The organism is Paenibacillus sp. Y859 (assembly GCF_056786405.1).
In genome coordinates this window covers 57672-150107 of record NZ_JBXCIZ010000009.1, presented here as the reverse complement: position 1 = coordinate 150107, position 92436 = coordinate 57672, and the positions used below count along the sequence as shown (strand labels likewise).

Genomic DNA, 92436 nt, shown 5'->3' with positions numbered 1-92436 from the left:
TGTTCTATTATATCATGCGAAGGAAGTATTTGGCTATCGCCAACCGAAATTCATCTCCCACCTACTCATTGAGCTTCGCCCTTCACATTCATTGAGGTGGAAGTCTTCTTTCGGAAAATAATAAATAGTGATTCCGCAATTATAAAATTCGAATCAGTTAACATAATATTAGTTATGTTAACTAAATGCGAAAAACCAAAAAGTTTATTCTTATATTTATGTATTTTCTATAACAAATAACATTAGTTTACAAAAAGGAGTTCAACATGCGATTTAGCGTACAGCACTTATCTTTCTTTGTCATACAGGTCGAAAGCGGTGATGGTCAGACCGTCAAAAGCTATAAGCACTATCAAACGCTGGATGGTCAAGAATACGTGGATAGTGAAATCAGTAAGTTCCTTGATGGAGAATTCACGCGAATGACCAAGCGCAAAGTAGAGAAGAATCCGAGTAGTGAGCAACCACCCGATCCCGGAAATCGTGAATGAGCATGTGATGGAATTTGTGCAGACTTATGTAGAGACCAAATGGCCAGATGCAAGCCATGAAGAGCGTCATCAAGAGGAGCGTGAATTAGAGCTATGGGCAGCAAGTGACAAGCGGAGTTTGCAGGAGAAATGGGATCCAGAGCAAGTCGTGGAAGCTGCAACTCGAATAGTAGAGATCAAGCCAGAGATAGAGATTAAGTTTAAGCTCGGTGAGACTTTTATAAAAGGTTTATTAGCCGATTACGGAGATAAAATCCATCTGACGAAGCTAAACGATGGGTACGCTGTATTATTGAAGGAGATGCCTTCACCTTTGATAAAAGTTACTCTCCCGTTGAATTATTACAACCTGAAAGCTTCCGATTGGTCGCCGATCGGCTGCTGCAATCTCGCAATGAGTTAGACGGTGATGAATTAGATGGCAGTGATGAGGAACATATTTAATTCATAATATTAATTAGTTGATGTAAGAAAGGACAAAACATGTTTAAATTATCATCGATCATTCTATTAGAAACGACAACCATTAGAAACGATAACAAAGCAGGACTGTTGTCGTTCTTTTGTATATTCCTTTTGTTAATATTTTGTTATAAATCTCTGAATAATGTATAATTATTTCTTGATACTATTAAAATCATATTTTTTATAAGGGGAAGATGTTGTAGTGGTAAGTGATAGGGCGGGGTTAAATTTATTAATGATCGCTATATTAATTGGATTAACAGCTTTTTTCGTAGCGGTAGAATTTGCAATGGTGCGACTTCGACCAAGTAGAGTGGACCAAATGGTCAGTGAAGGTAGAAAGAATTCACTAGCTGTAAAAAAAGTGCTAGACAATCTAGATGGGTATTTGTCTGCTTGTCAATTAGGTATTACGATTACATCACTGGGATTAGGTTGGTTGGGAGAGCCCACAGTAGAAAGTATTCTACATCCTGTGTTTGAGAACATGCAATTAACTCAAGGACTTACTGATTTCATTTCTTTCATAATCGCTTTCGTCATCATTACGTACTTACATGTCGTTGTAGGTGAATTGGCACCTAAGACGATTGCTATTCGCAAGACGGAGACGATGGCTTTATTAACGGCCCACCCAATCATTTGGTTTGACAAATTGATGAGACCTTTTATCTGGGTCCTAAATGGATCAGCTATCCAATTAGTTAAGATGATGGGTATCAAGCCTACATCAGAACATGAAGAAGCGCATTCCGAGGAAGAGCTTCAGATTATAATAAATGAAAGTTACGAGAACGGAAAGATTAACAAGAATGAATACGGATTTGTGAATCGAATATTCGCTTTTGACAATATGCAGGCTAAAGATATCCTTGTGCCGCGTACAGATATGGTGTGCTTATATACAGATAAAACGCAGCAAGAGAATATGGATATTATCACAACTGAACAATATACACGCTTTCCTGTTGCACAAGAAAATAAAGATAATATTATTGGCATTATTAATACCAAACAATTCTTTTTGGCTTATAATAGCAATCCTGATATTGAGATTTCAACTTTACTCCAATCTGTTATGTCTGTTCCAGAAACGACATCAATCGATGCTTTGTTAAAAAAGATGCAAAGAGAAAGTACTCATATCGCCATTCTGGTGGACGAATATGGAGGTACATCTGGAATGGTAACGATTGAGGATATATTAGAACAAATCGTTGGGGAGATTCGTGATGAATTTGACTCCGATGAAGAACAAGAAATTACGAAGATCAAGGATAATCATATTATTGCTGATGGCAAAGTATCCTTGGTACTTATCAACAATCTTCTTTCGACGCGATTTGAAACCGCAGAATGGGATTCAATAGGTGGATGGTTATATGGCCATCAGTCAGAATTAGAAGAAGGCGATCAATGGGAACATGAGAATATAATATTTACTTTGCTAGAGAAAGATAAGCACCGATACTGTAAAGTAGAACTTTTGGTTCAAGTATAGTTGGGATCTGCACAAGAGTAGCCCATGTGGTTACTCTTTTTTTCTTTTTGGTAATAGATCAAGAGAGTATTCAGATGGATTGTTGGTTATTGTCATTGACATAGAGCCATACTATCCGCTATAACACAATTATAAACATCGATAGATGAACCTACAAGGAGAGAGATCATGGATTTATTTCGTAAAAAGTCAGCTTTAAGCTATATAGAAGAAGCAAATGTTACAGATCAAACAACGAAGTTGCAAAAATCACTAGGGGCTATGGATTTAACCATTCTAGGGGTGGGAGCTATTGTGGGAACTGGGATTTTCGTGCTAACTGGTGTGGCGGCCGCGAAGCATGCAGGACCAGGTCTGGTTCTTTCATTTGTAGTTGCAGCTATTGCGTGTGTGCTTGCAGCACTGTGTTATTCCGAATTTGCCTCATCAGTGCCTGTATCAGGTAGCGCATATGCGTATAGTTACACCGCTTTTGGTGAGATGTTTGCATGGATTCTAGGTTGGGATCTTGCGCTTGAGTATGGTGTTGCGGGTGCTGCAGTAGCCAGTGGTTGGTCGGGATATTTAAAAGGCTTACTGGATGGTTTCGGAATCCATCTCCCAATAGCGATATCCGGATCTTTTAATATGTCACAAGGATCTTACATAGATCTGCCAGCAGTCCTAATTATTCTTTTAATCTGCTATATGTTGACTAGGGGAATTAAAGAAACAGCACGTTTCAATACGATTATGGTTGTAATAAAGATTACAGTTATTTTATTGTTTATAGGTGTAGGTGTTTTTTATGTAAAACCATCAAACTGGTCTCCATTTCTACCGTTCGGAATGACAGGTGTGTTTAATGGGGCAGCAGCTGTATTTTTTGCCTATATAGGATTCGATGCCCTATCGACTGCGGCGGAAGAAGTGAAGAATCCTCAACGAGATTTACCAATTGGAATCATTTCATCTCTCGCTATTTGCACAATTCTTTACATCATCGTGTCGTTAGTCATCACTGGAATTGTACCGTTCGAACTTCTAAATGTGACAGATCCCGTTGCCTTTGCTCTCCGATTCATCAATCAGAATGTAGTGGCAGGTCTCATATCATTAGGGGCGATTGCAGGTATGACGACGGTACTGTTAATGTTGATATATGGGCAATCTCGATTAATATATGCCATTTCACGAGATGGGATGTTGCCTAAGATCCTTTCAAGTATTCATGTGAAAACACAGGTTCCTGTTATCGGTACATGGATTACGGGAATTCTGATAGCTATCTTAGCAGGGCTAATTCCACTAGACAAGCTAGCAAGTCTAACGAGTATGGGCACATTATTCGCATTTGCAGTCGTTTCATTAGGTATTATTGTCATGCGGATCACAAATCCGGATTTACCTAGAGGATTTCGCGTTCCATGGGTTCCTTTTATACCATTATTGAGCGCAGGTAGCTGTATTTACTTGATGTTCAGTCTAAGTAAAGAAACATGGCAAGGATTTATCATATGGTTACTGATCGGATTGGTTATATATTTCTGTTACGGATATCGACATAGTAAGTTAAATAAATAAGAAGATAGTTTACATAATATTAATTATGTTACTTCATGTGATTATTAATGTAATTAATAGTTTATGTCATAAATCATAATAAAATCATTAATCTGTTGCTATCATTTGCTAGCGATACTTCATATCACTTTAAGGCATCCGTTTCTGCGGAAATATAAGGAATAGAGTATGGCGTGAGTCTTATACTTTCTTATATTTACAAAAAGACGATGTCCTTCTTATATTATGATATAATATTTACTTAGAATAACCTTGTTATTAATTTATGGTCGTATTATTGTGTAATATTTTTATAACATCTAGGAATTTGGTATACATGGAGGCAGAATGATGAAGTCACGACGATATATATTTCCAATACTTGTAGTTATATTAGGTTTAGTTCTTACGGCATGTACACAAGATAACACTGAGCTAAAGTCTCAACCACCTCAAGAACAAGAAGATTTAAGCGAACAGGGACAGACTTTGAATGTAATTGTACCTGAAACAATGAACGAGGCTACTGAAGAAAAAGAAAAATATCAGATTCAGACTCGATTGGTTGATTTCAATTTACTTAATGAGAATGCTGGACTAGCATGGGGGGTAACCAAGAAAACTCTCCGATTATATCGAACTGAGGATAATGGTGTAACGTGGAGCAACATCTCACCAGCAGCGAATATTAAATTTGATTCTAATCCTAAATATGGAGTAGATATGTTCTTCTTAGAAAAGAATAATGGTTGGATTATCCGAAATGGACAAGATGTAAATGAAACGGTTGTTCTTCGTACGACGGATGGGGGAAATCAATGGAAGATATCTTCTTTACCTAAGTCAGATCATATTAAGGGAATTTCCTTCACATCTCCCACCCGTGGATGGATTATGACATCATCTGCTACTTCAATGGGAAGAGAGGATAAATATTTATATAGAACAGATGATGGTGGTGCCAATTGGACAAAGATTATGCAGAATACAGGGACGCTAACCTCGGCAAATGATACGATGGGTTCCATTTCGAACACTGGATATTTGAATAATATGACCTTTATCGATGGCTTGCATGGATTTGTCACCTTACAGGATAACGAGATCTCCGAATTATATACGACAGAAGATGGCGGTAATACATGGAACACAACACCTCATTTCATTGATCTGAATAAAATGAGTACATGCAGTACGTTAACTCTAGGCGAGCCTCTATTTGTTAAACAATCAAAAAGCGATGGGTTTATCCCTTTGAGTTGTACAAAGGATACTGAAACCAAGTTTAATGGATATTTTACGATAGATAAAGGACAAAGTTGGGAGTTAGCTCCTTTTCATTTAAATTGGGCTAACGGTTTGAACCAAGCGCTAAGTCCTGTATTTGTAAGTAACACGGAAGGGTGGTATCTTCAGGAATCCGTTCTCTATCATACGATAGATCAAGGAAATAACTGGAGGGAACTACCGATCAGCCTAGTATTGCAAGATTATATGAATAAGTATCCGATCGTAGTGAAATTGGATTTTATCTCTTCAGAAGTAGGATGGATCTTATTGGAGAATAGGGAGGACAAACGGTCGCTGCTATTGCAAACAATAAATGGTGGGATCAGTTGGAAGGTATTGTAGTTAATATTTGCAGCAAACATATGTTGCCCCTCAGATTTCAACGGCTATAAATGGTATATAATTAAGAAATCTGAGGGAGATAAAATAATAGTTTAATTTCAGCATATAAGTTGTGAAATAAATCACAATACAACGTTGATTCGTATGATATATTAAAGATGTAAACAAGACATACAAGACGATGGGAGTGGGATCGATGACAACTTTCAATAATAATATGGATGAAACAAGCAAAAACCTACTACAATTCTGCTATACATGTGATGAAGCTCATTTATGTACTACTGAAGAGAAGTGCAGAGAATGTTGGGCTGATCAAGCCATCTTAACGGAACAAAATACAATGGACGAGACTCAGTTATTCTTACAAATGATGCATGCATAACAACAATACGATATTATACAAAGAGATAAGGAATTAATTCCTTATCTCTTTATTTGATTTGAATAAATGATCAATTTCTCACGGATGTGGCATATACATGATAAGGAAGAGTATCTCAAATGAAATAATGAAATCATAGCTGCTCTACATAGGGGGGAGAAGTATAGGGATGAACTCATTCTGGATGTTTGATTTCGTAGGAACAGTCATGCCGATCTTCATCATTGTGTTTGTAGGCATATTATTATTAAGTATTGGAAATGGTATCGTACGATGGAATAATAATAATAAACAGCCTTTACTTACCGTGGGATCATGTATTGTGAGCAAGCGTAACGAAGTGAGCCACCATCAGAACCATCAGAATGATCATATCTCTAGCTTCACTCGCACTTGTTACTATATAACCTTCGAGGTAGATAGTGGAGATCGAATAGAGTTCGTTGTAAATGGGGAAGAATATGGTCTTTGTGCTGAAGGAGATACAGGGGAATTGACGTTTAAGGGTACTCGCTACATCGGATTTCATCGTAATCCCCGCTTCACGACCCAAGAGGATAGCCGATCGATTAGACGCGGATATGAATAGCATAATGGAGGATCAACATGTCATTCACTAATTAAAAAGAGGCTTGATCGAAACGGGTATCGTTTCAATCAAGCCTCTTTTTGAAGGGATTATACTACGAATATTTGATGATGAATGGATAACTTTATTTTTTTACAGTTAGATTATATTCTTGTATCTTACCCGTAATTGATTTGGCAGCGTCATCCAATGCTTGTTGAGGAGATTTACTATTGTTCAACACTTCTTCTATCGCTGTTTCTGTCAATTGTCTTGCTTCAGGGAATACACCCATCACTGCTCCTTGTGTTGCTAGATTCAGCTTCGTTTGGTGAAGTTGATCTACCGCCGTTTGAAATTGAGGATATGCCACTAGATTATCTTTAACTATTTGCTCATCATATGCTTTTTGCGTGATAGGGAAGTAACCTGTGTTTACATGCCAATAGGCTTGTACTTCTGGTTCCGCTAAGAATTTAATAAATTCCCAAGCCCCTTGCTGTTCTTCTTGCGATTTATTGTTCATAATCCATAAGCTCGCTCCTCCAACAACTACACCGCCATCACCAGAAGCTTCTGGTTTAGGTAAGAAACCTGTACCTACTTCGAATTTACCATCTGCTGAGCTAACGATTCCACGAAGGGAAGCCGTAGAATCAAGAGTCATAGCAATCTGTCCTGCTGCGAATGCTTTCTTGGTATCATCTGTTTTACGACCAAGATTCATTATAGTTTGTTCATCTAGCATTTGCTTCCACCAAGTTAGGGTTGATACACTCGCTTCACTGTTCAATAAGGATGATGTAGCGGGGGAAGTTCGTCCGTTTCCATTATCAATAAATTCTACCCCTTGATTCGCTAGTAATTGCTCGATGAACCAACCGTAGATTGCAAAGGAAGCACCTGATTGGCCTTCACTTGTTAGTGCTTTGGCAGCCTTTGCTAGCTCCTCATAGGTCTTAGGAGGATTCTCAGGATCTAATCCCGCTGCTTTGAAGGCATCTTTATTGTAATAAAGAATGGGATTGGATGTATTGAAAGGCATCGAATACAACTGATTGTCGAATGTATAATAACCCAAAATATTAGGCTCAAGTGATGTGATGTCGTATTGTTCCTTATCAATAAATGTCTGAACGGGAGTTACTGCTTCGGTGTCGATCATGAATCGACTTCCAATTTCATATACCTGCATTAAAGTAGGGCTACTACTAGAGTCCATCGCTGCTTTCAATTTATTCAAGCTCTCATCATAGGTTCCTTGAAATACAGCTTCTACTTGAACATTTTCTTGTGAGCTATTGAAATCAGATACAAGCTTATCCACAGCTTCTCCAAGTCCACCACTCATGGAATGCCACCATACTACTTTTACAGGCTCCACTTTCTTTATAGTCTCAGCAGACACTTCACTACCGGAGGTAGCCACAGTTGTTTCACTCGCTGCATTATTACTGACCGTCGATCCACAAGCAGTGATCATAAACATCATACAAAACATCATAATGAGTACATTGGACTTGCTACGGAATGCTTTTGAATTCATGGTCTCTTATTCTCTCCCTTATCTCATCTTTATTTTATCTGAAATTAGATTTGCTCCTAATAAGGAACTTTCTAATGACGGAACACGGTGGAAGTTTCTTATTGATTTAGTAGTAATCAGAGCTAGCCCTTAAGAGCTCCAGCCGTTATACCTCTTACAAGTGGCTTCAGGCCAAGAATAAGCAATAGGAGAGAAGGAAGCAGAACAAGCACTACCCCTGCTAAGACTAAATTCCAAGATGTCATCTCCTCGAATTGCAGCATACTGATCCCAATTTGCACGGTACGCATTTCTTCCTTGTTGGTAATAAGAAGTGGCCATAAATAGTTGTTCCAGTGATTCAAGAATGTGTAGACGCCAAGTGTCGCAATAGCGGGTGTAGATAAGGGTACAACAAGGGAGAGGAAGATACGGATATGTCCACATCCATCGATTCTCGCGGCTTCAAATAATTCGTAGGGTAACTGAAGATAAGCCTGTCTTAGTAGGAATGTCCCAAATGCCGAAGCAAGAAAAGGTAAGATTAAGCCTGTGTAACTATCAAGTAAATCCCAATTCTTAACCGTCATATAGTTAGGGATCATCGTTACTTCCCAAGGAATCATCATGGTGGCAAGGAATAAGGCAAATAGAAAGACTTTGCCCGGAAATCGAAGAAATGCGAAAGCATATGCAGCTGTACTTGCAGTTATAATCTGTCCAAGCATGATTAAAGTAGATACTATGAAGCTATTTCCGATAAAACGCATGATCGGAATAGTCTGGATGACTTCTATATAGTTATCCCAGCGGAGTTGACTAGGTATCCATCGCGGGGGATATACAGCTGATTCTGCATTTGTCATAAATGATGAGGATAGGGTGTAGAGTAGAGGGAAAAGGATCAGACATGAAACTACTAATAATGTGACCATTAAAAAGCTTCGATTCATGTTGTTCATAATCATTGATAATGCACCTTCTTCTCGAGGAACTTGAACTGGATCAATGTAAGTATAAGAATGATGCAAAATAGAATTAAGGCTTGCGCACTGCCAACTCCAAATCTATAATTCACAAATGCATCTTGATATATATTGAACACCATGACGTTGGTACTGTTCATTGGACCACCCTTGGTCAGAATGTTGATCTGTCCAAATGATTGAAAGGCACCAATCATGGATACAACACCTACAAAGAATAAGGAAGGAGTAATCAGTGGTAATGTAAGTTTAAAAAAAGTACGGAATGCTCCTGCTCCATCCATCTTAGCGCTATCGTAAATATCTTCAGGGACACTTTGCATACCACTGAGTAATACAATGAATTGAAAACCTAAGTTCATCCATACGGTCATCAATGAAATAGATATTAGCGCCCATTTAGGGTCGGTGAGCCAATGAACGGGTGCGATATTCAGCAGAGTGAGAGAATAGTTCAACACTCCTAGAGTAGGATGATACAGAATCATCCAGATAATAGAGCCTGTACCTACTGAGATCGCCATGGGTAAGGAGAAGATAAAGCGAAATAGAAACATGCCACGCCATTTATTTTGTACTAAGGCGGCGAGAAATAGTGCCAGGACAATACCTGTGGGAATTGTCATTAGAATGAAGCTTAAGGTAACGGTAATGCTTTTGTAGAATAGTTCTGAAGTCAATAAATCTGTGAAATTACGAAGTCCTACATACTGTGCTACACGCCCCCTCGGATCGGTTAGATACATGCTCAAATATACTGATTTAATGAGGGGATAGAAGAGAAAAATACTAAACAACAACAATGATGGGGCCAGAAAGGTAAATGCCAACACGCGTTCTAACAAACGATTTGTTCGTAAAGAACGTGTAGAGAAGGAATGTATAAAGGATCGTGGTAAGACTTGGGGTAAGTTAATTTCTTTTTCCATAACCGTGTAAACCTCACTCTCTGCTATTCAACTACCATCTGATCATAAGGCTTGGATATTCGGGGAATATTAACCAAATGTAAATTAACGAAATGATTTAAAACAGTCACCATCTGGGCTGATGTACATAAGATAAGGTGAAGTTAGAGAGTTCACACAACAAGGAGGTGTTAAGATGCCCGCTGTTAAAACAACTACACAACATACCAAGCTGTTAGCCCGATTAATGAGAGCTGAAGCCGAGGGGGATGGAGAACAAGGCATGCTAATGGTCGGTAATGTAGGGGTGAATCGAGTGTTAGGTGATTGTCTGGATTTCAATGCTATTCGCAACTTGAATGACATGGTTTTTCAAAGGCCAGGTGGATTTGAAGCTACACAAAAAGGTTATTTCTATCAAGGAGCCCGTGAGAAAGATATTCGTCTGGCCAAAAGGGTCATTAATGGCGAACGTGTATGGCCAGCTAGTAATGCTCTTTGGTTCTTCCGACCGGAAGGAGAATGTCCAGCTACTTGGTATGATCAGCAAAATACAGGCAGATTTAAGGCACATTGCTTCTTTACTCCCTCTCCAGCAGATTGTCCGACAGTTTATTAAAATATAAGAAAGTGTTTGTAAACATAAGGAGGAATTTTGATCATGATGATGCAACCTTTTCAACCGGTATCTTATAATTTTGGAAATGAGCGGGGGCCCTATAATGCTCCTATGGGCCAAGGAATGGGAGTAGGGGGTTCATATATGAAACCACTACAAGGATCAGGTGGAGGTCAGATGATACCACCTCAAGTATCAAGTGGCAATCCGATGACACCAACAGGCAACGTTGTACAGACTAATGCACCTGTTTTTGAACAATCCTATGTTGAGAATATATTACGTCTTAATCTTGGTAAGGTCGGAACATTTTATATGACTTATGAGAATAACAAGGAATGGAATGCCAAAGTATTTCAAGGTGTTGTCGAGGCAGCAGGTCGTGATCACATCATTATTAGTGAAAAGACTACTGGACGCAGAGTCATATTGTTAACGATTTACTTAGATTATATTACCTTTGATGAGCCGATTAATTATCAATATCCGGGAGTTATTGGAAATCCAGTACAACCGAGATGATAAATTGGATCTAAATCCTATAAAAGGGGTGCATTTCGTCTGAATTGACGAAGGCACCCCTTTTAGACGTTTAAATCGTTGTTTTCTCAATAAAACTCATTGTTTCTGTTAAATACAGTCATACCTTAGTGTTTGACTGTGTATTGTATAACTATATAATTAAGTATAAGGTTTAAATTTGGGATGGAATGGAGATGAGTTACTTGGGGTATTGATGCTGCATAGAGTAGAGCTGATTATTGAATGTCAACCCATTTTTAAAAAACGAAGGAGGTGTACCTATTCGTCAGTGAAGGATTACGACGAATAGGAATGAGATTGGACCCATTACCGAGTGAACTAAATTTATTTATTATTTTTGCATTAATCGTGTTGAATGGTTTTTTCGTCTCTGCAGAGTATGCCATGGTAAAAGCAAAAAGTGGTCGAATGGATACACTTGTTGCAGATGGACGTAAAGGTGCTATTTTAGCAAGAAATATTACGAACAACTTAAATTCATACTTATTAGCATGTCAACTAGGAATTACAATATCATCATTAGGTCTTGGATGGATTGGTGCACCAGCGATTGCACGATGGTTACATCCTATTTTTGATATATTCGGATACAGTGAACCTGTTGTGTATGGTATTTCAATAACGATATCATTCATTATCATTACGATTCTTCACTCAGTCATAGGCGAAATAACACCTAAGACGTTTGCCCTACGAAAAGCCGATACGGTAACATTACTATCTGCGGCACCGATGACGTTATTTTATAAGGTGATGTCTCCGTTTATATGGGTATTGAATGGATTAGCTAATCTAATATTGAGAATGTTACACATTACACCTGACTCCGAACTAAGTTCCGCTCATACGGAGCAAGAAATACGTATTCTCATGCAAGAAAGTAATAAAAGTGGATTAATCAATAATACAGAATTAGCACTTGTAGATAATATATTCGGATTTGCGGAGACAACCGCGCGCGAGATTATGATCCCTCGAACGGAAATGATCTGCCTTTACAAACATGTTCCAAGAGAAGAGAACCTCGAAATTGCATATGATGCTATGAGAACACGCTATCCCTTTTGCGAAGGAGATAAAGATAATATTATTGGATTCATTCATATCAAGGACTTAATTAGAGCTAATGATATTGAATATCCAACGATTGTTCGTCCTATTATTACGGTTCCTGAGTCCATCCATATCAGTACATTACTGAAGTTGATGCAACGTGGCAAGTCTCAAATCGCTATATTAATTGATGAGTATGGTGGTACTTCGGGCCTTGTAACTATGGAAGACATTATGGAAGAAATCGTAGGCGAAATTCAGGATGAATTTGATGAAGAACGACCCGTAGTTGAGACAATAAATGATGATGAATTCTCTATTGATGGATTAATGTTGATTGATGAGATGAATGAACGCTTCGAGTTGGATATGGATACAGCTGATTATGATACAATTGGGGGTTGGCTGTATTCGCGGCTTGAGACGATTCCACCTCAGAAGGGGCAGTCCGTAGAATTTGACGATCATATATATATAGTAGAAGAAACGGATAACAAGCGTATTTCGCGAATTCTAATGCACAAGATACATTTCCAAACTGAGTACGAAGGAGCTTGATGTAGCATCAGAAGAAAAGTTAATTGAAATGCCGTAACCTTTCTCTGGTTATCTACGTCTATACTATAACCCAGGATAATCCAGAGAGGAAGAGTAGTTATGATAAGTAAAATATCTAGGAAATGCTTAACCTTAACACTATTCGTCGCATTAATAAGTATGATGTTTGCCATTGAGGTGAGTGCAGATGAATCTAAAGTACCAGGTGCACTTACAACACCTCCACCGCAGGAGGTGACGACACAAGCCTTAACTCAGAGTTTCAATTATCTGCATAATGGAGAACTAACCATATCAGCAATAGGTAACTTGAAGGCAAGACTCAGAGCAACAACGATAGCTTACGAAATAGTGAACTCTCTAGGAGCTGATGTGTCCATTCAGCGTTGGACAGGAACTGACTGGATAACCGTTCAAACGACAACACTATCAACGACTTCAAGTGACAATTACGTTGGTGCGTCTGATTGGAGCGTAACAGCGGGGTATTATTATCGTGGACGGGGTAACCATTGGATTAAGAAGGGTTCTATTACAGAACAACTTGTCGTTTATACCTCATCGCTACTTATTACACAATAGAAGAATACAACAACATAAGAGTATAACAACAGAGGGTGGTACCAGCGAAGCTGATATCACCCTTTGACTATTTATGAAGGTATTTAATTCGGAAAGAGGGGATAGAATTGAAAAAGCGTATGACGATTATGCTTCTTCTCATCACTAGCCTATTTTACTTTAATATCATTTCTTATTCAGAAGCACAAAGCGTTCCCCATGAGCTCTCAAAAAAAGGAACCTATTCTGTTGAGTTCAATGAGAATAAATCAGCTGTAACGATAACTCCAAACAAAACGGTGTTAAATATCGTACTTCCGATCAAGTGGGATGAATATTCCGATTTTGAACAACTTCAAAAGGCTAAACAAATGGATGTATTTGTTCCGAACGACTTACCTATAGGTTTTGTATTACAAAAAGTGGAGATTCATCATGAAACCATTAAAGGTACTTATCTAAATGGAAAACAATCCATCATCTTCATTCAATCCCCCACAACCAATAATATGATCGATAAAAAGGAAACATGGACGACTAACAATATAGAAAGTAACCTTACTTGGTCCACAACTGAGAAAGAATTTGAAATAAAAGGGAATTATGTAGAAGTAGCAGATTTGAACTCCTTCAAGAAATCTATAAAACCACTTGCTAATACAACCGATGTAATCACACTGCCGTTTGAAATCATTAAAAGTTCCGAACTGTCCGATAGGAACGCTCAGAGAATTCGTGCTTTCACTCTATATACACCAACAGAGTTTGTAGATTTCACAAAAAAACAAAAGATAGATATTGATAAGAAGTGGAAGGCTACGGATGATGTGCTGATTATTGGATTGTTTGCAGGGCAAAAAGGTAGCAGCGGTTATTCTATCAACACGTTACAAGTTACCTTGCACAACGACCAACTTAGCATCATGTTCAACGAACTAGCACCTGTACCAGATATGATATATCTGACGGTTATAACCTATCCATCTCAATTTATCGCAGTAAGAATACCACATGGTCGAACCGTATCAGCCGTACAATTTATTACTAGCAAGGGGCAGGCTCTTGCCAATTATGAATTCAATGGAAAAAGATAATAAAATTGTTCCTATTCAGCGAGTTTCAGCAGATTAATATGAATGGATTGTAACAGAAATAAAGGTAGCACCCATATTGAATCGGGTGCTACCTTTATTATAATCTCTTTTCAACAAAAGATCTTATTCAGCTAAGAAGGTCCTTTACTCCGGCAGGCTCTCTGTCATATCAATAAGTTCTTCTTTCGTTAAATTCCCGTAGACACGTATTGATATTCCATTATATATAAATTGAATATCATTAAACCTACCTGGTGTGTAGAAGGCTTCAATATCATTATTTAGGGTGAGAACTTCGATATCTACCGAGCCAGTAGAAGTAATCATCTGACCTTCACTGATGGAATGTAACATAATCCGCATGGTTTCATCATTAGATGATTTATATGTCATTGTGATTGAATCCGTCTTCTGTCCAGGAGCTAAGTCGGCCAATGTGGAACTTACCAATTGAAATCGTTCTGGAATAATTCGGAAGTCAGGATAAGGAAAGGATAGCTCACTCTGGGCCTCTTCTAGCGTATAAACGTACGATTTATCTTCAGATATGCGATCCAAAACAGCTGTTGGATTATCGGGATCTTCAGGATAATATTCAGCAGGAGGCGGGGATGTTAAGGCACCTTCCTGATCAGGTTGACTGTAGGTCCCAATGAAAACATTAACAACGCCGTTACCTAAATCTTTGATCGACTGGTACACAGGTGAGATAGCTTGAGTTACAGCTGGCGGGCTAAATATAATAGCACCTGCTGTGACGGATGCAGCAACGACAGTAGCAAGCTGAAAATGACGCTTTCTTGTTTTTCGTTTATTCAATCTATAGATCTCAGCTTGAACCTTCTGCCAGGATTGTTTCTTTGAATCATCGGAGGATATAGAGGTAGAGGAGACCGTCTTTTCAAAGGTATCATCAAACCATTGATCAAATTTTCCGTTGTTCATCAATAACACCCCATTCTTTATGCATCTTTTTTCTAACACTTTCTCGTGCCCGGAATAGTCGTTGTTTAATGACTTCTTCGCTAATATCGAGTAGTTCAGATATTTCTCTATAGGATAAACCTTGTTTCCAACGGTATTCGATAAGTACGCGATACTCTGGTTTCAAAGAATTCACAAGAGATTGAATCAATTCCTCCATCATCTTACTCTCCACATGATGTTCAATAGAGATTGGGGACTGCAATCCTTCATCTATATATGTATAAACACTATCAATATCTACTTGGTTACGGTGTTTTTTATTTTTTCTTAAATAATTTATAGATGAGTTCCGCGAAACGACTTTTAGCCAGGCTCTGAGTTTTATTTCATTCTCAAAGATCGGTTTCTTCTTAATCACCTGAATAAATGCATCCTGTATAATATCTTCAGTAGTAGAATGATCTTTAACGATATAATAAACCAATCCATATACATAATCATAATATTCATAATATACTTTCTCTTGAAGCAGTTCATTTAATTGATTGAAATCTGTTGAAACTAACAGATCTAAATGGTTTGACATCGTTCATCCCTCCCTAACAACAAACCGCCTCAGAATAATACGGTACTTTTTTCTTTCAGTCCTTATATTTTACATTATTTACACTGTATCTGCCTACTATTTTAATTACATAGTTTCTTTTTGGATAACGTATTAGAACATGATATAATATACAATATTATTAAATATTCATATATAGCTTATCCTTCTGATGAGAATAAGTATGAGGCATATTCGGAAGTAAGGCTACAATAACTTTTAGGAGGAAATAATGACTACTCAACATTCCGCATTTGAAACCAAATTCCAAGGAGAAAAGGCGATATGGTTAACACATGGTCGTTTTGAAGCAGCTATATTACCAGAGATTGGTGGTAATTTGATTCTGTTCCGTGATACTGAGAAGGGCTTCCGTTTCCTACGTGAGCCCAAAGAAGATGAGATGGAGCATTTTAAGGCCAATCCTGGTATTTATGGCATTCCTGTATTATTCCCACCGAATCGTTTCGAAGATGGTAAATTCCCGTGGGAGGGAAAGGTATATGAGCTTCCAGTCAACGAGTCGGATACAGGGAATCATCTGCATGGGTATATGCATACCCTCCCGTGGGATGTCGTTCATTATTCATCAGATGCGTATGAAAGTAAGGTTGTCATTTCACAAAAAGTAAGTGAAGGGCATCTATATAAGAAATACTTCCCTTTCGAATTTACGATTACACTTCGTTATACGCTCAGTGCTGCAGGACTTCAGCAACAAGTAACAGTGAAGAATGAAGGTAGCGAACGGATGCCGAATTTACTCGCTTTCCATACGGCGATAAATGCTCCTTTTATACCTGAAAGTTCGGCTTCTGATTATGTTGTGAAGGTAACCATTGGAGAACGTCAGGAGCTGGATGAACGTATGTTGCCAACAGGACGTATTCAGCCTCTAACTGCAGATGAGCAATTAATGAAGAGCGAAGGTGTTAATCCTTATTTTGCAAGCATGGATAATCACTATACATCGAGTCCCCAAAATGGTCGTAATATGATGGAGCTGACAGATACTAGAACAGGAGATAAGTTAATCTATGATGTCGGTACATCCTATAAGCATTGGATGATTTGGAATAATGTTGCGTGTGGGCAATACTTCTGTGCCGAACCGCAGATGAGCCTTGTGAATGCACCTAACATTGAAGGAAGAGATGCTGAAGAGATCGGTCTCATCGGTCTCGAACCAGGCGAGATTTGGGAAGAGACAAGTCGTCTATATTTCATTCAAGCATAACAAACAACAACCAGTCTCAACACGATAATAAGTGTTAGACTGGTTTTCTTTATATGAATGACATCTTAGCTTACCGTTTCATCCCATAGTCAAATCATGTCCACAACCCCTACAGAAGCGATCTGAGTAGGCAACAGAAGCACCACATTGATTACAATGAAATGAACTAGAGGATTTAGGTTTATTTAAAGGGACGGTTTTCACCTTCACAGTGTGAAACTGCTGTCCGCAAAAAGGACAATAGGTTGCATCGGCAGGTAACATTTTTCCACACCCACATTCTTTTTGATTCTGATTCTGTTGCATCTTCCGTTGCATATGGGCTATTTCGTGTTCAAGCTTCACGATGATTTGTTGATATTTCTGAATTTTAGCGGTGGGAATCATACTCTCTTTGCGGGTGATACATTGATGGATAATATGTCCAATGGTAGTGTAATTCTTATCTATTTCTTTTTCCTTTGATAATATTTGCATTTTCAAGGTTGCCGCTTCAACCGTGTTCTGAGCCTTTTTCCCGACATCAGAGACACCTTGTTTCATCTTATTGAAGAAGTAGGACATCTTTTTCCTCCTTTAAAGGGGCTAAGGCTATAGCATCCCCTCAACAAATGGTTCATGGTTTATTCTATGGTCTATGTTTATCTTGTATGACCTTGGATACTCCATTAGATTTCCGTTGTATGAATAGATAATTGGTGACATATAAGATGTCACCAATCCTTTGTTATAATAATGACATACCTTCTTGAGGAGATTGGTTAGAATGAAGAGAATGGACCGATTAATGGCGATCATTATGGCATTGCAGCAACAAGGCGAAACGGCTTCATCTTTGGCGGATAAAATGGAGGTGTCCCGACGGACCATACTACGAGATATTCAATCGTTGTCTGAGATGGGAGTTCCTTTGTATGCTATTAGTGGTCCTCAGGGTGGGTATGGACTGATGGAGGGTTACCAACTTCCACCGCTTCAGCTTAATTCGCAAGAGGCCCTGACTGTCTTATTTGCGTTACAAGGGCTAATACAATATTCGGACACGCCTTTTAACAGTGAACGGTGGACTGTAAGAGATAAGATCTGCTCCATCCTTCCACACGGAATGATGGAGCAGATCCAACCGCTATTACAAAGTCTAGAAATAAATGTTCCTACAAGAAAGTACTCAACACCACATTTGGCTTCACTAATTCATCTAACAGCAGAGTCCAATTGGATATCTACACTGTATAAGTCCATGAATCATCATCGTAGACTCATCCTTCAACCCTATAAGGTATTTGCTGCACATGGTTTTTGGTATTGTGAGGCCTTTTCTCCTACACATGGAGAGATAAGATTATTTAGAGTAGATCGAATGGAAGAGGTGAAGGAAGAACAACCACCAGAGAATTCAGAAGTTCAAAACTACCTACAATCCATTACGGATCAAGAAAAGCAATCACCGACTATACATATTCGTGCAAAGCTTACTTACAAAGGAATGCTAAAGGTTGAGCAGGACGAGCATATCGGAGAATGTATTACATCTATTGGTGAAGATGAATGGTTGGCTGAATTTGATTGTCCCGCTTCAGAATTGCCGTGGGCTATTCAATTGTTCTTCTCCATAGGAATGGATGCAGAAGTGATTGAACCTACATCACTTAGACATGCAATTCGTATGAAATCCAAAGATGTATACGATCGGTATGACCCTGAGCCCACAATATAAGGAGATGATTAAATATGAAGTTAGAACCTGATCAAGAAATGATCCATACATACGAAGAAGCTACACAGCTTATCAAGCGTGTTGGTATATTGCCACTGGCATCAATGATAGCGAATCATCCCTCACTAGGAAGTGTGACAGATCCGAATCAATGGCATACAAGTTCAGAACTAGATCCTTGGTTATGGAGAGCTCGTTTTCCTGGCGATGGTATAGCTGCCTATGGAAAAATAATGAAAGGGAAAGCTGTTCTAGTATCATGTGATTGGTTTCCACTTGTACTTAAAGTTCAAAGGCATCTGGACGAACCTGATACCCGTTATAAGAATGGTTTATTGTCCAAAGCAGCATTAGATGTATACCAATGCATCGAGAATGATGAAGGTATTGATACACGCGAACTTCGAGGACGGGCTGGTATGAAGGCTAAAGAAATGAAATCGACATTCGATCATGCTCTAATGGAACTGCAGGGAAATTTAGATATTGTGATCTCCGGTGTAAAAGAAAAGGTGAATGACCAAGGTGAAAAGAATGGATGGAACAGCACGTCCTATGAAACGGTGGATCATTGGATGAAATCGGTCGGTATTGCGGAGCTAACAATAAGTCCTAAAGAAGCGGCCACTGAATTAAATAATAAGTTAGAGAGCGTATGTAGCCCGGATGCCCTAAAGTTTCTTCGTAAACAATTTCACATATCTGAATAAGAGAGAGGTTGAGCTGTATGATGAGATCTGAACAATGGGAGCACGCAAGAACGTTTATATATTCGAACGCCAGATTGCTTGATCGTAAAAGATATGAATTTCACTTCGCTAAAGGTTCTGCGGAAGCAGTTCTAGAATCTTTGAGAACTTACCAAAATGCTGATGGCGGATTCGGTAATGCATTGGAGCCTGACATACGCGCTTCAAGTAGTCAGCCTATTCCAACGGAAATGGCGCTTCTGATTATGGATGAGATTGGTGTCTTTGATACTGCCATGATTGAGGGGATCGTATCCTATCTTAAGCAAATTACGATTCCTGTGACTGGTGGATTTCCGCGAGCGTTTCGTAGTCTGAATGCAGACCCACATGCTCCATGGTGGACTACTGAGCATGATCATGTAGGTTCAATGAATCCAACTGGGAGGATTCTGGGATTACTCTATAAACAATCTGCTGTAACGTCCTTTTATAATGAAGAGTGGTTCGAGCAGTCACTTCAATTTGTCTGGAATTCGCTAGAGAAGGTTGATACCCAAGACTATCATGATATGATCCAATGTATTGCCTTTTTGGAGAATACACCTGATCGAGATCAAGCGACACCTAAGATCCAGTGGTTGGATCAACAACTACAACAAGAAGGAACGATTGAATTGGACCCCAAAGCAGAAGGATATGTTCATAAAGTATTAGATTATGCTCCTGTATCAAGTAGTTACTGCCGTAAATGGATATCGCAAGAGATACTGTTGCAGCATCTAGATTATTTGGCATTGGAACAACAACCAGATGGAGGTTGGCCGATACGATGGCCTGCCCTCAGTCCTGGAAATGAAGCCGAGTGGAGAGGATTAATTACGGTTGATCGTTTACTTACGCTTCGAGAATAATGTTCGAGTAATTAAAAGGCTCACCATCAACGATCAGATATCGTTGATGGAGAGCCTATCTTTTATATTGCAGGCATCACATTTCCACCGCTAACGGGAATGTATGCACCTGTTATAAAGCTTGCTAGATCGGAAGCTACGAATGCTACGACATTGGCAATCTCCTGATCTGTGCCCCGACGCTTCAACGGAACGGATTTGTTATAATCCTCACTGATTTCGGTGTTATTGTCTCTATCGTTCTCACTAATAGTCCATCCAGGAGCAATTTGGTTGACGGTAATCTGATGTTCACCAATTTCTTTGGCGAGGACACGGTAAACGCCGTCCATACCTCGTTTACCAGCGACATAGGCAGATTGCCCAGGTTCATTTGTCATGGAACATTCCGTATTGATTCCGATGAATCTTCCTGACTTTTGTTGTATCATGGAAGGAACGAATGCTTTGGCTAAATACACACTTTGCATCACACAAGTATCGTATTGACTCGTATAATCTTCAATAGGTTGTTCGAGGACCGATTTCCACTCGTACTGTACAACCGCATTGGCAACGATGATATCTACATGGCCCAAATGCTCCGCTATATTATTCTTCATCTTGATGATGTCATCAAATTGTGTAACGTCAGCACGGACGATCATAGAACGTCTGCCCATGGACTCTATTTCTTGCTTCAATTCGTTCGCTTTGACCTCATTCCCATGGTAATGGATAATGAGATCCGCTCCACATTTCGCTAGCGTACGTGCCATAACTCTTCCAAGCTGTCCTGTAGCACCTGTAATCAGAGCTGTTTTCCCAGTCAGATCTACTTGTAACATCGCTAGTTATCTCCTCTCAAAGAGACGATCTATATTTCATAAATCTGTATTAAAACGCCCAGTTCCCATCAGCGAAGATCTGTTCTTTCTTCCCATCATGAGTTAAGCCATAAATGTTCATTTGCGCAGAACCCATCATGAAATCAACGTGAGCAATACTTTGATTCATACCTTTAGCAGCAAGTTCTTCAGGTGCCATCGTCTTTCCACCTTCAAGATTGAATGCATATGAGCTACCGATGGCTAGATGACAAGATGCATTCTCATCAAACAAGGTGGTGTAATATAAAATATTACTTTGTGAAATAGGCGAGTGGAAGGGCACCAAAGCTACCTCACCTAAATAATGTGAACCTTCATCCATATTGATTAAGCGTTCTAGTGTATCGTATCCTTCTTCAGCACTGAAATCGATAATCCGTCCATTCTCAAATGTGATGGAGAAGCGATCAATAATATTCCCTCCATAGCTGAGTGGTTTGGTACTGCTAACTTTACCATTTACACCGGTCTTGAGTGGAGCCGTGAATACTTCTTCCGTAGGAATGTTAGCTACGAATGAGATTCCTTGTTCGTTCAGACTACCTGCCTGTGCCCAAATATGACCTTCAGGTAATTCAATCGTTAGATCTGTACCTGGAGCAACAAAATGAAGACTATGATACTTTTTGCTATTGAGTTCATTCGATTTGGCTTGAAGCTTATCGATATGTTCATGCCATGCTTGAATAGGATCTGGTTGATCGGCACGAACAGCTGCAAAAATCGCGTCCCACAGCATATTCACTTGATCTTTAGGTGCTACATCCGGGAATACTTTGGCTGCCCACGCAGGTGAGGGAGCCGCTAGACCATTCCAACTCATTTTGTCGGCCTGTTGATATTGGCGATACTTATACATCGCTTGACCATACGTGCGTTGATGATTACCAATACGCTCAGGGTCAATTCCTTTTAGCAGATCAGGACTTGAAGAGATTACCGTTAGGAATGCCGCGCCATTCTCAGCGAGTTCCACCATCTCACCTGCGAACCATGTTGGAGGTTCAAGAAAAGATTCATCCGAAGCCAATTCATAACGCATCCGAGATACGGCCTCATCGGTATAATTCACCTTAACGAGTTTCGCACCCGCTTCATAGGCTTTACGTGTAATCAGTCTTACAAGTTCAGCTGATTCAATCATGGCGTTGATGACGAGGGTCTGTCCCGATTGGATATTGACGCCAATATTCACAGCTAATGTAGCATAATTGTCTAACTTCTGTTCAAAACTTAACATGATGTTATTCCTCCAATGATATTGATTATTTTAAATTGCCCAGTTGCCATTACGGAATACTGGTTCTTCACGTCCGTCTTCTGTTATTCCGTTGATATCCATCTGCGCAGATCCGATCATGAAGTCTACATGCGTTACGCTTGTGTTCAATCCGCGTTCGGATAGTTGCTCCTGGGTCATATCCTTGCCACCCTCAAGACAGAAAGCATAAGCACTTCCAATTGCCAAATGATTCGAGGCATTCTCATCAAATAACGTGTTGTAGTAGAGAATGTTCGATTCTGAGATAGGGGACTGATGGGGTACGAGAGCGACTTCTCCTAGGTAGTGAGCTCCTTCATCCATAGATACGAGACGTTCCAGTGTTTCTTGACCTTGTTCAGCAGAGACTTTGACGATACGTCCATTCTCAAAAGTGACTGAGAAGTTATTAATAATATTGCCACCGTAACTAAGCGGCTTGGTGCTTCTCACAGTACCGTTTACACCCGTTTTAAGCGGAGCCGTAAATACTTCTTCAGTGGGCATATTAGCGACGAAACGATGACCTTGCTCATTCGTACTATCACCTGCAGCCCAAATATGTCCTTGTGGCAATTCAATCGTAAGATCTGTGCCTGGCGCCGTGTAGTGAAGTTTTTTGTATTTCTTCGCATTCAGGATGGTGGATTTGGATGCCAAAGTTTCTAGATGGCTTTGCCAAGCCTCGACAGGTTTCTCTTGGTCTACACGAACGGTATGGAATATCGCTTCCCAGAGCTTATGAACTTGTTCAGTCGGATCGAGGTCAGGAAATACTTTAGCTGCCCATTCATCTGTAGGTACAGCGACTAGACACCAGCTGAATTTGTCCGATTGAACGTATTCACGGTATTTAGCTAAGGCTTGACCCCTTGTCTTTTGCGCAGTTGCGATTCTGTCTTGTGATATTCCCTTTAGAAGATCAGGGTTCTCTGCAAGAACGGACAGTACAGCAGCACCATTCTCCACGAGTTCAATAATTTCACCCGCATACCATGTAGGAGGTTGGCTAAAGGTCTCATCTGCAGCTAATTCATACTGTAGGCGAGTAACAACTTCATCACTCCAGTTCACTTTCACTAGCTTGGCACCGGCATCATAGGCTTTCTTCACGATCATTCGAACAAATTCTGCTGAAGTAATAGGAGCATTCACAACCAGTGTCTGGCCTTGCTGTATGTTTACTCCAACGCGTACTGCCAAATCTGCGTATTTCATTAATTGGTGTTGGAAATCCATCATATGTAACCCTCCATATCAAATAGTCTATACATTCATATTGTACTAAATTGGAATCAATAATGAAAACAGACATGTATTTGAGCTAGACATGGTATACTATTAATGAATTGAGAGCTCAAAAAATGACCTTTTGAACTTCCTCGATAAAGATATTTGAGATAAAAGGAGATCGTTATAGATGATAGTACATATTGAACATGTAGACATGAAACGAAACGAGGATCAACATTTTGTGGGTCACACTGTATTTAGTATAGAAGGCAAAAAGGATGTATTTGAAATTACCTTCTTCAGCAAGAGAGGAAAAGAGTGGGATTATAGCCTCAACTTTGCCAAGGAACCAGGTAGTGAAGAAGATTTATTGCGACTAGATCAACTTCTTGAGGAAGATGATGATTTGTACAATCAATTGTTAGATGCAGCGATTGATTCTCAAGAATTAGAGGTTTCAGATGAACCAGAGCGTCAGAAAATTGACAAGTATTAACCATCCATATGTAATGATCATCTGTTACAATTTGATTGACAGTTAAATTACCATCTTTTATAATACCTATAGGTGAGGTTATATCTCGTAAAAATGGTTCACGATAGGAGATAAAGAGATGTGGTGGGTCATCGTTGTAATTTTCATTGTGATCGCAGTTGTCATTACTAGATGGTGGCCTTCAGAAGAACTACAGGAACTTCCGTGTAGTACTTTACCGCCTAAGAACACATGCTATAAGTTACTCGATATCAGAGACGCACTAGATTTCGAAGCGGGTCATCTGCCAGGTGCTGTTAATATATCGCTGGGTAGACTACCCTATGTTGCTAGTAAAGACTTAGAGCCTGAACATCCGATCATTATTGTCGGAAAGAAAGATAGGAAAAGTAAGAAGGCTGCTCGTATTCTGAAGAAAAAAGGATTCCATCATATTTATGTCTGTGTAGATGTCTGCCCATGAACGTTGAATAATTCATCCTGAGATGTGGAAAGGCTATGATTGTGTGAATGAAACAATCATTGCACTTAATCTATGCTAAGGGGTGTTTCATCGATGGCTAAGCCAGATGACAGAACTGATAATGTTCGTAGACTTCGGGAGAGTATTCAGAATGCGATTGCAAATTCCAAGGAAGCAGAACAATATTTAAATGAATTTGGGGATGAAATATCAAGTGTTGAAAAAAGAGCAATACAAGAAAAAAATGAACGACGTAAAGACAGTGTTGAAGGATTCAAAGCTGAGATGGTAGACGAGGCTCAAAATTCGGACAATCAATAGAAGTGAAGACATATAGATTGAATCGATGCAGGGGGTCCATGGACTTCCTGCTTTTTATCTTTTATCATGGAATTTGAGGTAACACATCAAGAATGATTAGGAGAATGTTCATGAGAACAAGATACATAGCAAGCTCATCCTTGATCGTGATGGGGATCGGCTTCTTAATTACATTGTTTTTACCGCAAAATATAGCAGTTCGTCTGTTACAGGGTGGGTTTGAAGCTGGGCTCGTTGGGGGATTCGCCGATTGGTTTGCTGTAACGGCATTATTTCGTCATCCTATGGGCATTCCAATTCCACATACATCTTTGCTTCTCAACAATCGGGATAAACTTGTGAATTCTTTAATATCTGCCATGGAGACTGAGCTACTGAATAAGGAAAGTATTAAACGTAAGTTGAGTCAGATGAAACTATCTAAGATGCTTACTTCTAGTGTGTTTAAATTAATACGTAAGCGAGAGACTAGAAAGACGATCATCCATACAATGAAATCAACTGTGGAGACGTTACCTCTAGAGAATGTAGCTTCCTTAGTCCAAGGTGCACTGGCAGGTTATGTGAACAACAAAGAATTGGAACCCATTGTGGCTAAGGCGGCTATCTCCATTGTGGAGAGTCGTTATGATGAGAGGATGCTAGACTACGTTTTGGGTTATGGCAAGAAGTGGGCTAATAAACCTGAAACAGAAGTGTTACTAGGAAATTTAGTCCATAGTAAGTTGCAAGAGATACAGCTGGGTGGAATGAAGGGGTTCGCGGTTCAAGCATTTCTTGGGTTTATGAGTGAGGAGAAATTAGGCTCACTTCTAACGAACTTAATAGATTCCTCGATAGACGAATTATCCAAGTCAGATAGCACATACAGAGATCGAATTCTGGGCGAAGTTAGGATGCAGATTACTACGGCTGCATTGAATCCTGATATAACAGTTCAGATCCAATCTTGGGTCAATACGAAGCTATCCGATGCAAGTACGCATACAATTATTCTAAAACTATTAGAAGATCTTAGGGGGCAATTCCTTCTCAAATTAGATAGCGAATATAACAATGGTGGACATATCATTATTAGCTTATTCCGTTGGGTCGGGGACATGCTTAGTAAGCAAGAACAATTGGTTCAGAAATGGGAGCAGGGTATTTTATCTTTTATTGGTGAGTTTGTGGAACGTAATTACTATCGACTAGGTCTATTGGTTAAAGATAACCTGGATCAAATGGATAATGAGACGTTAGTACACATGTTAGAGGACAAAGTAGGCAATGACTTACAATGGATCCGGGTAAATGGTGCTTTATGTGGATTTATTATTGGGATTTTCCTAGCAGTACTCCATATCTTTGTTTAAGAGGATGGTTACTTTCTAATCTAATGAAAAGAGGAGGAATTTAAATGAGACAATCAAAACTGGGATCATCCGATTTATGGGTAAGTGAAATTGGGTTAGGTTGTATGTCCCTAGGTACAGATGAGAGTTCAGCTATTCCATTAGTTCATGAAGCATTAGAAATGGGGGTTAACTTCCTAGATACGTCAGATCTGTATGACAATGGTCGTAATGAAGAAATTGTAGGCAAGGCCATTCAAGGGCGTCGTGATGAAGTGATCATTGCAACAAAGGTCGGAAATCGTCGTGTTCCTGGTCAAGACGGCTGGGTATGGGATCCCTCGAAGGAATATATTATTGCGGCTGTAAAAGAGAGTCTTAGACGTCTTCAATGTGATTATATTGATCTTTATCAGCTCCATGGGGGTACTTTAGAGGACCCAATAGAGGAAACCATCGAAGCTTTTGAACTGCTGAAGCGGGAGGGTCTCATAAGAGCCTATGGCATATCCTCCATTCGTCCCAATGTTATTCGAGAATACATGTCACATTCAAGTATGGTTAGTGTCATGAGTCAATATAGTGTTCTAGATCGCCGACCAGAAGAAGAGGTACTATCATTATTAGTTGAGAATGACATGAGTATGATTGTTCGCGGACCCGTAGCCAAGGGAATTCTATCCGAACGGGGGGACGAGAAGCTGAATAAAGGATATCTCAATCACACCCCAGACGAACTACGACTGATGCGTGTAAAGCTTCAATCATTGGTTCGTGAAGATAGAAGTATGGAGCAAATTGCGCTACGCTATGTGTTGTCTGACCCAGCCGTCGCGGTTACGATTCCCGGGGCGAGTTCATTGGAGCAACTACGTCATAATATTGGGGCTTGTGATGTAACTCCATTAACAGAAGAAGAAATAACTTACATTCGCGAGCTTAGTAAAGCAAATCTTTACACAGAACATCGGTAATAATTAGAGATGAATTGTACATGGCAATTGAAGGCTTGCCTTTCGGCAGGCCTTTTCCTTTTTTATGAATACAGCAGAATAAAGAGGTTGAGTAAATGGAATTAGAAATTCACCCTAGAGTAGGGCAGCAGGAAGATCGTTTCTGGCAAGGAGTAAAAGATTGTGTTCCTACACTACTTGGATACTTAAGCATAGGATTTGCCGCTGGTGTTGTAGGGAATACATCGGGGTTAAGCCTGACTGAAATCGCGTTAATGAGTGCATTACTCTATGCTGGATCAGGGCAATTCATCGCTGCTGGGATGATCGCGGCGAGTTCACCTATATCTGCTATTATCTTTACTATATTTTTCATCAATCTTAGACATCTACTACTTAGTGCGGCCATTGCTCCACATTTCAGAGGACAACCATTAAGGAACAATCTGCTAATAGGGGCACAATTGACGGATGAGACCTTCGGTGTCGCTATGAATCAGGTCGCGAAGGGTAAGCCATTAGGATATCGTTGGATGCTAGGGCTTAACATTACTGCCTATTTGAACTGGTTACTTGCAACGGTCGCTGGAGGATTACTTGGCAAATGGATCCCTAATCCTGAGGTATGGGGTCTTGATTTTGCTTTGCCAGCGATGTTTATTGGTTTACTCGTATTACAAATGAATAGTAGTAAGAAATTCGGCATTCAAATCATCGTAGCATTAAGTTCTGTATTGATCGTGATCGGGGCTAGTTATCTCATACCTGGAAGTATGGGCATTATCGTGGCTGCTGTACTAAGTGCTACATTAGGAGTTGTGTTTGAACGATGGACATCCGATGGAACATCCTCATAATCATATTGGGATCTGCACTTGTGACATTCATTCCTCGTGTTCTCCCGCTTGCTCTACTTAGTCGCATGAATATACCTAATGGACTCATCCGTTGGTTACAACATATTCCAATTGCAGTCATGGCTGCATTAATTGCACAAGAATTATTCATATCAGAAGGAAGATTCGCATTGTATGATACCCGGCTTGAATGGTTAACCGCGATTCCTACATTTGCAGTCGCTATATTTACCCGCAGTTTACTGGGCACCGTTCTTGTCGGTCTTATATGTATGATGTTGCTTAGATGGGCGTTCTAACGATGATCTGACGTGGTATGATTTGCGTAGATCAGGAAGGAGTGGGGATTGTGAATGTTATACAGTTAGGACCATTGATGCTTAATTTTGAAATGCTCATATTCATATTGTCTGCATTTACAGGTTACCTAGTGCTGAAATATCGTTTGCGCAAGGCAGAAGTTGAGGGGAATATGAGTGAGAAATTTGCTAATGCACTCATTCTTGGTTTTGTGATATGGAAAGGTAGCATCATTATTTTTGATCCCGTTTCAGTCATTCAATATCCGATGTCTTTGGTTTATTTTAATGGTGGCGATAAAGGGTTATGGTTGGCTGTATTCATTTCGTTATTATACTTATGGATTCGTACACGAAAAGACGGCACCTCCATCATGATGAATTTGGATGTATTGGGTGCAGGTTGGATCGTGGGTAGTAGTATATATCATCTTTTAATATTAATAGTAGATCGCGAGAATTGGCTATTCCATCTATCATTTATTGGTGTGAATATCGGTTTGGTGATGTGGTATAAGAAGCCAGGCATGATGAGAAGAAATGGGATTGCAATCATAATCGTACTGATGTTGGTCGGTTGGGGAATATATGATTACACGAAAAACAATATAGATCAAACCAATATCAATAACCTGCAGCAAACCGCAGAGAATATAGGCATAAAAAAAGGAAATACAGCACCTGAATTTGAATTACTTAATTTGAATGAGCAGCCAGTGAAACTATCAGATTTCCTTGGTAAAAAGGTAGTCTTGAACTTCTGGGCTACGTGGTGCCCACCATGCAGAGTTGAAATGCCACATATGGAGAGAATCTCTAATAACTATGAGAAAGATGTAGTGGTACTGTCTGTTAATTTAACACATACAGAAAAAAGTCAAGGTGGTGTTGCTGAATTTGTTGAGAAGTTCGGTCTGACTTTTCCTGTTCTATTGGATACAAAGGGCGATGTGGCAAATACATATCAAATCGTAGCTTACCCAACGTCTTATATCATTGATTCACAAGGTATTATTCAGGCCATATTTCAAGGTGCAATTAATGATGATATTATGGAAAAGGAATTATCCAAAATAAACTAGTAAAATATTAAGGAGTGTGAATGATGGATTACATGAGTCAGAAACAATATGCATCTGTGACAGTTCAATCTACTGCTTCTAACTTTATTATGAATCGCGAAGAAGCATTTACTCATACCTACCGTACTTATATTAGACTAAGAGAAAATGGAGTACAGACGCTTAGATTTTGGCATAGCAACGCTGTTGACTCAACTTGGGATGATGGTGTAATTGCTTCTGCTAGTGATTTAGGTAGTGTGTGGATAATAGAAGCGGCTTTTGTGGGCGATGGTGGAGATCAGCCGAATGGTGATGTAGTTGAGGGGACGCAAGTACAGCTAACTTTTGAGGGGAGTTCTAACAGAATAGTTCAGCCGGGTGAGAAATTTTGGAGTGATGAAGTTCAGATTGAACTTCCCGAAGGACATTATCTGTCCTTTACATGGACGATATCAACTCATTCATCGGGTACAACAGTGCCGTATAACACGGAGCAAATGCTAGTTACAGCTTATGACGCTCCTGGAAATTTAGCTCAGCAAGAGTCATCTGCTTCTTTTCAGCAATCAGAGAATCTATTAGTTATGCCTAGCTTTATAGGATATAGGAAAGACGTGGACAAGCAGCTTATTTTCTTCGGAGATTCTATTACTCAGGGTGTCCGTACTGCAATAGATCAATATGAATATTGGGTAGCACGTATCGCGGATGAGCTCCCCGCATCGATCGGTATTTGGAATGTTGGTTCTGGATGGGCGAGAGCCTATGATGCAGCAGATGATGGTTCGTGGCTACATAAGGCACAACAAGGAGATGAGGTCGTGATCGCTCTAGGCGTCAACGATCTTGATATAGGTAAACGGAGTGCTATACAACTTATGGCTGATTTATCAACGATCATTTCTAAACTTAAAGAACGGAATCCTTCGACTCATATCATATTGTGTACAGTTCCTCCATTTAATTTCACGGGCACAGCAGAGATGGCTTGGCGTGAAGTGAATGAGCAGATTCGAGTGAATCCTCCTGCAGGGGTAGATCGTGTATTCGATATTGCTGAAGTGTTGTCACTAGAAACACCTAATGATCATTTAGTGAATCCGGAATATATGAGTTCAATCTATGACCCTCATCCTAATGGTGTAGCAGGTAAAGCGGTATCGGAAGCGTTTCTGAAATGGTATTAATGAGATTAATGTTTAATGATATTAATTAACTTTGCGGAGGGTTAAAAAGATGAAACTACGTAACGATTGGGAGAACCAACATATTCTACATATCAACCGAGAAGCCATTCACGTACCATTGGGTTCATATGAAAACGAAGACATGGCTGCTACTTGTGATCGAGAAATATCGAAATATGTTAGCCAATTAGATGGTGAATGGTCGTTTCGTTTATTTGGTAATCCTAATGAAGTGCCAGAGGACTTCTATCAAGATGGATTCGATACGACTACTTGGGGGATGATTACAGTTCCTGGAAATTGGGAAATTCAGAATTATGGAACTCCTATTTATACAAATTCTATGTATCCTTTTAATATGTCCGATCCTTCAGGACCACATCTTCAGACACCTAGTTCACAACCTGATCAGCCTTGGCCTGGAGGGATGTACAATACACTTAAACCACCTTTTGTACCTAAACAGAATCCGACTGGTTGCTACATAACTAATTTCAATGTTTCTGAAGACTGGGATGAACGCGATATTTTTATCCAATTCGGAGCTGTGGAATCAGCCTTCTATCTATGGATTAATGGGGAAAAGGTAGGTTATTCACAAGACAGCAAGTTGCCAGCCGACTTTAATATCACTCCATATTTGCGAGATGGAAGTAATCGGCTTGCAGTTCAAGTCATGCGCTGGAGTGATGGTTCCTATCTTGAAGATCAAGATTACTGGCATCTATCCGGAATTCAGCGCTCGGTAGTCTTATATAGTAAGCCACGACATCATATTCGTGATTTCAAAGTGCTGGCCTTACTCGATGACGATTATCGCGATGGTGAGCTGATTATTTATTGTCACACGAATAAGCGAGAAGGCTTTGCTGATTATAAGGTCCGTGCCAAACTACTAGATGTTTCTGGTAAGCTTTGTATACCCGAGATCATTGCTCAAGTTTCCCCCGGATCACCTATGTATGTACGTAAACCATTTATTGAGGAAGAAGGAGCTGCCTTATTGATGGGGGTGGTGCCGGCACCGAATCAATGGACTGCTGAAACTCCTAATTTATATACACTTTTACTTACTTTGATTGATCCAGACGGTAATGAAATTGACCATGAGAGCTCCAAGGTTGGTTTCAGAAGAGTCGAGAAAACGCCGGAAGGTGTCATCACTCTAAATGGTAAACGTCTTGTCGTGAGAGGTGTCAATCGACATGAGCATCATCCAGATACAGGAAGAGCTATAACGAAAGAGTGGATGCGTGAAGAAATTATAGCTATGAAAAAGTTGAACTTCAACGCTGTCCGTACGAGTCATTATCCGAATGATCCAATTTGGTATGATCTTTGCGACGAGTTGGGCATGTACTTAGTCGATGAGGTCAACTTAGAAACACATGGCATTCAGGCCCAGCTATCCAAAGATCCTGAGTGGGCTTCCGCTTACTTAGATCGGGCCGTTCGAATGGTCATGCGAGATAAGAATCATCCTAGCATTCTGTTCTGGTCTCTTGGTAATGAGTCGGGCGCTGGGATGAATCTCGCTGCCATGGCGGGTTGGATACGCTACTACGATCCCTATCGATTGGTTCAATATGAAGGTCAAGACCCGAATGCACTTATAACTGATATTCGTGTTCCCATGTATCCGACGATGGAATGGGTAGAAGAGATCATGTCAGATACGGTGGATAAGCGGCCAATGATCATGTGCGAATACGCTTACGCTAAAAGTAATAGTAACGGTAATGTGGATGAGTTCTGGGAGTATATAGACAAGTATCCCCGTTTTCAAGGTGGCTTCGTTTGGGATTGGGCAGATAAAGCAATCACAATACAGCGGGAAGATGGAACTTCCTATTGGGCTTACGGTGGAGCGTTTGGTGAAGAGGTTGTAGATCCTGTCCCTGACATGTGCCTCAATGGTATCGTATTTCCCGATCTAACGCCTAAACCCGCTGCCCTTGAGCTCAAAACCGTCCAAGCACCAATATCTATTACATCTGTGGATCTTCGCAATGGAATCCTTCGAATAAATAATAAATATCTGGTGCTTTCATTAGATCATATAGAAATCTCTTGGAGTGTTACTGAGAATGGTATTCTTATGGAGGAGGGACAAATATTAGTAGGCGACCTGCTCGCAAGTTGTTCCGAGAATCTAACGATTCCTTTTACTCTTCCGACTGGAAAAGGGAACGCAGAATACTTCTTGAACCTTTCTTGCAGACAGATGGATGCAACAGCTTGGTCACCAATAGGCCATGAAATTTATGCTGTTCAGTTCGAACTTCCTGTCAGTGGAGACATTACTCAGATAGAAACTAATACTAGAGCAGAGATGGAACCTATTATCGCTTCAATAAACACTACAACTCTTCATTTGAGGAATAGTCAATTGGATATTGGATTCGATCTTGTGGAAGGAGAATTCTCAACCTATCGTTGGAAGGGACGTGATCTAATCCTCTCCGGCTTAAATGAGAATTATTTCAGGGCACCTACCGGTATCGATGAAGCTTGTGGAGGTTCTAGCTCCATTGCCGCGGAATGGATAGAGGCAGGTATAGATCGACTGCAACGAACCGTTACTCGCATCTCCCATTATGCTGTTCAAGATGATGGAGTGTATTGCATTGAGACAGAAATCCGGTATCAGGGTACCGAGCCATCTCAGTGGCTCGATAGTATGCTTCGGTTTACGATTTCTGGAGACGGATCAATGAATGTAGAGAATACGGTTATGGCTAGCAAAGCGCTACCCATTCTCCCAAGAATCGGTGTTTCACTTTCACTTCCAGTGTCATTGAATCAATTCGAGTGGTTTGGGAGAGGTCCGCATGAGAACTATGCTGACCGTAAGAAGTCTGCGCTTGTAGGACTTTATTCCAGTACCGTACAAGAACAGCATGTTCCTTATATTCTGCCAGTAGAATGTGGAGGAAAGGAAGATGTTCGTTGGTTCTCATTAACTGATCCCAATGGATTCGGAATGAAAGTAACAACAAAACGACCGCTTCATATGGATGTGCATCACAATAATGTTGAAGATTATACCCATGCTAAATATACTCATGACCTACCATTGCGGAAAGAAGTCTATGTCAATATCGATCATGTCCATTCAGGACTCGGTGGAGATACAGGTTGGACGAAAAATATTCATGAAGAATACAAAGTATACCCAGCGTTCTATAGCTATCAGTTTGCCATCAAACCGATAGACTGAAGGATCTGAAATGAGTATAGTGATTCCCGTCCTTTTTTGCGACGGGTTTCTTTATATTTATATTTACATTTGCCAATACTTCATAATGAGGTGATGAAATGGATCAAGCGAATTTTGAAGAAGCCCGTAAGGCGGAAGCTATCTACCATAATGAGCTTTACAGTGATCACGAAATATTCGAATCGGGTACGTGGATGTCCAAGCCCAATGCCATGGTCATGGTGTTGCTAGATCGTTTACTAGAATACAAGGATCACGTGAATGTTCTGGATCTTGGCTGTGGTGCGGGCCGTAATACGATTCCGCTTGCTATACGTCTTAAGGAGACGGCAAGCCGAGTGCTTGGTATTGATCTATTAGGTGAAGCAGTAAATAAGCTACGTGAGAATGCCGATAAATACGGCGTAGCTGAGATCATCGAAGTCGAAGAGGGCGATGTCGAGCATACGAGTATAGCAGGTAACTTTTATGATTATATTGTGGCATGTGGCTGCCTAGAGCATGTCAGTTCAGAAGAGGCATTGGTTATGGTACTTGAACGAATGAAGATAGGGACTGTGATGGGTGGCATTCACTGTATCACGATCAATACGGAGGTATCGGAGGTGGAATCGGAATCAGGTCGGAAGCGGGAACCGTTAATTGAACTAAATCTATCAACGAAGAGAGCTACCGCACTTCTTGAGGAAATGTACGCAGACTGGAACATACTTGAGCATACAACGATCATGCATTCGATTGACGAACACAAATATGATGTACCGACACAATTTCGAAGTCATTGCATATCTTTTGCCGTGCAGAAAGTATAACGGTCGCTAGTTCATCATAACCATATGTTAAACACGCCGATTGAATAGATCTAGTTATCTAGCCAGTCGACGTGTTTTTTTACAAAGATAAGGTTACTTCAATAATTTTCTTACCCATTTGAGTTTATCTCCATAAGGAGGGAAGACGATCTTAATATCCATCCCAGTGCTTTTCTTCAGAATGCTTTTAGTGTGGGAGAAGGTATCAAAGCTGTATTTACCATGATAAGCACCGATCCCAGCATTCCCTACACCTCCAAAAGGAAGATTCGTATTAGCAACATGGGATATCGTATCGTTAATACATCCACCACCGAAGGAAACTCGACTCAACACCTGTTGTTCGACATTACCTTGCTCCGTAAATAAATATAGCGATAAAGGCTTTGGACGACTATTTATCATCATAATAGCATCATCTAACTCGCGGTACTCCATGATTGGTAGAATTGGACCGAATATTTCATCTTGCATAGCGGCATCTGACCAAGATTCCGTAGCTAGAAGAGTTGGCTCAATATACAGATCTTCCTGAACGGAGCTACCTCCAAACACAATATTGGCATGATCCTTGTCTAGTATAGAAGACAAACGGTCAAATTGACGATCATTAACGATTCTTCCATAATCGCTACTTAATTTGGCATCCGTACCATAGAAACTCGTAATAACTGTTTTCATTTCATTTATCAGCTCTTGTTTGATGTCTGCATGCACGAGAACATAATCAGGGGCAATACAAGTCTGACCTGTATTTATCAGCTTACCCCAAATAATACGCTTAGCCGCTAATTTAATATTTGCTGTCTGATCCACAATAACCGGGCTTTTCCCACCCAGTTCTAACGTTACGGGAATGAGATTGTTAGCCGCAGCCTGCATGACAATTTTGCCAACAGCCACGCTTCCTGTGAAAAATATGTAATCAAACGAGGTATGGATCAGGATGGACGTTGTATCTTTATCACCTTCAATTACCCGAATATAGGCGTGATTAAATGTATCTTCTATCATCTCTTTAATGACAGCAGAGACGGTAGGGGTATTCTCAGAAGGCTTCAATACGACACAATTCCCAGTAGCGATAGCGCCGATCAGTGGTTCAATAAGAAGCTGAAAAGGATAGTTAAACGGGCCAACAATTAAGACGGTCCCATAGGGTTCTTTCATAATATAGCTCTTGGATGGGAACTGATGTAGCGGTGTCTTTACTTTTTTTGGTTTCATCCATTTCTTCAAATGCTTCATCGTGTGACCAATACTGCTCAAGGTAAATCCAATTTCCGTTGCATAAGCTTCAAACTCACTCTTCCTCAAATCCTGATATAGCGCAGAGATGATCAGCTTTTCATTGGCTTTAATAGCTTCTTTCAGTTTGCTTAATTGTTGTAGCCGGAATTGAATATCACGGGTCTGACCACTATGGAAAAACTGATGATGCTCATGCAAATAATCCTCCATACGGTCAGTTGTTAGAACCTCCACTTAAAACGCCTCCATATTATATTTATATATTTACGATATACATCCATATTTACTTGTAGTAAGGTGAAAATAAAGAAAGTAGATGAAGTAGTGTTGGTATCATTATAGGCGAAAGGAGAACTTATGGAAATCCGTAGAATACAAAAGCTTGAAAAAATCTTCAATAAAGCGACAAATTCGAATCAGATCCATGACGGAGTTTTATTTGTGGAGAACATGAGCGGCGATTTCTCATACGGGAGGGGATACGGGGGTAAGGAATTAGACTCCCCATTACTTATGGCGAGCATTACAAAGCTGTTCACCACCGCCTGCATTCTCGCTTTACATGAACAGAGCAAGCTGTCCCTTGACGACAAGATCACAAAGTATTTTGACAACACAGTGTTAAGTGGCCTACATATTTATCGTAATAAGGAATATTCCTTAGACTTGACGATATCCGATTTGCTGTTTCAAATAAGTGGGTTGCCGGATGTGTTTGAAGAAGGAAATGATAGTGCTAAGAACCGTGCCGTCCATGAGGATTATCACACTTCCTTCGACGAGATGGTGGGGTTAGTAAAGAAGTTAAAGCCACACTTTGCACCTCGTACCCTTCGAAAAGCTTATTACGCTGATATCAACTTTGACATGCTTGGTGAAATCATCGAAAAGGTAACCAGTACAACATTGGCAGAAGCATATAAGCAATTTATATTTGAACCATTAGCACTAACAAGCACATATCTCCCTGAAAGCGAAAATGATTTTGTGCCGAATATCTATTATAAAAATAAAGTGATCCATCGCCCTAAATTTATTATGAGTAGTCGTGCAAGTGGCGGATGTATCACGAGCGCTCGAGAATTGATGATATTTATGAAGGCTTTCTTTGGAGGTACGCTATTTAATAAAGCTATTTTCGATAAGCTGCCCTTATGTAATAAGCTTCAAGCTTCAATGGGACCTATTTATTATGGTAGTGGGTATATGAGGATTCCGCTACATGGGGCAATCACGCTTTTTACGGGAAAAGGGGAGTTAATGGGACATTCTGGTTCAACAGGCTCGTTTGCCTTTTACTATCCCATCAAAGATTTGTTTTTTGTAGGAGATCTAAACCAGCTGGGAAATGCTTCACTTCCTATTAGACTATCCATGAAACTTGCAATGATGACGAAATAAATATAGCTTATCGCCAGCAGTAATAAGAAACTTGGATTAGGGGATATGAATAATGGGAGGTAAAAAGTTTGCCTTTGGGGGATTAATTGTCGTGATCATTTTATCCGTATTCTTTTATGTGGCCCCTTTAAAAGAAAGCAAAGAAATAAAAGCGTTCTACAGTAAGCTGGGAGTTCATTTACCTAAAGATACAAGTATCTTGTTCAGTGATAGCTCTTATGGGCCGCTAGGTGATGGTTACCATCTATATATTTACCAGCTTAACTCTAAAGAAGAGATGAAGGGATTATTAAGTCAAGTACCATTGAGGAACTGGTTTGAACTACCTTTACCTACAGAAGTAAGTGGTCCTCTATTAAAAAACATTAGGGGAATTACAAATCCTGAAATAGCTGATCTTTTACCTCTTGAAGCAACCAATGGGTATTATGTTATGAAAAACAATCGTACTAATGCTTTAATTACGAGTAGAGATGTATTTGATCCTAGTTATCATGATGTATTCATTGGAATTGCCGATTTGGAAAATAATAAAATATACTGTTTTGAATATAACTTGTAACTAAAGAAGATTTCACGAAAAAAGGCTACCGATGATCATCGGTAGCCTTTTCAAACCCGTATTAGTTTTTATAAGTAAAGTAATCAAAGTCAGCATGAAGGTTCTGACCCGAAGTATCCTGGCACTGCATCCCTACGAAAGCACCCGTAAAGAATCCTCCACCTTCAATATAATCATCCGATAGTTTATACGATTCGAATTGAACAGGGATGGCCGTCCAGTTCGTTCCGTCAAAGGAATAATGATATTGGTACATATTTATACTCACATTAACACGTAGATACACGTACTCCACATGATCAGGAATAACAATTTCCTGGCCTTGAAGAGGTTGAGCAAAGGAGAAGTTATCGCATGTCATCAATTCAAGTATTCTTCCTTTGTCTTCATTCCAAGTAATCTGGCAAGATGTCCAGTTCCGAGTATTATAGTAATTCACTAATCCTGCTGATTGTTGAAAAGTAGTAGGGTTGAACGCAACCTTTGTCTCAGCTGTGAAAGTAAAGTCCTGCCAACGTCTAGCCACAAAAGCTTGTGTGAATTTGGAAGTTAATGATTCCTTTCCATATAGACGTAAATGCCCAGGGTTATCTTTCAGAGAGAGGATATGCTCTCCTAATGGAATGCGTAAATTTTGAAAGTGTAGATTTAGAACTTCATCGTCAAAATTATCTTGTATCGGGAAATCTCTATCCCATTTCACTTCTTCGATCTTCGGACCTTCAATTTGATCAGAAGGTTTGTTACCTCCTACGACATATGGCCAACCATCGTTCCATTCAAGTCTTTGAATCGCTGTCTCACGCCCAAGTGGACAGAAACCACGAGGATCTAGAAGTGGTTGACCCTCACTTGGCAATGGTCTTCCTGTCAAATGTACCAAGAACCATTCGTCGGTGTGTGTTTGAACAATCGATGCATGTCCTGCTTTTTGCAGAGCAATACGTGGATGCGCAAAAGAAGAGATTAACGGATTCTCTGGATGGAGTTCGTAAGGACCTTTTAAATCCTTCGAACGTGCTATCGTCGCTTGATGCTCATACTTTGTACCGCCCTCAGCGGTCAGAAGATAATAATAATTATTTATTTTATACAAATGAGGTGCTTCGGTCAGCATGATGTCGGTACCTTTAAAAATAATTTCCGCTTTACCTACAAGTTTATGCTCAGTGGCACTGTATTCTTGCAAAGCAATCCCATAGAAATTATGATGACCAATACGGTGATCCCAATTCATGTTGACCAAGTATTTCTTCCCGTCTTCATCATGGAATAGGGAGGGATCGAATCCAGAGCTATTCAAATAGATTGGGTCTGACCAATCGCCATCAATGGTATCGCAATTCGCCAAGTAATTATGACAATCCTTCCATTGACCTTCGACAACTTTCACATCGGTATAGATAAGCCAGAATTGCCCATCACTATAGGATAGTTGAGGTGCCCAGATCCCACCGGAATCCGCATTTCCCATCATATTCAATTGACTCAAACGAGTTAATGGTCTTGAAACTAAACGCCAATTTTTAAGATCTTTGGAATGATAGATACCCACTCCAGGGAACCATTCGAACGTAGATACCGCAATATAATAATCTTCTCCTACACGGCAAATGCTGGGATCGGCATTAAATCCCGTTAAAATCGGATTTTGAATGATAGTCATAATTCTTCTCCTTTTACCCATCCTTGCAACCTCCCATAATAAGCGGTCTTGGGTTATAATAAGGTTATTATATCAATGTTGTTAAGATGATCCTATATCCATAACAAGCATGAATTTACCCAAATCAATCACCTGATTGTTAATGTCGTGAAATATAAATATAAGATAAAGAGGCGGTATTATGGAAGCGGTGTATGAGCGACAAGCCACAGAATATATGTTGCCAGATATGGATTCAACCTTTAAAGTATTTGCAGCACATTGGCGGACTGTGGAACAAGATTGGGCATATCCAAGTCACACACATCCAATGTTTGAGGTAAATCTCGTATTATCTGGAACACAAGAGATGGTCGTTAATCGGGAGATTTATGTGCAGAGGGCTGGTGATCTATTACTATTAAACCCAGGTGATATTCATGAGAGTAGAGTCGTTGGTGACGAAAAGATGACTTATTACTGTCTTCACTTCGATGTGGATGAGCGAGCATTCCGTGAATTATTATGTCGAAATACCCAATGCTTTTACACGTCAGATAGTGATCTAGCGCATGCAATCCGACCTGCGCTTGATAAGTTAATTACATTAACTATCGAGGAAGCCATCGTACGTGTGGAGTCTAGAATGAAAGCTTTATCTATGTTATTCGAGCTGTTTGCGGCGATTAGTGGTCATTTATCCAAACAAGGAAGCGAAAGTACATCCGGATCACGCATGTCCCAGGCAGCATCTAATATAGCTACGAGACTAGAGCGTACTGTGAATGAGACAGCTGACGGGTTCAGGGAGAGAAGTGACACAGAATCCGTTGCATCCATTGCCAAAGAGCTGGGTTACAGCATGTCATCCGTAAATCGAATGTTTAATCACGTCTTCGGGATGTCCCCACGTCAATATCTATCAACGTTAATGTTGAAGAAAGCCAAACTATTACTGATGGAACCAGAACTTACGATTGAATTAATCTCTATCAAGTTGGGATATCGTGACATTGCCCATTTCAGTAGACAGTTCAAACGATGGACAGGAGAATCACCAGGCAAGTTCCGTGACCGTTTCTACAAATAGTTGAACAGCATTCCACAACAGAAATAGACACTTCTTATATGCTACAATAAGCTCATAAGTGTTGCAGTATAATTAGAGTAACGAATGGAGATAGACAACCATGTACCGTAATTTAGAAGATTGCATCATCGATTTAGAAAAGAATGGACATCTAGTTAGAATTAAAGAAGAAGTTGACCCCTATCTTGAAATGGCTGCTATTCATATGAAAGTATATGAAGCTGGCGGTCCTGCATTGTTATTTGAAAATGTAAAAGGTTCGAAGTTTCGGGCGGCATCCAACTTATTTGGCACATTAGAGCGTAGTAAATTCATGTTCCGAGATACATGGGCCTCCGTACAGAACGTCATGGCTCTGCGCGATGATCCAATGAAGGCTCTCAAACATCCATTTAAAAATATTGGCAATGGATTCGCAGCATTAAAAGCTCTTCCTTTGAAGAAATCTGGGAGTAGTCTTGTTACTGCACAAGAAATTCAAATTTCTGATCTGCCCCTCATACAACACTGGCCAATGGATGGCGGTGCTTTTATAACATTACCACAAGTGTATACGGAAGATCCGGAGAAACCAGGCATTATGAATTCCAATCTGGGTATGTACCGCGTACAACTCAATGGTAATGACTATGAATTGAATAAAGACGTTGGCATGCATTATCAGATTCACCGCGGAATTGGAATACATCAAGACAAAGCAAACAAACTAGGAATCCCTCTGAAAGTGAGTTGCTTCGTGGGTGGACCACCTGCACACACATTGTCAGCCATCATGCCTTTACCTGAAGGGTTGAGTGAGATGACGGTAGCTGGCCTGCTCGCAGGACGTAATTTTCGCTACAGCTATGTCGATGGTTTCTGTATTAGTAATGATGCTGATTTTGTCATCACTGGAGAAATTCATCCGGGGGAGACGAAGCCGGAGGGACCTTTTGGTGATCATTTGGGTTACTATAGCCTGACGCATCCATTCCCTGTCATGAAAGTACATAAAGTGTATGCGAAGCCGAATGCAATATGGCCGTTTACCGTAGTCGGTCGTCCGCCACAGGAGGATACTGCATTTGGAGAACTCATTCATGAGTTAACCGGGGATGCGATCAAACAAGAAGTTCCTGGTGTTAAAGAAGTACATGCGGTAGATGCAGCGGGAGTGCATCCGTTACTTTTTGCGATTGGGAGTGAACGATACACACCTTACCAGAAAGTGAAACAACCAGCTGAACTACTCACGATAGCTAACCGGATACTAGGAACTGGTCAATTGAGTTTGGCGAAATATTTATTCATAACGGCTGAAGAGAATCGACCGTTAGATACGCATCATGAAGTGGACTTTTTAACCTATATCTTGGAACGGATTGATTTGCAGCGAGATATTCACTTTTATACCAACACAACAATTGATACCCTTGATTATTCAGGAACGGGTTTAAATAGCGGTAGTAAAGTAGTCTTCGCAGCTTATGGAGATAAGAAGCGGGATTTGTGTAAAGAGGTACCTGATCATTTAAAAGGAATCCGTAGCTTTGAAAATCCGCAACTTGTGATGCCAGGTATTATTGCCATACAAGGTCCTGCTTTTATCGATTATGCTGGGGCACAACAACAGTTACAGGACTTATCTAACGCTATTCAAGCACAGGGGCCGATGCCATCTTGTCCAATGATCATTCTGACTGATGATAGTTCATTCATAAGTGCGTCAATCAAGAATTTCCTATGGGCTACATTTACACGTAGCAATCCTTCACATGACATTTATGGTGTGAATGGGCATTATGAGAACAAGCATTGGGCTTGTGATAATCTGATCATTGACGCACGGATCAAGCCACATCAAGCACCGCCATTAATACCTGATCCTACTGTAGAGAAGAATATCGAACGTTTATTTGCAAAAGGGGCAAGTTTGGGTGGATTGAAGTTAGGTTGAATTTAGATGCATTATGCGGTGTTTTTTTGAAGAGTTACTCCATATAATGGGGTAGCTCTATATTCATTGCTTTAATTTTTAACTATAGAATGAATAGGTATAATAAACCAGTATTTATAATATTGATCAATATATAACATTAAATTTACAATTTTATATTGACAATATATTGAATTCAGTTTACATTATATTCAAATTAAAAAGGCGAAATTCTTCTTACTTTCGCTTTTTGAATAGAGGTGATTAACGAATGCGAATTGTTCTCATTAACATGCCCTTCGCATCAGCGTATAGACCTTCCATTGGAATTGGTCTCCTACAATCTGCATTTGACACTCGTAAGATTGAATGCGACACCTTGCATCTAAACCTCGATTTCGCTTCAATCATTGGTATTGATCAATATGATCACCTCTCAGAGAACCTGTCCTATCCAACGAATTCGTTAGCGGGTGATTGGATATTCACAGAATCTTTATTCGGTATTAACAATCAAGAAGAATACTTCCATTACCTCACACAATCCTTCCCTCGTATACGCAAAAGAACGTTCTCGAAAGATGAGTCTTTTACTCGATTGCTTGAAATTCGTAAAAAGGTAGAATGTTTTCTCAATGAAACTTTATCACGGTATGATTGGGAAAAGTATGATGTAATCGGATTCACTTCCGTATTCCAACAAAATGCACCTGCGTTGAGTTTAGCTAAACGTCTTAAAGCGAAGTACCCGAACAAAATGATTATCTTTGGTGGGGCGAATGTTGAAGGTCAAATGGGACTTGGAACACTTCGTACATATGATTTTGTGGATGCAGTCTGTTCAGGTGAAGGAGATAACTCATTCACAACCTTTATTGAACAATTAATTACATTTCGCGATCCAAAGCTTTGTTCTGTATCTGGTATTACCCTTCATCCGAAATATGGACAACAACTTCCAGCAACTCTTTCACATTCCACTTCAATTCATGACCTTGATACACTTCCTTATCCTAATTATGATGACTATTTCCAGCAATTCGAAGAGAATGGCTTGAGCACAATCGAGCGTAAACAACGTTTTCTATTTGAATCTTCACGCGGGTGTTGGTGGGGACAAAAGTCACATTGCCTGTTTTGTGGTTTGAATGGATCTTCTATGAACTTTCGAAGTAAATCGGCCGAGCGTGCTCTTGAAGAGATATTGTATTTACAAGACCGTTATCAACCCTATACGAACAAAGTTACAGCGGTTGACAATATTATTGATATGAATTATTTCAAAACATTACTTCCTGTGATCCGAGACCTTGATTTGGATCTAGATATGTTCTATGAGACTAAAGCAAATCTGACTAAGGAGCAGGTTAAGCTGTTCAAAGATGCGGGGTTCCATTATGTGCAGCCTGGGATTGAAAGCTTAATTACCTCTGTTCTTAAGCTAATGAAAAAAGGAGTCAGCATGTTGCAGAATGTCCGCTTATTGAAATGGTGTGCTGAATTCTCTGTCAAACCAGTATGGAATTTTCTCTATGGATTTCCAGGTGAGAACGAACTTGAGTACGATGAAGTTGCACACATCATCCCTAGTCTCATGCATCTTTTACCACCAGGAAGTATGGCACCAATTCGTCTTGACCGATTCAGTCCTTATTTCAACTCAGCAGAGAAGCACGGCATTCATAACATCAGGCCCCTTAAATCATATCATTTAGTGTATCCTTCTTTATCTGAACAAGATCGTATGGATATAGCGTATCATTTCGATTTCGATTACGTAAGTGGTCAAGATCCACGTTCCTATACTGGAAATATTACGAAGGCTATTCATAGTTGGCAGTCTGAGCATACTCATAGCGAGTTTTTCTCGGTGCTGAACGATGGAAGACTTATATTAGTAGACACTCGTACTGTTGCCGAAAGCGCCACTTCATTGTTATCTCCCTTGGAAACAGAAACTTATCTTGCTTGCGAGAATATGATATCTGCTCGCAATGTGACGATTCTATTAAAAGAAAAGGGATATGACATAACTGAAAGTGAGACAGAACAATATCTTCATACTTTTGTTAGTCGGAAATGGATGCTGACAGAAGGGGATGTGTATTTGAATCTTGCTATACCGCTGGGGCATTATACTCCTAAGAAAACAGGACTTCAACGCATAATGGATTTGACGTCTGTATAAGACTCGCAGAATAAGTAAACGTGGAAAGTCTTCAATCTGCCGAATTTTATTACATATATTGATTGAATTAATTGATATAAGGGGGGTGATTGATTCGAAGATTAATACGTGAATATCTCAATTGTATTGATTTCTGTAGGTACCATTATCTTAATAAAAGGAGCGGTGTGTAATGGCTATCGAGAAAAAGCAATTGCAGTTAAGTCCTTCAGCTTTTGTTGTTAATCAGAATGGTGAGGTATCCATAGATCAAACGGAACTAGGAAAAGCACTTATGAATTCTACTGAAGAAAACCAAGTAGGCGAACAAGGAATTACGATTAGTGTATCTGTTTCATTCTAATCCGACTTCTGGTAAAGAGGAAGCAACATAACGTGTTATTACGTTATGTTGCTCAACCTTTTTATAACGAAGAAAGGGGGTAAGATTATTCATATGTTCTCAGAACTTGTGACGAAAGCTGTTTTCGAGAACTGTTTGCAGATCACTATCCGTAATATCCCTCATGCAAGGACACTTAATATCGGACTATTCATTGATCATGGTGTTAAGGACGAGGAGATACAAGTCAACGGTATATCTCATTTCATAGAGCATATCTCTTTCAATTATACGAATATGTATCCACGTACTCGAGATCTTCTGGGAGATCTCATGGATCATGGTGCACACTATGAAGCCTTTACGGGTAAGGAAATGACACGTTGTACGTTGTCAGCTCAGAGAGAACATATGCCGCTAATGATTGAGACGCTTAGTCAAATCGTAGGTAATAGTAGCGTAAGTGAACAAAGCCTTGAACATGAAAGGGCCATTATTCTACAGGAGGCAGATACCTATTTCTCCTCAAGTCGTATCAAAGAAGAATTGGTGGAGCAAGCATTATGGGGCAATCGTTCCCTTGGTCAGTTCGTCATCGGAACACGGGATAATATCGTGAACTTTACCGATCAGCAGTTAGAAGAAAGGATAAATAAATACTATATACCTAATAACACACAGCTCGTCATACAGGGGAATGTGAATCCAGAAAAGGTAATTCAACTTGTTGGAGAGCATTTCAGAAATTGGAAATACAATGGACATCAGAAAGATGTACTGATTGAAATTGAACCAAGTATTTTGGGCATACAGGGTACTAACCAACGCGTAGACTTAAATATATCATTCGTTGGTGCCTCATTTCATTCGAATGAGAGGCAGGCGATGAACTTACTTTCCCAAATCCTTGGTACTGGGTTGAAATCACGTCTTCATGTCGAATTAAGAGAGAAAAGAGAGCTCTGCTACATGGTTTATTCATATACACAGAGCTATGCGTTAAGTGGTTATCTTAGTATTAATGTCAATTGTCGCAAAGACCATATTGCGGAAGTATATAAGTGTGTTCTATTCATATTAGAGGAACTAAAGACTGTCCCTATCAGTGATGTGGAATTACAGCGTGTGAAGGCAGCAAGAATTACAAATCTCATGCAAATTCCAGGTAACGATTTAAGACATCTGCAAATTACAGGTCGCTACGCATTGCTAAATAAAGACTTTTTTATTGATTTAGAGAAATTTGAGATAGAATCTTTGACCGCAATAGAGCTCATGCAATTTGCTAACGTTCTTTTCTCTGAGGATAGAATGGCTTTATCAGCAATCGGTGCCAGTTCGGAAGATTTGGCAATGTTACTCTGAAGGAGGGAGTTAATACCTATGATCTCATCCCAGAATAGTTCAGAGCTTACCGAACGTCTTGTGAAAGATCGGGGGCTCGAAGTCTTTCTTAACTTAATGGAAATGCCAGCAACGGCAAGTGAATTGTCAGAGCGTCTCGGATTCTCTCGTGCCAAAATTAATTATATATTGGATACGATGCTTAAACAGGACTATATTTCAATGCATTCCGAAAAAGTGAATGGTACCATTATTGAGAAGTGTTATACATCTAAAGCGAGTACGTTTCACCTTTTACTCGGTCGAGAGAACAGTGATTCAGAGAAATTAACGACGATGCTATATATCCTTGATGTCATGAAGAGAAATATATTAATCAATCTAAACGAAAAAGAAGGATTTCATCTTGGAATGGTTCATGCGAAGGTACGTGTTGAACGGGTTAAGGAATATATGGACAGATTACGTGAGCTACAAATAGAATTTGATGATGAGAATTTGGTATCAGATGATCCAGACTGCAAATGGTATACTATGGCGGTATCAATTTTTCAAGGACCAACACCTGAATTTTAGCAAATGAAAGGAAATGATGCGACTTGACTTCAGTAAATACCGCCTCTGATCAGCCTGAGCAGCCAACATATCGAAGCCTGCTAAAGATTCGGAATTACCAACTGCTCTTATCCTCGCAGATCGTTTCCGCATTAGGAGACGGCATATATGCAATCTCACTTATTTGGTTGATGAAACTACTAACTGGCAGTGGTTTGCTCATGTCTATTTTACTTGCTGCCGAGATCATACCGTTGGTTGCGATCGGAATGTTTGCTGGTATCATTGTGGATCGTAGCAGCAAAAAGCGAATCATGATGACATGTGATATTGCCAGAGGAAGTATCGTCCTTATCATCGTTGTGCTCTGGATGAATAATCTGTTGTTGCCTTATATGCTCATTATTGGAGCCATCTTATTGTCATCTTTCAGCGCGTTCTTCAGCCCTTCAAGAACGGTCTCTATTCGCACGATTGTGCCGAGTGACCATATGGTTCAGGCACAAAGCCTAGCTCAACTCGTTCAGACGATAGTCGGCTTAAGCGCACCTGCTTTAGGAGCTTGGTTACTTGTATATGGCACATCCTATGCGTTCATATTTAATGCAACAACCTTTTTCTTGTCTTGTGTGCTTATTCTCTTTATTCGCAGTGAATCTCTTAGTACGGTTCGCAAAGTCGAGCTGAGCATAGGAAGTATAAAATCTGACTTCAAGGAAGGGCTGCTCGCGATTACATCGCATCCTCTTCTTCGAAGTCTTATAAAATATATTGTGCTTATTAATTTCATGCTCGCGCCAACAGCTTTGTTGTTCCCTTTAATTGTCGACACTGCATCAGATCTGGCTATGTTGCAAATCTCTTTCTTTGTAGGGATTATAGGTGGGGTCTTCCTTACAAATTGGGTCAAACGTTGGTCTCGCATTACCGTGCTATCCATAGGGATTGGTTTAATGCTTGGCGGGCTTGGTCTACTGACATGGATCACTGGATTATATGTAAGTATGATATGCGTCTTTATTGCTGGTCTAGGTAGTCCCATGGCGAACGTCACAATGCAGACATTATTTGTGCTTAAAGTACCTCAGGAAGTACTTGGACGTGCATCCAGCATGATGAAGGTACTGCTTGAAGCTTCCAGACCTGTTGCGATGTTGCTTACGGGTATGTTTATTATTTGGATACCTGTGCGTTACTTTTTCGGAATTATGGGTTTGTTTGGTATTGTTTTAGTCTTATTAATGGTTATGAATTCAGCCCTACGTGATGAAGAGAAAGATCCGATCTCCATGCCTATCCTGAGTGACAAAACAGTAGTCAAAGAGGAGGCGTAATGCTATGTTTAAATATTTAGAACCATCAGGAATGAAGAATGATTTCGTCAATGCATTTATGGTCAAAAAAAATTATGAAGCTTTGCGTCAGCATTTGAATGCTTGCAGGAAAATTGCCACAGAGGCAATGGACTGGACAGCTTTCCTTACTGAAGATATTTGGATAAAAATAAACCATCCAATTCTAGTTTATTGGATGAATACACGACTTTTTCCGTCGTTTTATGAAAAGACACCTTCCCAGATTGAAGCTCTGGATCTATTGGAAGATGTTCCGAGGTTTCTGCTTATTCACTTATGGAAAAGTGAGCAGCAACTTCCACCCGTGAAAGTAAAACTAGATGAGGATGGTTGTCTCATTTTCCCTGGACATCCCGTGTTCCTGAATTTCGGGAAAGCTCTTGCTTCTATTGGAGTAGTCATCATAACTGAATTAGAATGTATTCACATACAAGCAGATGGTGTAGACTATACGCTGTTTATGGATCAGTTGCTTGGGGATGAGCCGTTAAAACATTCACTTCTCCAAGAAATCGAGGTGCTCTCGAAAGATGGGATTGTTTTCGGAGTTAAAGATCCTCTCGTTCAACAGTTCGTAACCTCTGATTTCCCGCAACTATTAGAGGGGTATGGCAAAAAGATTGATGCTTTTCCCATACTCACTTCGTTATCTCCCGGTGAAATTTGGTATTATTCTAAGGCTATGGAACTAATTGAAGAATATTGGCCTCAGATGTATCGTGAGTCTGTTGGGCATATACGATTGGTTACACTGCTAATAGGAGATCAGATCGGTGCTTTTACTCATTCGTGCTTTCAAGGCGCTATATTTCTAACGCATCGCCACGACTTGATGTGGACTGCCGAAAATTTAATTCATGAGTTTAGCCATGCTAGGCTTGATCAATTATTTGAACTAGATGATTTATTTACTAATGATGAGGATGAGCGATACTATTCCCCATGGCGGGAGGACTCTCGTCCTATGAAAGGAATCGTTCACGGACTTTTTGTATTCGTACGAATTTCACTTTGGTATCAACGTGTTCTAACTTTTGAGAGTCATCCCGAATTACAGAAGCGGATGGATGTAGTACTTATGAAGATCAGTGAATCAATCGCCGTTCTTAATAAGAATGCCCTATGGACACCCATTGGAGAAGCGTTCTTTGCCGAATTGATTGAAGCTTTTGAGGACTTGTCTTCTAAATCATTATTCCTTTCACATAATGCCATCATATAGGCATTCCGATAGTGAAATCTCCAAAGTGCATTCTACCGCATCACACCACACCGTTAATAAGAGTCTATGGATCGAAGAAAAAGAGGAGTGTTGTATGGATATTCTATACAGACAAGTCGAAGAGGGTATTCCTTAGCAAATGGCTATGGCGTACCCTTTTTAGATACACGATCACATAAATCAATAGATAATTGTATTCCCAGATTAGCGGAATATCGTCTTTACCAGATAGTACTTAGTATTCTAGAATAGGAGATGTAATAAAGAATTGAATTTTGGGGGATACAACATTGAAGACGAAAAGAAGTTTAATGCTATTCATGTCATTATGTGGTGCAATAACGTTAACTTTACCCGGTTGTGGAAGCGCTAACAATTCCTCGACAGTCGGTAAGACAGAGACTCCACAAGTTGAACCTCTTGAAATGACACTTCGTCATACACAAGTAGGTACGGATAAGCAGAAACGGTTTGCAATTCTTACGGATGTTATTTCAAAGGTTGAAGACGATGTCGCAGGTCTTAAGTTTAGAATTGACGGAGTAGAGTCGGACGTGAACCGTAAAGAGAAACTTCGGGGCGAAATGGCTGCAGGTAATCCACCGGATATCTTCGATCTGTTTGGTAGCCCTGATTCCAACATTTATGCTAAAGAAGGTAAATTGCTTGATCTTTCCCCGCTCCTCAAAGAACTCGGGATTAAAGATAAATTTAGCTCCTTGGAACCATTCACATATGAGGGTAAAGTCTATGGACTTCCAATCGGTGGTTCAGGCGAAGGATTCTTCTATAACAAAGGTTACTTTAAGGAGAAAGGATTGAAAATCCCTACGACGATGCTTGAATTAGATCAATTACTAGCAACGATCAAAGCGGATGAAAAAGTTCCAATGGCCGGTGCTTCCAAAGGAGGATGGGTTCCTCTAATGCTTGCTAATCACCTGTGGTCCCGCTATGCAGGTACAGATATAACTGCTAAATTCACTACAGGTGAAGCGAAATGGAGCGATCCAGATGTCGTTCAAGGGTTCGCTAAGTATAAAGAATGGGTAGACAATGGCTACTTCAAAAAAGGTGAACTCGGATTTGAATACGCTGATTATACTACACAATTCACAAGTGGTGAGGCCATTCTATTGTATGACGGTACATGGAAATCCTCCGTATTCAAAATTGGCGAGTCTGGTGAAGGCTTAATTGGTAAAGTGGGCTTCTTCAATCTTCCTCCAGTTGAACATGGGGTTGGAGATCAGACATCTCTCATGCGTGACGTGAATAATGGTTATGGCTTCTCATCAAATGCAGAGAAAGATCCTCGTAAGATGGAAGCAGCAAAGTCTTTTATCAAACATTTATTTAACGAAGAAATGCAACTTCGAGGATTGGTAGAAGATGGGGTACTACCTGCTATGAAAATTGATGCGGATGTTCTTTCTGCAAGTATAACGGATGATTTAATGATACAAATTGTAGACGTACTGAATGCATCTGCTACTTCATTCCCTGCATTCGATTCTCTAATACAAGCCGATGTCACTGCTGAAATCAGCAATATCCAAATTCAGAAGTTGATCGGTCAACAAATCACTCCCGAGCAAATGGGTGAGGAATTACAAAAGGTTCAAGATGAGGCTAACGCATCTGAAGAATGATGAATTAACATCTCTTGTATAGGGATAAACCTCCTACAGAATGGAAGAGTTAGCGTATGAATTTACGTGTCAAACTATTACTAGCATTTGTGATACTCATTATTGTTCCTTTATGTATCCTGGGTGTAGTCACCTTTATGGTTACTTCTAATTCAATAGAAGAGAAGTATAGCCGGCAGACTGAATATTCACTTAAAGCGGTCAGTTACAGCATATCAAGCGTCTTTAAACAGATGGATAATGTGACTGACAGCGGCATTGGTACTTCTGTTTTTCATATGGCATTAACTGAGAAGGATTCAAGCAAACAAGATTTGAGCGCTACCGAACAATTAGATTTGAATGCAAGTCAGCGTAGCTTCCGAAATTTGCTGTATAACCATCCATCAATGAGCTATGCCTTCCTTTATAACTTACATGGGGATAACAGTACGGTTTCTATTTTTACTAAAGAAGATTTCAATGCTATGAAATTTGATGAATTCAAGAAGCAACCTCTCTATCAGGAAGTTATGGATCTAAATGCTGTTCCGAAATGGATAGCACCCCATGAGTATCCGGAAATTACCGGACCTGACCCTGTATTTACACAAATTAGACTTATCAAGGAATTAAGTACGTTTAAGAACATAGGTATCCTTGTTGTACAAATAAAGAGTTGGGATATTGAATCGATCTTTCGTAATCTGTCCTTAGATCAAACGAGTCTTTCCACGCATTTCATGTTAGTCAATGATGACGGGCTCATTTTATTCGACCCAATGCAGTCGCTGGATGGTCAAAAAGTTCAGTCGCTCATGGACTATCCCGTACAATTTAAAGAAGGATATCAAAGTTTTAAAGCTTCATTTAATAGTCACAATAGTATCGTTTCCATGTACCACCTCAAGGAATATCCTTGGAGTATCGTTTCAGTCACCTCTTGGGATTCACTGTCCGAGGAAACGAAGGTTTTCGCCCAATGGTTTATTGGGATCACGTTATTGTGCCTTTTCGGTGCACTCACGTTTAATGTCGTGTTTATGAATCGTATAACAGGTTCTATTGCTATGATTGTTCGGTTTATGCGTAAGGTAGAGGTTGGAGATTTCAAAGTACGTGTTGAGGATAAAGGTACGGATGAACTACATGTGCTGTCCAAAGGTTTCAATGACCTCGTAGATAAAATCAATCTCCTGTTTACACAGGTTAAGAAGGAACAGAAACAGAAGAACCAGGCAGAACTACGTGTTCTACAAGCGCAAATAAAACCTCATTTTTTATTTAATACGCTTGAATCAATCAATATTCTAGCGATGCAGAATGAGGGAGCCAAAGTCAGTGAAATGGTCTATCGCTTAGGTAACATACTTAGAATTAGTATTGAGAGTAAAGAAGTGATTCCTTTGGAGAAAGAAATTGATCACTTGCGAAGCTATTTAGAAATTCAAAAATTCCGCTTCGAGGATATTTTTGATTATGAAATAGATGTTCCTAATGAACTTCTGAAAAAGAGTATATTGAAGTTAACGCTTCAACCTTTAGTAGAAAATAGCATTCAGCATGGCTTTGAAGGCATAACTTATAAAGGTATCATTCGCATTAGCTGCTGGAGCGAACAAGGGAAAATGATTGTACAAATTGAGGATAATGGGATTGGGATAGGACTTGAACAGCTTCTTGCTTTTGAATATATGCGATCTGATCAGAATGACGATCATGAAGTGGCAAGTATTCGAAATTCGGTTAATCATGAACGCGGGGGACTCGGTGTAAGAAGTGTTGCAGATCGGATTAGAATTCACTATGGCGATTTCTATGGAGTGTTCATCTGTTCTTCAAGCACGACGGGTACAATCATTCGATGTATTATACCAGATGATGAGTGGGGGGGATTGTGATGCTTAAAGTACTGCTAGTGGATGATGAAGCTCCAATTCTGAATAACTTGAAGAAGGTCATTCCTTGGGAAGAATTAGGTATGGAAGTCATGGGCCTTGCCCGGAGCGGGCAGGAAGCATTAGCTCTCTATGAGCAGCAAATTCCTGATATCATCTTAAGTGATATTCGTATGCCTGTTATGGATGGTCTATCTTTTATTGCAGAGTTGAGAAGAAGAGGCTGTACGGCAGAGGTACTGCTACTTACTGGATATCAGGAGTTCGAATATGCAAGACTTGCTATTAAATATAAAGTACGTGATTACATCTGTAAACCGATACATTACAAGGAATTGGAAAATACACTTCGTCTTATCGGTAAGCAATTGATCCGCAGTCGGAAGTTAGACCCGCTCCAATTCGTGGCCACTCAGATGCAGACGCAAGACATAACCGAGCAATCTAAGAAATCTCCGCATCAATTGATGGAAGAAGCCGTTTCTTATATTATGGGTCGGCTAGATAAAGATTTAGGTATTGATGAACTTGCTGGACATTTGGGAATCAGCTGTAGTTATTTTAGCCTACTGTTCAAAAACCACTTAGGCATTACATTCGTAGAGTATTTAACGAATCAGCGAATTGAAGCTGCGAAATATTTACTAACACATGGTGATAAGAGCATATCTCACATAGGAATCAGTATCGGTTATCAAGAAAGACGGTATTTCACGAAAGTATTCCAGCGTTCTACGGGCATGACTCCTTCAGAATTTCGTGAACAAGTGAAGAATCCTGTTCGATAATTTAGTTGCACATAAATCATGAACAAAGGTGCGTGACTACTAATGAAAGCGTCAGATCTTACTCTAAAGCAGAAAATCGGTCAAATGTTTATTTGTGGATTTCATGATTTAGTTCCAAACGACCATATTAAACAGCTAATTGAGGAATATCACATTGGTGGTGTTATTTATTTCCGGCGAAATATCGATGACTTGGAGCAAGTTGCTAAACTATCGACTTCGCTACAAGTGATCGCTAAGGACCGTCAACACTTGCCACTATGGATTTCTATTGATCAGGAAGGCGGAATGGTTACACGTATTGACCATAAACAAATGAGCCGTGTACCGGGAAATATGGCGTTAGGAGCAACAGCTAATCCAGAATACAGTTACAAAGTATCTACCATTAGTGCTGAGGAAATGATCGCTTTAGGTCTTAATGTGAATTTTGCACCTTGTCTTGATGTCAATAATAATGCACGTAATCCGGTTATCGGCGTTCGTTCATTCGGTGAGGATGCAGATCTTGTCTCTGAGCACGGTGCGGCCGTCATTAGAGCGTTTCAAGATAACAATCTTTCAGCAGCCGCTAAACACTTCCCAGGACATGGAGATACATGCGTTGATTCACATTTGGGGCTAGCAGAAGTTGCTCATAATAGAAGTCGCTTGGATGCCGTTGAACTGAAGCCGTTCGTAAGAGCTATTAAAGAAGGCGTAGATATGATTATGACTGCACATGTTATATTCCCAGCGATTGAATCAAAGCCTATTCCAGCGACATTGTCTCGTGCCGTACTGACGGGCTTACTACGTGAGGAATTAGGATTTGAGGGGATCATCGTTACAGACTGTCTAGAAATGTACGCTATTGCCAAATCTTTTGGAATTGCTGAAGGCGCTATTCAAGCGATCGAGGCAGGTGCAGATTGCGTGCTCGTCAGCCATACGTTAAGTGATCAGATTAGTGCGATTGAAGCTGTCACTGCAGCAGTGCTTGATGGCAGAATTTCTGAAAGTGTTATTGATCGTGCGGTTGAGCGTATTTTGAACTTGAAAGTGAAACGCTTGGAAGCTTCAGTTAAGGTGGATTCCCCTGCGTTCTGGGACAAATCCAGAAGTCCAGAAATTGACGATTTACTGAAAGAAGTAGCTTGCAAGAGTATTACCCTTGTTAAAGACGATAGTCAGCTTCCGTTGAATACGAATGAAGCCGTTCTTGTTATCTGGCCAGAGGTACGGCAAGAGACGCAAGTGGATGAACCATGGACAGATGTTGATACGTTAGGACAGATGCTTTCGCACCACATAGAGCGCGTAGAGGAAATCCGGATTAGTGCGGAGCCATCACAAGAAGAGATTAATCAAGTCGTTCAAGCAGCGGAATCTGTCGATCAGGTGGTCATCGTAACGTATACATCTGGAAGTGACTTGCCAAAAGGTCAGCGTCTCATTGCAGAACAATTGATGAAGCAATCGCATGAACGCTTGATCGTGGCATCTACACGCAATCCATATGATCTGAATGACATCCCTAATATTCCTGCGTATTTATGTTGTTACGAGAACACACCATACTTTATGGAAGCCCTAGCTAGTATTCTGGTAGGACAGAGTACGGCAGAGGGGACTCTTCCAGTTCGTTTGAACGAGAGTCTTCATTTATAGTAGGGAACTTATATGGAAGCGTAATGAAATACAAGCCAGAGGGTGGACACTTTGAGAAAGTTGTCCACCCTCTGGTTTAGTTGCGTTAATAATGGCGTGTACCCTAAATCTATTGACAAATATAGTTACAACTTAGACACTATTACCTTTCCTTACCCAATTATAATTAGTCTAGCAAGCTGAAACGGCTACGCCGTCCTTAAGAAGGATGGTAACCGTCTCTGCCGAAATATAAGGAATTGAGTATTATGTGAAACTTATACTTCCTTATATTTTAAATTACTTTGGAGGTAAATCAATGAAAAAATACAGAAATACATATAGCGCTGTGCTAGTAGGCTCTCTTGTCATCTCACAGTTGTCCGGATACACAGCATCTGCTGCTTCTGTAGTCCCCGGCTATCCAAGTCCCGCGATTACGGCTGTGACAGCTAGTGCAATAAGCAATTTAGGTTCGATTAAATTAGGTTCTAATTTCCAAGCTACACTCGAGGATGTAAACATCTGGCCACAAGCGGGGGGGAACATTCTTACCTACACGCTTAACTATACTAATGGAAGTAATAGCAATGCGAATCTGCTCCATTATTTCTCAAGAGTAATTACACCCACTGGCTCCGTTATTCCGGGCAATCCAATTACCGGCGATGTGCTTAAGAAGAAAGTAGTTTCCAAAGGAAATCTACGTGTGACGTACTATGTCAATATTGGTGAGACGAATTCACTCAAAGGCTTGAAAATTCCCATGTATGTCTGGGACGCCAAAGTCAAAGGTTACTTGAGACAGGTGGGTACCTTTAAACTGCCGACTAATTATTCGCCATTGGTTGCTATCGGTAAAAGTCTGAATACGACAATGAATGATCTTCCTGTTACATCGTATACGGAGTCGTTACAAATCTATGAATATAGCGGAAAAGTATATGCTAAGGTTGGCGTTAGTCTGACCAATAAAGGCGATAAAATACTGGAAGATCCAGGATATATGGTCTATTTGGTGTCAGCAGGGGGGACTTCGTTTGAAATGGCACTAGATAGCGCTCAAGCGAGTTACAAGATTCAACCCCAAGAGAAAAAGGTAGTCTACTATATAACAGAGATCCCTGCCTATCTAAATACGAATAATATGAAGCTACAGTTTGCTCAAAAGGATGAGACATTGAAGCTTGCTCTTCCCAAGTCCTCTTATAACCTGCCAATGGCAACGACTCCTGATTTGATCGTTGAGAAGGATGTTGTCAAAAAAATCATGATCAACAACAATATGATCGAAACGCAATTGAACAATGCGACGGTATATGAAGAAAATAAGAAGGGCATGTGGTCTTTCCAACTGCACTTAAGAAATACAGGCAACAAAGCAGTGAAAATGCCATCTTATGATCTTGCTGTCAAATCACCAAAAGGAAAGGCCTTTCCAGTCAATTCCAAAGATTTAAACGGATTGATTATCAATCCATTGGAAGACAAGATCATCCAGTTCACGGCACAGGTTCCACTTGAGGTCGAGCAGAATACGCTGCAACTGCAAATGGTTGAGACGGTTAGTGCTGCAGATTCACTAAGTCCCACAACAGACAATGCGGGAGTCACAGCTAAACTAGCGTTACCTGTTGCTTATTATAATATTCCTTATATCCTTCGTACCAATACTCTCACAGGATTTGAGTACCACGCCACAAATTCATATGGCTCGTTCGCATATAATCTCCTGTCTCTTCAGCGCTTCCCTTGGATGGAAGATGATATTGTTGTAGCTAAATTACGCATTATTAACACCCAGTCAGTGACACTTTCCCTGCCTGAATTGAAGGGCGCATTAAAGGTCGATTATGACGACTTGAAGTCTTCGACGGAGCTGTTTATGGATAAGCAATCTGTCGTACTGGCACCGGGTAAATCAGTAGATATTAATGTCCTTGCCAAAATCCCTTACACAACGGATTTCAATAATATGCAAGTCAGTCTCTATTCTGTAACAGATGAGCAGACCGTTCCGTTTCTTACACTCAGTACGAATAGCACCATGGATGCTATAAACACCATTGATCGTGGAGGAAACTTTAGAATTGCTGATCAAGGTAAGAACGCAACCATTCAGGAGAAAAAGACCGTCGTGTATCAAGGTAGTAGCTCAAACATCGTATCTACAGAATTACTCATAAGTAATGAGGAGAAAAGACAAAGCAAGATGGTACGTCTTCAAGCATATTACAAAACGGCAGATGGTCAGTTTTACGAAGCTACTTCCAATCAACCTGAAGCTGCAGTTAGTCCTGGTGGCAAACAGCTAATTACGTTCTGGTCGAAGCTTCCTAAGTCGGTGAACACCTCTGATCTTTCACTTTATATGGGTTCTGGTATTACAGATAACAAGTTAAGTGAACCAGGTCAAGAAGCAACTGGTTTTATCAACATAGCTTCTCTAGCACTGAATTCATATACACCATCGACCAATTTGGCGGAGGTTACTCTCTATCCGTATACCTTATCTATTCAAAGTTCCAATGGTAGGATCCAAGAAGGTAGTGACAGTATAAGCATTGATGTGAACTATAATCTGTTCAGAGATGGCAGCTATGATACGGGAACGTTTAACCACAAACTTATGCTCAAAATGACGGACCCTTACGGCCAGTCGCAGGAGAAGGCTCTAGCCCTTGGCACAGATCTAACAGAAGGACATAATAATACGTTTACGTTATCCTTCAGTAACGATCGGTATAAAACACTGTACGGTGGTACTTACAGATTAACGTTATATGATGAATTTCAAGGTGAACGGATCGAATTAGCTAGCCAAGATTACTCGTTAACGTATGAGAAACTCCCTGAATTGGAGAATTAGTATTGTATTAATAAATAGTAAAAGGGGTTATTCAAAAGATGATTTTTTGAACATCCCCTACAAGAAGGAGCAGTACTTATTATGTTGCGAGTCGATAATATAACACACTCATTTAAGAATGGTAATGAATGGACGCCAGTGCTTCATAACATTAACTTTGAAGTGAAACAGGGAGAGATGGTGGCTCTGCTAGGTAGCTCAGGCTCCGGTAAATCCACGCTATTGAATCTAATGGCCGGCTTGATGAAACCGACAGAAGGCGAAATTCACATTGCCGATCATAATATCGTTAAGATGAATGAGAACAAGCTTTCTATATTCCGAAGAAAGCATATAGGTTTTATCTTTCAAGCTTATGAGTTAATCACTAGTCTGACTGTGCGAGAGAATGTGGAATTGCCATTGGTGTTCCATTCTGTTTCTCCATCCATACGCAAGCAGAAATCTCTCGCGTTATTAGAGAAGGTCGGCATTCCAGACAAAGCTGATTTGTTTCCTTCGCAGTTATCGGGTGGACAGCAACAGCGTGTTAGTATCGCACGATCCTTGATTACCGAGCCGTCCGTCATCTTCGCTGATGAACCAACTGGTAATCTTGATTCGAAGACAGAAGAAGAAATTATTAGCATATTACTTCAACTGAATAAGACAATGGACACTACTTTTATTGTTGTAACACATGAAACGGATGTAGCAGAACAAATGCAGCGGATTTTTACACTTCGTGACGGTTATTTGGTAACAGAAAAGGGAACTTCTGCTGAAATGGTAACCCAAGGGGTGACAAACATTGAGAATTAGTGATATTTCACGCTTGGCTTGGGATCAGGTCAGACGCCGGAAAGTTGTCACAGGTCTGTGCATGGCTGGTATATCCATTGGCTGTGCGGCAATCATTGTTGCCTTAAGCCTTGGGGAATCTGCGCAGAGTTATGCAGAGAAAACAATGAACCAATATTTTAAAATGGACGAAATCACAGTGATGCCTAATAGCGGAATCCCTTCTCAAGGTGGTGGTAACGGTGGCGGCGGATCTGAGGTAAATAGTAGTCTAGATCCTGGGAGATTAACCCGTCAAAAGTTGGATATTATCCAAGGATTGAACCACGTGACTGCTGCTGCTCCTTTTCAAGAAATAGGGCATATCCCAATGTACACCATTGATAACAGAGTAGCGGATGTTCAGGTTATAGCAACGGATCTACGCCTGCTGACGGAATTTGATAAAACCTTTATGCAAGGGGGAGGCTCTGATTTGGCGGGAACGGCAGTTCTCAGTTATGGTGCCACACTGGGCTTGATCGATGCTGAGACACGACAAAAAATATTCGATGGATTCAATAACGATCCATATAATCATCAACTAAGGGAGCAGTATGATAGCTTAAATGTCTTACCATCAGAAATGTATCAGCAACAGATTCAACTGCAAGTTCAGGACTATTCCTCGATGAATGGGCAGACCTATAGCAGCAGTCCTCTACGTGTTAGCGGTATTCTTAACAAGGCTGCAGGAATCGAGGATTGGATGATCGCCTACGACAAAGTTATCTATGTGTCACTTGAAACCGCTGAGCGGCTAGTCGATGAGTTGAATCTCCACAATGGTACTGCTGGACAAGCAGGAATCTATAACTCTGTTATTGTGAAGGTAGATAACAAAGATAACATCGTGCAGTTGGAGCAACTTATACAGAAGCTGACGTTAAATACGAATACGAATTTATATCAAGAAGAGATGTTAGCGCAACAGTTCGACATGGTCAAAAAAGTAGCCTTGGGTGTAGGGGTATTTATTCTAATCATAGCTTCAATTTCCATTATCGTTGCGATGACCATGTCTACACATCAGCGACGCCGTCAGATCGGTATTATGAAGGTTCTAGGAGCCAACATGGGGCAAATCCGCAATATGTTTATTACTGAGGCTGCTTTGCTCGGATTAATGGGTGGTATTTTGGGTGTACTGATATCCTACTTGATTGTATTTGGGATTAATCAACTTGTTGGCACACAAGCAGGCACAGATCCAAGTGAAGGCGATATTATATTTATTCCGATTATGACGCTCCCGGTGGGCATAGCTTTTGCCTTAATGACAGGGGTGCTATCGGGAATTTATCCAGCAATTAGTGCATCCAGAACCGATGCGTTGACGGCAATTAAGCGAGATTAGTAATTTCAAGTTGAGAGGAAGCCGAATGAATGAAGAGGATCATAAAGTGGATCATAATAGTATTGATCGTTTTTGGAATTGGGGTTACTGTGTTTTTCACCATGAATAAATCAAATGAACAAATGGAACCGATGGATATTCCGCAAGCTATCCCTTTTGAAGTGACTCAAGAAACGATAACCAGTTCTGTGCAGGTAAAAGGGAAGTCAAAGTATGAGCAGGAGACACTCGTATACGCCCCGTTCGCTTCCAAGGTAACGGAATGGAAAGTTGAAAATGGTGGTGAAGTAAAAAAAGGTGATGTGCTGTATATACTGGATCAATCAACACTAAAGAATGAAATTGCATTGCAAGAAGCAACAAATCGTAAGGCAAAGTTGGAGACGGAACTGAATGAATTCGTAAGCCAACAGAATGATGAGGAAACAGCTCTTGGAGCGACAGAGGCGGAACGCTTAAAGGCACTTGCAGCCCAAGAGACAGGACGGTTAAATGATGAGTTGAATAAACTGAACGCGGATATCCAGAAGCAGGAGCTTGCAGAGAAGAAAGATAAGCTAAAAACAGCGGTCTATAAATCCCCAGCAACCGGTATTTTCTTATATGACAGCACGAGTGAGCGTCCGCATTCCGTTACAGATAACCAATACATTGGTAAAATTGTTGATTTGAATAAGCTTGAATTCATTGCTCTAGTGGGCGAACAGGATATTTTTCGTATTAAAGAAGGTATGAAGGTTGTCGTGAAAATGACTGCGTTGAAAGAATTAGAACTGTCTGGAGAGGTGACTAAGGTATCTAAATTTGCTGTCACCGCTGCAGGCGAGAATAATACGAATGCAGTGCCCCAATTTGAAGTAGTCATCACCCTTCAACCTAACGAGCATCTTATTGGTGGCCTCAGTCTGAATGGTGAGATTGAGACCGTCCGCAAGGAGAAGGCCACCGTAGTATCCAATATTGCTGTTATACGTGAGGGTGACATAGCTTACGTTATGCTGGATATGGGCAATGGTCAATATGAGCGCAGAGATATTGAGATTGGACTGGAAACTTCAGACAAAACAGAGATACTCTCAGGGCTTAACGTTGGGGATACGATTGTGTTACAGTAAGTAATCAAACTTACCAAATAAGAAGAATCTGCATTTATTGCGGGTTCTTCTTTGTTCATTAAGTACATTATAGAGTTATGGAAGGTGCAGGAGGAATGAAGGGATAGGGAGAACCATGCCGAAATTTCAATTATTGAGAAGATAAGTCGTAGGTTTAGATATTATGAAGAATGATCAAACTGAAAACATAGATGTGTATCTTAAACTCTTATCAGCATCACTCTATACCTGCTATCAGCTTACTTTCTTAGATTTGCGCCGTATATGTCTAATACAAATAAAGAAGGAAAAACCAAATGAGGTGATACACATGTCGAATCATTCATTGTCAAACCAAGAGGCGATTGAGGCAGTCAGGGATCTGATTAAAGGGATCAGCACAGCTATGCTCACGACGGTAACGGAGCAAGGATTGGTGTCACGTCCAATGAAGACTCAAGAAGTTGAATTCGATGATGATCTGTGGTTCCTGACGAAAAAAGATACTAACAAATATCAGGAACTCCTCCGAAATCGAAATGTGAATGTAGCTTATGTAGATAAGTCTTACGTGTCGATACGAGGAGAAGCAGAGTTAGTGCAGAGTCCGGCCCAAATAAAAGAATTCTGGAACATTGCTTACGAGAAGCTGCTAGAGACTACTCCAGACGATCCTAATCTGGTTTTGATAAAAGTAAGAGCGGAGTCGGCCGAATATTGGGAAACGGGAAGTAAAACGAAAATGGTGAAGCAGCTATTCTCAAAAATCACAGGAAAAGGATCAGATGGATCAAATTTGAACCAAACCGTTGACTTGAATGGTTAACAGATAATCTATAGCGTATTTCAAGGCACTCATTAGGGGGTGCCTTTTGTTGTGCAAGTATCAGAATCTTGTAATCCATGTAATAAGCTTGCTGCAAAGTAGAGTTCAATCTTCTTCATAAACTACATACCCTAGAAGTATTCCACTTTAAACTATTGACTGTTCGAACAAATAGTCTTACGATGGATATATATTAACTGACTGTACAATCAAACAGTATTGGAGTGAGCGAGCTAATGACAAAAACACAACCGCCCAACCAGGACGAACGAAGAAGCGCCATCATGCAAGCGGCATTCACGTTATTCGGACAGGTGGGCTACACGAAAGCGACCATGAAAGACATTGCGGCCAAGGCGGGCGTCGCTCAAGGGCTGATCGGATACCATTTCACCACAAAAGAAACGCTGCTGGTCGAAGTGGTTAGGGAGTGGATGATCAACAAAGGAATGAAGGCGGCCTTCGCGAAGCTAGATCTTCAGGTATCTCCTGCGGAGATTCTACAGCAAGGGTTGCTCCATGTCGTTGAATTTCGAAAAGAAAACCCAGAGTGGTTCACGTTATTGATCAGCCTTTGGACGGAGAGTGTGAATAACGAAAAGCTAGCCAAAGAGTTGCTGGAACTGTACAAGGAAATGAAGTCGGGCATTATGGAGATCATCGATCGCATGGAGCTGCAGATGGACCGGAGTGAAAAGGAGACTTTAGCGTCACTGATCCAGGCCGTTATCGACGGATTGACGCTTCAAGCTCCTGTACCGCTGTCTCCAGAGCCGATCTCCCTCGAGCAGGTATCGCGGGGAATCGGTTGGATGCTTGACGGAGTTAGATCTGCAGCCCAGGAAAAAGGAGAATAAAACCATGAATAAGAAATTAATTAGAATCGAAGGATTGGTCGTATTAGCACTAGGCACATATTTGTACTTTTCCAATGGGTACAACTGGGTAATCTTCCTGCTACTGCTGATGGTGCCCGACGTGTTCATGATCGGATATGCGGTCAACAAAAAGACGGGTGCGTATCTGTATAATTTTGCCCATACGTTCGTCACACCTTTTCTGTTGTTACTGGCGGGACTGGTGTTCTCTGTCAACTTCCTCATTATGATCGGCTTCATCTGGATCGTTCATATAGGAATGGACCGAATGATGGGCTATGGATTAAAATACGAAACAGATTTTAAAGACACGCATATCCAAAGGTTATAAACTCGCACATCGAATGCCCCGCGTGTCGAAATATGCCAATCCCCAACCAGCCAGTAAACATAGCATATATTCCAAAATTTATAAGTATCTAAAGTCGCACCCTAATTCAGGAGGAAGGCATGGGAGAGGTCTATTTTCCTATTGCGTTGTTATACTATCAAAATTAAGGTGGGGTACGTATCCGTAACATCCTTCATTGTTCAAAACAGTACGCGGTCTAGGATATAAGTATGGTGATTAATTGCTGCGCAATCGAGAGACTTAGATTCTATTGTTTGATGTGTTTTATCTTATAAAGATTAAATAATGATCATCAGGTAGAAATTCAATGAAAGAAATAGGGGCTGTCCCATAAGTCATGAAAATGGATAGGGTCCCTTTTTTTGTATGAGGAAAGTTAGTTATCTGAGAGGACGCTTTCGCGAACGGACCATTTCTCCAATCGCTGTGGTCTCCAAATTTCTGGATTGAAACCTCTCAACGGTTGAAATTCGGAGACAGTGTATGCTTTCGAAGTAGCTTTCCTTTGGAAAGCTTTTAGGCGACCGTTATCGCTTTTACGAAATCGTTCCGTCCTCTGCGCTAATTCAAGCATATTTTTGCAACTTTTCTTACCAATGGATTTAGAAGAAGAAATTCCACAAAATCACCTCGTTCGTCTTGTCAATGCTGCCGTAAATCGGCTGGACGATGCCATCTTTGACGCAGCTTATCCCGGTGGTGGACGTGACAGCTATCACCCTAAAATGCTTAGCAAAGTCATCATTTACGCCTACACCCAGCGAATCTATTCCTCCCGTCAAATTGCAAAATCTATCCGAGAAAACATTCCGTTCATGTGGCTGTTTGCCACGATTGAAGCCGCAGAACACCAAGAAGAGCACCAATATCAAGGTAAAGATCTCGCTGAACTTGGTGAGTCCTCCGAAATTAACAGCGAAAAACTCAAACCAGGTAACAATGTACATATTGGGACCGAACCAAGTGGATATGAAATTCAAAAACGTCATTACCGAAGCGAAAACTGCGAAGGCTGTCCACTAAAGGATCGTTGTACGAAGGCAACAGGAAATCGGGAAGTGGTTATCAGTTTGGAACGACTGAGGTGCCAGAATCAGGCTCGGGAAATTCTGCGAAGCGAGGAAGGTTACGCCTTGGCTGTACGCCGATGACGGAGCCAGAAAGTGTATTTGGACAATTGAAAAACCACCGGGATTCCGGAGGTTTCTGCTTCGCGGCAAGGAAAAAGTGACGCTTGAGGTCGGTTGGCTTTCACTTGCCCATAATCTACTGAAGCAAGCCGCAAATGACGAAAAACGCAGAGCAGCGATCCTCCAATAACCGGAGAATCGCTGCTCTATTGATTTTTACTGTTTTGAGAATGAATAGCGTCTGTCTCCGCTAGTAGAAAATCTACTTTTGGGACAGCCCTTATAAAAGATTGGAAAACACTATCAATAAACTTCCTTCATAAGCTCAAACACTTCTTCTATGGTGAGCCCAAAGGATTTGTAATAGGAAATGTCGACCGTCATCTGTTTCAGAATCATTTCATTACGCTTCTGGAGCATCTCATCGGATGAAAGCTCGGTGACAAAACAGCCTTTACCAGTCACCGTATAAATCAAACCGCATCGTTCGAGCTCTTCCCATGCTTTTTTCACGGTAATGATACTGACACGAAGCTCGACGGCTGCTTGACGGATGGGCGGCAAACTATAGCCGCTTTCCAACTCATCCTTGAGAATCTGGGCGCTGATTTGTTCGAATATTTGTTGATAGATCGGTTTCTCAGATGTGTTCGAAATATCAATGTTCATTAAATTTCCACTTTAACAAATCGTTTATTGGAAATATGATAAGCGAAAATCGTAAGTATTGCAAAAATGCCAATGCCAACGAGCAGGATAGAGAGCTGAATGGCCAAATTGTCAGCACCGTTTCCTTTGAATAGATCATACATTGTCGGGTTTTGTATGCCCAGCCATTCAGCGGCCCCGGCGAACAGTGTGGCAGCAATCATGGATACAATCGAAGCAGCGCCGTATTTATACGCAGTCTTGTAATACATAGGAAAAAAGATGATATTGAAGATCCCCAGCATGATCAGACACAGGCCCCAAAAACCAATGGATGGAGCAAAGAAAAAGTAATCAGCATCCGTATAGATGCGGACACTAATCAGCCCATAGATAACAGCGGTAACAACATGCAATAATTCCAGAATGACGATAAAAGCTACCTTCGCTTTGACTACATCCTTTTTAGTTACAGGCAGCATGCTTGAGAACATAAGATCATTCTGACTTTTATAGCCTCCGAATATATTCGGTATCGTAATAAAGCAAAAGTAAAGAATAACAATAAAATAAAGCCATCCCGGAATTAGCATTAAAGCACCTAGCAAAAACGGCAGTACGTAAAAGAAAGGACTTACACCTAATTTTAGTTCTTTCAGCAGCAGGTTATACATATACCTCATCCTTTCTCGAGTAGTTAATCATAATTCCCTCAAGATTAGGGACGGTGGAACTAATACCTGAGGACGGATCATAATCTTTGGTATGAATCAAACCTGTGAAGCCGAAAGAATTGATTTTGTAGGAAATCAAGCGGTCTTTGATTAACTCTAGCTGTTCTGTTTTACCATGCAACAGACGATACGCATCCACAAAATCTTCTTTCATGGCGCTATTGATAATCTGGCCGTTATGGAGATAGGTAATATAATCGGCGCATTTCTCCAGGTCAGATGTGATGTGGGTGGAGAACAGGATGCTAATTTCTCCGTCTTGTACAAGCTCTTGAAAAATACCCAGCAGATTGTCTCTGGCAGCCGGATCAAGTCCGCTTGTCGGCTCATCCAATATAAGAAGTTTGGCACCATGCGACATAGCAAGGGCCAGGTTGTATTTGACCTTCATTCCGGTTGATAATTCGGCTATTTTTTTATTTTCATTCAGATTGAATTTTTTCAGATATTTATGATAGGTTTCATCGTTCCAATTCCGGTAAAATGTTTTGATTATTTTCGTTAACGTTTTGATTTTACTGCGGGTGTAAAAGTCGATGTCTCCAAAGGCGTAGCCTATTTCTTGTTTCAATTCGACTTCGTGCTCCTTAATGTTCCTCCCCAGAATATGTATCTCCCCGCTGTCCAAACTGATTAAATTCAGAAGCGATTTGATGGTCGTTGTTTTCCCTGCGCCATTGATTCCGATAAAGCCCATAATATAACCTTTTTCTAGTTGAAAAGAGACGTCTTGTAACGAAAAGTGTTCATACTTTTTTGTTATATTTTTAACATCTAACACGTACATTTTCTTCACCCCTTTATTATTGTGCATGTTGTGCATGCACAATATATCACCAGGGGGCGTGCGATGTCAATAACTGATTTTTGCTTTATAGATGTATGCCAAGCATTCTTTTATTTACTGAGCAATCTGAATTCATGCAATATGGGGATAGAATGGAGGCTAATGTAATGGCAAGAATGGATGTTCTAATCGGTAAAAGTACTTTAGTTTTTGTCATATCTGCTGTTTCTCGGGCAATTGCTAAGTATTTATTGGATTATGAACGTTTGTAGCAGCAAGTTCCAGACGAAAACAATGATTGATCCATCGTTTACGATACTGGTGGGGCGCTAATCATAGCTTCAATTTCCATTATCGTTGCGATGACCATGTCTACACATCAGCGAAGACGTCAGATCGGCATTATGAAGGTTCTAGGAGCCAACATGGGGCAAATCCGCAATATGTTTATTACTGAGGCTGCTTTGCTCGGATTAATGGGTGGTATTTTGGGTGTACTGATATCCTACTTGATTGTATTTGGGATTAATCAACTTGTTGGCACACAAGCAGGCACAGATCCAAGTGAAGGCGATATTATATTTATTCCGATTATGACGCTCCCGGTGGGCATAGCTTTTGCCTTAATGACAGGGGTATTATCGGGAATTTATCCGGCAATTAGTGCATCCAGAACCGATGCGTTGACGGCAATTAAGCGAGATTAGTAATTTCAAGTTGAGAGGAAGCCGAATGAATGAAGAGGATCATAAAGTGGATCATAATAGTATTGATCGTTTTAGGAATTGGGGTTACTGTATTTTTCACCATGAATAAATCAAATGAACAAATGGAACCGATGGATATTCCGCAAGCTATCCCTTTTGAAGTGACTCAAGAAACGATAACCAGTTCTGTGCAGGTAAAAGGGAAGTCAAAGTATGAGCAGGAGACACTCGTATATGCCCCGTTCGCTTCCAAGGTAACGGAATGGAAAGTTGAAAATGGAGATCAGGTAAAGAAAGGTGATGTGCTGTATATACTAGATCAATCAACACTAAAGAATGAAATTGCATTGCAAGAAACAACAAATCGTAAGGCAAAGTTGGAGGCGGAACTGAATGAATTCGTAAGCCAACAAAATGATGAGTTGAATAAACTGAACGCGGATATCCAGAAGCAGGAGCTTGCAGAGAAGAAAGATAAGCTAAAAACAGCGGTCTATAAATCCCCAGCAACCGGTATTTTCTTATATGACAGCACGAGTGAGCGTCCGCATTCCGTTACAGATAACCAATACATTGGTAAAATTGTTGATTTGAATAAGCTTGAATTCATTGCTCTAGTGGGCGAACAGGATATTTTTCGTATTAAAGAAGGTATGAAGGTTGTCGTGAAAATGACTACGTTGAAAGAATTAGAACTGTCTGGAGAGGTGACTAAGGTATCTAAATTTGCTGTCACCGCTGCAGGCGAGAATAATACGAATGCAGTGCCCCAATTTGAAGTAGTCATCACCCTTCAACCTAACGAGCATCTTATTGGTGGCCTTAGTCTGAATGGTGAGATTGAGACCGTCCGCAAGGAGAAGGCCACCGTTGTATCTAATATTGCAATTATCCGTGAGGGTGACATAGCTTACGTTATGCTGGACATGGGCAATGGTCAATATGAACGAAGAGATATAGAGATTGGACTGGAAACTTCAGACAAAACAGAGATACTCTCAGGGCTTAACGTTGGGGATACGATTGTGTTACAGTAAGTAATCAAACTTACCAAATAAGAAGAATCTGCATTTATTGAGGCTTCTTCTTTGTTCATTAAGTACACATGACATTTTATGATACAATCAATATTCATCATTAGTTTCCTCAAAGTAAAATAAAGTTAGGATGATTATCAATGAAAATTTTGCTTGTGGAAGACGATAAAACGATCGCCTCTGGGCTTGAATATTCGCTGCAACAAGATCAATTCTCCACAGTTCTTTGCTTTGATGTTACATCTGCCAAAAAGGTGTTAGCAGAACAGTTAGATCAATTCGATTTATGTTTATTTGATTTATCACTGCCTGATGGTAGTGGATACGAATTATGTAAGATAGTGAAAGAGAAAAGTGATATTCCAGTCATATTCCTAACCGCGATTGATGATGAGGTCAATGTTGTGATGGGGCTAGACATGGGAGCAGATGATTATATTACAAAGCCATTTCGTATTCGTGAACTCCTCTCGCGGATCAAGTCGGTCTTGCGGAGATACCATAAGCAGACACAGACTAAATCGATTATTGAAATAGACAATGTCAGAATTAATACGCTTGAAGGAATGGTCTATAAGAATGGGATTGAGATTCCATTGACTGCATTGGAGTATCGTTTATTGCTGATCTTTGCGAATCATATTGGACAAGTTCTCTCAAGAAGTCAGCTACTAGAAAGGATTTGGGATGTGGCAGGAGACTTCGTGAATGACAATACGTTAACAGTTTACATAAAAAGATTACGGGAAAAGTTGGAGGATCATCCGCAAGCTCCAACGATTATCAAAACAGTACGTGGTTTAGGTTATAAGGTAGGTGATTAACATGTTACGTAATCGAGAGATCCAAATGATTATACTTACGATGTGCTGCATCAGTTTTGTTGCGATAGTGGTTGCAGCGTCGATGATCTCATTACATGCCGCAATACTAACTTTTATCACATCAGCATCGTTAATTGGCTGCAACTTAGTATTTACCAGATGGAGCTATCGTGAAATAGAAAAGCTCTCTGGCTACTTGCGCCAAATTAGTGGTGGGGATTATTCACTTGATGTTCGTGATAATCAAGAAGGAGAGCTTAGTATTCTCAAGAATAACATTTATAAAGTGACGCTAATGCTATCTGAACAGAGCTCACTTTTACAACAAGATAAAGTACGACTTACCAATGCTATTTCTGATATATCTCATCAGCTCAAAACCCCACTTACCTCCATGACCGTGATGGCAGATTTATTAAGCGATGCAGAATTACCTACTGAGAAAAGAAAAGAATTCACTCACAATATTATTATTCAACTCGAACGAATCGGATGGCTTGTTTCTTCGTTATTAAAGTTTTCAAAGATTGACGCTGGAACGGTACATTTTAAACAAGAGTCTATTTCGGTGGAAAAGCTTATTCAAAAAGCATTAGAACCTGTGCTCATTCCGATGGACATTAAGGAACAAAGACTCTCAATAAAGGGCGAATCTACGGTCACATTTCTCGGCGATCTGAATTGGACAACGGAAGCCGTTATGAATATTTTTAAAAATGCTGTAGAGCACACCCCAGTGGATGGGAAGCTCTCCATTTCTTTTTCAGAAAATGCACTGTTTACGGAAATTATGATTGCGGATAATGGTAAGGGGATCCCCAAAGGAGATATACCTTATATTTTTCAACGTTTTTATAAAGGAAAGAATGCCAGCGAAGATAGTATCGGGATTGGGCTTGCTCTATCTCATAGCATTATTACAAGTCAAAACGGAGATATTGATGTGAAGAGCGATGCAGAGAAAGGTACACAGTTCCGGATTAAGTTTTACAAACAAGTTACTTAAGACGGATTCTCAAACGAAGCACGATAGAGTTCGATAATCCGTCTAAGTGACTGGATAGTCATTTAACAGTCACTTGATAGTCATCTTAGCTAGTTATACTGATCCCATTAGCATAAATGGAGGTCTTACAATGGATATATTAAAAATTGAACATCTTTCTAAAACGTATGGGAAAGGTGAAACGGCGGTAAAGGCTCTTGATGATGTTTCTTTTTCAGTGAAAAAGGGGGAGTTCGTCGCTATTATCGGTCCGTCTGGATCTGGAAAATCAACGATTCTGCACATGCTGGGTGGTGTCGATAGACCTACAAGTGGAAATGTGTTGGTTGATAACACAGACATTTATAACCTGAATGAAACACAATTAGCGATCTTTAGACGGAGACAAATAGGCTTGATCTATCAGTTTTATAATCTTATTCCTGTCCTAACCGTTGAAGAGAATATTACACTACCTTTATTGCTTGATGGGCATAAGGTAGATAAGAAGCAATTTGCTGATATCGTGAAGACTTTAAATTTGGACAATCGCCTAAACCATCTGCCCAATCAGCTTTCTGGCGGACAACAGCAACGGGTATCGATTGGTCGGGCGTTGATTAGCAATCCTGCGATTATGCTGGCAGATGAGCCAACCGGAAATCTAGACAGTAAGAATGGTAATGAAATCATTGATTTATTGAAAATGTTTAATAAAACCTTTAATCAAACGTTGATCATCATCACACATGATGAACGGATTGCACTGCAAGCGGATCGAGTCATTACTATTGAAGATGGAAGGATTGCCAAGGACGAGGTGATTCGTCCATGAACATTGTTAATAAATTAACAATTCGACATTTAAAACAAAATAAACGACGAACATTAGTTACCATTATAGGCGTCATTATTTCAGTGGCCATGGTGACGGCTGTTGCAACTCTTGCTGTATCTTTTATGGGATTATTGCAAAAGCAAAGTATCGCAAGTGAAGGAGAATGGCATGTCCTTTACAAAAACGTGAACCCAACTCAGCTTGAAGCGATTAAAACGGATGAAGCAACAGAAACACTAGTCATTTCAAGAGATCGTGGTTATGCGTATTTGGAAGGTAGTCAAAATGAAAACAAGCCGTATTTATTTATCAAGGAGTATAATATAAAAGGTTTCAACCAGTTTCCAATTGAATTGAGTGCTGGGCGGCTACCGCTAGCAGCCAATGAAGTGGTTATTTCGGAGGCCGTTGCTACGAATGCCAAAGTAGAATATAAGATTGGAGATCACTTAGCACTTGAAGTTGGCGAACGATTTGCGACAGAAGGTGAGGGTAATGATCAAGCCCTAACACAATCCGCCCAATTAGAACGTGAAAACGATGTGATCCACGAAACATTAACTAACATAACAACGGTGAACTACACGGTTGTAGGCTTCATCAAACGACCGACGTGGGAACCTACCTGGGCGCCCGGGTACACGATCCTCAGTTATGTGGATGAAAGCATGATTGGTACAGACGACACCGTTAATGCGACAGTTGTATTGAAAAAGGTCAAAAGCTCCTTATACACTCACGCAAAGGATTTAGCCAAGAAACACAATATTGATTCTTTTGATTTCAATAATAGTTTATTACGTTATTATGGTATGACGAATAACGATGGTCTGAGCAGAACACTTTTCTCATTGTCAGCGATCATTATGACGATCATTATCATTGGTTCTGTTTCATTAATATATAATGCGTTCGCTATTTCTGTTTCAGAACGATCCCGTCATTTAGGTATGCTTTCGAGCGTAGGAGCTACGAATCGACAGAAGAAAAACTCGGTTTTTTTTGAGGGAGCAATTATTGGATTGATCAGTATCCCCATTGGAATCATTTGCGGTATTGTAGGAATCGGTATTACCTTTTTGTTCATTAATTCAATGATCCAAGATGTATTAGGGATGACAGAAAGTTTAACGGTATCCGTCACACCATTATCAATATTGGTTGCCTGTGGCGTTTCCATGCTGACGATTTTCATTTCAACGTATTTACCAGCAAGAAGAGCTTCTAAGATCAGTGCTATTGATGCGATTCGTCAAACAACCGATGTTAAGCTAACAGGGAAAGTAGTGAAAACGTCCAAGTTCGTTCGCAAACTATTCGGTGTCGAAGCAGAATTGGGTCTGAAAAATTTAAAAAGAAATAGGCGTAGATATCAAGCGACAGTGTTCTCGCTCGTGATTAGTATTGTGTTGTTCTTAGCAGTATCCTATTTCACCGACAACTTGAAGAAATCACTTGAGCTCTCTCAGGCGGGCGTGAATTATGATATTCAAGTATTCATGGGAAATGAGGAGACTAGTAAAGATGATCAATTGATAAACTCGATCGTATCCCTAAACAACGTTACAGAATATAGCGTGTCAAAAGTTGTAGGACTCTCCGCTTGGATTGAAGAAACCGCGATCGCAGATCCATTGCAAGAGACTCTGAAGAATGATACTAGTATACTTGTGAATGGGAAGTATCCTTACTTAATTAAGCTAGATGCATTAGATGAACAGAGCCTAAGAGCTTATGCGAAAGCCATTCGAACAGATTATGAACAACTGATAAATCCGGAGAAATTAGCGGCTATTGTAGTAGATACGATTCCTTATGAGGATGCTCAAGCAGGTAAATATGTGGAAACAAAGACTATTCATGCGAAGATTGGCCAAAGCATTAATCTGCACATTTCGAACTGGGAAACAAATGAAGAGACGTCATTAAAAAGTGTGGAAATAGGGGCATTGACGGATCAATTACCTATGGGAACTAATCCGGCGGGAATCGGAGGCTTGAATATCATTACCTCCGAACAAGTGATAGATGAATTGACAGCTAATATCGAGAATATCGATGTTCAAACTAGGCTTTATCTGAAAAGCTCCGATCCAATAGCAACACAACAGGACATCGAGGAAATGAAGGAAAATAATATTTACGTTCATAATCTTTATAAAAATAGACAACAAGAAGAACAAATGATCTTGTTAATGTCCGTATTCACGTATGGCTTTATCGTGTTAATTACATCGATCTCAATTGCTAATATTTTTAATACGATCTCGACGAGCATATCCCTTCGTAAACGTGAATTTGCGATGCTGAAATCTGTGGGGATGACACCTAAAGGCTTTAACAAAATGATGAATTATGAAAGTGTATTTTATGGAATAAAGTCGTTACTCTATGGACTTCCGATCAGTATAGCGGTTATGTATTTGATCCACAGAGCATTGATGAATAGCTTTAGCTATCGGTTCACACTTCCATGGACGAGTATCGTGTATGTCATTATTGCGGTATTTGTCATCGTGGGTTCATCCATGCTATATTCCAGCTCAAAAGTTAAAAGAGAAAATATTATTGATGCACTAAAGCAGGAGAGTATATAACGCTTGGTTTATTGATTACCGAAAAGTACTACTTAGCGAAGCGAATCACTTATGGGTTCGCTTCAATACTTCATTAGTATATTTCTAAAATTATCCACACTATTTTCTTATAGGTTTGATCTGCTTTAGAATATACAAAAACAGCTTTGGTTCGATTGACTTTATCGTAATATATTCTAGAGGTAAGACCTTGGGCCGAGTCGTAATTTTTGACAACATAACTCTTTCCAAGTTTGTTCTCAACATCGTGTAAATCGCTAATACCACGATCGAAACTTTGTATACCTTTATCGGACAAAGTCTGTAATCTGACAATATTACCACTATCGTCGGATACGATATAAAAATGTTCGAAATATTGATAGTGTGAATTATTAGAACTCCTACCTTCGAAACTGTTATTCTTGGTATACTTGGTCATATCAATAGTATTGATATTATACAACAGTTCAATATCCTCAACCTTCAACCCAGACAATTCCGTAGAATCTAACATCTTGATTTGCAATTGACTTTTCAATACAAATCCAATAATCACAAACATTACGATAGCCAATATAAAAGTAGAATACTTGAGGGCTTTTCCAGAAGATTTTTCACGATAGAAACCTCCAAACGGTAGGTATTAATTAAGTTATCCTTTCTGTTATTTTAACACTGGCTAGATCTAATGGGAATATATTGATGTAAGATGATGATCTGGAAAAATACTCGCATTGTCGCGCTGTAACTATCATCGAGAGGAGATAACGAATGGCTGAACCTTTAAAAGATATGTATCACGAAGCATTCCTGCGTCAATTTGGCGAAAAGGTGTATGGCGTGTATGAGGCATTTGACACAGAAGCATTTATTTCCGCTACCTTAAATAATAGCTGGGATGAGCTTAAGTTAAAGGAACGTATTCGGAGGATTACTGAGACACTTGGAAAGAATCTACCGATTCAGTATGATGAGGCATTGAATATACTATTTGCAATAGACGAGACATGCGTCGGATTCCCATATCTGTTCTTCCCGGATTTCGTGGAAGTGTATGGGCAGGCCGAGGAACACTGGGAGTTGTCCATGATTGCTTTGGAACGATTCACTTCAAAGTCATCAGCAGAATTTGCTGTAAGGTCGTTTCTGTTGCGCTCACCGGAACGAATGATGAGTCAAATGGTAGTGTGGGCGGAACATCCAGATGAGCATGTCCGGCGCCTTGCAAGCGAAGGGTGTCGTCCTCGTCTACCGTGGGGGCAAGCACTTTCCATTTACAAGACTGACCCAACTCCACTACTGCCAGTTCTTGAGTTACTAAAGGAGGATTCTTCGCGTTATGTTCTTAAGAGCGTTGCTAACAACCTGAATGACATCGCCAAAGACCACCCTTCGGTTGTACTTGATACGGGTCGTCGCTGGATCGGCAATCATCCGCATACGGACTGGATCATTCGACATGCTTGCCGAACCTTAATTCGTAAGGCAAATCCGGAGGCACTAGCATTGTTCGGTTATGCGAAAGCCAATGAAGGTGAATCTCTTGTCACCTTTGCTTCCTTATTAGTAGATCACTCTGTACTATCCATTGGTGAGAATTGTGAGCTTCGCTACGAACTTCATATCCGGGAAGGCAATCCGGTGCGAATTCGTATAGAATACGGAATTGACTTCGTGAAGGCGAGAGGGCAGACCTCCCGTAAGCTATTTCTACTTGCAGATAAAATAGTGCCTGGTGGTGCGCGCCTGAATGGTACCAGAACGCATCGCTGGGCAGATCTAACAACCCGCCGTCATTATCCAGGAGAACACCGTATCACGCTGACAGTAAATGGAGTTGAAGCCGCACATACGGTAATTCAGCTTCAGGATAATAGGGAAGGGGTGTAGCGTTTTCGGTCAGAAATCACTTCATCTTCATAAGAACTATGTATTGGCTTTCAGCGTATATTGAACTACTCACCACTTAACCGACCTTACGGTCTGTTTGAAGTGGGAGATTCCTAAGAACACCAACCTAACGAATTCCTTTTCAAACATGTAGAAAAACTTAGGGTTACAATGGATCGTTTCATCCGAGAAAATAGCAAGATCTTGTAAGCCTAGATCGATTCCAATGATCGATTTTGTTTTAGGTAATTTCATGACTTCGATTTCAGTCGTTAAAGAAACAAAGTATTTACCAGATGGATTACATCTGATAGTGGCACTCAATATGCGACCTTCGACTTCACGACTTTTGGCAAAGCGAACACATCCAAGTTTAGGCAACTTCATGCGATTTTCTATGACAGCTATATTTCCATTCGTATACTTGGTTGTATAAGATTGAACAGGATTCTTTTTTGATTTGAAACGTGGTTGTTTGTTTTGCTTTTTGTAATAGCGTTGGAATGAATCGCTTAAGTTTTCGACCGATTTTTGAAGGGAAATACTATCTACTTCTTTAAGAAAAGAATAGTATTTTTTTAATTCACGCACAGCTTTGACAGACTCATATTTATTGAAAAAGGTACCCTTCCAGTTGTTGGATGGTAGTTGACCATTCTGTCTCATTTCTTCAACGATGTACCAATAGGCATCTTTTTCTTTCTGTTTGGTAAGGAAAAAGTTGAAGACGAACCTTGAACAACCGATGGTCTTATGTATGAGTTCTGCTTGTTTTCTGTTTGGATAGATACGAAATTTGTATGCTTTATGTACTAACATGAGTCATACCTCCATCATATCAGGAACGTTCGTTCTATTATATCATACAAAGGAAGTATTTGGATATCGCCAACCGAAATTCATCTCCCACCTACTCATTGAACTTCGCCCTTCACATTCATTGAGGTGGAAGTCTTCTTTCGGAAAATGATAACTGAGTGGATTGTATATTTATTATTAGGTTTCTATATTAAATAAGTTGTAATGGAGGTAGGGCATGCAAATACAAATCAAGTACAAACGAGTACTTTGGATTACTACCACACTGATTTTGTCTTCAATTATTATATTCTGTGCACTTGTATTCGTTAACGATAGACCTGGTGGTTTAGCAGATCGCCGCATGTCTCATGCGATGGAGCTGAACAGTACAATTCACATTCCACTCGGTAAGACACCAGAAGATGCTATTCAAAATTTTAGAGGCATTCCATCGATGCAATTCATTCACAGAGAACCTGTAGAAGGGGGCATGCTTTTATTTGTGAAACGATTTAATCAAGAAGATTCAAGTAATCTTCAGGTAGAGTATGCACGAAAAACATGGATCGGTTGGAAATGGGTTTGGGGTGGTGGTTTCTCAGTCGGTAATGCTATCCAAACTCAGTCTGCATTAAATTATATGAGTATGCCTAAAATGGATAATATCACGACTCCCTTTCCCATGGTTTTTGGAGATGTTCTAGACCCATTGATTAAGAGCGTAACCGTTGATACTAAGGGAAATGGCGAATATATCGCTAAATTGATTGAAGTGGACCCAGGAAAAATGATATGGTTCGTGTTTCTGCCATCGTCAACTTCAGTTCCTTTTGATATCGAGGGTTTTAGTGAAGAAGGGAATCTTATAGCTTCGAAGACATTAACCGATCCGAGAGACAGTGGATCGATAGATTTTAGAATTGATGACACTGGAGAGAATCTCGGAACCGTTGGAGCAATTAACTATATAGATAACTTTAATATACTTAAACAAATGCCCAATCATAGTAGCGTAACTAATGATGAGTATTTGAATATACCATTGGGTAGATCTAGATTAATAACATTAGATTCCGATAATGGTTCTGCAGCTTCAGGTATTACAGGAACACATGATACTTATTATGCATCAATACCTTTGGAAGGAAGGGTCATATATATTTTAAATTTCACAAAAAATGATAAGAGACCTGAGTCTAAAAATCAATTTATTGCAATGTTAAAATCGTTGAGTTTAGTTAATAATAACTAGTTTAATATTCGTCTATTTTTGCTGTGCCAAAAATGAGCAAACTTCGAAATGCGCAAGTTGTATATGAAGAAAACAATAGAAGCAATGATAATCAACAGCGAGATGAAACTCACCTGTAAAGCATAGGGATAGTTCAGATTATACATAAAGATAATAAAATTATTGATGGAAGTAAATGGGGTACGGGCAAGTTCCGGTATTTTGGATTTCATGCCGAACACCATGTAAAACCCTTATATTGAAAGAGGAAGTAGAGATGCCCTTAGTGGCCCTCTACTTCCTCTTTTTGTTGATTATTTTTTTGTAATGCTTTACTGTATTGTCTTTTCAAGATTAGTTCCGCATTAAGTAGTTTACGTTCATAGGGTTGATTCGGGTTCATGATCCGCCAGAACAATTGATCTACGGCACGACTACCTACAATTTCTTTATTCACATTAGCCGTTGCATATAAAGGTAATTCAGGATAGGTATAGTCAAAGCCTGTAAGGATACAATCACGAGGCACTTGTATGCCAATGCTATTTAGTGCCTCAATAGCGAACATTGCGGTAGTATCGTTTGCGCATACGAACACTTCAGGAACCCCATCCTGTTGAACAGCTTCCTTAACTACGTCTTGTATATGCTCTAAAGTGGGCGAGATTAGTATTGGATTCTGATTCAGCTCGATATTGTGCTCTTCTAAAGCAGTACGATAAGCTAACCAACGATCATTGAAGCTTTGTGCATCGTGAATCTTTCCAATAAATTGATACTTACGGTATCCATCACTTATCAGTTGTTTCATAATTTGTTGAACAGCTATCGTATTATCTGAAAAAATGGTATCGCACTGTAAATTCGAATCAAGGTGATCAACCATGATCATCGGTATATTGAGGCTCTGTATTTCTAGCAATATAGAAGTAGCAATTGAACCAAGTGTAATAACGCCCTTAATTGCATCCGGATTCAATAGCGAGAAAATAGAATCATTAGGAGGTTCAGTCAATGTAAGAATGTTTACTCCTTTTTGATTCAAGCGAGTAGAGATGCCATTGAAAAGAGGTCCCCAATATAAAGATTCTGAATCTTGATATGGAATGTTAGGAAATAGAACAAGAATGGTGCCAGTCCAGGATTCAGATGGAATTTCAATAGTGGGAGCATAAAATTTCGTAAAAGGCTTTTCTTTAAAATGACCTAATTGTTCGGCAGTTTGAACAATATATTGTCTTGTTTCAGTACTAACACCGGATTTTCCAGATAAAGCTCGAGAAACTGCATATTTGGACATGCCAACTTCATTCGCTATATCTTGTATCGTTATTTTTTTTCTCATGCAATGAATCACTTCGCTTTTTTGTTATTTTTGTTATTTCAAACATAGCATGGCAGCTATCGTTTTGCAATGAAAATGCATGAAAAATGTAAATTATTATGAAATATAATGATTGTTATGAAAAAAAATATTGTATTGACCAAACTCTCAGGATCATGCTAGTATTTGTTATGTAAAGAACTGCTAACAAAATAACAAATACATAACAAAATAAAAATCGTTATGTGAGAGCGAACATATTCATTTACATCATTTGTCCAGTTTTGTTGGTGTGGCCTAAACATAATAAAAATGGGAGGTTTGACAATGCGTAAATTGAAAGGGTTTTCATTTCTAGTTCTTTGTCTAGTAATGGTACTTGCAGCTTGTAGCGGAGGTGAAAGTCCGACTAATGCTACTCCAACTCCAACAGCTCCTCCAGTCGAAGAAGCAACACCAACTCCAACACCCGAGCCAGAAGAAACATACGATCTTGGTGGACGTGTTATTAAAATTGCTGCTTGGTGGGATCTAACTCCACTAGGTGAAACACAATCAGATATTAACAGACTAGAAAAGATTAAAGCAGTAGAGGAAAAATATAAGGTGAAGATCGAATTCGTGAACGTTCCATTTGAAGAAATGGTTGCAAACTTTACGAATAGTGTACTTAGCGGCGAACCATTCGCTGATATCGTACAACTGGAGTATAAAGCAGCATTACCACTTATTAAGCAAGGACTAATTCAACCTATTAGTGAATTTACTGATTCAGCAAGCAACATTAATAACGAAGGTAACTTGTTAACGAAGTATTCACCAATCGCTGGTGATTACTATGGATTCGAAAATCCAACATCACTTGGTGCGGGTATGCACTATAATCGTGCTATATTCGAGCAACTCGGTCTTCCAGACCCGAAAGAGTTGTATGCAAATGGTGAGTGGACATGGGATAAATTCCTAGAGATTGCTAAGCTAGCAACAAAAGATACGAACAATGACGGTAAAAATGATGTATATGGATTCGCTGGATGGAGTCTAGATGTGTATAAACATTTCGCCGTATCTAACGGTGTACGTATTGCTGATGAGGAAAATTTAGTTGAAGGGCTGTCTAGTGCAGGTTCTATTGAGACAGGCGAGTTCTTGAACCAACTATATAATGTAGATAAAGTTGTAAAAGTTAATACTGGTGATCCAATGGATTGGAATGAATCTAACACTTTCAAAGACGGCGATGTAGCCATGTTTACGGTAGCTGAATGGAATCTTGGTGGATTGACTTTCGATTTTGGTATTGTGCCAATTCCTAAAGGTCCTAGCCAAACAACAGAATACACATATGCCAATACAGCAGCTGCTGCGAAGTTCATTGGTAAAGGTGTAAAAGATGCGGATCTAGTATACCAAATCTATGAAGAAACATTTGATATTCCAATGCTTGAAGATTATTTAGGTCAAGATTATTTAGAGAGTATGTATGGCTTCGAAGATGATGTTGATATGCTACGAAATCATATCGCTGGCACTGGCTTAATCACTCTTGATGACGCTTTCCCTGAATTCCCTACTTGGGCATTTGTTAATGATGTTGTTGTTAATAAAGTTAGTGCTTCTGCCGCTGCGGAGACTCATAAAGGACCAGCAGAAGCTGCAGTGCAAGAACTTGGTAATTAATTAAATGAACTAATAAAGAAAAGGGAAGTGTATTAAGCCTTCCCTTTTCTTATAACAATAATTGTACATAGCAATAGCTGAAGTGAGGAGGAAACTGGGTGAGCCGTCAGCATAGGATGCCAAATAAGGCTACAGCGATCGTTATATTAGGGGCATGCTTGCTCATAATAACGACAATCATCCTTATTATGAATACATTTTCAAACAAAGACAATCAAGTCATACCGACTACTACTAATTTTTTGGCGACATCTGAAAGTGGAGAGAATAGCTATGTATCATACTTATCTCATCATGAATCCGCTTCCAAACCTGACACAATAATCGTTATTGACGCAACAGAGTATGCTCAAGTGACAGGTACTGAGTTTGAATTATTACAGGTTGAGGGAATGGAAGGTTCAGCATTGTATACAGGTGAGACAGGAACCGTCCAATGGGATTTTGAGGTAGAGCAAGCAGGATTATATCAATTAGAAGTATTGTACTACCCCGTTGAGGGGAAAAGTTCATCCATCGAAAGAATAATTGCAATTGATGGAGAAGTTCCATTTGAAGAAGCACAATTTATCCAATTCGATCGATTATGGAATAACGAATTATCAGAAGTTAAAGTGGATAATCAAGGGAATGAATTACGTCCAAGACAAGTCGAAGCTCCGCGATGGACAACGAAGCTCGTTCAAGATTCTAATGGCTACATAACAGAGCCATTCCAATTTCACTTTAGTAAAGGTACACATAGCCTTTCGTTCCAAGCCTCTCGCGAGCCTATGGTACTGAAAGAATTACGCTTGAAGCAGCAACAAGCTGTTCCAACCTATGAATCGTTATTGCAACAATATGAGCAAGCAGGAATAAAAGAGACAACAGGAATACAGATTCGACTCGAAGGTGAATCTGCTCTTGTAAAATCTTCTCCTACACTCTATCCCGTTAGTGAACGTACTAGTGCAGCGGTATCACCATATAGCGCTTCACTAATAAAAATAAATACAATTGGCGGATTTAACTGGCGCATGCCAGGACAATGGGTGGAATGGGAAGTAGATGTTCCTACTGATGGCTTGTACAATCTATCATTTGTAACTCAGCAGAACTGGGTTAGAGGAATTTATTCTACTAGAAAACTTTATATTGATGGTCAAGTTCCATTCCAAGAAATGAATGCAGTCGGCTTCAAATACAAGAGTGGTTATCGTCTTGAGACACTTGGAGTAGATGACAATTCGTACTTATATCACTTCACCGAAGGTAAACATACGATTCGAATGGAAGTTACACTCGGGCCATTTGCCGAATTAATTGCTGAAGTTGAAGATTCCTTATACGAGTTGAACTCGACGTATCGCAGTATTCTCATGATTACAGGTACGAAGCCTGATGAATATCGTGATTATCAGCTTACAAGTAAAATTCCTAATTTAATTGAGAATTTAACGAATGAACGAGACCGTCTAACAGCTGTAGCAGCACAATTGAAGTCATTAGCTGATGGTTCAAGCGATCAAGAAGCATTATTGAAAACAATGACTGTCCAGCTCGATGAAATGATCAAAAAACCTGAAAATATTCATCGTAAATTAAACGAATATAAGACGAATACAGGTGGTCTTGGCACATGGGTGCAGCAAGCTAGAGAACATCCACTCGAGATCGATGCGATTCTACTAACTTCTCCAGATGAGAAGTTAAAAATCAATGGGTTAGGTTTGATGGCAAAAGCAACGCATGAAGTGAAGACATTTGTGAATTCTTTCTTTATTGATTACAACAGCATCGGTAACGTATCTGATACTACAGATCAACGGACAATTACAGTATGGATTGGTAGCGGTCGTGACCAGGCCAATACGATGAAAGCAATGATCGATGAGACATTTACAGCAGAGACGGGGATTAATGTCAACTTGAAGCTTGTTCAAATGCATACGTTATTACCTGCAACGTTAGCAGGGCAAGGACCAGATGTGGCGATGCAAATAGATAATGATATACCGGTAAACTTTGCGATGCGTAATTCTTCAGTTGATCTTACACAATTTGAAGACTTTGCAGCAGTGGAGACACGCTTCCGCTCAAGCGCAATTGCCCCTTATCAATACTCTGATGGTGTGTATGCTTTACCTGAACAGCAAACATTCAATATGCTGTTCTATCGTAAAGATGTGCTGGAGGAGCTTGGATTAGAAGTTCCCACGACATGGGATGAAGTGTCAGCATTGCTAGCGATATTAAGTAAAAACCATATGGAATTTGGCATGCCACAAGTGCAACAAGCGGCTATTCAAGGTCAGAACATTCCGCCTAACTCGCTCTTTGCAACGTTATTATTCCAAAATGGTGGTCAGTTTTATCGCAATGATGGAAAACAATCGGATCTTGATTCACGTCTAGCCATTGAGACATTCAAGACTTGGACGGAGTACTATACCGATTATAAATTAGAACGTGAATATGACTTTGCAAATCGTTTCCGTACAGGGCAAATGCCAATCGGAATTGCAGATTATACGCTTTATAATCAGCTCACTGTGTTTGCACCAGAAATTCGTGGATTATGGGGATTTGCACCAATGCCAGGTACAGTGCAAGAGGATGGTTCAATTAATCGTCAGGTACCGAGTGGTGGTTCTTCTGTTATGATGCTTGAAAAAGCTGACGACAAAGATGCCGCATGGCAATTTATGAAATGGTGGACTAGCGACGATACGCAAGCGAAATTCGGTCGTGAGATGGAAGGATTAATGGGTGCAGCAGCTCGTTATCCAACGGCTAACATTAATGCACTTGATAGTTTACCGTGGCCGGTTGAAGATTACAAGCAATTGAAAGAGCAATTCCAATACGTGGTTGGTATTCCTGAAGTACCAGGTGGTTATTTCACCGGTCGTCATCTATTCAATGCATTCTACAAATCGGTTATTGGTGAAGTAGAAGCTAGGGAAGCTTTAATGGATTATACCGAATATATTCAAGATGAGATCGACAACAAACGAGAAGAGTTTGGATTGCCACAATAAGGAGGGAAGAACAGCATGTCCAACTGGTGGAGCACGAAATGGGAAGTGATGAAACAGAACAAACAATCCTATATCCTATTAGCGCCGTATATGATTTTATTTGCAGTATTTACAATCTTACCTGTTATGATCTCGATGTTCCTAAGCTTTACGTATTTCAATATGCTAGAATTCCCTAAATTTATTGGCTGGCATAATTATTCCAGACTATTTTTAGAGGATGATATTTTCTTAGTTGCGATCAAAAATACCATTCTATTTGCAGTGATTACAGGTCCGATAAGTTATATTGCGTGCTTTGTATTTGCTTGGATTATTAATGAGTTATCTCCTAAGCTAAGAGCTTTTATGACGCTAGTATTCTATGCGCCTTCAATTTCAGGTAATGTGTTTTTCATCTGGCTAATGATCTTCTCAGGTGATCGCTACGGTATTGCTAATGGTTTTCTTATTAAATTAGGCATACTGATGGAGCCCATTCAATGGCTGAAGGAAGAACAATACATTCTAGCAATTATTATTATCGTTCAATTATGGTTATCTCTGGGAACGGGTTTCCTAGCATTTATTGCTGGTCTGCAAACGGTAGATCGTACGCTTTATGAGGCAGGTGCAGTTGATGGGATTCGTAATCGTTGGCAAGAATTATGGTATATTACTTTGCCTTCAATGCGTCCACAATTAATGTTTGGTGCGGTTATCCAGTTAACGACCTCACTGGCCGTCGCCGAGGTTTCGATCGCATTAGCAGGGTTTCCGAGTGTGAACTATGCCGCTGAAACGATCGTTACCCATTTAATTGATTATGGTACAACGCGATTTGAGATGGGTTATGCTTCCTCAATTGCTACCGTACTATTTATTATTATGCTAGGTACAAACCTCATCGTACAAAAATTATTACGTAAGGTAGGTGAATGAGCATGCCCTTCTCTTTCAAATTACGCACAAAAAGGGTGAATCGCTCGTTCTGGGGGAGCTTTAGTTTATTTACAATACTAGCTTTATTTGGTGCATTTATGATTTTACCTTTGGTGTATGCGGTTAATAATGCATTTAAGCCATTAGATGAAATATTTTTGTTCCCACCGACGTTGTTCGTACGTAATCCGACCTTTAACAACTTTAGCGATTTACTTAATTTATTAGGAGAATCTTGGGTACCGTTCAGTCGTTACATCTTTAATACGGTATTCATTACATTAACGGGTGTTGTCGGTCATGTTATATTTGCTTCGGCGGCAGCATACCCGCTCGCAAAGCATCGCTTCCCAGGCAAAAAAGTCATGTTCCAAATTGTTGTATTATCTCTAATGTTTACACCAGCAGTTACAGCCATTCCGAATTATATGGTAATGAGCTGGCTAGGACTTATTGATTCATACTGGGCTGTTATCATTCCCGCATTCGCATATTCGCTTGGCCTATATCTAATGAAGCAATTTATGGAGCAGATGCCAGACGCACTACTGGAAGCTGCCAAAATTGATGGAGCAAGCGAATATCGTATTTTTTGGACAATTGTTATGCCAAATGTTAAGCCTGCGTGGTTAACGTTAATCATCTTACAATTCCAAATTTTATGGGGTAGTGATGGAAATGGATTTATTTATAGTGAACAACTAAAAAGTCTACATTTTGCAGCGAATCAAATTATATATGGTGGAATAGCTAGGGCAGGTGCGGCAGCGGCAGTAGCGCTAATTCTTATGAGCGTACCGATCACATTATTCATATTTTCACAAAGTAAAATCATTGAGACGATGGCATCATCTGGTATGAAAGAATAGGAGGGAAATTATGTTCACTAAGATATGGATATCAGCTGTCGTAATGGCTTCCCTTCTCTTCTCGAGTAGCTTAATCGATGTGGCGAAGGCAAGTACACCCTATGAAGCTTATAACTATAACTATTGGAAAGAGTCCGTTGCTTCTCCAGCAGCTTATATACCTGAGAAAACGATATATGGGATGGATTTAGGGATAGGCACATTATTAGAGCCTAATGATATGGCAATAGGTCGTGACGGTACAATTTATATTGCGGATACAGGAAATAAGCGAATTGTTGTTATTAATGAACAATGGCAAGTTGAGCAGATCATTGAAGGGTATACAACTTTGGCGGGAATGAAGACGAATTTTCAAAATCCAACAGGTTTATATGTAGATACCGATAATTTACTGTACGTGACAGATTCCGTATTAGGTCAAGTTATTGCGTTCGATGACCAGTATAATATGAGACTTGTTATTGAAAATCCGCAATCAGATATTATTGCTGCTGGGTTCAAATTCGTTCCACAAAAAATAGCTGTAGACGAAGCAAAACGTATGTATGTCGTAGCGAATGGTGTGTTTGAAGGAATTATGCAATTCGATATTGATGGATCATTTTTAGGGTATATCGGAAAAAATGAAGTTCAGCGTGATTATTACGAAATTTTATGGAGATCACTTTCTACGAAGGAACAACGCAGTCAGATGGTGTTATTTATACCTACTGAATTTTCTAATCTTGATGTCGATCATAAGGGGTTTGTTTATGCGACTAATATTGACTTGAACACACAAACACCGATTAAACGATTGAATCCTTCTGGAGAAGATGTATTGAAAAGATTCGGTTATTTCGATGTAAGAGGAGATATTTTATTTCGATCTTCAGTAGGGCCATCTGTTTTTGTAGATATAAAATATTTAGGTGATGGTCTTTATAGTGCGTTAGACCGACGTCAAGGTAAAGTATTTACTTATGACGCAGGAGGTAATTTACTTTATATCTATGGTGCACTTGGCAATCAGATGGGAACATTCAAAACTCCTGTCGCGGTTGAATTTGATGGAGAGAAGCAATATATATTGGATCGGGCCAAAGCTAATATTACAATTCTTAAACCTACAAAGTTCGGAAATCTCGTTAATGAGGCATCTCGTTTGCATTATAACGGATATAGCCAAGAAGCTGTTCCGCTTTGGGAAGAGATACTTACACTGAATAGTAATTATGATGTAGCATATATCGGAATTGGACGTTCATTAGTTATGGCGAAGCAGAATGAGGAGGCAATTTTCTACTTCAAGCAAGGTATGGAGCGTGAACAATATTCTGTTGCATTCAAACGTTATCGTCGTGAAGAACTGAAAGAACATTTTAGTGTAATGATGACAACGATTCTTATCATTGCCATTGCAGCATTTGGCTTGTTTATATGGCGCAAGTTGCGTAGAAAAGACGCTTTATCCAATAACAGTCATTCCGTTGGGAGGGATCAAGCGTTATGAAGCATGATTTCATCAACTTCCCACTACAAGTTATCTTTAAGCCGTTCGATAGCTTCTGGGATATGAAGTATGAAAACAAAGGTAAGTTGAAAGTTGTTTATTCTCTTATCGGTCTAACAATTCTTGCTTTCATTCTACAGAAGAAGTATGCAGGTTTTCTTGTTAACTATTCCGATCCTCGTACACTCAATAGTATTATGGATATTGTTACCGTAATCTTACCATTTTTACTATGGTGTGTTGCCAACTGGTCCATTACAACGTTAATGGGCGGTGAGGGGAAGTTTTTAGAAATTGTAAAGGCGACAGGATACTCGTTAACTCCAATTATTCTTGTTTATCTTCCTATGACCTTTATAAGTCGGTTTATGGCAGAAGAGGAGACGGTATTCTACTACTTACTTATTTCGATTGCATCTTTGTGGTTCCTATGGCTGCTCTTTATTGGAATAATGACAGTACATCAATACACTGTATTGAAAACGATTATCACAATTGGACTAACGATCATTGTGATGGGGATTATCGTTTTCCTTGGCGCACTTGTATTAAGTATGGTTCAACAAATCTATGAATTTATTTATAACGTATACCGCGAATTGTTGTTCCGAACGTAAAAAGGGGAGGCAACCATGAAAAATAGAAAAGTTTTATATGTGGTGCTCGGTGCTCTCCTTCTTACAGGATTGATCATCGGCACACTATTAATAGTTAATAAAGGAGCTCCTACGACAGATTTGTCTGCATTGGCGCTTAGTGAAACACTTGAAGATGGGCAAGAACTAAGCTCAATTAATGCAAAAAGCTCTGCGAAGGTAGAAGATATGAAGCTTGTAGTAGACAATGGTGAGTTAGCGTTATTCATCAATGAGAAGTCAACGGAAGTTGCGGTGGTCAATCTTGCTACAGGAGAGATTTGGTATAGTAATCCGCAGGAACGAGCTAATGATAGTCTAGCTTCGACTTATGAAAAAGCATTATTATCTTCACAACTTATCTTGCAGTATCGAGATATGGTAGGGAATTTATACACTTCATCTAATTATGATAAAAGCATTGAAAGCGAGCAATTTATTGTAGAGTCGATTACTGATGGTGTACGTATCACTTACACATTAGGCGATGTATCTAAAGGAATAGATGCACTGCCCAAATATATTAGTAAAGAAAGATTTGAAACAAAAGTTCTTGCTAACTTGCCTGAGGGATCAGTTAATTACGTAAAAGCACGTTATATAGAGAGGAAAGATAAGTCGGGTGTAATGGAACGATTAGATGCGCAAGTGCAAAAGCAACTTGTACTTAATAAAATGATCAAAGCATTTGAAGAGTCCGGCTATACCGAGGAGGATTTGGCGTTCGACGAGGCAGAGAATGGTGCAGGAGCAGGTCCTACTGCAGAAAAGCCTAAGTTTACGATTTCTCTTGAATATCGACTTGATGGGGATCAATTAGTTGCCAAAGTTCCTGTAGCAACGATTGAAGAGTCTCCTGGTTATCTAATCCGTAGTATTGATATATTGCCATTCTTTGGTGCTGCAGGTATGCAGGACGAAGGGTATATGTTCGTACCAGATGGTTCAGGAAGTTTGATCTACTTGAACAACGGTAAAGTGAAAGAAGAACAATATGTACAACGTGTTTACGGTAATGATCCGAATAATAGTCGTTGGTTGCGCGGTATGGTTAGTGAAAGTGCTAGAATGCCTGTGTTTGGATTGGCACGCAATGATGCAGGTTGGATAGCAGAAATGACGAATGGTGAAGCTATAGGCAGTATTACTAGCTCCATTAGCGGAATGAAAAACTCTTATAATAACGTGTATGCTTCATTCAGCTTGCGCGGAGAAGATTGGCTTGAACTTTATACAGGTAATGTATATCAAGATATTCAAATCTTGAATGAAGAGCGTTATAACGGTGATATTGAAGTTCGCTACAGCTTCTTAAGTGGAGAGAAGGCGAATTACAGTGGCATGGCAGAACGTTATCGGGAACATCTTATTGAGGCAGGTGTATTACAGCAGCTGGCATCAGAAGTAAATGTTCCATTCTACCTTGATATCATTGGATCATATGATACACGTGAATCGTTTCTTGGTGTGCCTTATCGTGCCGTCGATTCATTAACTACTTTCAAAGAAGCTGGCACGATGGCCGAGCAATTAAGTAGTCAAGGAATTAACAATGTAAACATGCGATACGTTGGCTGGTTCGACAAAGGCATCAGACATGGAACACCAACTCGTACAAAAATTGCTTCCCAGCTAGGTAACAAGGACGAAATGCAACAATTAGCTGCACAATTACAACAAAATGGTGGTAATTTGTTCCCAGATGTCGCATTCCAATTGATGTATGAAGATGATCTAAGCTTTACACCATCATCAGATGCTGCACGCTTTGTTACGAGAGAAGTTGTAGAACTACATCCGATTAATCGTTCGTTTAATTCAATGAGTCCTATGCTAGGCAGTCATTATTTACTATCACCATCCAAATTACCTTATTTCGTGGATAAGTTTCTTGATAGCTATAGTCAGTATAATGTAACGGGAGTTTCTTTACGTGATCTAGGAAATGTTCTTGGTGCTGATTATCGAGTCTCAAGAGTTATTCATCGTGAAACAGCAAAAGAAGTTGTAAAGCAATCACTTCAGCACATATCTGAGCAGCAAGAAACATTGGTTGTTGGTGCTCATGCATACGCTTGGGCATACGCAGATCATATTATCGATATGCCATCATCCTCTAGCAACTTTAATATTACGGATGAAGCGGTACCATTCTATCAAATGGTATTACATGGATACATTCCATACACAAGTAAGTCTGTTAACTTATTAGATGAGCAAGATGCACAATATCAGACGCTAGTTGCTATTGAACAAGGAGCATATCCACATTTTATATGGAGCTATGACGATTCCTCTAAATTGAAATTTACTAGCTACGACGAGTATTTCTCTACGCAGTATGAAATATGGCTGGAGGATGCTGTAACGATGTATAGCGAAGTTAATGATGTGTTAGCAACGGTAAGTAATGCAACAATGAGTCAACGAATTGTTCATGACCCAGGAGTAGTTGAAGTCCAATATGATAATGATCAAGTCATTATAGTCAACTATAACGATCATGCAGTGACGGTGAATGGTGTGCAAATCGCACCAAGAAATTACAGTGTAGGAGGAGATCACCCATGAAATTGAAAAAAATGTCTCTACATCGTAAGCGCTCGATGCTAGGCTTTTTCTTCATCGGACCATGGTTAATAGGCATAATATTGTTCTATATGTCTCCTCTAATCCAATCTATTAAATTTAGCTTTTCTAAGATGCAAATTCAATCGGAGGGTTATAGCTTACTTTCGGTCGGCTTAGAAAATTTCCGAACTGCATTATTTGTAGATGCTACTTTCAATCGACTGATTACAAGTTCAGTATGGGAAATGATATTATCTGTTCCAATGATTTTATTCTTCAGTTTGTTCTCTGCGACGTTATTGAATCAGAAATTTCGTGGTCGGACATTATCTCGCGCCATCTTTTTCCTACCCGTAATATTAGCTTCTAATGCGATTGCATCCGCAGAGCAAAGTGGCTTAATTAGCTTAATAGGTAGTGCTACTTATGTTGAAGAAATGCAAGGAGCTACATCGTCCTATAATGTATCATCAATCGTCTACATGCTACTTGATATTGGAATACCGTTATCATTTGCAGATTATATAGTTACAGCAATTTTGCAAATATATAACATTATTACAAGCTCAGGCGTTCAAATCTTAATCTTTCTAGCAGCACTACAATCTGTTCCAAGCTCCATGTACGAGGTAGCTAAGATTGAAGGTGCTACTTCGTATGAATCGTTTTGGAAGATTACATTTCCGATGGTGAGTCCGTTAATATTAACGAATATCATCTATACCATCATTGATTCATTCAGTGGTAGTCCAATAACGAATCTAATATATTCTACCGCATTCGAGACACATAATTACGGTTTGAGTGCAGCAATGTCTTGGATCTATACGTTGGTAGTTACTATATTTTTAGCTATTGTCGGGCTAGTACTTGCCAAACGAATACATTACAACTAATTATACGTTAAAGTGATGAAAGGGGCGTGGTCGTAGTGAGTAAAAAAATTACAGATCAACGATATTATCGTAATCAACGGATAATACAAAAAGTATTTGATCTTCTTTATGTAGTATTTCGTACATTGCTTGTTATTGGGATATCATTCATCATTCTCTATCCAATAATACAAAAGATAGCTGTTGCCTTTAAGGATAAAGTGGATATTTATAATCCTACCATTTATATGATACCTGTAAATTTCACTTGGGAAAATATTGTATTAGCGATGGGAATTCTTGATTACTTCCCAATGTTAGGGAAAACATTAGTCTTTGTCATTGTAACAACATTGTGTACAGTAGCTAGTTGCGCTTTAGCAGGATATGGATTTGCAAGATTTAATTTTCCTGGCAATGGGATATTATTCGGGCTTGTTATTATAACGATACTGGTTCCGACAACAACACTGATGCTTCCTTATTACTTGCATTTCAAAAATTTTGATGTTTTTGGGATATTTGAAATGATAACTGGAAAATCTGGTGTTAATCTCTTAAATAGTTATTGGCCGTCAGTTATTACTTCAGCTACTGCAATTGGCTTGAAGGCAGGATTATTCATCTATATATTCCGTCAATTTTTCAAAGGCTTGCCAAAGGAAATTGAGGAGGCTTCACTTATTGATGGGGCAGGAGGAATACAAACCTTTTTCCGAATTATGCTACCTAATGCTATTCCACCAATTATTACGGTTGTGTTGTTCTGCTTTGTATGGCAGTACAACGATACATTCTATACGACTTTGTTTATGAATGGCATGGAATTGATGTCTTTGAAAGTAGCGACATTACCGTCTCAAGCCAATCAATTTATACCCGAATTAATGGGGTATTCGCCTAGTTCAGGTTTTAAAGCTGATCAGAACCATGTGGCAATGATTATAGATACAGGGATATTACTTGCGATTCT

The 92436-nt window shown here is 39.8% G+C and carries 79 protein-coding genes and 4 pseudogenes (1 of these 83 cut by a window edge); 66 read left to right on the top strand and 17 right to left on the bottom strand.

The features are described 5' to 3' along the window. Positions 1-266 precede the first annotated feature (266 nt). The 6 genes and pseudogenes from AC1TO8_RS17725 to AC1TO8_RS17700 all read left to right on the top strand — a co-directional run bounded on the left by AC1TO8_RS17725 (position 267) and on the right by AC1TO8_RS17700 (position 6605). A pseudogene (locus tag AC1TO8_RS17725) lies at positions 267-935 on the top strand (DUF3898 domain-containing protein). A gap of 223 nt (positions 936-1158) precedes the next feature. Beyond that, on the top strand, positions 1159-2457 hold the full coding sequence (locus tag AC1TO8_RS17720; protein ID WP_482056947.1) for a hemolysin family protein: 1299 nt from the start codon (positions 1159-1161) through the stop codon (positions 2455-2457). Positions 2458-2625: 168 nt separating this feature from the next. Further along, positions 2626-4020, top strand: a complete 1395-nt coding sequence (gene bcaP / locus AC1TO8_RS17715) for a branched-chain amino acid transporter BcaP (protein WP_482056946.1) — start codon at positions 2626-2628, stop codon at positions 4018-4020. A 327-nt stretch (positions 4021-4347) separates the two neighbouring features. After that, positions 4348-5631 (top strand): YCF48-related protein, encoded by a 1284-nt coding sequence (locus AC1TO8_RS17710; RefSeq protein WP_482056945.1) that lies wholly within the window; start codon positions 4348-4350, stop codon positions 5629-5631. A 196-nt stretch (positions 5632-5827) separates the two neighbouring features. Then, a complete protein-coding gene (locus AC1TO8_RS17705; protein WP_482056944.1) occupies positions 5828-6016 on the top strand; it encodes a hypothetical protein in 189 nt (62 codons plus the stop codon). Positions 6017-6179: 163 nt separating this feature from the next. Continuing rightward, positions 6180-6605, top strand: a complete 426-nt coding sequence (locus AC1TO8_RS17700) for a DUF2500 domain-containing protein (RefSeq protein WP_482056959.1) — start codon at positions 6180-6182, stop codon at positions 6603-6605. Between the two features lie 124 nt (positions 6606-6729). Here the strand turns inward: AC1TO8_RS17700 and AC1TO8_RS17695 are convergent, their stop codons facing one another. From AC1TO8_RS17695 to AC1TO8_RS17685, 3 genes are all read right to left on the bottom strand, one after another. Continuing rightward, complete coding sequence (locus AC1TO8_RS17695; RefSeq protein WP_482056943.1) at positions 6730-8130, bottom strand: ABC transporter substrate-binding protein; 1401 nt, start codon at positions 8128-8130, stop codon at positions 6730-6732. A 122-nt stretch (positions 8131-8252) separates the two neighbouring features. Beyond that, positions 8253-9071, bottom strand: coding sequence for a carbohydrate ABC transporter permease (locus AC1TO8_RS17690; protein WP_482056958.1), 819 nt, complete (start codon positions 9069-9071; stop codon positions 8253-8255). A 2-nt stretch (positions 9072-9073) separates the two neighbouring features. Then, positions 9074-10024 (bottom strand): carbohydrate ABC transporter permease, encoded by a 951-nt coding sequence (locus AC1TO8_RS17685; protein ID WP_482056942.1) that lies wholly within the window; start codon positions 10022-10024, stop codon positions 9074-9076. Between the two features lie 175 nt (positions 10025-10199). Between AC1TO8_RS17685 and AC1TO8_RS17680 the strand changes: the two genes are divergently transcribed. The 5 genes from AC1TO8_RS17680 to AC1TO8_RS17660 all read left to right on the top strand — a co-directional run bounded on the left by AC1TO8_RS17680 (position 10200) and on the right by AC1TO8_RS17660 (position 14431). Continuing rightward, positions 10200-10622, top strand: coding sequence for a cell wall hydrolase (locus AC1TO8_RS17680; protein WP_482056941.1), 423 nt, complete (start codon positions 10200-10202; stop codon positions 10620-10622). Between the two features lie 39 nt (positions 10623-10661). Continuing rightward, on the top strand, positions 10662-11144 hold the full coding sequence (gene gerQ / locus AC1TO8_RS17675) for a spore coat protein GerQ (protein ID WP_482056957.1): 483 nt from the start codon (positions 10662-10664) through the stop codon (positions 11142-11144). Positions 11145-11456: 312 nt separating this feature from the next. Continuing rightward, a complete protein-coding gene (locus AC1TO8_RS17670) occupies positions 11457-12776 on the top strand; it encodes a hemolysin family protein (RefSeq protein ID WP_482056940.1) in 1320 nt (439 codons plus the stop codon). A 99-nt stretch (positions 12777-12875) separates the two neighbouring features. After that, entirely contained in the window at positions 12876-13358 is a 483-nt protein-coding gene (locus AC1TO8_RS17665; RefSeq protein WP_482056939.1) for a hypothetical protein, read from the top strand. Between the two features lie 107 nt (positions 13359-13465). After that, positions 13466-14431, top strand: coding sequence for a protease complex subunit PrcB family protein (locus AC1TO8_RS17660; protein ID WP_482056938.1), 966 nt, complete (start codon positions 13466-13468; stop codon positions 14429-14431). A gap of 144 nt (positions 14432-14575) precedes the next feature. On the opposite strand, the gene AC1TO8_RS17655 is transcribed toward AC1TO8_RS17660, so the two are convergent. Together AC1TO8_RS17655 and AC1TO8_RS17650 are read right to left on the bottom strand one after the other, a co-directional pair. Next, on the bottom strand, positions 14576-15376 hold the full coding sequence (locus AC1TO8_RS17655) for a DUF4367 domain-containing protein (RefSeq protein WP_482056937.1): 801 nt from the start codon (positions 15374-15376) through the stop codon (positions 14576-14578). Continuing rightward, positions 15357-15944 (bottom strand): RNA polymerase sigma factor, encoded by a 588-nt coding sequence (locus AC1TO8_RS17650; protein ID WP_482056936.1) that lies wholly within the window; start codon positions 15942-15944, stop codon positions 15357-15359. Before AC1TO8_RS17650 ends, AC1TO8_RS17655 begins: the two co-directional genes overlap by 20 nt. A 250-nt stretch (positions 15945-16194) precedes the next feature. On the opposite strand from AC1TO8_RS17650, the gene AC1TO8_RS17645 reads away from it, so the two are divergent. Beyond that, a complete protein-coding gene (locus AC1TO8_RS17645) occupies positions 16195-17199 on the top strand; it encodes an aldose epimerase family protein (protein WP_482056935.1) in 1005 nt (334 codons plus the stop codon). 78 nt (positions 17200-17277) lie between these two features. On the opposite strand, the gene AC1TO8_RS17640 is transcribed toward AC1TO8_RS17645, so the two are convergent. Next, positions 17278-17763: a double zinc ribbon domain-containing protein gene (locus tag AC1TO8_RS17640; RefSeq protein ID WP_482056934.1), complete on the bottom strand. Its 486-nt coding sequence runs from the start codon at positions 17761-17763 to the stop codon at positions 17278-17280. A gap of 202 nt (positions 17764-17965) precedes the next feature. Between AC1TO8_RS17640 and AC1TO8_RS17635 the strand changes: the two genes are divergently transcribed. Genes AC1TO8_RS17635 through AC1TO8_RS17625 form a run of 3 tightly spaced genes read left to right on the top strand, consistent with a single transcriptional unit; the run spans position 17966 to position 20519 of the window. Next, the gene (locus AC1TO8_RS17635) at positions 17966-18916 is read left to right on the top strand and encodes a helix-turn-helix transcriptional regulator (RefSeq protein ID WP_482056933.1); all 951 of its coding nucleotides are present in this window, start codon (positions 17966-17968) and stop codon (positions 18914-18916) included. Between the two features lie 14 nt (positions 18917-18930). Continuing rightward, a complete protein-coding gene (locus AC1TO8_RS17630) occupies positions 18931-19626 on the top strand; it encodes an AlkZ-related protein (protein ID WP_482056932.1) in 696 nt (231 codons plus the stop codon). Positions 19627-19643: 17 nt separating this feature from the next. Beyond that, entirely contained in the window at positions 19644-20519 is an 876-nt protein-coding gene (locus AC1TO8_RS17625; protein ID WP_482056931.1) for a hypothetical protein, read from the top strand. Between the two features lie 62 nt (positions 20520-20581). On the opposite strand, the gene AC1TO8_RS17620 is transcribed toward AC1TO8_RS17625, so the two are convergent. From AC1TO8_RS17620 to AC1TO8_RS17610, 3 genes are read right to left on the bottom strand one after another with little or no spacing between them, the layout of a single operon-like run. Next, positions 20582-21346, bottom strand: coding sequence for an SDR family NAD(P)-dependent oxidoreductase (locus AC1TO8_RS17620; protein WP_482056930.1), 765 nt, complete (start codon positions 21344-21346; stop codon positions 20582-20584). Between the two features lie 49 nt (positions 21347-21395). Next, a complete protein-coding gene (locus AC1TO8_RS17615; RefSeq protein ID WP_482056929.1) occupies positions 21396-22628 on the bottom strand; it encodes an aminopeptidase in 1233 nt (410 codons plus the stop codon). A gap of 30 nt (positions 22629-22658) precedes the next feature. Beyond that, a complete protein-coding gene (locus tag AC1TO8_RS17610; RefSeq protein ID WP_482056928.1) occupies positions 22659-23891 on the bottom strand; it encodes an aminopeptidase in 1233 nt (410 codons plus the stop codon). Positions 23892-24069: 178 nt separating this feature from the next. Between AC1TO8_RS17610 and AC1TO8_RS17605 the strand changes: the two genes are divergently transcribed. From AC1TO8_RS17605 to AC1TO8_RS17555, 11 genes are all read left to right on the top strand, one after another. Next, the gene (locus AC1TO8_RS17605; RefSeq protein ID WP_482056927.1) at positions 24070-24378 is read left to right on the top strand and encodes a hypothetical protein; all 309 of its coding nucleotides are present in this window, start codon (positions 24070-24072) and stop codon (positions 24376-24378) included. A gap of 118 nt (positions 24379-24496) precedes the next feature. Further along, positions 24497-24841: a rhodanese-like domain-containing protein gene (locus tag AC1TO8_RS17600; RefSeq protein WP_482056926.1), complete on the top strand. Its 345-nt coding sequence runs from the start codon at positions 24497-24499 to the stop codon at positions 24839-24841. Positions 24842-24934: 93 nt separating this feature from the next. Then, positions 24935-25162, top strand: coding sequence for a small acid-soluble spore protein Tlp (gene tlp / locus AC1TO8_RS17595; RefSeq protein WP_482056925.1), 228 nt, complete (start codon positions 24935-24937; stop codon positions 25160-25162). A gap of 110 nt (positions 25163-25272) precedes the next feature. Next, positions 25273-26517: a DUF445 domain-containing protein gene (locus AC1TO8_RS17590; RefSeq protein WP_482056924.1), complete on the top strand. Its 1245-nt coding sequence runs from the start codon at positions 25273-25275 to the stop codon at positions 26515-26517. A 44-nt stretch (positions 26518-26561) separates the two neighbouring features. Next, complete coding sequence (locus AC1TO8_RS17585) at positions 26562-27470, top strand: aldo/keto reductase (RefSeq protein ID WP_482056923.1); 909 nt, start codon at positions 26562-26564, stop codon at positions 27468-27470. A 95-nt stretch (positions 27471-27565) separates the two neighbouring features. Then, on the top strand, positions 27566-28306 hold the full coding sequence (locus AC1TO8_RS17580; protein WP_482056922.1) for an AzlC family ABC transporter permease: 741 nt from the start codon (positions 27566-27568) through the stop codon (positions 28304-28306). Beyond that, positions 28279-28605, top strand: coding sequence for an AzlD domain-containing protein (locus AC1TO8_RS17575; RefSeq protein WP_482056921.1), 327 nt, complete (start codon positions 28279-28281; stop codon positions 28603-28605). Before AC1TO8_RS17580 ends, AC1TO8_RS17575 begins: the two co-directional genes overlap by 28 nt. Before the next feature lie 50 nt (positions 28606-28655). Beyond that, positions 28656-29687, top strand: coding sequence for a peroxiredoxin family protein (locus AC1TO8_RS17570; protein WP_482056920.1), 1032 nt, complete (start codon positions 28656-28658; stop codon positions 29685-29687). 20 nt (positions 29688-29707) lie between these two features. Continuing rightward, positions 29708-30856 (top strand): SGNH/GDSL hydrolase family protein, encoded by a 1149-nt coding sequence (locus AC1TO8_RS17565; RefSeq protein WP_482056919.1) that lies wholly within the window; start codon positions 29708-29710, stop codon positions 30854-30856. Between the two features lie 49 nt (positions 30857-30905). Further along, on the top strand, positions 30906-34076 hold the full coding sequence (locus AC1TO8_RS17560) for a glycoside hydrolase family 2 TIM barrel-domain containing protein (RefSeq protein ID WP_482056918.1): 3171 nt from the start codon (positions 30906-30908) through the stop codon (positions 34074-34076). A gap of 98 nt (positions 34077-34174) precedes the next feature. Then, positions 34175-34888: a class I SAM-dependent methyltransferase gene (locus tag AC1TO8_RS17555; protein ID WP_482056917.1), complete on the top strand. Its 714-nt coding sequence runs from the start codon at positions 34175-34177 to the stop codon at positions 34886-34888. A gap of 93 nt (positions 34889-34981) precedes the next feature. On the opposite strand, the gene AC1TO8_RS17550 is transcribed toward AC1TO8_RS17555, so the two are convergent. Then, entirely contained in the window at positions 34982-36349 is a 1368-nt protein-coding gene (locus AC1TO8_RS17550) for an aldehyde dehydrogenase (protein WP_482056956.1), read from the bottom strand. A gap of 147 nt (positions 36350-36496) precedes the next feature. Here AC1TO8_RS17550 and AC1TO8_RS17545 point away from each other — a divergent pair, with 147 nt between their 5' ends. Next, positions 36497-37540 carry a serine hydrolase domain-containing protein gene (locus tag AC1TO8_RS17545; protein ID WP_482056916.1) on the top strand — a complete coding sequence of 348 codons (1044 nt, stop codon included), beginning with the start codon at positions 36497-36499 and terminating at the stop codon, positions 37538-37540. 52 nt (positions 37541-37592) lie between these two features. Continuing rightward, entirely contained in the window at positions 37593-38102 is a 510-nt protein-coding gene (locus AC1TO8_RS17540; protein ID WP_482056915.1) for a hypothetical protein, read from the top strand. Between the two features lie 61 nt (positions 38103-38163). On the opposite strand, the gene AC1TO8_RS17535 is transcribed toward AC1TO8_RS17540, so the two are convergent. Continuing rightward, complete coding sequence (locus AC1TO8_RS17535; protein ID WP_482056914.1) at positions 38164-39768, bottom strand: glycoside hydrolase family 43 protein; 1605 nt, start codon at positions 39766-39768, stop codon at positions 38164-38166. A 181-nt stretch (positions 39769-39949) separates the two neighbouring features. Here AC1TO8_RS17535 and AC1TO8_RS17530 point away from each other — a divergent pair, with 181 nt between their 5' ends. From AC1TO8_RS17530 to AC1TO8_RS17435, 20 genes and pseudogenes are all read left to right on the top strand, one after another. Beyond that, on the top strand, positions 39950-40837 hold the full coding sequence (locus tag AC1TO8_RS17530; RefSeq protein WP_482056913.1) for an AraC family transcriptional regulator: 888 nt from the start codon (positions 39950-39952) through the stop codon (positions 40835-40837). A gap of 100 nt (positions 40838-40937) precedes the next feature. Continuing rightward, a complete protein-coding gene (locus tag AC1TO8_RS17525; RefSeq protein ID WP_482056912.1) occupies positions 40938-42773 on the top strand; it encodes a UbiD family decarboxylase in 1836 nt (611 codons plus the stop codon). A gap of 250 nt (positions 42774-43023) precedes the next feature. Beyond that, positions 43024-44940 (top strand): RiPP maturation radical SAM C-methyltransferase, encoded by a 1917-nt coding sequence (locus AC1TO8_RS17520; RefSeq protein WP_482056911.1) that lies wholly within the window; start codon positions 43024-43026, stop codon positions 44938-44940. A 172-nt stretch (positions 44941-45112) separates the two neighbouring features. Continuing rightward, positions 45113-45283, top strand: a complete 171-nt coding sequence (locus tag AC1TO8_RS17515) for a hypothetical protein (protein WP_482056910.1) — start codon at positions 45113-45115, stop codon at positions 45281-45283. A gap of 93 nt (positions 45284-45376) precedes the next feature. After that, positions 45377-46627, top strand: coding sequence for a M16 family metallopeptidase (locus AC1TO8_RS17510; protein WP_482056909.1), 1251 nt, complete (start codon positions 45377-45379; stop codon positions 46625-46627). An 18-nt stretch (positions 46628-46645) separates the two neighbouring features. Next, positions 46646-47182 (top strand): hypothetical protein, encoded by a 537-nt coding sequence (locus AC1TO8_RS17505; RefSeq protein ID WP_482056908.1) that lies wholly within the window; start codon positions 46646-46648, stop codon positions 47180-47182. Between the two features lie 23 nt (positions 47183-47205). After that, the gene (locus tag AC1TO8_RS17500; protein WP_482056907.1) at positions 47206-48495 is read left to right on the top strand and encodes an MFS transporter; all 1290 of its coding nucleotides are present in this window, start codon (positions 47206-47208) and stop codon (positions 48493-48495) included. 4 nt (positions 48496-48499) lie between these two features. Continuing rightward, positions 48500-49738: an aKG-HExxH-type peptide beta-hydroxylase gene (locus AC1TO8_RS17495; protein ID WP_482056906.1), complete on the top strand. Its 1239-nt coding sequence runs from the start codon at positions 48500-48502 to the stop codon at positions 49736-49738. Positions 49739-50049: 311 nt separating this feature from the next. Continuing rightward, a complete protein-coding gene (locus AC1TO8_RS17490; RefSeq protein WP_482056955.1) occupies positions 50050-51390 on the top strand; it encodes an extracellular solute-binding protein in 1341 nt (446 codons plus the stop codon). A 56-nt stretch (positions 51391-51446) separates the two neighbouring features. Further along, the gene (locus tag AC1TO8_RS17485; protein WP_482056905.1) at positions 51447-53270 is read left to right on the top strand and encodes a cache domain-containing sensor histidine kinase; all 1824 of its coding nucleotides are present in this window, start codon (positions 51447-51449) and stop codon (positions 53268-53270) included. Then, a complete protein-coding gene (locus AC1TO8_RS17480) occupies positions 53270-54055 on the top strand; it encodes a response regulator transcription factor (protein ID WP_482056904.1) in 786 nt (261 codons plus the stop codon). The genes AC1TO8_RS17485 and AC1TO8_RS17480 overlap by 1 nt, the downstream gene beginning before the upstream one ends. 42 nt (positions 54056-54097) lie before the next feature. Further along, entirely contained in the window at positions 54098-55705 is a 1608-nt protein-coding gene (locus AC1TO8_RS17475) for a glycoside hydrolase family 3 protein (protein ID WP_482056903.1), read from the top strand. Between the two features lie 298 nt (positions 55706-56003). Then, on the top strand, positions 56004-58553 hold the full coding sequence (locus AC1TO8_RS17470) for a hypothetical protein (protein ID WP_482056902.1): 2550 nt from the start codon (positions 56004-56006) through the stop codon (positions 58551-58553). 81 nt (positions 58554-58634) lie between these two features. After that, positions 58635-59354: an ABC transporter ATP-binding protein gene (locus AC1TO8_RS17465; protein ID WP_482056901.1), complete on the top strand. Its 720-nt coding sequence runs from the start codon at positions 58635-58637 to the stop codon at positions 59352-59354. Further along, entirely contained in the window at positions 59344-60729 is a 1386-nt protein-coding gene (locus tag AC1TO8_RS17460) for an ABC transporter permease (RefSeq protein WP_482056900.1), read from the top strand. The genes AC1TO8_RS17465 and AC1TO8_RS17460 overlap by 11 nt, the downstream gene beginning before the upstream one ends. 29 nt (positions 60730-60758) lie before the next feature. Beyond that, positions 60759-61844 (top strand): efflux RND transporter periplasmic adaptor subunit, encoded by a 1086-nt coding sequence (locus AC1TO8_RS17455; RefSeq protein WP_482056899.1) that lies wholly within the window; start codon positions 60759-60761, stop codon positions 61842-61844. 310 nt (positions 61845-62154) lie between these two features. Continuing rightward, positions 62155-62649, top strand: coding sequence for a pyridoxamine 5'-phosphate oxidase family protein (locus AC1TO8_RS17450; RefSeq protein ID WP_482056898.1), 495 nt, complete (start codon positions 62155-62157; stop codon positions 62647-62649). 236 nt (positions 62650-62885) lie between these two features. Then, entirely contained in the window at positions 62886-63506 is a 621-nt protein-coding gene (locus AC1TO8_RS17445) for a TetR/AcrR family transcriptional regulator (RefSeq protein WP_482056897.1), read from the top strand. A gap of 4 nt (positions 63507-63510) precedes the next feature. Next, the gene (locus AC1TO8_RS17440) at positions 63511-63858 is read left to right on the top strand and encodes a DUF4260 domain-containing protein (RefSeq protein ID WP_482056896.1); all 348 of its coding nucleotides are present in this window, start codon (positions 63511-63513) and stop codon (positions 63856-63858) included. A 617-nt stretch (positions 63859-64475) separates the two neighbouring features. Then, a pseudogene (locus AC1TO8_RS17435) lies at positions 64476-65199 on the top strand (transposase). Between the two features lie 113 nt (positions 65200-65312). Here AC1TO8_RS17435 and AC1TO8_RS17430 read toward each other — a convergent pair. The 3 genes from AC1TO8_RS17430 to AC1TO8_RS17420 are packed head-to-tail and all read right to left on the bottom strand — an operon-like array spanning position 65313 to position 67178. Then, positions 65313-65678: a GntR family transcriptional regulator gene (locus tag AC1TO8_RS17430; protein ID WP_482056895.1), complete on the bottom strand. Its 366-nt coding sequence runs from the start codon at positions 65676-65678 to the stop codon at positions 65313-65315. Then, positions 65678-66331: an ABC-2 transporter permease gene (locus AC1TO8_RS17425; protein WP_482056894.1), complete on the bottom strand. Its 654-nt coding sequence runs from the start codon at positions 66329-66331 to the stop codon at positions 65678-65680. Before AC1TO8_RS17425 ends, AC1TO8_RS17430 begins: the two co-directional genes overlap by 1 nt. Further along, the gene (locus AC1TO8_RS17420; protein ID WP_482056893.1) at positions 66324-67178 is read right to left on the bottom strand and encodes an ABC transporter ATP-binding protein; all 855 of its coding nucleotides are present in this window, start codon (positions 67176-67178) and stop codon (positions 66324-66326) included. Before AC1TO8_RS17420 ends, AC1TO8_RS17425 begins: the two co-directional genes overlap by 8 nt. 95 nt (positions 67179-67273) lie before the next feature. Here AC1TO8_RS17420 and AC1TO8_RS17415 point away from each other — a divergent pair, with 95 nt between their 5' ends. The 7 genes and pseudogenes from AC1TO8_RS17415 to AC1TO8_RS17385 all read left to right on the top strand — a co-directional run bounded on the left by AC1TO8_RS17415 (position 67274) and on the right by AC1TO8_RS17385 (position 74166). Then, a complete protein-coding gene (locus AC1TO8_RS17415) occupies positions 67274-67450 on the top strand; it encodes a hypothetical protein (protein ID WP_482056892.1) in 177 nt (58 codons plus the stop codon). A gap of 57 nt (positions 67451-67507) precedes the next feature. After that, positions 67508-67885 (top strand): annotated as a pseudogene (locus AC1TO8_RS17410) (ABC transporter permease); the annotation flags it as partial. Positions 67886-67914: 29 nt separating this feature from the next. After that, positions 67915-68922, top strand: coding sequence for an efflux RND transporter periplasmic adaptor subunit (locus AC1TO8_RS17405; RefSeq protein ID WP_482056891.1), 1008 nt, complete (start codon positions 67915-67917; stop codon positions 68920-68922). A gap of 140 nt (positions 68923-69062) precedes the next feature. Beyond that, positions 69063-69746 (top strand): response regulator transcription factor, encoded by a 684-nt coding sequence (locus AC1TO8_RS17400; RefSeq protein ID WP_482056890.1) that lies wholly within the window; start codon positions 69063-69065, stop codon positions 69744-69746. Between the two features lies 1 nt (position 69747). Then, complete coding sequence (locus AC1TO8_RS17395) at positions 69748-70752, top strand: sensor histidine kinase (protein WP_482056889.1); 1005 nt, start codon at positions 69748-69750, stop codon at positions 70750-70752. Positions 70753-70882: 130 nt separating this feature from the next. After that, complete coding sequence (locus AC1TO8_RS17390) at positions 70883-71566, top strand: ABC transporter ATP-binding protein (protein WP_482056888.1); 684 nt, start codon at positions 70883-70885, stop codon at positions 71564-71566. Further along, entirely contained in the window at positions 71563-74166 is a 2604-nt protein-coding gene (locus AC1TO8_RS17385) for an ABC transporter permease (protein ID WP_482056887.1), read from the top strand. The genes AC1TO8_RS17390 and AC1TO8_RS17385 overlap by 4 nt, the downstream gene beginning before the upstream one ends. A 73-nt stretch (positions 74167-74239) precedes the next feature. Here the strand turns inward: AC1TO8_RS17385 and AC1TO8_RS17380 are convergent, their stop codons facing one another. Then, on the bottom strand, positions 74240-74722 hold the full coding sequence (locus AC1TO8_RS17380; RefSeq protein WP_482056886.1) for a peptidase M56: 483 nt from the start codon (positions 74720-74722) through the stop codon (positions 74240-74242). Positions 74723-74919: 197 nt separating this feature from the next. Here AC1TO8_RS17380 and AC1TO8_RS17375 point away from each other — a divergent pair, with 197 nt between their 5' ends. Then, positions 74920-76038 carry a DNA alkylation repair protein gene (locus AC1TO8_RS17375; protein ID WP_482056885.1) on the top strand — a complete coding sequence of 373 codons (1119 nt, stop codon included), beginning with the start codon at positions 74920-74922 and terminating at the stop codon, positions 76036-76038. Positions 76039-76167: 129 nt separating this feature from the next. On the opposite strand, the pseudogene AC1TO8_RS17370 reads toward AC1TO8_RS17375, so the two are convergent. Further along, positions 76168-76857 (bottom strand): annotated as a pseudogene (locus AC1TO8_RS17370) (RNA-guided endonuclease TnpB family protein); the annotation flags it as partial. 217 nt (positions 76858-77074) lie between these two features. Here AC1TO8_RS17370 and AC1TO8_RS17365 point away from each other — a divergent pair. After that, positions 77075-78091 (top strand): hypothetical protein, encoded by a 1017-nt coding sequence (locus AC1TO8_RS17365; RefSeq protein ID WP_482056884.1) that lies wholly within the window; start codon positions 77075-77077, stop codon positions 78089-78091. 262 nt (positions 78092-78353) lie between these two features. On the opposite strand, the gene AC1TO8_RS17360 is transcribed toward AC1TO8_RS17365, so the two are convergent. Beyond that, complete coding sequence (locus AC1TO8_RS17360; protein WP_482056883.1) at positions 78354-79415, bottom strand: LacI family DNA-binding transcriptional regulator; 1062 nt, start codon at positions 79413-79415, stop codon at positions 78354-78356. Between the two features lie 306 nt (positions 79416-79721). Between AC1TO8_RS17360 and AC1TO8_RS17355 the strand changes: the two genes are divergently transcribed. The 9 genes from AC1TO8_RS17355 to AC1TO8_RS17315 form a co-directional block, all read left to right on the top strand. Beyond that, positions 79722-81074 carry an ABC transporter substrate-binding protein gene (locus AC1TO8_RS17355; RefSeq protein ID WP_482056882.1) on the top strand — a complete coding sequence of 451 codons (1353 nt, stop codon included), beginning with the start codon at positions 79722-79724 and terminating at the stop codon, positions 81072-81074. Positions 81075-81190: 116 nt separating this feature from the next. After that, positions 81191-84097, top strand: a complete 2907-nt coding sequence (locus tag AC1TO8_RS17350; RefSeq protein ID WP_482056954.1) for an extracellular solute-binding protein — start codon at positions 81191-81193, stop codon at positions 84095-84097. A 15-nt stretch (positions 84098-84112) separates the two neighbouring features. Then, positions 84113-85018 carry a carbohydrate ABC transporter permease gene (locus AC1TO8_RS17345; RefSeq protein WP_482056881.1) on the top strand — a complete coding sequence of 302 codons (906 nt, stop codon included), beginning with the start codon at positions 84113-84115 and terminating at the stop codon, positions 85016-85018. Between the two features lie 2 nt (positions 85019-85020). Then, a complete protein-coding gene (locus AC1TO8_RS17340) occupies positions 85021-85887 on the top strand; it encodes a carbohydrate ABC transporter permease (RefSeq protein WP_482056880.1) in 867 nt (288 codons plus the stop codon). Positions 85888-85897: 10 nt separating this feature from the next. Beyond that, the gene (locus tag AC1TO8_RS17335) at positions 85898-87382 is read left to right on the top strand and encodes a gluconolactonase (RefSeq protein ID WP_482056879.1); all 1485 of its coding nucleotides are present in this window, start codon (positions 85898-85900) and stop codon (positions 87380-87382) included. Then, entirely contained in the window at positions 87379-87999 is a 621-nt protein-coding gene (locus AC1TO8_RS17330) for a Yip1 family protein (protein ID WP_482056878.1), read from the top strand. The genes AC1TO8_RS17335 and AC1TO8_RS17330 overlap by 4 nt, the downstream gene beginning before the upstream one ends. Before the next feature lie 15 nt (positions 88000-88014). Further along, the gene (locus AC1TO8_RS17325) at positions 88015-90588 is read left to right on the top strand and encodes a DUF5696 domain-containing protein (protein WP_482056877.1); all 2574 of its coding nucleotides are present in this window, start codon (positions 88015-88017) and stop codon (positions 90586-90588) included. After that, the gene (locus AC1TO8_RS17320) at positions 90585-91484 is read left to right on the top strand and encodes a carbohydrate ABC transporter permease (protein ID WP_482056876.1); all 900 of its coding nucleotides are present in this window, start codon (positions 90585-90587) and stop codon (positions 91482-91484) included. The genes AC1TO8_RS17325 and AC1TO8_RS17320 overlap by 4 nt, the downstream gene beginning before the upstream one ends. An 80-nt stretch (positions 91485-91564) precedes the next feature. Further along, a protein-coding gene (locus AC1TO8_RS17315; RefSeq protein ID WP_482056953.1) for a carbohydrate ABC transporter permease crosses the window boundary here: on the top strand, positions 91565-92436 show its 5' portion. It continues 76 nt past the right edge of the window; 872 of the gene's 948 nt are visible here — the first part of the coding sequence; its start codon is at positions 91565-91567; its stop codon lies off the right edge, out of view.

Bases quoted from the DNA above. Each gene is read 5' to 3' on its own strand.
- AC1TO8_RS17375 (WP_482056885.1), top strand. From the start codon at position 74,920: ATGGCTGAACCTTTAAAAGATATGTATCACGAAGCATTCCTGCGTCAA.
- AC1TO8_RS17350 (WP_482056954.1), top strand. From the start codon at position 81,191: ATGCCAAATAAGGCTACAGCGATCGTTATATTAGGGGCATGCTTGCTC.
- AC1TO8_RS17510 (WP_482056909.1), top strand. From the start codon at position 45,377: ATGTTCTCAGAACTTGTGACGAAAGCTGTTTTCGAGAACTGTTTGCAG.
- AC1TO8_RS17445 (WP_482056897.1), top strand. From the start codon at position 62,886: ATGACAAAAACACAACCGCCCAACCAGGACGAACGAAGAAGCGCCATC.
- AC1TO8_RS17555 (WP_482056917.1), top strand. From the start codon at position 34,175: ATGGATCAAGCGAATTTTGAAGAAGCCCGTAAGGCGGAAGCTATCTAC.
- AC1TO8_RS17665 (WP_482056939.1), top strand. From the start codon at position 12,876: ATGATAAGTAAAATATCTAGGAAATGCTTAACCTTAACACTATTCGTC.
- AC1TO8_RS17495 (WP_482056906.1), top strand. From the start codon at position 48,500: ATGTTTAAATATTTAGAACCATCAGGAATGAAGAATGATTTCGTCAAT.
- AC1TO8_RS17590 (WP_482056924.1), top strand. From the start codon at position 25,273: ATGAGAACAAGATACATAGCAAGCTCATCCTTGATCGTGATGGGGATC.
- AC1TO8_RS17330 (WP_482056878.1), top strand. From the start codon at position 87,379: ATGAAGCATGATTTCATCAACTTCCCACTACAAGTTATCTTTAAGCCG.
- AC1TO8_RS17530 (WP_482056913.1), top strand. From the start codon at position 39,950: ATGGAAGCGGTGTATGAGCGACAAGCCACAGAATATATGTTGCCAGAT.
- AC1TO8_RS17525 (WP_482056912.1), top strand. From the start codon at position 40,938: ATGTACCGTAATTTAGAAGATTGCATCATCGATTTAGAAAAGAATGGA.
- AC1TO8_RS17580 (WP_482056922.1), top strand. From the start codon at position 27,566: ATGGAATTAGAAATTCACCCTAGAGTAGGGCAGCAGGAAGATCGTTTC.
- AC1TO8_RS17325 (WP_482056877.1), top strand. From the start codon at position 88,015: ATGAAAAATAGAAAAGTTTTATATGTGGTGCTCGGTGCTCTCCTTCTT.
- AC1TO8_RS17475 (WP_482056903.1), top strand. From the start codon at position 54,098: ATGAAAGCGTCAGATCTTACTCTAAAGCAGAAAATCGGTCAAATGTTT.
- AC1TO8_RS17480 (WP_482056904.1), top strand. From the start codon at position 53,270: ATGCTTAAAGTACTGCTAGTGGATGATGAAGCTCCAATTCTGAATAAC.
- AC1TO8_RS17610 (WP_482056928.1), bottom strand. From the start codon at position 23,891: ATGATGGATTTCCAACACCAATTAATGAAATACGCAGATTTGGCAGTA.
- AC1TO8_RS17515 (WP_482056910.1), top strand. From the start codon at position 45,113: ATGGCTATCGAGAAAAAGCAATTGCAGTTAAGTCCTTCAGCTTTTGTT.
- bcaP (WP_482056946.1), top strand. From the start codon at position 2,626: ATGGATTTATTTCGTAAAAAGTCAGCTTTAAGCTATATAGAAGAAGCA.
- AC1TO8_RS17390 (WP_482056888.1), top strand. From the start codon at position 70,883: ATGGATATATTAAAAATTGAACATCTTTCTAAAACGTATGGGAAAGGT.
- AC1TO8_RS17680 (WP_482056941.1), top strand. From the start codon at position 10,200: ATGCCCGCTGTTAAAACAACTACACAACATACCAAGCTGTTAGCCCGA.
- AC1TO8_RS17395 (WP_482056889.1), top strand. From the start codon at position 69,748: ATGTTACGTAATCGAGAGATCCAAATGATTATACTTACGATGTGCTGC.
- AC1TO8_RS17405 (WP_482056891.1), top strand. From the start codon at position 67,915: ATGAAGAGGATCATAAAGTGGATCATAATAGTATTGATCGTTTTAGGA.
- AC1TO8_RS17695 (WP_482056943.1), bottom strand. From the start codon at position 8,130: ATGAATTCAAAAGCATTCCGTAGCAAGTCCAATGTACTCATTATGATG.
- AC1TO8_RS17650 (WP_482056936.1), bottom strand. From the start codon at position 15,944: ATGTCAAACCATTTAGATCTGTTAGTTTCAACAGATTTCAATCAATTA.
- AC1TO8_RS17560 (WP_482056918.1), top strand. From the start codon at position 30,906: ATGAAACTACGTAACGATTGGGAGAACCAACATATTCTACATATCAAC.
- AC1TO8_RS17575 (WP_482056921.1), top strand. From the start codon at position 28,279: ATGGACATCCGATGGAACATCCTCATAATCATATTGGGATCTGCACTT.
- AC1TO8_RS17645 (WP_482056935.1), top strand. From the start codon at position 16,195: ATGACTACTCAACATTCCGCATTTGAAACCAAATTCCAAGGAGAAAAG.
- AC1TO8_RS17690 (WP_482056958.1), bottom strand. From the start codon at position 9,071: ATGAACAACATGAATCGAAGCTTTTTAATGGTCACATTATTAGTAGTT.
- AC1TO8_RS17615 (WP_482056929.1), bottom strand. From the start codon at position 22,628: ATGTTAAGTTTTGAACAGAAGTTAGACAATTATGCTACATTAGCTGTG.
- AC1TO8_RS17320 (WP_482056876.1), top strand. From the start codon at position 90,585: ATGAAATTGAAAAAAATGTCTCTACATCGTAAGCGCTCGATGCTAGGC.
- AC1TO8_RS17490 (WP_482056955.1), top strand. From the start codon at position 50,050: ATGCTATTCATGTCATTATGTGGTGCAATAACGTTAACTTTACCCGGT.
- AC1TO8_RS17360 (WP_482056883.1), bottom strand. From the start codon at position 79,415: ATGAGAAAAAAAATAACGATACAAGATATAGCGAATGAAGTTGGCATG.
- tlp (WP_482056925.1), top strand. From the start codon at position 24,935: ATGGCTAAGCCAGATGACAGAACTGATAATGTTCGTAGACTTCGGGAG.
- AC1TO8_RS17420 (WP_482056893.1), bottom strand. From the start codon at position 67,178: ATGTACGTGTTAGATGTTAAAAATATAACAAAAAAGTATGAACACTTT.
- AC1TO8_RS17705 (WP_482056944.1), top strand. From the start codon at position 5,828: ATGACAACTTTCAATAATAATATGGATGAAACAAGCAAAAACCTACTA.
- AC1TO8_RS17345 (WP_482056881.1), top strand. From the start codon at position 84,113: ATGTCCAACTGGTGGAGCACGAAATGGGAAGTGATGAAACAGAACAAA.
- AC1TO8_RS17605 (WP_482056927.1), top strand. From the start codon at position 24,070: ATGATAGTACATATTGAACATGTAGACATGAAACGAAACGAGGATCAA.
- AC1TO8_RS17465 (WP_482056901.1), top strand. From the start codon at position 58,635: ATGTTGCGAGTCGATAATATAACACACTCATTTAAGAATGGTAATGAA.
- AC1TO8_RS17385 (WP_482056887.1), top strand. From the start codon at position 71,563: ATGAACATTGTTAATAAATTAACAATTCGACATTTAAAACAAAATAAA.
- AC1TO8_RS17600 (WP_482056926.1), top strand. From the start codon at position 24,497: ATGTGGTGGGTCATCGTTGTAATTTTCATTGTGATCGCAGTTGTCATT.
- AC1TO8_RS17585 (WP_482056923.1), top strand. From the start codon at position 26,562: ATGAGACAATCAAAACTGGGATCATCCGATTTATGGGTAAGTGAAATT.
- AC1TO8_RS17365 (WP_482056884.1), top strand. From the start codon at position 77,075: ATGCAAATACAAATCAAGTACAAACGAGTACTTTGGATTACTACCACA.
- AC1TO8_RS17340 (WP_482056880.1), top strand. From the start codon at position 85,021: ATGCCCTTCTCTTTCAAATTACGCACAAAAAGGGTGAATCGCTCGTTC.
- AC1TO8_RS17470 (WP_482056902.1), top strand. From the start codon at position 56,004: ATGAAAAAATACAGAAATACATATAGCGCTGTGCTAGTAGGCTCTCTT.
- AC1TO8_RS17425 (WP_482056894.1), bottom strand. From the start codon at position 66,331: ATGTATAACCTGCTGCTGAAAGAACTAAAATTAGGTGTAAGTCCTTTC.
- AC1TO8_RS17710 (WP_482056945.1), top strand. From the start codon at position 4,348: ATGATGAAGTCACGACGATATATATTTCCAATACTTGTAGTTATATTA.
- AC1TO8_RS17450 (WP_482056898.1), top strand. From the start codon at position 62,155: ATGTCGAATCATTCATTGTCAAACCAAGAGGCGATTGAGGCAGTCAGG.
- AC1TO8_RS17545 (WP_482056916.1), top strand. From the start codon at position 36,497: ATGGAAATCCGTAGAATACAAAAGCTTGAAAAAATCTTCAATAAAGCG.
- AC1TO8_RS17455 (WP_482056899.1), top strand. From the start codon at position 60,759: ATGAAGAGGATCATAAAGTGGATCATAATAGTATTGATCGTTTTTGGA.
- AC1TO8_RS17620 (WP_482056930.1), bottom strand. From the start codon at position 21,346: ATGTTACAAGTAGATCTGACTGGGAAAACAGCTCTGATTACAGGTGCT.
- AC1TO8_RS17625 (WP_482056931.1), top strand. From the start codon at position 19,644: ATGATGAGATCTGAACAATGGGAGCACGCAAGAACGTTTATATATTCG.
- AC1TO8_RS17655 (WP_482056937.1), bottom strand. From the start codon at position 15,376: ATGAACAACGGAAAATTTGATCAATGGTTTGATGATACCTTTGAAAAG.
- AC1TO8_RS17550 (WP_482056956.1), bottom strand. From the start codon at position 36,349: ATGGAGGATTATTTGCATGAGCATCATCAGTTTTTCCATAGTGGTCAG.
- AC1TO8_RS17335 (WP_482056879.1), top strand. From the start codon at position 85,898: ATGTTCACTAAGATATGGATATCAGCTGTCGTAATGGCTTCCCTTCTC.
- AC1TO8_RS17355 (WP_482056882.1), top strand. From the start codon at position 79,722: ATGCGTAAATTGAAAGGGTTTTCATTTCTAGTTCTTTGTCTAGTAATG.
- AC1TO8_RS17400 (WP_482056890.1), top strand. From the start codon at position 69,063: ATGAAAATTTTGCTTGTGGAAGACGATAAAACGATCGCCTCTGGGCTT.
- AC1TO8_RS17415 (WP_482056892.1), top strand. From the start codon at position 67,274: ATGCCAAGCATTCTTTTATTTACTGAGCAATCTGAATTCATGCAATAT.
- AC1TO8_RS17640 (WP_482056934.1), bottom strand. From the start codon at position 17,763: ATGTCCTACTTCTTCAATAAGATGAAACAAGGTGTCTCTGATGTCGGG.
- AC1TO8_RS17505 (WP_482056908.1), top strand. From the start codon at position 46,646: ATGATCTCATCCCAGAATAGTTCAGAGCTTACCGAACGTCTTGTGAAA.
- AC1TO8_RS17635 (WP_482056933.1), top strand. From the start codon at position 17,966: ATGAAGAGAATGGACCGATTAATGGCGATCATTATGGCATTGCAGCAA.
- AC1TO8_RS17440 (WP_482056896.1), top strand. From the start codon at position 63,511: ATGAATAAGAAATTAATTAGAATCGAAGGATTGGTCGTATTAGCACTA.
- AC1TO8_RS17485 (WP_482056905.1), top strand. From the start codon at position 51,447: ATGAATTTACGTGTCAAACTATTACTAGCATTTGTGATACTCATTATT.
- AC1TO8_RS17540 (WP_482056915.1), top strand. From the start codon at position 37,593: ATGGGAGGTAAAAAGTTTGCCTTTGGGGGATTAATTGTCGTGATCATT.
- AC1TO8_RS17630 (WP_482056932.1), top strand. From the start codon at position 18,931: ATGAAGTTAGAACCTGATCAAGAAATGATCCATACATACGAAGAAGCT.
- AC1TO8_RS17520 (WP_482056911.1), top strand. From the start codon at position 43,024: ATGCGAATTGTTCTCATTAACATGCCCTTCGCATCAGCGTATAGACCT.
- AC1TO8_RS17565 (WP_482056919.1), top strand. From the start codon at position 29,708: ATGATGGATTACATGAGTCAGAAACAATATGCATCTGTGACAGTTCAA.
- AC1TO8_RS17535 (WP_482056914.1), bottom strand. From the start codon at position 39,768: ATGACTATCATTCAAAATCCGATTTTAACGGGATTTAATGCCGATCCC.
- AC1TO8_RS17430 (WP_482056895.1), bottom strand. From the start codon at position 65,678: ATGAACATTGATATTTCGAACACATCTGAGAAACCGATCTATCAACAA.
- AC1TO8_RS17670 (WP_482056940.1), top strand. From the start codon at position 11,457: ATGAGATTGGACCCATTACCGAGTGAACTAAATTTATTTATTATTTTT.
- AC1TO8_RS17685 (WP_482056942.1), bottom strand. From the start codon at position 10,024: ATGGAAAAAGAAATTAACTTACCCCAAGTCTTACCACGATCCTTTATA.